Below are 115,343 nucleotides of genomic sequence, written 5' to 3'. Positions count from 1 at the left end.
CGGTGTCGAGTACGGTCAGCGTTAAGTCTTTAACGCTAACCCTCCTTTAACGCTATGCCCACCTTTGTTCGAGCGCGTAAGCGCGTGCTTGTACCTTGGTGGGTTTTGCTGTGCCTGCTGGCATTCATCCAGTCCCCCGGCAAGACTGTCGCTGACACAAAGCACGACCTGACAGAAGACCCCATCGGGTTTTTGTCCGCCTCGCTCAACATGTGGTCAGACACCATGCCGCTGGGACAGCTTCAAAACCAGGCATATGGCTATCTCTTTCCACAGGGCGCATTCTTCGCCCTGTTCAGTTTGCTGCCCGATGTATTAGCGCCCGGCTGGATCATCCAGGCGCTGTGGTGGAGTCTTACTCTCTGCTTGGCTTTTACCGGCGCATATCGCGTGGCTGAAGCTATAAGCGTCGGCACGCATACCTCTCGCGTACTGGCGGCGTTGTTGTACTCGTTGTCGCCGCGGGTGATTACGACGTTGGGCGCGATTTCGTCCGAGACCTGGCCCGTAGCGCTGGCACCGTGGATTCTGCTTCCGCTCCTGCGGGTCGCGGCCCGGCGCGAGGAACTGCCCTGGCGCGCGACTGCCCGCGCCGTATTGCTGTCCGGTCTAGCGGTACTGTGCACTGGCGCGGTCAATGCGGTCAGTACAGCGGCGGCTTGCATCCCCGCAGGTCTAATGCTGCTCTTCTTCGCTTTTACGGGGCCTCGTCGCGGGCGTGCGTGGGCGATGCTCGGCGGTTGGCTGGCTGCGTGTGCAGCGGTCAGCATGTGGTGGATTGTGCCTCTACTACTGCTGGGCAAGTACTCGCCACCGTTTACGGACTACATTGAGTCCTCCGGCGTGACCACTCGTTGGTTGAGTCTCGGCGAAACGCTCCGCGGCTCCACTTCGTGGACCCCGTTTGTCTCTTTCGAGCGAGTCGGCGGAAATGCTCTGGTCGCGGAGCCCATCCTCATTTACGCCACTCTGGCTGTGGCGGCGATTGGTCTGCTTGGCTTGGTCATGCGCTCACTGCCGCTGCGTCGGATGTGGCTGATGATGCTGCTGATCGGGCTTGTCATCGTGGCGGCCTGGACGGAGCCATTCGGGCTGGTGTGGGAATCGGCTCGAGAGGTGCTCGATTCCACGCTCGCAGCAGTACGCAACCTGCACAAATTCGACACAATTGTGCGCCTGCCACTTGTTATCGGCTTCGCTCATGCGACAGCCCAGCTGCCATGGCCGTGGCGAGAGCCGGCGAACGAGCACAAGAACGAGACGGCGAGCGATTCAGCAGCCACTGGCTGGCAGCAGTGGCTGCACCCTGAGAAGCACCCGCGCGCTATCGCATCGATGCTGGTTCTGGTGGTTATCGCCAGTGCCACCGCACCTACGTGGAGCGCACGCCTCGCTCCGGCAGGCGGTTTTTCCGAGGTTCCGGGCTACTGGCACGAAGCGGCCGACTGGCTGAATGAGCAGGGCGAGGACACCCGCACGCTGGTGATGCCGTCATCTCCGTTTGCTGATCAGACATGGGGCAATACTCGCGACGAACCGCTCCAGCCGCTTGCCGACGTGCCCTGGGCCGTCCGCGATACCGTGCCGCTAGTGCCCCCAGAGGCGATTCGCGGCCTCGACGGTCTGCGCAATTCGCTGACTCGGGGCCGTGAGGTACCGGCACTGGATGCCACCCTGCGCAACAATGGCATCGGCTATGTGCTGGTCCGCCACGACTTGAGAGTTACCTCGAGGGGCGATTCGCCGCGCGCCATCACCTCCACGCTGCAGGACTCCCCGACCATGGAAAAGGTGGCGGAGTTCACGGACGAGGACGGCCATACCGCTATCCAGATTTGGGGCGCGGGCCCGAAGGAGCTGCGCAATCACGCCCTTTCGCCGCGGTTGGTGGACACTACACAGGTGCCGCTGGTCGCCGGTGGTCCTGAAGTGCTCCCGCGGCTTGATGAGGTCGATTCCGATGCCCCGGTGCGCATCCTGTCCGGTAAGAACGCCGGCACTGTCACCGACACTCCCGCACGCCGCGGCCGCAACTATGGTGAAGTCGTCGGAGCGGAGTCGGCAATCCTGGCCGAAGACGAGGACTCATATGTCCGCAACCTCGTTCCGGACTACCCCGTCGCGGGACTGCCACTGACGCAGACAGCAACGGGTCGCGCCACAATTGAGGTTTCATCGTCGGCCTCTGAGCCATACAACGTCGGTGGTGCATCGGCTGACCACTCGGTCAACGCAATGCTCGACGGCGACACCTCTACCTGGTGGGAACCCCTGGCAGGCAAGAGTCAGGCTGAGTGGGTCAAGCTGTCGTGGAAGGAACCGACCGATAACGCAGTGCTCAGCCTGACCGGTGCTCGCGTTCCGGCGCAACTGCGCATCCAGACCGATACGGCTTCCAGCTCCGTACAGTTGGTCCCGGGTGAGACGACCCACATTCCGCTGCCCGGCGGCAAGACCACATCTGTGCGCATCACAGCAAAGATTGCTCCTGTGGGGTTTGCTATCTCCGAGCTAGGACTGGTGATTCCAAAGCGGGACACTGGCTTCGACGCATTCGAATCCACCAACTCCGATTCCGATGAAGAGGCGGGACTTTCCGCCGAGGATATAGCAGAGGACCTCACGCCGGTTCGTGTCCCGGTGGTACCGAATTCCTCGTCGCTGGCTCAGCGTTGGGTCTTTGGCCAGGAGATTCACGAGGGCACGCTGGTGCGCCTGTTCACCGTTCCGAAGCCGGTAAAGGTGAAGGTCGATGCTGATACCTGCCGCAGCAGCATCGGAGACCCGTGGGCCAGCCTCCAACGAGGTGACGGTTCTGATCACCGCGAGCTGACCTGTGGTGAAGAGATTGAGCTCTCGCCGGGGCCATGGCGCATCGATGCCAAGTCCGATTGGGTATCGCTCACCTCGACTGGCTACTTCGCGCCGTCAGCCGAGCAGCAGAAAGCCACGCCAATCGACCTGAACAGTCCTATTGACCCTGCCGACCACGATCGCATCGTGTGGCTGCCAATCTCTGTCAATGCCGGCCACGAGCTTCGTGTCGGAGGTGCCGCCATGAAGCCGGTAACGGTCTCTGGTTGGCAGCAGGGTTGGACGATTCCGGCTGGAATTGGTGGTGCAGTCGAGCTGACCTATCCACCGCAGCAGACCTGGCGTACTGGAATCCTCGCAGGCGGCGCACTCGCAGCTGTGTACGCACTGGTCGCTGTGGGGCTGGCTTTCGCTTGGCGACGATTCGCTCTCACCACCCCGATTCCCGCATCTTCGCTGGGCAATGACTTGCCGCGGGCGGCTATTGGCATTGCGGCTGCCGCGACAGTGACCCTGGTATCCAGCTGGCCTGGCGTGGTCGTTGCCCTCGTGGTGGTTGCCGCTACCCTTGGTGCGGTTTTCTGGGCACGGAAGCGTGGGGACGTCGTCAAACCATGGCTGAACGTGCGAAATGCACTAATTGTGGCGCTTGCTGCGATGATGTCGATTGCGGGCTTGGTGCTGGCGGCGAACCCATGGCCAAAGGATGACTACGCCGGTGCCGGCTGGCCGCTTCAGTTACTGCTGACGGCGGCGCTGACGATCGTGGCGTGCTGCTCGATGCTTTCCGGTGGCGGTGCTGATGACGACACCGACAACACCGCTGATTAAAAGCCGTTAGCGGTTGACCCAGACGCGTGCGAAGAAGCGGCGGGCAGGTTCCTCGACGAGCGCGTAGGAGGCGGCGGCCACCGGAATCGACAGTGCGACCGTGACAATGGTGACACTGAGCAGATGTCCGGTGAACAGCTTCACGCCAAGCAGCGGGAATGCAATGGAGAGCATCGCCACGTGCCAGAGGAAGATACCGTACGACCAGCGCCCTAGCGCCTGCATGATGGGGTGTTCAAGGAAGCGAGACTCCGGCGCTATCGTCCAGGGGCCGATGATGGCGGCACCGAAGACCAGACCGCACAGCAGGCGGCGGGTGAATTCCCAGTTGGTGAGCTCGACTAGCCCTTCGGGACCCAGGTAGGAAGCCAGAACCAGCGCACCAACGGCGATCGCCAGCCACAGCGAACGGCGGCGTGCCCAGCGCTGCATGGTCTCCACCTTCGCGCGGGCGGCATCGGTATCGACGCCCTGGAGCGATTCCAGCTCGGCGAGAATCATGCCAGCTGCGAACCAGGAAAAGTAGGCAATCGGCTGAATATGCGGGTTAACGCCTTCTGGGTACGGCAGTGGCAGGTAGGGCCAGCCGAAGCTCAAGATCGCAAGCAGGGAAATTGCCACTATGCGGCGCCCCTGCTGGCGATGCGGGTCCAACCGGCTAAGCCCAATGGCAAACAGCGGCAGCGAGATGTAGAACGCGACCTCCACCGACAACGACCACAGGTGCGTCAACCCACCGTGCAGCGAGCCGGAGAAATACACCTGTGTCAGCGTCAGATTTGTTAGCCAAATCTTGAGATCCGCGCCGCGCCCCACCGGCAGTGCGATGAGCACAATAAGCACTAGCACCCAGTACGCGGGCATAATGCGCGCGACGCGCTTCTTGTAGTACTTCGCCCAGCTCTTCTTCCGTCCGCCGTCGGCATCGGACAATGCTTTACGACGGGGAATTCCGCCGTAACCCGAGCGGTGAGAACGCCACAACAGGAATCCGGACAGCACGAAGAAAACGGCCACGAAGAAGTCGAAGCGGCCGAGGATGCGCTCCCACAGGGCTCCCACATCATGCCCGGTCTGGAATGCGACGTGCGTGCCGATGATGCCCATCGAAGCCACAGCTCGCAGGCCCTCCAGCGAAGGCAGGAAGCCTGGGCGGAATGTGGTGGCAGAGCTCGATGCAGTGCTGGATCCCGAGCTGGATACAGTGTTCGGCGTAGAGTTCGGCACAGAGCTCGACACTGTGTCTTGCCCAGCGTTTGGCGCTGCCGCATATGCCTTGGACGTCATAGTACTTTCTTACACGGATACCGGAATGAGTAAAATCACTTGTATTTTATTATGAAATAAGTCCTGTTCAGGCCGGTTTTTCCAAAACTCTTTTGTTTTCCCGACAAGTTATTTTTAAAAAACACACCACATAACTCCTAACTTCCTGCTAGGTTTTGCAGCAGAAAGTTACGTACAGTTAAAGGACTATCCGCTGATGAAGAGAACTCTCGGACATGCACTGATTATTATCGGTGCTGCATTGATTGTCATTGCCGTCCTTCTGCCAACCTTCCTGGTGCCTCGCCTCCGGGTCATCCCACTTGACACTGTGAGCGATACCATCACGGAGGTGCGCGACGGCACTCTGTTGGACTCCAGCCAGCTGGGCAAGAATGAGCCAACGCCAAACCGCAAGAATGACCCGCGCTGCAAGGCAGAGACGGACGAAGAGAAGCGCGATCTCCCGGTCCACTGCTTCATCAACGACAAGACTCCGATGCAGTCGAAGCGCCACGTTGAGATTGAGGAGCCGGCTGACGACAAGATTGCAACTCTCCAGGTCGGTACCACTCTGCTGCGCGATGACCGCGAAGAGCCGAAGAACCTCATCAATGCGACCCTCGACCGCATCACTGTTGACCGCAGCACTGCGTACCCGGTAGATGACCCGATCTCCAGCGTTGCTATTAACGCACCGCAGGGTGGTTCGGACACCAAGCCGCCGACGTTCACCCGTCCGGGCATCCAGTACCAGTTCCCGTTTGGTGCTGAGAAGAAGTCCTACCCGTACTACGACGTCCAGGCGATGCGTAACTTCGAGATTGACTTTGTCGGTGAGGAAACTCAGGATGGCGTCAAGGTTTACAAGTACTCCATGACCATTCCGCCGCAGAACCTCTACGAGTCCCTGACCGAGCACTTCACTCGCGACGGCCGCAAGCTCACCGAGGCTGACAAGTCCTCGCTGGCTTCCATGCGCCTGAGCTTCCCGGCTCACAAGTGGGGCCTGGAGGGTGACGACGACGTCGAGCTGGATCGTTACTACACCAACGTCCGTACTGTCCGCGTCGAGCCGACCTCTGGCGTGATCGTCAACGGTACTGAAGAGATGTTCATGTTCTACGCCAAGGACGACAAGGAAGCGGAAGAAATTGCTTCCAAGGCTGGCCGTGAAAAGGAGGCCAAGGAGCAGAACCGTACCGCGATGAAGTACACCGCTCAGTGGGACGAAGGCTCCAAGGGCCGCCAGATGGACCGCGCTAAGGAAGCCCGTAAGTCGCTGACTATCGGTGGCACTGTCGCACCGTGGATTCTCGGTATCCTCGGCCTGGTTCTCATCGTGATTGGCTTCCGTGTTCGCAGCAAGTCCGCCTAAGACGCGAAACTACGGTGCCACAGGCTCTCGCTTACCCTAAGTTTCACTGAGGAAAGCGAAAAATAATTTAATATAGGGCACGTGACACAACGTTTCCGCACTACTCTGACCCAGTCGGCTCACTCTCATTCGGAGCGAGTCGCCTGGGTTTTTGTGTTGTCGTGGATTCTCCTGCTGACCGCTGCCGTGTGCTGGCCGCTCTTTGTGCCCCACAAGGCCCCGGCCGATGGTCGCTTTGGGGCACCGATGTTTCTGCTGCGCGACATGGTCATCCCCAATCACCCACCGCTTACCGACGCGGCCCTGGGACTCGGCCCCGCTGCGGCACGAGCTGTTCCGCAGGACACCGCACTGTGGGCACTGGGCTACTTTGTGGATGCCAGCCATTGGGTGCGCTTCGGCATGGTGGGCGCCTGTTTGATTGGTGGTCTTGCAGCTGCTGAGCTCGCCCGCAGGTTCACTCGCCACGGCTCGGGCACCAGTAGCGCATCCGGTGCGGGCCTTGTACCCATGACTCCGAGCTTAGCCAGCCAGCTGATTGCACCGACGATGCTGCTCTGGAACCCGTTTGTGGTCGAGCGTTTGCTCCAGGGACAGTGGTCACTGGTCATCGCCGTATTGCTGCTTCCGGCAGTTGTTCTGGCAACGCAGATGGGTAGTGCCTTGTGGCGCACCAGCGCAATTGCCGCTGCGGGTCTCACGCCGACCGGTGCCCTTTTGGCTGGTATCACCGGCATTGTTACCGCTCGCAATAGCCGCGACCGCGCTTGGATTGTGGCCACAACAGTAGCGGTCAGTTCACCGTGGCTAGTGGCATCTTTGCTGAACCCGAGTGCAGCTGGGTCCTCCGATGCGGCTGGCGCTGCCGCATTTGCGGCCAGAGCAGAGGCACACGTCGGCACGCTCGGCAGCCTGTTGGGATTGGGTGGCATCTGGAATAAGCAGGCTGTGCCACTGACGCGCGAGGTTGGTTTTTCGGCGATTATGGTGCTGGCACTCCTGGTGCTTATGGGTCTGGGATTCCGTCGTGCCTGGCATTCGCAAGAGCGCTGGCGGGGGCTGATTATCACTGGCGCCACGGCCATCATGCTCGTCGCTCTCGCCGCAACAACGCCGGGCATTTTGATGATGGGTTGGGCGCTGGAGCACATCCCGGGCGCGGGCCTGCTTCGTGATACGCAAAAGTGGATCGCGCTCGCCGTCCCCGCCTATGTCATCCTCGCCGCAAGCGGTGCGGAATACCTGGCACGCCGCGCTCGCGGGGCCACCGCCAACATCGGCCAGTGGTTGGCTACTGGCGTCAGCGCGCTCATCATCATCGCCGCTGTCCCCACGCTGCCCGCCGATGTCGCTCCACTCCGCCCCATTCCGTCATGGGAAGGCTGGTCGGCGGTTTCCGGTGTGGTCGCGCTTGACGACGATCGCGTTGCGGTTCTACCTGCCGGTTCTTACCGCATTATTAATGGGCGTCCTGTCCTCGACCCGGCTACGAAGATTTTGCCCGCTCCGGTGGTGAGCTCTGGCGAACTGATTGTCTCTGGGCAGTCGGTGTCTGGCGAGGGAGCCACAACCGTTGAGCGCACGCTGCTCGGTGGTGCGAAGAGACACGAGGAGCTTGAGTCTGCGCTCCAGAGTCTTCGAGACCAAGGCGTTGGCTGGGTCCTAGTGGAGAATTCGCCCGGCAACTTCGGCGACTCCGCTGACATTGTGGCAGCGTTAGACCCCGTCTATGAAACACCTGACCTGCAGCTATACCATGTCCCCGGCGTTATCGAGCCGGCCACACAACCAAGCCAGGGGGCCTATGCAGCTGCGTGGACAGCCTTTGGAATCTGGACTCTTTGCCTACTCGCTGGGCTGCTGGCGGGGCTACTGACTGGAGTAATGGAAGCGCTACTGCCCCGCCGCAGGTAGCAACTTATCCAGTGTTGGGTTTTCCAAGACATTCAGAACTGCCTCACCGGTCTTGTCCCAGCCAAATTCCGCGGCACGGGCGACGCAGGCCTTGGACATTGCGCGATGCAGTTCGCCGTTATCGAGAATCTGTCGTGTCTTGGCAATCAGGTCAGCTTCATCGCTGGCCAGCAGGCCAGTTTCGCCGTCGTTGACCGAATCGCGCAAGCCCGCCGAGGAGCGATAACCGACCGTCGGCACGCCGTGCTGCGCTGATTCGATGACGGCGAGCCCCCAACCCTCCTTGCGAGAAGGCATCAGGTGCAGACACGCCTTGGAGAGGATGCGGTGTTTGTCCGCCTCGGTGACCTGCCCGTGGAAGACGACGTGGTCCGAAACGCCCTTGTCACGGGCATATTCCACGAGGTTGTCGTGCCACCACCCCGAGCCAATAACATCGAGAATCGCACCTGGACGATCTTGTACAAGATCTGCAAGCACATCGATGGCGTGCTCAATCTGCTTATGCGGAACCAATCGCGACAGCGTCACCAAATGCGGTGCTGGACCGTCGCACTCGGATAGGTCCGCCATGATTTCGGTCGACTGCAACTCCTCCGGAATCGGGTCCACACCATTGCGGATTACCGCGATGCGCCCCGGCGACACTCCAAGTTCTACCAGTTCAGCGGCACTTGGCTCGGAAACTGTGATGTAGCGGCAGCGGCGGTGAATCATCGGCGACAGACGCGACTCGATGAACCACCCAAGCTTGCTAATAATCGGCCCTGCCACTGGCCACTGTTCACGGTGGCAGTGATGTGTCAGCAGCACCGTCGGCGCGCCGGAGAAAATCCGCGCGAAAAAGGGGACACCGTTTTGGGTATCGACCACGACATCCGGCTTGCCGCCGAGCGCCTTGGCAATTGGCCCCACGCCAAATCTAGCCCCCAGCATCGCGGTCCAGGAGCGCACGTAGACGGAGAAGTCTCCACCAGCGCGGGAGAAAGTCACGCCGTCACGACGCGAAAGGGCCGGTGCTCCTGCATAGCTGGCCGTGCGGAACACCACAGTGTGACCTTGGTCGGCAAGGTAACCTGCGACGCGCTCCAAATAGCGCTCACTACCTCCACCTTCGGGATGACCAGTGTCGCGCCAACACAACAGTAAGATTTTCATAACAATATGAGCCTAACGCTCGGCGCGGCTTTCGTTGCCGCTTTAGCTCAAATCCATACTCCCAAACCCAACCAGTCCATTAGATTGTTTGACGTGACCAGCTTTCGCTTTCCCGCTTTTATCGTCCCGCCCGCTCTGAAAGAGCTACGCAGCTTTGCTACGCTGTCGCGCTCATTCGGGCTGCTCAACGACTTCAAATACGAGCAAACCGATCCCGATATCTTCTACGGGCACCTGGCCGAGGACACCATCGGTCTCCTAGAAGGCATCGCAGCTGGGGCGGATGGTGCGGCGGGGTCGGCGGACGCCGGGGAGACAACGGGCGCGTCGTCAAGCGTTACGACGAATACCGCACTGCGCGGCAAGCGCATTCTTGATGTCGGCGGCGGCCCTGGGTACTTTGGCCGCGCATTTGCCCAGCGTGGCGTGGAGTATTACACCTGCGAGCCAGACGTGGGTGAGATGGCGGCGGCGGGGATCAAGCTGGAGTCGTCCGTACGCGGATCGGGGCTGGAGCTGCCATTTCGCGATGACGCCTTTGACCTCACCTACTCGTCGAATGTCGCCGAGCACGTGCCCGAGCCGTGGACGATGGGCGAGGAAATGCTGCGCGTGACCAAGCCGGGCGGGCTGGTCGTGTACTCGTACACCATTTGGTACGGCCCGTTCGGCGGCCACGAGATGGGGATGACGCATTACCTGGGTGGCGACCGCGCGCGGCGCATGTATGAGAAGAAGCACGGCAAGCGACCGAAGAACTATTTTGGCGAGTCCCTGTTCAAGGTCGGTTGCGGTGAAGGATTGAAGTGGGCGCGCGCTGCCGCGGAGGCCGGCGACTGCGAGCTGCTGGCCGCTTTCCCTCGCTACCACCCGTGGTGGGCCTGGTGGATGGTGCACGTGCCGGTGCTGCGCGAGTTCGCGGTGTCGAACCTGGTGCTGGTGCTGCGGAAGCGGTAGGGGGTTCATAGAGGAAGCCTTTAGAGCCCCTGAACGCAAACCGTCACCCTAGCCCCCCAATACCACCCCTGCTTTTAGGATAGCCTGCCCTTTGTTACTGTTTCCGACATTCGGTAGAATGCTGGGCTCGGGAGTACTCAACGAGACTCTTCGCACAAACAAAGGACCTACATGAACAAAACCTTCAGGACCCTGACAATCGCGGTGGCCAGCGGAGCCATCGCATTCACCATGGCAGCCTGCGGAAGCAGCGACACGAGCAGTGAAAACAACGCCAGTAGTGTCAGCGCCTCGGACGCCAACACACAGCTCCCTGTGACCATCAAGCACGCGTTCGGCGAGACCACTATCAAAGAGGCACCGCAGCGAATCGCGACTGTCGGCTGAGCGAACCATGAAGTACCGCTTGCTCTGGGACAAGTGCCCGTTGGCATGAGCAAGGCCACCTACGGTGACGATGACGGCGATGGCATCCTCCCGTGGGTTGAAGACAAGCTGAAGGAACTCGGCGCAGATTCCGGCGACAAGAAGCCGGTGCTCTTCGATGAAACCGACGGCATCCCGTTTGAAAAGGTCGCAGACACAAAGCCTGACATTATTCTTGCTACTTACTCCGGAATTTCTCAGGAGGACTACGACACGCTCTCCAAGATTGCGCCTGTCATTGCCTACCCCGACATGGCATGGGGCACATCATTGGAAGACATGATTCTGATTAGCTCCAAGGCGATCGGCAAGGCCGATGAGGGCAAGAAGCTGTCCGAGAACTTGGACACCACTATTGCCGACGCTCTTGAGAAGTACCCGAACCTCAAGGGCAAGAAAGCACTCTTTACCTCCTTCGGTGGCAGCTCCGACCCATCAAAGCTTGGTTTCTACTCCACCGAAGATCCACGCATGGGATTCCTTGTAAACCACGGTCTTGCAGCACCGAAGATCGTCGAGGAACAGTCCAAGACTGCTGACAAGTTCTGGGTTGAAGTCTCCACTGAGAACCCGGAGCAATTCGATGACGTCGATGTCATCATCTCCTACTCCTCGGGCGATAAAGCCGAGGATGAAAAAACGTCAAGGATATGCAGGCGGATCCACTGCTTTCCAAGATTCCGGCGGTGAAGAACGGCAACATTGCCTTCCTTGAAGATGGCCCGCTAGGAGCCGCCTCGAACCCCTCACCGCTCTCCATCCCTTGGGGCATCGACCGTTACTTCGCAGCGCTTAACGAAGGATTGAAGAAGTAATAGTGCCAACCTCAGTCCATGCTGCTTCAACAAAGTCCACTCCCCCTCCTTCGACGACCACCAAGTCAGCTGTATTTGTTCTCTTGCTGATACTTGGACTGGTATCGGTGGTCCTGTCGGTTATGTTCGGCATACGCAGTATTACGTTCACCGAGGCGCTTTCCGCCTTAGGTGGAGCTACCGACACCGCGGGAGAAGCTGCAGCGTGGACACGCATTCCGCGTACCGTGCTGGCACTGTGCGCGGGTGCAGCGCTCGCCACCTCGGGCGTAGCCTTTCAAGCTGTTACTCGAAACCCGCTTGCGGACCCCGGAATATTCGGCGTTCTTGCTGGCGCTTCTCTAACAGTTGTTATCGGTATCACCTTTTTCAACATCAGTCGCACACTGCCGACAATGCTAGTTGCGTCAATGGGCGCCTTCGCAGCTGCAGTGTTTGTCTACTGCGTGGGATCAATCGGCCACGGCGGAGCCACTCCACTCAAGCTAGCTCTTGCTGGAGCTGCCACGGCCGCCGCCCTATCTAGCTTGACCAGCGCCATCTTGTTGCCGCGCGCCGATGTCATGGACGAATTCCGCAACTGGCAAATCGGCTCCGTCAGCGGTGCGCAGTGGGAATCACTGACGGTCGCTTTCCCGTTACTTGGGCTCGGGTTCGTCATCGTCTTTTTAACCAGCAGCGGCCTCAACGCACTCTCCCTTGGCGATGATGTCGCCACCAGCCTCGGCATCAACTTAACCCGCACGCGAGTCCTGGCAACACTCGGCGCGGTGCTGCTCTGCGGGACCACCACTGCCGTCACCGGTCCGATTGCCTTCGTCGGTCTCATCGTCCCCCACGTACTCCGGATGATCCTTGGAACCGACCACCGCGTTCTCATCCCAGCAAGCGCTCTGGCAGGAGCAGTATTGCTCACGCTTGCTGACACCGTCGGGCGCCTCGTCGGTGACCAATCCGAGATTGCTGTCGGCATCATCATGCCCTTCCTCGGAGCTCCACTGTTTATTTGGATCGTGCGACAGACAAGGATGCGGGAACTATGACAAACCTCGCCCCCGAAACGCGCCCGCAGAATAGGGCCAGCGAATTAGCGACCGCTATCCAAGAACAACGCGGTCACGCCCGAATTCGTTTTACGCTCACATTATTGGTTCTAGCAGCGATTACGGCCGTACTGTGGCTGCTGAGTCTCATGCTTGGAGATTCCTTCTATTCCCTTGCCGATGTCATCGGCGTCATTCGCGGTGACACCGTCCCCGGGGCATCTTTCACAGTGGGAGAGCTACGCCTACCACGCGCCACGATTGCAATTGTCGCCGGCTTCGCGTTTGGCGTATCAGGAACAATCTTCCAAACGATGCTGCGAAACCAGTTAGCCTCACCGGACATTATCGGTATTTCCGCTGGTGCGGCCGCTGCTGGTTCGACCATGATTGTGCTGTTTCAGGCCTCTCAGACTGCCGTGTCAACGGTGGCGCTGATGGCGTCGTTAAGCGTGGCCGCTCTGACCTACCTGCTGGCGTTGAAATCGGGATTTGCCGGCACTCGCCTGATCCTGACGGGAATCGGCATTGCGGCGATGCTGCAGGCATGGACCACCTACGTGCTGTCGAAGGCTTCCGCGTGGGATCTGCCGACGGCCACACGTTGGTTGACTGGATCGCTGAATAACATCTCGTGGGAGCGCGGATTACCGCTGGTTATTACCGTTCTTGTCGTAACACCGCTGCTCTTGATTGGCGCGCACAGGCTATCAATCTTGGAGCTTGGCGACGACATCGCCACCTCACTCGGACTGCGCGTGAACCTGCTTCGCGGAGCTCTTATTGTCGGCGCCGTCATGCTCATCGCAGTGGCGACATCCGCAACCGGACCAATCTCATTTGTCGCATTCATGGCAGGCCCGATCGCGATGCGAATCTTTAGGCCCGGCGCGAACCTCATAGTGCCATCTGGATTGGTTGGAGCATTCTTGGTGCTTGTCGCAGATTTAGCCGGCCAATACCTCTTCGGCACGCGTTATCCCGTCGGAGTTATTACCGGCGCGCTCGGAGCACCCTTTTTGATCTATCTGCTCGTCAGAACATCTCGATAGCTGCGCTTTGTTCATCAAACCAAGGAGTCACTCACCGTGTCCGCACAACTGAATGCTCAGTCCCTTACTTCTGGATATGGGGAAAAACCCATTGTGAAAGACCTGACTTTGTCATTCGAAGCAGGCAAGATTACTTCGATTGTCGGACCAAATGGTTGTGGCAAATCAACGTTTCTACGTACGCTAGCTCGTTTGATTCGGCCATCAGCTGGATCCGTCGAGCTGGACGGCAAGGAGCTAGGTTCCTATTCTTCCCGCGAATTGGCAAAGCGGCTCGGGCTGCTTCCGCAGACCCCTATCGCTCCTGACGGCATCACTGTCGCAGACTTAGTCGGCCGTGGTCGAACCCCCTACCAGGGAATTCTGGGTCGCTGGAGTTCAGCCGACTACGACATCGTCGCCGAAGCTATGGAAGCTACCCGAGTCGCAGACCTCGCAGGGCGGTGCGTCGAAGAGCTCTCCGGCGGCCAGCGTCAACGTGTGTGGATTGCAATGGCACTCGCACAACAAACCGATGTGCTGCTTCTCGACGAACCTACAACCTACCTAGATCTAAAACATCAACTAGAAGTCCTGGATCTACTAACTGATCTCAATCAACGCCGAGGCACCACCATCATCATGGTGCTGCACGACCTCAACCTGGCTGCTCGGTATTCGGATGTTCTCGTCGCCATGCGCGACGGACGACTGCATTCCGCAGGAGCGCCTGTCGACGTGCTCACACAAGAGCTGACCCGGGAGGCGTTCGACCTCGAATCGCTGATTATTACCGATCCGGTCTCAGGGCTACCCACGGTTACGCCCATTGGGCGCCACCACTCGAAATTAGCCCAGTACTAGCTCAGTAGATGTAAGTAACTCATCAGATTTAAGGATTCCCATGGGATACCAGCCACACCGCGTCCGCGTTGCCCGCACGCAACAGATTTCCCCGCACTTTCAGCGCATAACACTTCACGACGTGGAGAATGTCGGGCCGAAGGACACGATTCGGGACCTCCGTATCAAAGTCATTATCCCAGCCGCTGGTCAGCTTCCAGAGCTGCCGGAGGAGAATTGGTTCGCCACCTGGAAAACCCTTGACCCCGACACTCGCGGCTATGTCCGCACGTATTCCATCCGCGCTTTTCGGCGCAACTTGCCAGACGACGCTCCCGATGAACTCGACATCGATTTCGTGCTACACCCCGATGCCGCTGGGCCAGCGTCTGCATGGGCTTCAAAGGCACAGATCGGCGATGAGCTGCTCATCATCGCACCGACACGAGATGATGAATCCGGCAGCGGCATCGAATTCGCCCCTGGAGCTAGTAGTCGCATCGTGATGCTTGGAGATGAAACTGCCTTACCTGCAATTGCGAAGACCCTGGAGGAATGGCCAGCGGGAGTGCAGGGAGAAGTGTTTATTGAGGTTCCATGTACAAGCGATGCCCAGAAGCTAGAGGTGCCATCTGGAGTCTCGGTGAAGTGGCTGGCGCGAGCGGAAGATGAGCACGACACTTCGGGCGAGCTGCTGTACTCCAATCTGGTGAAGCTTGTCAGCAATGCGCTAAGCCCGGTCTCACAAGAAGCACTGTCAAACGTTCTCGAGGGGAATACGGCGGCGACCACTACGTCGACGGGCGAGGATGACCCCAGCTTTCTGGTGTGGGAGACCCCAAGCTATTCACAGTCGGGTGAAGATATTTCCAATTCCAGCGGCGAAGACAAGGCCAACACCGAATCTCCGAATCCGAGGCTAACCGGGACTTACTTTTGGATTGCAGGTGAGTCTTCAGCGGTGATTCGGATGCGGAGGCTGCTGGTGAAGGAATGCCACGTCCCGAGGAAGCAGGTGTCGTTCATGGGGTATTGGAAGCGGGGTCAGGCAGCGAAGGGATAGCAAGAAATGCAGTGCTAGCAATCGCTGCAGGCCGGATCGTCACTACGCAGGCTCGACTGGAGTCCACGCGCCGAGCTCGTGACCTGCGGGCGTCGTGAAGTAGAAGCGACGACCGCCTGGGAAGTCGTACGGTTCCTTCGTAATTGTGCCACCCGACGCCTTGACCTGCTCGTATGTGGCATCCAGATCCGACACCCGGATGAGTGGCATGATTGCGCGCGTTGGATCCTCGGCGTTAACGCCACTGGCGGTGCCGGAATCTCCAGTGTCGGCGTAGTCGTCGCCGTACATGGCGTAGGTCCAGCCGAAAACGGATGAGAAGAAGTCGCGGACTGTGTTCAGTTCTTCAACGGAAGAGGCGGGGAACTCGATGTAGTCGATGCGGGAGTCGCTCATGAGCCAAGTCTAGGAGAATTGGAGGAGCCACAATCGCCACCTAAAAATACTTATGTAATTACCCCCGGTTTCTCACATAACCGCAGGTGGGAGACTACAGGGAGTCAACTTTCTCCCCAGTACCCCTCAAATCACCCCCGGCAATCCGGCATTCGTTATAGAGTGACGCACGACACTTTACGACGAATCTGTGAGGTAAAAACACATGACTTCCGCCACCATTCAGCCGGGCGGCGAAGCCTTCATCTACGAGGCAATTCGCACCCCGCGCGGCAAGGGCAAGAAGGACGGCTCCCTCCACGAGGTACGCCCGGTATCACTTCTCGTCGGCCTCATCGACGAAATTCGCAACCGCTTCCCGGAGCTGGATGAAGAACGCATCAGCGACCTCATCGTTGGCTGCGTCAGCCCGGTCGGCGACCAGGGTGCGGACATTGCCCGCACCGCAGCACTCACCGCAGGTCTGCCGTACCGCACCGGCGGTGTCCAGATCAACCGCTTCTGCGCTTCAGGCCTCTCCGCCATCAACTTGGCTGCTCAGAAGGTCCGCTCCGGCATGGACGAGCTCGTCCTCGCCGGTGGCGTCGAATCCATGTCCCGCGTGCCAATGATGTCCGACGGCGGCGCAATGGCAATGGATGCACAGGTCTCGTTCGCAACTGACTTCGTCCCGCAGGGTATCTCCGCTGACCTAATTGCATCGCTTGACGGCTTTGACCGCGAGTCCCTCGACGAAATGGCAGCACTCTCCCACGCCCGTGCCGCAACGGCTTGGTCTGAGGGTCGCTTCGACCGCTCCGTCGTCCCGGTCAAGGACGCTAACGGCCTGACCATCCTCGACCGCGATGAGACCATCCGCGAGGGCGTCTCCGCAGAGTCCCTGGCCGGCCTGCGCGCAGCCTTCACCATGATGGGTGAGCAGGGTGGCTTCGACGCAGTTGCACTGAAGAAGTACCCGCAGCTCGAGCGCATCAACCACGTCCACCACGCAGGTAACTCCTCCGGCATCGTCGATGGCGCTGCACTGACCCTGGTTGGTTCTGAGAAGGCTGGCGCAGACATGGGGCTGACCCCGCGCGCACGCGTTGTCGCCACCGCCGTCAATGGTGTCGAACCGACCATCATGCTCACCGGTATCGAGCCAGCCGTCCGCGAGGCTCTGGCCAAGGCCAACCTGACGGTCGACGATATCGACGTGTGGGAAATCAACGAGGCGTTTGCCGCCGTCGTCAAGCATGCTCAGCAGAACCTGGGCATCGACTACGAGAAGCTCAACATCAACGGCGGCGCGATGGCCATGGGTCACCCGCTGGGGGCAACCGGTGCCATGATCACCGGCGCCGCAATCGATGAGCTGCACCGCACCGGTGGCCGCTACGCCCTCATTTCGCTCTGCGTGGCTGGCGGCATGGGTGTTGCAACCATCATCGAGCGCGTCTAAAGCAAACCGGAACGAAACTCACAGCGACAATTACCGCGGCCACACCGCGATAACCACAAAGGACTGACTGATTTATGAGCACAGATAACATGTTCCGGTGGGATCAGGACGACGCCGGAATCGTCACCCTCACCATGGATGACCCGAATGCACCGGTCAACACCATGAACAAGACTTTCCAGGACGACATCCGCGCCACCGTGGAGCGCCTGGAAAACGAAATTGGCGACGGCTCTGAGACCTCCATCAAGGGCATCGTCATCACCTCTGCGAAGAAGACCTTCTTCGCAGGTGGCGACATCAAGCAGATGTCCAAGGCCACTGAGGACGATGCAGCTGACATGTTCAACATGGTCGAGGACATGAAGGCCTCCCTGCGTCGCCTGGAGAAGCTCCCGGTGCCGATTGTTGCCGCCATCAACGGCGCAGCACTGGGCGGCGGCCTCGAGGTCGCGCTGGCTGCTAACCACCGCGTTGCGGCTGATGCCCGCGGTTCCAAGATTGGCCTGCCAGAGGTCACCCTCGGTCTCCTGCCGGGTGGCGGCGGTGTCTCCCGCGTCGTTCGCATGCTGGGTATTCAGGACGCGCTGATGAAGGTCATTCTGACCGGCGCGCAGATGAACCCAGGCAAGGCCCTCGCAGCTGGTCTCGTTGACGAGGTTGTTGCTCCGGAGCAGCTCATTGACACTGCTCGAGCATGGCTGACCAGCGAAGATGCCAAGGCCGCACAGCCGTGGGACGAGAAGGGCTTCAAGATTCCGGGCGGCGACCCGAAGACTCCTAAGTTCGCAATGAACCTGCCGTCCTTCCCGGCAAACCTGACCAAGCAGCTCAAGGGCTCCCCGATGAAGGCTCCGCGCCTTGCGATGCAGGCTGCCATCGAGGGCTCTCAGGTCGACATCGACACTGCACTGCGTATCGAGTCCCGCTACTTCACCGAGCTGGTCACCGGCACCCAGTCGAAGAACATGATGCAGGCGTTCTTCTTCGACCTCAACCACGCTCAGGGTGGCGGCTCCCGTCCACTGCAGGCTGATGGCACCCCGTACCCGAAGCGCGAGTTCAAGAAGGTTGCCGTCGTTGGTGCCGGCATGATGGGCGCAGGTATCGCCTACGTTTGCGCAAAGGCCGGCATGGAAGTTGTCCTGAAGGACATTTCCCTGGAAAACGCCGAGCGCGGCAAGGCCTACTCCGAGGGCCTGGAGGCCAAGGCCCTCAAGCGCGGTCGCACCACTGAGGAAAAGTCCGCAGCGCTGCTGAACCGCATCAAGCCGACCGAGTCCTACGACGACCTGTCCGATGTCGACCTGGTCATCGAGGCCGTCTTCGAGAACACCGACCTCAAGCACAAGGTTCACGCCGAGATCGAGGCCGCAGTTCCGGAGACCTGCATCCTGGGCTCCAACACCTCCACCCTTCCGATCACCGAGCTGGCTTCCCACGTCAAGCGTGAGAAGGACTTCATCGGCCTGCACTTCTTCTCCCCGGTGGACAAGATGCAGCTGATTGAGATCATCTCCGGCGACAACACCGACCCGGCTATCCTCGCCGCTTCGCTGGACTTCGCTGTTGCAATCCGCAAGATCCCGATTGTTGTCACCGACTCCCGCGGTTTCTACACCTCCCGCGTCATCGGCACCGTCATCAACGAGGCCCTGCGCATGGTCGCTGAGGGCTACGACCCGGCCATCATCGAGGCCGCTGGTCGCCAGGCTGGTTACCCGGCACCGCAGCTCCAGCTTGCCGACGAGCTGAACCTCAAGCTCATGGAGAAGATCGCTGGCGAGACCCGCGCTGCCGCCGAGGCTGCAGGCCAGACCCTGGACGAGGGCGGCGTGCCGGCTCTGGTAGAGGCCATGCTGCACAAGTTCGAGCGCCCGGGCAAGCTCGAGGGCAAGGGCTTTTACGAGTACGTCGACGGCAAGCGCTCCGGTCTCTGGCCGGGCCTGTTCAACGAGCTCCGCGAGGAGCTGAACATCACCCCGATCGCTCCGGAGGACACCGACCTGCAGGAGCTGGTCGACCGCATGCTCTTCATCGAGGCCATCGAGACTCAGAAGTGCGTCGACGAGGGCGTTCTGCTTCACGACGCCGACGGCAACATCGGCTCCATCTTCGGTATCGGCTACCCGGCCTGGACCGGTGGTACTCGCCAGTTCATTAAGAACTACGACGGCGCCACTGTTATCGACCCGGCCGCAGCTCACCCGGAGCGCCGCGGTGTCGCAGGCTTCGTCGAGCGCGCCGAAGAGCTGGCCGCTAAGCACGGTGAGCGCTTCAACGCTCCGGAGTCCCTGAAGAAGTAGGACTACCCCGAGCGCACCCCGGTTGCTGGAATTGTTCCAGTAACCGGGGTTTTTCGCCTTCGAGGCCACGTCAACGGCGTAGCACCGCTGAACGCACCAGCGCGCCAACCCCAATTCGGCCTACCCGTTAAACTGCGCACATGGCTAGAAACGTCGCTGATCTGCCCACCGCACTGCCTGAACTCGCTATCGACCAGCAGGGGTTTGATGCCCCATCGCCGCAGCTGGTCATGCTTAACGACGAGCTCGCGACCCAACTCGGCCTCTCCCCGCAGTGGCTTCGCTCGGAGGCTGGCCTGAAGTTCCTCACTGGCCACGGCGCCGATCACGGAGTCGGCCAGGAAACCGATACCCCACTCGGCGCATACACAACCCCGATGGCCACGGCCTATGCCGGCCACCAGTTCGGCAACTTCGCAGGCCTACTCGGTGATGGTCGCGCGCTCTTGCTTGCCACAGTTGAGGTTGAACCGGGGCTGACTGGGCTGCACTGTCCGCCTAACCAGCCCGACTGCCCCAAAGAGACAACCCACAGCGACAGCACCCAGGCCTACGAGATCCAAGCGAAAGGCACCGGCCCCACGCCCTTTTCCCGTGGCGGTGACGGCAAAGCCACGCTGACCTCCGCGCTGCGGGAGTACCTCATCAGCGAAGCCATGTATGCGCTCGGCATCCCCACCACCCGCGCGCTGGCGGTCATCAAAACTGGCGAAGAGATTTACCGCGGCTCGCAAACCCCATTCGACAACACCGACCCCACCACCGAACTTCAACCGGGCGGCATCGTCGTGCGCGTAGCATCCAGCCACCTGCGAGTTGGCACGTTCGAGCTGGTCGCACGCTCCGGAGCGGACACCGGAGTCATGGATCGGCTCATCGAGTTCGCCGCGCAGCGGCACGGCTACGAGGGTTCGGCGGAGTCGGTTCTCCGGGACGTCGTCAAGCGGCAAGCTAATCTCGTTGCGGCGTGGCTGGCCTGTGGATTTGTCCACGGCGTGATGAACACCGACAATGCCAGCATCGCGGGCGAGACCATCGACTTTGGGCCGTGTGCGTTTCTGGATGCGCACGATCCGCGGGCGGTGTTTAGCAGCATTGATCGAGGCGGTCGATACGCGTTCGGCGCGCAGCCGACGATTGCCGGGTGGAACATGTCGAAGCTTGCGGAGACTTTGCTACCGCATTTCGCAGGCACCCCGGAGGAAGCCCTCGCACGCGCCCGCGACCTCCTGGGCGAATTCGCCGACGAGTTCACCGATGCGCTCAGCCGCAGGTGGCTGCCCAAGTTGGGGATTCTCCCCTCGCTTTACGACGACCCGCTGGCCATCCCCCTGGTGCAGCAGTGGCAGGCGTTGCTGGCGAAGTTTGGGCTCGACCATACGAATGCTCATCGGGCGCTGATTGAGGTTCTGGCCGATGGTGATGGGGATACAGTTGCTGCGTTGGCTGCGCTGACCAGGCTGACCGCTGATCCTGCGTTCCCCGCCGCCGCGGCTGAGTGGGGGCAGTTGTGGAAGCAGACGCGGGAAGAGCTGGGAATCGACCAGACGACGGCCCTGACACTTATGGAGGAAACGAATCCGCTGTATATTCCGCGAAACTACCTGGTCACGGAAGCGTTAGCGGCGGCAGGGGCGGGGGATCTGACCGACTACCGGCACCTGCTGGAGGCGGTAACCAACCCCTTTGAGTCGCAAGACGTCCCTGCGGGGTTCACGGAGCCGGCACCGCGGGAGTTGGGTGCTTTCCACTCGTACTGTGGGACTTAATGCGCTGCCTCTCCGCCTCCTCCAAAGTCCACTTCCTCTTCCAAAGCCCACTTCACGACACAGGTGTCACCTCGTGCCAGCTGTGGAGGTGGCATGAGGTGACACCTGTGTCGTGAAGTCGCGGATGGGGCCGGACAGGAGCCCGGCGGTGGGACAGCCAGAAATTCAGCAGCCCCAACCCCTGCGGGGGTGCCAGGATGTTACAACGTTGCACCACTGCACAGGATTAACTCCCCAATCGAGGGTAAAAGACACCGTCAAATAAGGGATGGTTCGCCTGATTAATACTCATATGTTTTTTGGACTTGTATGGTTAGAGACTGTATTGAACGGTCGTATCCAAACCTTAGAGCCCACCACACCCAAGTTGTCACCACCACCATTGCCTATGCAGGTGGGAGGTGGGTATCTAAGTCATTTGGAGTGAGCCGATCACCAAATTCATATCGCCTATCTGGCAGAATCTAGAAAGGCTCGCGATGCATAGACCCGTTGCCTCCGGCCCCTTCCACACCCGGCAGAAACTCCGGCGGAAGCTCCGACAGCGAGAGAAGTCCCGTGCCACAAAACTGCACGCAACAACGCTCAGCGGAAAAGGAAAGTTCACGCTGCATGTCCGCCAGATCCTGGCGGCTTTGCTGGTAATCGCCTTGCCAGGAAGCGCGCTCGCTGCCTGCAGCACTGACCAGCAACAGGTCGGCGCGGGGTTCATTGTGGTCCAGAACTCCGAACCACAGTCGCCGCTGTACACCACTGACACCAATGAAACCGGTGGTGGCGATATCCTCCGCATGCTCTACTCAGGTCTGGTGCGCTACGACACCGACGGCTCGATGATCCTGGACCATGCGGCAGAAATTAAGCCCAACGAGGACTCGACTCATTTCGACATCACGCTGAAACCGGGCTGGACCTTCCACAACGGCGAACCAGTCACCGCGCAGAGCTACATCGATGCCTGGAATTACGCTGCCTACGGACCGAACCTGCAGAAGCAGCAGTCCTTCTTCGCCAACGTGCAGGGTTTTGATGCAGTCTCGGGAGAAAAGGCCACGGAGAAAACCCTCTCCGGCCTGAAAAAGGTCGATGACCTGAGGTTCACCGTGGATCTGACCAACCCAGATTCCTCCTTCCCGCTCAGCCTCGGCTATGTCGCGTTTATGCCACTGCCGAAGGCAGCGTTCGAAGACAAGAAGGCTTTCGGTGAACACCCAATCGGCAATGGCCCGTACAAGATGGCCGAAGGCCGCGCTTGGCTGCACAACAACCAGCTAACCGTGGTCCGCAATGATGACTTCGCCGGTGAGCACAAGGCCCGTAACAACGGCCTGGTATACCGCTTCTACTCGGACGTGGACACCGCATACGCAGACCTCCAGGCAGGCCGCCTGGACACGCTGCCACGCACAATTCCACCAACGGCGCTGGCCAGCTTCGAAACCGATTTCCCCGACTCCAGCGCAAACGTCCCGACCTCCTCTTCGCAGTACTTCGCAATTCCGCGAAATCTGCCAGGATTTTCGGGTGAAGAGGGCAAGCTTCGTCGTCAAGCGATTTCCATGGCGATTGACCGCGAACTCATCACTGAGAAGATCTTCTTCGACACCCGCACCCCGGCGCGCGAGTTCAGCTCGTTGACGCTCGGCGACCTCGACCCGAACGTACCTGGCCAAGAAGTACTGAAATACAACCCGAAGAAGGCTCGCCAACTGTGGGCCGAGGCCAACAAAATTGCGCCGTTTACCGGCTCGTTCGACATTGCCTACAACGCCGATGGCGGACACCAGCAGTGGGTCGAAGCGGTGACCAACATGATTGGTGAAACCCTCGGCATCGAATCCCACGGCAAGGCCTACCCGACCTTCAAGCAGCTGCGCGATGAGATCTCCAACGAGACCATCACCAGCGGCTACCGCACGGGCTGGGCAGCTGACTACCCATCAGTGGCCAATTACATGCTTCCGCAGTTCGTCACCGGTGGCTCCTCGAATGACAACCACTACTCCAACCCGGAGTTCGACAAGTTGATTCAGGAGGCAGCCTCGACAAAGAGCGCAGAAGATGCCAAGCCGATTTACGTGAAGGCTCAGTCTGTGCTGATGGAGGATCTGCCTGCAATTCCGCTGTGGTACCCGAATGCTTCGGTGGCGTGGAATCCGAAGCTGCGCAATGCCGTGGTGATGTGGGACGGCATTTTGGACTACCCAATGATTGAGAAGGACTAGCACCATGGGTTGGTATATCGGAAAGAGACTCCTGCAGATGGTGCCGGTATTCTTCGGCGCCACGCTGTTGATTTACGCAATGGTCTTCGCCATGCCAGGCGACCCCATTGCCGCACTGGCTGGCGATAAGCAGCTGCCACCGGAGCAGGTCGCTGCACTGCGCGCCCACTACCATCTGGATGAGCCTTTCCTCGTCCAGTACTGGGAGTACCTCAAGGGTCTGTTCACCCTGGATATGGGCGAGACCTTCTCCGGCCGCTCAGTCGGCGAGGAAATTGCGCTGGCCTTCCCCATTACGATTCGCCTGGCGCTGATGGCCGTTGCTATTGAGGCGATCTTCGGCATTGGCCTCGGCGTTATTGCCGGTATGCGCAAGGGCGGCTTCTTCGACTCCACCGTTCTGGTGCTGTCTCTGCTGGTCATCGCAACTCCGACCTTCGTGCTCGGCTTCGTGGCCCGCTACCTCTTCGGTGTGCGCTGGGAGATCGTCTCCCCCACCGTTGGTAGCGATGCCTCCTTCACATCCCTGCTGCTGCCGGCATTCGTGCTGGGGCTCGTCTCGGTTGCTTATGTCCTAAGGCTGACGCGCTCCGAGGTCGCGTCGGCACGCCATGCTGACTTCGTTCGCACTGCCCGCGCCAAGGGCTTACCGACCTCCGAAGTCACCCGACGCCACATCCTGCGCAACTCGCTGATTCCCGTTGTGACCTTCATCGGCGCTGATCTGGCTGCCCTGATGGGTGGCGCAATCGTCACCGAGGGCATCTTCAACGTGCCCGGCATCGGTGGCCTGATCTTCCACGCCGTCCAGATTGGTGAAGCTCCCACCGTGGTCAGCATCGTGACCATCCTGGTGGTTATCTACATGTTCGCCAACTTGCTCATCGACTTGCTCTACGCAGTCCTGGATCCGAGGATTCGCTATGCCTAAGCCAGATTCGACGCAGTCAAATTCGACACAGCCGGAAAAGCAGGCCAACGCCGTGCAGGCCAACGCCGTGCAAGCCGACACCGTGCAGGCCCCCGCCGCACAGGCGACGAACCCCGACCACAAGCAGTTGCCGGATACCCCACCACTGGGGCTCTGGGGTTCGGCCTGGCAGAACCTGCGTTACCGCCCACTGTTCTGGGTTTCCGCATTCATTATTTTGCTCTCCATCGCAGTGGCCGCATTCCCGTCGCTGTTCACCTCTGTGGACCCGACGGCGGCAAACCTGCGTGACTCGCTGGCCCCAGCCCGCGACGGCCACCCGATGGGCTTCACTCAGCAGGGCTACGACGTCTACGCCCGTGTCATCTACGGTGCCCGCGCCTCGGTCATCGTCGGCATCGGCGTCACCCTGGCCGTGACCGTGGTGGGCATCATCCTCGGTGCCATCGCTGGCTATCTTGGCGGTTGGGTCGACGCGGTGCTCTCCCGCATCACGGACATGTTCTTTGCCATCCCCCTGATTCTCGCCGGCATCGTGCTGATGCAGCTGTTTACCGAACGCACCATTTGGTCCGTGGTCTTCGTGCTCGCTGCTTTCGGCTGGCCGCAGATGGCGCGCGTGGTGCGCTCCTCGGTGATCTCAGTGAAAAACGAGGAATACGTCACCGCCTCCAAGGCGCTCGGTCTGTCCAGCACTGGCATTCTCTTCCGCCATGTGCTGCCGAACTGCCTCGCCCCTGTCATCGTCATGGCCACGACCTCGCTGGGTATTTACATCGTCGCCGAGGCCACGCTGTCCTACTTGGGCATTGGCTTGCCGACGACCACCGTTTCCTGGGGCAACGACATCTCTGTCGCACAGCAGGTGCTCCGCCAGGCCCCGTCCAACCTGTTCTGGCCAGCACTCGCCCTGGCGATTACCGTTCTCGGCTTCATCCTCATGGGTGACGCTTTGAAGGATTCTCTCGACCCGAAGGAGCGTCGTCGATGAGCACCGACACCAATACTTCCGCAGCGCCCATTCTCACCTTGAAGGATGTCTGCATTGGCTTTCCGACGACCACAGCGTCCGGCCGCCGCAGTAAATCGTTGACCGATGTGGTGCATGACGTCAACCTGGAGGTTTTCCCCGGTGAGACGGTCGCCATTGTCGGCGAGTCCGGCTCGGGTAAGTCCACCACTGTCCACGCCGCGCTGGGGCTGTTGCCCGGTGATGGTGAAGTCACCGGTGGCACCATCACCTTCGATGGCCGTGACATCACACACTTGACGGACCGCGAGTTTGTTAGCATCCGCGGCAACGGCATCGGCCTGGTTCCGCAGGACCCGATGACCAATCTCAATCCGGTGTGGACCGTCGGTTCCCAGATTAAGGAGGCGCTGCGCGCCAATAACATCGCCACTGGTTCTGAGGCCCACAAAAAGGCGATTGAGCTGCTGGAACAGGCCGGCCTGCCAAACGCTAAAAAGCGTATCGACCAGTACCCACACGAGTTCTCCGGTGGTATGCGCCAGCGCGCACTTATCGCGATGGGCTTGGCCGCGCACCCAAAGCTGCTGATTGCCGATGAGCCCACGTCCGCTCTCGACGTGACCGTGGCGAAGAAAATCCTCGACCACCTCGACAAGCTCACTAGCGAACTCGGCACGTCCGTGGTGCTTATTACTCATGATCTCGGTTTGGCTGCCGAGCGCGCTGACCGACTCGTCGTTATGCAAGCAGGACGTGTCGTGGAGACCGGCCCTGCCCTGCAAGTTCTCACCCGCCCGCAGCATCCATACACCAAGCAGCTAATCGCGGCGGCTCCATCGCTGGCTGCCCGGCGCGGTGATCGCGTGGTGGCGGCGCCGACGACATCGGATGCGGACCAGAAGGAGATTCTGGTCGCGAAGAACTTGGTGCGCGACTTTGCCATCCGCGGCGACCGTCCGTGGCGCAAGGATTCCTTCCGTGCCGTCGATGACATCAGCTTTACGCTGCGTCGCGGTCGCACCATTGGAATCGTGGGCGAATCCGGTTCGGGCAAGTCCACTGTCGCCAACATGGCGCTGGGGCTGCTCGATCCGACCGAAGGCGAAGTGCTTTTCGACGGCAAACGCGTCCAGGGCCGGAATCGTAAAGAGGAGCTGGAGCTGCGGCGTCGCATTCAGCCGATTTTCCAGAACCCGTATGCGACGCTGGACCCGATGCGCACGGTGCATTCCTCCATCGAGGAGCCGCTGCGGATTCACAAGATTGGCACCAAGAAGGAGCGTGAGCAGCGCGTATTCGAGCTTCTCGACCGCGTCGCTCTTCCCGCGGAAATGGGGCGCCGCTTCCCCGGTGAGCTGTCGGGTGGTCAGCGTCAGCGTGTGGCGATTGCGCGTGCACTGGCCCTGAACCCTGAGGTTGTGGTCTGTGACGAGGCGGTGTCAGCACTCGACGTGGTGGTGCAGGCTCAGGTGCTCGAACTACTCGCTGAGCTGCAGGAAGAGATGGATTTGGCCTACCTCTTTATTACGCACGACCTCGCTGTGGTGCGGCAGGTGGCTGATGAGGTCATCGTGATGGAGCACGGCAAGATGGTTGAACACCGTCCGACCGACGATCTCTTCGACCACCCGGAGAAGGAATACACCCAGCGGCTGCTGGACGCCATCCCAGGTGCGTCGTTGGATTTGGATCTGTAGCTGGGCAGTGGCCTGTTTCCCCAGGGCACTTCGCTCCGCCCCCCTCTGGGCCACTTCACGACACAGGCGTCACCTCGTACCAGCTGTGGAGGCGGCATGAGGTGACATAGGTGTCGTGAAGTGGCTGGGCGATTTTGAGTCGGAGCGGATTGAGCGGGAGAAGAGAGAAAGCTATCCGGAAAGACCGTCCAGACAGCCTGCTAGTCCTCCGGAGCAAGCTCGCTTTCAGTAACCCACTTGTGGTTCTTCATGGTCATACCATCATCGTCAATGTCGACCATGTACACCGGCTCCTGGGTGGAGTAGTCAACAGTGCCCTTGGCCCCCTTCATGCCCGCCATATGCTCGGCGTTGATGGTGATCTCGGAGCCGTCGGCAAGCGGTGCTTCGCCTGGGTTCTCCAGCTCCTCATGAACGACCCAGCGGTGGTCCTTCACCGGCTCACTGCCATCGGTCGGGGTGTAGGAAACGGAGTAGGTAGTGGTGTTGAAAACACCAACAACCTTGCCTTCTGCACCCTTCATGCCCGGCATGTGATCGGCGAGAACCTGCACTTCACTGCCGACCGGGAACTTCGCGTTGTCCGCCGCAATCATTCCCTCTGGAGCCGGACCACCATCGGCCGGATGGTCATGGCCGGCCATCGCGTCATCACCATGGTCACCATGACCGCCATGCTCATCGGCATCGTCCATATCATCCATGTCGTCATGCCCCTCAGAGCTGGTGGCCGACACGGAAGAGCTGGTTTCGCTAACAGTGCTGCTTGCCTCAGTACTAGCCGAATCATCGGAGGAGCAACCGGCCAGCACAAGGACGCTGGCGGCACCCGCGGCTACGAGAGCATCTAGTGGTCGAATATTCTTTGCCATGGTTGAGCTCCTTTGTTGTTGATGTCAATCAATCTATGCCCTCACCCTAACAACGCTCCCCCAGCTTCACCAGGGCTTATCGCCCGCGGCGGACGGAAATCGTCCAGCCAGCTTCACCGGTCTGCTCAAAGTTGGTGACCTTGTGGCCATCCTTCGCAGCCCAGCGCGGAATCGCATCCGTGGCCTGGGTGCAGTCGAATGGGATCACCAGCTCCTCGCCGACCTCAATCTTGTTGATCGCGTCCTTGGCCTCGATCAGCGGGAATGGGCACACCGCGCCGACGGTGTCGAGCTCGTAACGCCCATCGCCCAGTGGCGTGAGCTTGCCGTCTTCCTGCTTGACGACGCTCCGGTCGAGCAACGCTACCGGCGCGACAGTAAAGGCACCCGCCAGCGGGGAGGCCTCGGTGCCAGCGGCACCGGCACCTTCGCTACCCGGCAGGGACACAGGCGAAGTAGCAGTCGAAGTGACCGGAGCAGTTGCCGATACCGCTGTGTCGTTGGTGGTGGAAGGGGTGCTCGGGACGTCGTTAAGCGAAGGTGCGGACGGCTTCAGCCAGAGCTTTGCGGCGATAGCGACACCTGCGGCGATGGACGCCAGTGCGAGCCAACCCTGGTAGCTGAACAGCGAAGTCTGGACCATGCCGTTGCCGACGGTGCAACCGCCAGCCCACGCAGCACCGACACCCATGAAGATGCCGCCGACGACCGAGCGAGCGCCCTGGGTGGCGTCCGGGACGCGGAGGCGGAATTCACCGGAGGCCTTGGCCGCGATGAAGGAACCGACGAGGATGCCGAGGACGAGGAGGACGCCCCAGTCGAAACGCTCGGTGTCACCAGTGACAACGTAGTTAGCGAGGTTGGAGGACGGAGTCGTGATGCCGAGGCCATCGTTGCGGCCGGTGGCGGCGGACAGTGGCCAAGCAATCACGCCGAGCACACCGACGATAGCAGCGGTGGCGTACACGTGCCAGGGCTTCTCAGCCAGGATATGCGCGAGACCGGACTTGCGCGGCGCCAGAGTTACCGGGCGCGGGCCGGAGAATTCTTCGCGCAGGTAGCGGACGGCGAGGTATGCAGTGACGGCGCTCAGCGCGATGACCAGGGGCCAAATGCTAATGCCGAGAGAGGAATGAATGCTGGTCAGGCCGACGGTGCGGTCCTTCAGGGAATTCTGCAGGCCACCCAGGAAGCCAGTTTTCATAGCAGCAGCGGATAGGGCGTAAAAGACCAGTGCGATCCAAGAGCCGATCAGGCCCTCACCGGAGCGATACCAGGTGCCCGAGGCGCAGCCACCGGCCAGGACGATGCCCAGGCCGAAGATGACGCCGCCGACGATAACAGCCAGCGGAGCCAGTTCCTTGTATTCGGGAGTAATCACGCCGGCGCTGGTCAGAGCGGCCAGGCCGATGGCGTGGACGGAAATAACAATCAGCAGGGCGACGAAGCCGCGCCAGCTGCGCTGAGTGAAGATATCGCGCAGGAAGCCGGTGACGCAGAATCGTCCTCGCTGCATAACAAAGCCGAGCACGGCACCCAGCGCTAGTCCTGAGATGAGCATGAAAGTAGTTCTCCTAAAATTATGAGCCAGTCCGCCATCAAAGCCATAATGAACAGACCTGTCTATTAGTGGATTAGAAGCTACTCTACACAGCGAAAAAAGTCCAACTTAATGAAGTTTTCATAGGGTAGAACACCTGCCAATAGACAGACCGAACCGTATAGTTGCTGGTGAGAAGCGCAAGTTGTGGCAAGCTAAAACACTATGAGCGCACAGAATTCAGCCCTGGTTGGACACCAGCGACACCAGCGGTTCCTTGCGATGCGCTCGATACTCGACCTTCCTTTTACCCATGCTTTCGCCCTTGATCCTCAGGCGGTCATCGATATTTCCGGCGTGGCCCGCCTCAGCGAGCTCAATGCCAAAAATGTCGCAATAATCGACAGCTTGCGTTCACTCGCCCACACCAACACGCAGGACTTTTACGCCATCGATGACGCAGCAGAAGCTCTGGGGACCGCCTTGCGAATGGCGATTTCCTCCCGGCAGCTACTCTGGTTCAGCTCGCTGCCCGAAAGTGATGTGAAGAAGGTACAAAACATCCTCGGCGGCGACATCGTTCATGTGGTGGGCCCGGAACTGGCCGTCGATAAGCTCGATGGCAGTACCCTCGAGCTTCCCACTGCGCTGAAACAGCGCGGAGAACCACTGGTGCCCATCGCTATCTCGCCAAGCGAGCTGGTGCAGGCCTGGGCACACGGCAGTCTCGAGCAGCAAAAACTGCTCGCTTACCTGCTGGAGGGAACAAATACGCTGGTCATGCAGCAAAAGGATCTGCATGCACTACGCAAAGTCGGGACCAAACTCATCGAGCGCAACCCCGTGTGGCGCCTGCTCTACAACCCGAAAGTGTTGGCCTATCTGGTGGTAATGGTCTACTCTTCGCTCCGCGCGCTACCTGTGGTTTTCGTCCCCGGATTCCATGGCAATGTCTGGGTGCTGTGGAGCATCGACATCATTACCGCTATCCCCTACACCTGGGGAATTGTCGAGATGATCACCGGCCGCTCATTCGGCCGAAGAATGCTGGGGCTCCTGATTACCCTAGTGACTTTCGTCTCGCCTTACGTCTACTTCTGGGCCAATGGGCGCGATTATCCGGTGTGGGTCACTATCTTTGTCATTGCGTTAATTGTTGCAGCCTGCGCCGTCGAATACGTCCGCTGGCTGCGCGACCGCGCCATCTCCGCAATCCTGCGCCAACCACCCACCAACTGCCGCTAGCGACCGCTAAGCGAGCGCCGCACGCCGCCAATAATCAGCCAGGCACCGGCGGCAACGTTGACAGCCACAAGCCCGTGGATAGACGTCTTGCTTAACGACGCTGCCATCGTCTCACTTGCGATAAGCATGCCGGTCGAGACAATCCAGATGAACGTTGCGGCAATGTTGGCAATCCGGCCGCGTTCCACGCGGAATGGATGCGTGTAGTGCAGCGGCACCAGCGTCATTGCGCTGAAGATAAAAATGGCAGCGATGCACACCGCCATGGGCGCGTTCCATACCCACAGCAAGACTGCCACGATGTTCCACGCGGCAGGGAAACCAACGAAGTAGTAGTCGCCGGACTTGGCGGCTTCGTTGGCATAGCAGAACATCGACGACACCAGGACCAAAATAATCAGGGCAATCGCCAACGGCCGTGGCCCCAGTGGCAGATACATAACCATGAAAGCCGCGGGTATGGCGGTCCAGGTGAGATAGTCGACGATGTTGTCCACCACTGCGCCGTTAAACCACGGGACGACTTCCTTGATGTGATGCTTACGCGCCATATTGCCGTCGACACCATCGACGACGAGGGCAATGCCCAGCCAGAGCCACATCCAATGTGGGCTGCCCTCCAGCAGTGCGACCGCAGCCAGCGTTGCCCACACCAAACCGGTCAGCGTGAAGGCATGCACAGCCCAGGCGATGACATGCTGGCGCCAGGTGAAGCGGGTGAAGGTCGCGGCGGTGCTGGCAGTATCGGCGCAGGCAGTATCTGGCCCACTGGCGGTACTAGAACTGGCATTGTCGGAGCGAGTAGTAGCGTTCACGGCAGATGTCCTTTAGAGAACAAAATGCGCACAACTGCAAACCTTTATCGCAGTTGTGCGCAGAGTCGATTTTTTTCAATCGGTGAGTATAACGGCCGATGGGTCGTTTTCCCGTATTTTTACTCGGGCTTGTTCCGAGTTATTTAACGACGATCCTCGAACCAACCGGTAACAGCCGGTGCTGTGTTCTCGTAGACCAGCTTGGCTTCGGTGTACTCCTCCAGGCCGGTCGGGCCCAGCTCGCGGCCAATACCGGACTGACCAAAGCCACCCCACTCGGCCTGTGGCAGGTAGGGGCCAAAGTCGTTGATCCAGACGGTACCGTGACGCAGCTCGCGGGAAACGCGCTCAGACACCTCGCGGTTGGATGACCACACCGCACCGGCCAGGCCGTATTCGGTGTCGTTGCCGATCTCGATGGCCTCGTCAACCGTGGTGAAGGTCTCCACCGTCACTACCGGGCCAAAGGCTTCGTCGTGGACGCAGTCCATATCGCGGGTGACCTGGTCAATCACGGTTGGGAGGTAGAAGTAGCCGTCGGCAAGCGAGGCGGAACCATCGGCGGTGGTGCCCGTGGCGATCTCGCCGCCTACGCGCACACGAGCGCCCTGCTCACGAGCTCGATCGACGTATGCCGCGACCTTATCCAGGTGCTGCTTCGAAATCAGCGCACCGGTCTCGGCCTTCTCGTCGAGCGGACCGCCGAGCTGGATGTGTCCGGCGCGCTCGACCAGATCGTCGACAAACTTCTCGGCGATGGACTCCTCCACAATCAAGCGAGCGCCCGCCGAGCACACCTGACCGGAGTGCAGGAACGCAGCATTGAGGGCATTGTCCAAAGCGGCTTCGTAATCGGCGTCGGCGAAGATGATGTTCGGGTTCTTGCCGCCGAGCTCAAGCGCGACCTTCTTCACAGACTTAGCCGCTTCACCAGCAATAATCTTGCCAGTGACAAGACCGCCAGTGAAGGAGACCATGTCCACCTTCGGATGCGAGGACAGCGGTGCGCCCGCTTCGGCACCAGCTCCGGTAATGAGGTTGGCAACGCCCGCCGGAACACCCAGATCATCGATGACGTGCATGAGTAGAATTGCTGTGTGCGGAGTCAGCTCCGCCGGCTTGAGCACAAAGGTATTGCCCGTGGCCAGCGCCGGTGCGACCTTCCATGCGGTCTGCAGCAGTGGGTAGTTCCACGGCGTAATCAGACCACAGACACCGACGGGCTCACGCACAAGACGCGCGACGACGGACGGGTCATCCGCATCCACGAGACGACCGGCATCATTGCCTGCAAGCTTCCCGAAGTACTCAAAGCAGGCGATGATGTCATCCATATCGGCTGCCGCCTCTGGCAGGCGCTTACCGGTATCCATGGCCTCTGCCCAGGCAAATTCGTCCTTGCGCTGCCTGATGGCAGCACCGATGTCGAGTACCAACTTGCTGCGCTCAGCTGTGCTCCAGGATGCCCAGGAACCTTCCCCGGTACGTCGGAAGGCGGCGTCGGCGGCGGCGATGGCGCGCTCGGTGTCGGTCGCATCTGCTTCCGCAACTTCGGCGATGAAAGAGCCATCGGCCGGGCACTCGATAGTGCGAGTGTTGCCAGCGGCTGCAGCGGACCAGGTGCCGTCGATAAACAGCGTGGCCGCGCCTTCGTGGGATTTGGCGGTCTCGGGTGCGAGGGCCTTATCAGTAGTTGAAGGCTTAAAGGTCATTTAGGAATCCTCCTTGGCGTAGTCATCAGACCATTCGCGGACAGGTTCGGCATTATCGGACAGATCTGAGGTGCCCGGGAGATCAGACTGCATGTGCAAAAACTCCAAGTGCCGTTCGTAGAGGTCGAGGACGTCGGAAATCAGCTGCTCTTGGGTGTAGCCATAGACGTCGTAGCCGAGCGAACCGGTCAGCGTGAAGACCTCGAGGCGGTAGTAGTAAATATCAGCATCACTGTCCAGGTGTACCAGGCCAGCAAAAGACGGCGTCAAGTGTTCAACCGGATAGACCTGGTAGCGGAAGCTCATCTCCTCGCCGAATCCGACCTGCAGGTCAATCTGGTCAATACCGACTTCTTCTGCTGGTTCACGGTGCAGCGTCACTTCACCGCCACGTTCCCTGATAGCATCTGCCACCTGTTCAAGTGCGGGCTGCACCACTCGGTCGAGGTAGCGCATGACTGGCTTCTTGCCCGGGAAGGACATGGAGCGGGCAAGTCGATTGCGCCAGTCACCCTGTTGGCCATCCACGGCGCGGCCCGACATCGCCCCGTGGAGGGCTCGACGTGTCGAATCCTGTTGCAACAGCTCCAGTCGCAGCGACTTAAACAGGCCATACATCACCAGATAGATGACAAAGGCAAACGGCAGACCCATCACAATCGTTGCCGACTGCAGCGTCGGAATACCACCGACATAGAGCATGGAGATGGTCAGCACACCGACCACGACAGCCCAGAAAATACGGGTCCACTTCTTACCGTCCTGCTGTGTGTCGGTGATCTTCGAAGTGAAGTTACTCATCACCAGTGCCGCCGAGTCCGCCGAGGTGATGTAGAGCAACAGGCCAATCAGAGATGCGACTGCAGCCACCATCATCGGCGCCGGGTACTGCTCCAGCAGCAGGTAGAAGGCACGCTCCGGGTAATCCAGTGCAGTCTGGCCAAACTCCGAATCGCCATTGATGACCAGGTCCAGCGCCGAGTTACCGAATACCGACACCCACATCAGGACGAAGAGGAATGGAATGGTCAGCGTGCCGACGACAAACTGGCGCAGGCTACGGCCACGGGAAATACGAGCCAGGAACAAACCGACGAACGGTGCCCAGGCCACCCACCAAGCCCAGAAGAACAGGGTCCAGGAATTCAACCATTCCTGCGCTCCGGAGAACGCGTAGGTATCCATAGTCATGGATGGGAACTTGGAGACGTACTCGCCGACGTTCATCACCAGGGCGTCAAACAGGAACGCCGTGCGACCAGTGACCAGGATGTAGAGCATCAAGCAGATGGCCAGGCCAACGTTGAGCTCCGAGAGACGGCGAATCCCCTTGTCAACACCGGAAACCGCGGAGGCGATAGCCACCGATACAGCCACGACGATTAGAGCGATCTGCCAGGACGTACTCTCATCCACCCCGAACAGCACGCGCAGGCCGTAATTCAGCTGGACGACGCCGATACCCAGCGAAGTTGCGACACCGAAAACGGTACCGAGCATCGCTGCGATTTCGACCGCTTCACCAGCGGGGCCGTGGATGCGCTTGCCAATGATTGGGTAGAGCGCCGAGCGAATGGTCAGTGGCATGTTCAAGCGGTAAGCGAAGTAGCCGAATGCCATGCCCATCAGCGCGTAGAGCGCCCAACCGGTCACACCATAGTGGAAGAGCGTGAACACCACTGCCTGACGCGCGGCTTCGATGGTCTCCGCATCTCCGGTCGGCGGGCCATAGTACTGTGCCACCGGCTCTGCTACCGAGAAGAAGAGCAGGTCAATGCCGATACCTGCGGCAAAGAGCATAGAGGCCCAAGAAAACAGGCCGAACTGAGGTTTGGCGTGATCGGGGCCGAGCTTAATCTGCCCCGTTCGCGAGATGGCGATGTAGAGCATGAAGAGCACTGCCACCGTCGCGGTCACGATATAGAACCAACCGAAGTTCTTCGATACCCAGGCGACAATGCCCGCTAGGGTGTCCGCTGCATTGTCCGGGGCAAAAATAGCCCACAGGGCAATGGCGAGAATACCAACGCCTGAAATAATAAATACAGGCCAGTTGACCTCAGGCTCAGAGGTCACACTCGCTTGCGCTTGTTGTGGAGGGACCGACTGCGATCGCTGCATTTCTTGCGACGATCCAGATTTTTCCTCCGTTACCTTCTCAGTTGGCGGAGTATCAGACATAGGAAAATCCTTCAGATTCGGGAACTAACCCAGCATACCTAGTTTGAATAATCCCTCAAGTCTTAGAATCGATTCAGAAGAATTCTCCACCCCAACATCAACATCTTCACCTGCATATTTATCCAGCTTTCAAGGCGTTTAAAATCATTCCAACTGGAATTGAATACCAATTGTGTGGCATTCTATATAGGTGAAGGGGATTTGAGATACGCCTCCGGCCACTTATTCCAATATCAATATATAGGGCCTGCCTTTAAATATTACTTGGGGCTTATCGGGGCTTATCGCAGTCCTTGAAAACCAGTCCGATATACATCGGCAAACAACCTACGGAGGTACACCAGAACATGGGAGCTTTCCCGGCTGTCTTCAACTTCGGTAAAAAGAATGGCAACACCACAGTCGAACACCGCGACGTCGTCATCGTTGGCGCGGGCTCTGCCGGCTCTGTGCTGGCTAACCGGCTGTCCGCAGACCACACTCAGCAGGTGCTCGTACTCGAGGCCGGCCGCATGGACTCCCTCTGGGACCTCTACATTCACATGCCTTCGGCGTTCTCCTTCCCAATCGGCAACAAGTACTACGACTGGAAGTACGAATCCGAGCCGGAACCGGAGATGAACGGTCGCCGCATCTACCACGCCCGCGGCAAGGTCGTCGGCGGCTCCTCCTCCATCAACGGCCAGATCTACCAGCGCGGTAACCCCATGGACTACGACAAGTGGGGCGACACCAAGGGGCTAGAGAACTGGGGCTGGAACCACGTTCTGCCTTACTTCAAGCGCATGGAAAATGCACTCGGCTCCGACAAGGACGACCCGCGCCGTGGCCACGACGGCCCACTGCGCATGAAGCGCGGTCCGGCCGATTCTCCGCTGTTCAAGGCCTTCTTCAAGTCTGTCCAGCAGGCCGGCTACAACTACACCCCGGACGTCAACGGCTACCGCCAGGAGGGCTTCGGTCCCTTCGACGCGAACATCGACAAGGGCCGTCGCCTCTCCGCTGCCCGCGCATACCTGCACCCGGCTCTGCAGCGTCCAAATCTGGAGCTTCGCACCCGCGCAGAAGCCACCCGCATTCTCTTCGAGGGCACCAAGGCCGTCGGCGTGGAGTACGCCTGGAAGGGGCGCACACGTCAGGTGCGAGCAGACAAGGTCATCCTCTGCGGTGGCGCTTTCAACTCTCCGCAGCTGCTCGAGGTCTCCGGCATTGGCGATGAGAAGGTCTTGAATGCCGCCGGAGTGAACGTCGTCAAGCACCTGCCTGGTGTCGGCGAAAACCTGCAGGACCACCTGGAGGTCTACATTCAGTACAACGCCACCCAGCCGGTGTCTTCACAGCCGTACCTGGAGAAGTGGCGTTGGCCGTTCATTGGCCTGTGGTGGCTGCTCACCCACAAGGGCCCGGTGGCAACGTCGCACTTCGAGGGTGGCGGTTTCGCGCGCTCCAACGACAACGAGCCCTACCCGAACCTGATGTTCCACTTCCTGCCGCTGGCCATGCGTTACGACGGCACGAAGATCGATAGCCCGCACGGTTTCCAGTTCCACGTTGGTCCGATGTACTCGGATGCCCGTGGCCATGTCCACATCACCTCCTCGGACATCAAGGTCAAGCCGTCGATTCTGTTCAACTACCTGTCCACTGATCAGGACCGCCGTGAATGGGTCGAGGCTGTGAAGGTCTCCCGTAAGCTGCTGGACACTCCGGCAATGAAGGAGTACACCGACGGCGAGATTTCCCCGGGTGCAGATGTGCAGACCGACGAGGAGATTCTCGAGTGGGTCCGCAAGGACGCCGAGACCGCACTGCACCCATCCTGCACCTGCAAGATGGGGCCGGCCTCCGACGAGATGGCCGTGGTCGATCCGGAAACCATGCAGGTTCACGGCACCGAGGGCCTCTACGTGGTTGACGCTTCGGTCATGCCGGGCATCACCAATGGCAATATCTACGCACCGACCATGATGATTGCCGAAAAGGCCGCTGATCTCATCGCCGGCAAGACCCCGCTGGCACCGCAGGACATTCCGTTCTACCGCGCTGGCCAGGGTATGCCGCTGGATCCGCCGGAGAGCACCAAGTAGTTCTTGAGTTTTTGAGGCGGTAGCGCGACGTCTATTGCGCAACGTCGCTCGTCGGAACCGGCCGGGTTCTCCCACGCGGGGGAATCCGGCCTTAGTGTTACTCTCGCCCTATGAGCAGTACGACCCCGAAATCTCCCGAAAGCCTCCGACGCTCATCAATCATCCTGGCACCGATGGCCGGTGGCCCATCCACGCCCGAACTCGTCGCTGCCGTTTCCAATGCTGGCGGGCTTGGCACCCTTGCCGCCGGCTATCTCACTGTCGAAAAGCTCACTGAACAGGCACAGCAGACGTGCACACTGCTTGACGACGGCAAAGGTTTCGGCATCAACCTCTTCTGCCCCAACACGGCTGACGCCGGTGTCGGAACCTCAGAGGAGGAACTTGCTCAGTGGACCGCTTTTCGTAATCGTCTGGCGCCGGCTGCTGCCCACTTCGACATCGATTTGCCTGACACTCCGACCTGGTCAGATGACTACTTCTCGGCGAAAGTCGAGGCAATTCTCGCTGATGACTTTCTGCCCAATCCCGATGCCCTGAAGTTCGTCTCCTTTACCTTTGGCTACCCAGATAACGAGGTCATTGCTCAGGTAAAGGAATCTGGCCGCAGCGTGGTGCTCAATGCGACCTCAATTGAGGGCGTACGAGCGGCGGCTGCAGCTGGCGCTGATCGCATTGTCCTGCAAGGACTAGCTGCGGGTGGGCACCGCGCATTTGTGAAGGGGAAGGATTCGTCCGACAGCATTGGGGCCTCTGTGGAAGAGCTCGCCCAAGCAGTCACCGAAGCATGTGCGGTAACCGATGTACCTATCATCGCCGCTGGTGGGGTGGGTAACCGAGAGGACGTCGTCAAGCTTGTGGAAGCCGGCGCGGTGGCTGTGCAAGCTGGCACACGGTTCCTCACCACCGCGGAGGCGGGTACGAAGGAGACGCACCGACGGGCACTGCGTGATTTGGTGGGGCGTGACACCGTTTTGACTCATGCTTTTTCCGGCAAGCCAGCGCGTGCCATCGAGAACACGTTTACCCGGGAGTTTTCTAGGGTCGCGCCGGAGCTTTACCCGCAACTGCACTACTTGACCACACCGCTTCGCGGCGCGGCGAATAAGGCCGTCGATCCCGAGTATCTCAATTTGTGGGCAGGTATTGCGTTTGCGCAGTGCACGAATCAATATGCGGCGGATGTTGTTGCGGAGCTTTCCGGCTTGGCCGAGTAATACGAAGCCGCCGATGCTACAAACTGCAAAATGACCAGCCCCGGACATATATCGCGGCTGGTCATTTGGCTTTATTTGTGACGACGACTTTTATGGCGACGGCGCGGTTGTGGCGTTAAGCGTCTAGCAGCCAATCGTTCGGGCTGAACAGCTCGAAGTGAACGTTATCGCGAGCAACACCGCGATCGGCGAGCTGCTGGCGAATGGCCTGCAGGAAGCCGTTGCCACCACAGAGGTAGAACTGAGCGCCCTCCGGCAGCTCCGCATCCGCCAGATTCATCAAATCCGGCTCGTACCACACCTGCTGGCGAGCATTGGTCAGAGCGGCGACAGCATTGTCACGCTCTGCGCGCAGGGCATCTGCGGTTTCTGCACGGTCCGCGTGGAGGACGACAACATCTCGCTTAGAGTCGCCAGCCACCAGGGCATCCAACATGCCGATCATGGGAGTGGCACCAATACCTGCGGAAATAAGCACCACCGGGTCGTTTGATTTGGTGTCCAACACCAGGTCACCTGCCGGCAGAGAGATCTCGATGGCATCGCCCGGCTGCACCTTTTCCCACAGCTGTGTGGAAACTTCGCCAGCCGGCAGGTCCTCAGAGGCATCGACACGACGAACCGCGAAGGTCAGAACACCTTCCTTGCCGCCGACCAGAGAGTATTGACGTAGCTGGCCGGCGCCGTCCGGCATGGTCTGACGCACGGAAATGTACTGTCCCGGGAGGTAGGAAACGGGGGTTTCGTCGTCAAGCTTGACGGAGAATACTGCGACATCATCACCGCGCTCTTCACGAGAGACGACGTGAGCGGCGCGGAAAACATCACCTGCTTCGACGCCGAGGTCGTCATAGAGCCCCTTCTCGAAGTCGATGAGAACACGCTGCATCTCCAGGTAGACGGCATCCCATGCGTCGCGGACAGCCCCCTGAAAGACCTCTGGGGTGAGGATTTCCTCGATGGCATCGAAGAGGTGCTTGTGCACGATTGGGTACTGCTCCGGCTTGATGCCAACGGAAATGTGCTTGTGGCCGATGCGGGAAAGCAGTTCTTCCGGGGCAGGAGCGTCTGGGTCGACCAGCGTAGCTGCGAAGGTAGCGACGGATGCCGCCAGCGCCTTCTGCTGAGCCCCCTGCTTCTGGTTGCCGCGGTTGAAGGTATCGGCAATGAGTTCGGGGTGAGCAGCGAACATCCGGTTGTAGAAGTTCGGCGTGATTTTCTCGATGTTGGCACCGACGACGGGCAGGGTTTGGGTGACGACTTCGGCCTGCTCTGGAGTCAGGCCGTTCTTGTTGACATTCAGGTTTGGCATGACTTCACACTATCACCATATTGCGCATTTTGTTTGCGCAATATTGTTTGTTGGCGCCAAAACTAGTCTTTGCAGTTGCGAATCAACCGCTTTTAGCTGCAGAAACGGCGCCGCCAAAAGTCTTGACAGACAAGCTTCGACAGCACCACTCTCAGCTCTTTTCAAATCGAGATTAGGCCTTCAGTTCTACGCCTAAACCACCTAAACCGGACGAATATTGAGCCTCGACCCCTCAGACAAGCTACCTCCCTCGGAAGTATCACCATCCGCACCATCAACCGACTTGGCGGGAATGAGATCAGCAATCAACACCGGATCGAGTGCCGCGAAGAACGCCTCCTGTGCAGCCGCTAACTTGCCACGCAACAGGCACGTCGGCAGCAATGGACAGTCAGTGCCGACACAATCGACGACCTCGTTGTTTTCCAGAGTGCGCAGCAGCTTGCCGACGGATTTTTCCGTAGCCGAATCTCGCAGATAGATGCCACCATTGCGCCCCTTGACCGCTTCCAAGAAGCCGAGCTCCACAAGCCGCGAGACAACCTTGGAAACATGCGCGCGAGACGCATTGAGAGACTCCGCTACCTCGGCAGCGGTGTATTTGCGCCCCAGCTCCCCCATCGCCATCAAAGTGATGACACGCAGGCTCAAATCAGAGAAAAGCGTTAGTTGCATTGCGTGTCATCCTTCATCGTTGTACTGCACAAACCACCCCCTTGCCAGCCACTTCGGGCAACAAGGGGGTGGTTCTAGGTTCTAGCTTTTAGCAAGGCTAGCTAGCAAGATCTTAGTCCTGCAGACTCTTCTCGATACGAGCCTTCAGAGCCTCGAACTCGTCCCAGACCTCCTGCGGAACGCGGTCGCCGAGGAACTTCAGCCACTCCTCGTTGTCCGGGAGGTCACCCTGCCACTTAGCAGCCGGTGCCTTCAGGGCTTCCTTGACATCGGCGAAGTCGATGTCCAGGCCAGTCAGGTCCAGGTCCTCTGCCTTAGCGGTGTGACCAACAACGGTCTCCTTGGCGCCAACACGGCCCTCAATGCGGTCGATGATCCACTTGAGAACACGGGAGTTGTCGCCGAAGCCCGGCCACAGGAAGCGACCGTCTTCGCCGCGGCGGAACCAGTTGACCAGGAAGACCTCTGGCATCTTGTCGCCGCCCTTGACACCCATGTCAATCCAGTGCTGCAGGTAGTCACCGACGTTGTAGCCAATGAACGGCAGCATTGCCATCGGGTCGTGACGCAGGGAGCCAACCTTAGCCTCAGCGGAAGCAGCGGTCTGACCGGAAGCCAGGGTTGCACCGATGAAGGTTGCGTGGTTCCAGGACAGAGCCTGGGTCACCAGCGGCACAGTGTCCGGGCGACGGCCACCGAACAGGATGGCGTCAATCGGGACACCCTGCGGGTCGTCATACTCCGGTGCAGCGACCGGGCACTGCGAAATCGGGGTGCAGTAACGGGAGTTCGGGTGCGAGGACAGCTCGTCGGAATCCGGAGTCCAGTCATTGCCCTTCCAGTCAATGAGGTGCTCCGGCTTGCCTTCCATGCCTTCCCACCAGACGTCGCCATCGTCGGTCAGTGCGACGTTGGTGAACAGGGTGTTACCGGCCTCCATGGTCTTCATGGCGTTCGGGTTGGAGGAGTAGTTGGTACCCGGTGCAACACCGAAGAAGCCGTTCTCCGGGTTGACAGCGTACAGGCGGCCGTCCTCACCGAACTTCAGCCATGCGATGTCGTCACCGACGACCTCGGCCTTCCAGCCCTCGATGGTCGGAGTCAGCATAGCCAGGTTGGTCTTACCACATGCAGACGGGAATGCAGCGGCGATGTGGTAGGCCTTGCCCTCTGGGTTGGTGAGCTTCAGGATGAGCATGTGCTCGGCCATCCAGCCCTCTTCCTTAGCCATGACCGAAGCGATACGCAGTGCGTAGCACTTCTTGGCCAGGATGGCGTTTCCGCCGTAGCCGGAACCGTAGGACCAAATCTCCTTGGTCTCCGGGAACTGGGTGATGTACTTCTCATCGTTGCACGGCCATGCAACGTCCTCCTGGCCCTCCTCCAGCGGAGCGCCAACGGAGTGCAGAGCGTGGACGAAGTCTCCGTCCGGACCAATCTTGTCCAGGGCATCCTGACCCATGCGGGTCATGATTCGCATGGAGAGAACCACGTACTCCGAGTCGGTCAGCTGAACACCCAGCTTCGGCTCCGGGTCGGTAATCGGACCCATGCAGAACGGAACGACGAACATGGTGCGACCCTTCATGGAACCGCGGTAGTGCTCGGTCATTTCCTTCTTCAGCTCGACCGGATCCGCCCAGTTGTTGGTCGGGCCAGCGTCCTCTTCCTTTTCAGAAGCGATGAACGTGCGGGACTCCACACGAGCAACGTCCTTCGGGTTAGAGCGGGCAAGGAAAGAGTTCGGGCGCTTTTCCTCATTCAGCTTGATAAGAGTTCCCTTATCAACCAGGTCCTGGGTAAGGCGGTTCCACTCTTCTTCCGAGCCATCAGCAAAGACAACCTTGTCTGGCTGGGTCAGTTCTACGACCTCAGCAATCCAGCGCAGCAGTTCGGCGTTCTCGGTCGGGGCCTGGCCCTCGAGACCAGGAATAGAAGGTGCGGACATCAGTTCTCCTGACTCATTGATTCGCGTCTTAATTTAAGGCTACCGGGGGATACCGAAAGTTGCCGGGCCCCACATCGACAATCGGCTCGTTCCCTCATTTGCAAGCCGTTACATCACGGCTTTACAACAAATAATTTTCCTCGCCCCATTCTTGCGACCTGTTCATTTATGGCTATAACCAGCGAATAAGGCCAGCCTCACCACATAAAATTACAACCATTAACCCTTTGGCTGCAGTTACCCCCATTTGTAAGCAACCGAGACACGGGTACCCCCGCGCGCAGCGGTTCCAAAGTCATTAGCCCCAGCTGCCCCGCGCAGACTGCTCCCATGAGTACGCATCCCACTTCCCCGCTGCTGATACCGTTTCCGCTGCCGCTCCGCCTATCGCGTCAGCAGCCCTCACATCATCGCTGCTCCAAGACTCCCAAGTGCCGTCAAAACGGACCGTCGTAACGTGATCCACCGTGCCGTCACCGTCTAAATCCGAATAGATCGACAACCCGGAGTCGTCGGCAAGCGTAATTGACCCCTCGTCGTCGCCGAGGTCGTAGAGCTGCCCATCGACCTCCACGACCAACCCGGCGCCACCAACGTCCGCAGACTGCCCATCAATCGGCGTCGCCGCCTCCAAACCACACGGCGTAGCGGGCGAACGCACCTCCACCCCGCCCTCGGACGCGGGTTGGTCGGAAAAGTACTGCAGTAATGAAAACTCATCCATCGTGATATCCCCCTATTTCTCTTCGCTGTCACGGCTATCGGGCAGGCGTTCCGGTGTACTCCGCCAGCTGCTCTATCCGCCATCCCGGACCCCGCGCACCAAGGGCTTCGCGCACCGTCATCTCCACGGACTGTGTCCATTTTCGCCGCAGATGGGCGAGGTAATTTGCCCGCCACTGCGCGGTGCGTTGGCGTGCGTTACGACGAATCGTTGCGCCCACCGCCACCACCGCAACGCCGAGGCCTATTGCAAGTGCGGCCAGCTGCGCCGCAAGCGTCGGCACCCCAACCCACATCAGCACCCCGTGGATGATCCGCACTGCGCCGACCGCCACGCCAAGCGAGGCCACCGCCACCAGCGCGTCCATGGCATAACTGGGGCGAGCTGGGTTTTCTGGAGCGGGCACCGGGATTTCCACACGAAAGCCCAATTCGTCGCCACACCGCTGCTGCAGCCGCGTCGCTGCGACCTCGGCACGGCCCTGAAGTTCCGCTTGGTCACCTGCGGGTCCGTCAGCCACTTCCTGGAGCGCATCCCGCACTGCACTCTCAGCTACCAACTGCATCTTCCGCTGCAATCGCGCCGCCGCCCCGGCTCCGCGCGATCGCTCCTGCGCCAGCTGAGCTCGCACATTTCGAGCCCGGCGCGCACTCAGTGTTTCTCCCGAGTTTCTGGGCGGGCCTTCTGCCAGCAGAACCAGGGTTCTGGCCATTCTCTCGTCCAGCGCTCCCATCGGGATTGTGCTGTCGATTTCCTGGCGCCAGGCCTCGGCATACTCACCATTGCCAATCAGGCCAACTGCAACGCGGCCGGTGGCCTGGCTAATTGCTGCAACCGTGCTGACACACTCCCGCGTGGGCTGCACCTCGCTGTCTGCAACATAGAGCACGACGGCGCTGCGTTTATCCACAAACTCCAGCCGACGTGGCGGCATCGCAGTGTCAACGATCTGCGAGAGGTCCGCGCGGTCCGCTGCATCCCCAGCTTTGGTGACAAGGAGCGGTGGCTGCTCAGACCCCTCCGCCGAGACCGGGCGTGGCTCAACTACGTCCGGTGTTGCCATAGCAACTCCTCCAGGCTGTCTCTAGCCGCGGGAAAGGCTGCCGCGATCTCAGTCAACTGCACTGCGAGTAGCCCGTCATCATCGCGTGATTCGTCTTCCGCACCGTAGCGTTCAGCAATCTTCCGCAACGCGGAGCTGAACAAAAAAGTGTGTTCAGCTGTCTCGTTTGTGGTGATGTCGCAATACTCGTCGGCAAGCGAATGGCGAATCGGTTGTTGCTCGATGACCAGCGCGACAGGGGCGGACAGCTTGTCGGCCAGCTCCGCGTGACATTGCGAAAATGCCTCGCGCACAGCGGTTTCGCGCACGCCCCTGCGCAATCGCGCGCAGATTATCGGTGGCCGTTTCTCGCGCTCAAGCGCCTTGGCGACGCACACCTCCGCGCCGCTCGTGTTAGCGGTGTCCGAGTGCGCGGCCTGCCGTGATGACAGCCAGTCCACCACGGCAGCGCGCAACGACGACGATGTAGATCCCGTTGACGGCTGTGTTGTTTCCGTGACATCAGTTGCGGAAATAAGGTCCATCCGGCCTAGTCCCCTCCCATAAATCCCCTGCGTGGTTTAGTTAAAACCTGCGTAACCCCCATACGGCCCGTGGGCCAGATTCCGCGCCCTGAAACGCTGCGCTAGGCAGACCCCAAGCACCGCTTCAACCAACGAATAAGCGCGGCTTCGCGTTCAGCCTACAGCGGACCGCGGATTCGGCAAGTCGGCAAAACAAATTGCCCCGCCGTGCCGCCTATTCAGGACGACGCGGCATCGTCAACCGGCGTGAAACCGCCAGGACAACAACAAAAATCCTAGGGGCAATGATTGGATAGTTGGCCGATGTCGTGGACAATAGGGAACGTGACTACTTCTGATTTTTCTGAAAATATCGAACAGCCTGCGGTTTCGCAGCAATCTGAACCATTGCCAACTCGCGCGGACGAGCAGGCGGAACAACCGCATGAACGCCAGCCGAAGAAGGGCGAATTGCCTGCAGGTCGTCCGGAAAAGACCCAATTCGACGATGGTCTTGACTACCCGCGCATCGGCAATCTGTCCTTCCGCCGCGGCACTTTGACTCCCAACCAGGAAAAGATCTGGGAAGATAACTGGGACACTTACGGCAAGGTCCTCTCCGACGAAGTCATTGACGTGGAGGAATGGTTCGGTCGCAAGGGACCGACCATCGTCGAGATTGGCTGCGGCACCGGCACGTCCACCGTGGCAATGGCTCCGCAGGAACCGGACCACAACATCATCGCCGTTGAGCTTTACCGCCCTGGCCTGGCGAAACTACTCTCCGCCACCGTGCGCAATGAGGTGTCGAACATCCGCATGGTCCGCGGCGACGGCGTCGAGGTTTTGCAGCGCATGATCGAGCCGGAGTCGCTGGCCGGCGTGCGCCTGTTCTTCCCGGACCCGTGGCCGAAGGCACGCCACCACAAGCGCCGCATTGTGCAGTCTGGCACGTTGCGCCTGATTTCTTCGCGTCTGAAGCCCGGCGGCATTTTCCACGCCGCCACCGACCATGCGGACTACGCAGAGTGGATCGAGGAGCTCCGCGAGGTCGAGCCGACGCTCGAGCCCATCGCCTGGCCCTGGCCGGAATCCCCCATGCTTCTCGACCGACCGACGACCAAGTTCGAAGCCCGCGGCCTGAACCTCGACCACGACATCCACGAGTTCATCTGGCGCAAGAAAGAGGCATAGGAACATGAGCACTACCCAGAACACCTCTGCCAGCTACAACACCACCGAGACGCACCCCACCGCACTGCTCGTGTGGGATGCCCCGAACTTGGACATGGGGCTCGGCGCCATTTTGGGCTCCCGCCCGACCGCCGCGCACCGCCCCCGCTTCGACGCCGTGGGCAAATGGCTTATCGACGAAGCCGAGCGCGTATCCCACAAAATCGGTTCCGATGTCCTCCCCGAGGCCACGGTGTTCACCAACGTCAACCCGGGCTCAGCGGAGATTGTCCGCCCCTGGGTCGAGGCTCTGCGCAATGTCGGTTTCGCGGTCTTCGCAAAGCCGAAGATCGAAGAGGACACCGACGTTGACCCGGACATGATTGCGCACATCCAACGGCGTTACGACGAGGGCGTGTTGCGCAGTGTCGTCGTTGCGTCCGCCGATGGCCAGAATTTCCAGGAGCTGCTGGAAAAGCTCGCATCCGAGGGGATTCGGGTAACCGTCATCGGTTTTCACGAGCACGCTTCCTGGGCGCTGGCCTCCGATGCGATTCGCTTCGTTGACCTGGAGGAAATCAAGGGCGTCTTCCGCGAGCCGCTACCGCGTATCGATCTCGACCGCCTGCCTGATGGCGGTGCGTGGCTGCAGCCGTTCCGTCCGCTCACTTCGTTGCTCAAGGAGCGCGACGGCAAGAACGACGACTAGGGAGACCACTGCGGCGACGTCTAGGGAGACGAACAGGAAGACGAACAGGCTTCTTATTTATGTCACGACTTAAAAAAGTCCTCAAAACCGGCAATTCGAGCTGGCTACGATCGATAATCCTCGTGGCCCTCGTGATTGCCGGTGTCGTCCTGACGGTAAGAAACTGGGACAGCGTCGTCCAGGGGCTCCAAATCCTTGCGGATGTCGACGCTAAGTGGCTGTTCATCGCTATTTTTTCCGTGGCTTTTTCGCTCTACGCGATGGCGGAAGTGATGCGTCTGCTGTTGCGAGCTGGAGGCGTAAAAGCAGCCACTCGCCGTAGCACCAATGCGCTAACCCTCGCATCCAACGCGTGGGCGGTCACCGTTCCCGGTGGTGCTGCATTCTCCACGGCGCTACAGATTAAGCGCATGATGCAGTGGGGCGCATCCGCGGTCCTTGTCAGCTGGTTCGTGCTTTTTTCGGGCGCGTTGTCGTTTTTAGGTCTGGCATTTCTGGGGCTTGGCAGCCTCTTCTTCGTCGGACAGGGTGGCACGACCGCGGTGCTCATCGCTATGGCAATTGCGGTTTTACTAGCCACCATTTTGCTGTGGCGGATTTCGCAGAACCCGGCTTTTCTCAACAAGACAGGCGCGTGGTGTCTGCGTGTCTTTAACAAGATTCGAAAGAAGCCCGCGGACACCGATGTCGACCGACTTGAAGAGTCCGTCAAACAGCTGACCAGCGTGAAGTTGCCCGTGCAAACTTTGGCTCTTTCCTTCACCTGGTCCTTTATCAACTGGGTCGCGGAAATTGTCTGTCTCTACGCCGCCATCCGTGCCGTTGGTGTCGATGACATCTCCGCTACGAAGGTGCTGCTGGCCTTCGTAACCGGCAAGCTCGCTGGTTTCATCCAGGCCACACCGGGCGGCATCGGCACTGTCGAGGCCGCTTTGACCGCGGCTCTCATCGCAGGCGGCACCACCGGCGCCGAGGCCTTTGCAGCGGTGCTGGTCTACCGCATCGTTTCCTTCGTCCTGGTGGCAATTGTGGGCTGGATTATCTACGCCCTCGGCTTCGACCACAAGGATCAGCCCGAGCATCAGCCAGTCGCTGACCGCTAATGGCTTCCTCGCCGCTGGTCGCTGGTCCCCCACCAATCTGAGGGGTCGCTAGACTAAGAAGCATGAACACACGCGTATCGACGTTCTTGATTGACATCCTCGCCATCTTTATTTTCGCCGTGTTAGCGCGCCTGGCTCACAACACTCCCGAGGATTCTTTTACCTTCATCAATATCCTCGATACCTGGTGGCCGTTCGCATTCGGTGTCCTCCTGGGCACCGCGCTGATTAAGAACGAGCCGAACCCGCGTGCAGTGAGTTCAGGCGCAATTGTGTGGCTCGGCACTGTCGTCGTCGGCCTAGCTGTGTGGGCCACCCGCAATTCGGCAGTCCCGCACTGGTCCTTCATTCTGGTTGCCTCAGTCATGAGCGCCTTGCTGCTGCTGGGTTGGCGAGCAGCGTCGAATGCGGTTGCTCGTAAGTCTCTGGACTAAGCCTTTGGCCCCGTTCCTAACCCTTCGATTTAGTTCACTGACTAAATCTGGTTTTTAATTTTTGCACTCCGCCTCGATAATTGAAGAATGGACAAATCTTCAGACGAGGCTCTCGGCAATCAACCAACTGCTGAGACCCAACGAACTCATAACCCCGCAGGGTCCAGCGAAGACCGCACCTTCATGGGCCAACCGTGGGGTCTCGCCAATCTCTTCGGCATCGAAATGTGGGAGCGCTTCAGCTTCTACGGCATGCAGGCCATCCTGGCTTTCTACATGTACTACGAGACCACTCAGGGCGGTCTCGGCCTGGACAAGGGTGCTGCTACCTCTATCGTCGGTGCTTACGGCGGTCTTGTCTACATGGCCGCACTCGTTGCCTCTCTGGTTGCTGACCGTATCCTTGGCTCGGAGCGGACACTGTTCTACTCCGCCATCCTGGTCATGTTTGGCCACATCTCCTTGGCATTCATCCCCGGCGTGATTGGCCTGGCTATTGGCCTTGTCTCCATCGCAATCGGCTCCGGCGGCGTGAAGACCAACGCACAGGTCGTGCTGGGTCAGCTCTACGCAAAGGACGACCCGCGTCGTGACGCCGGCTTCTCCATCTTCTACATGGGCGTCAATATCGGTGCCCTGTTCGGCCCACTGCTCACCGGCTGGATCTGGGGAATGAAGGGCTTCCACTGGGGCTTCGGCCTGGCCGCTATCGGTATGGCTGCCGGTCTGATTCAGTACATCCTGATGCGCAAGTCCACCATCGCCGAGGCTGGCCATGAGATTCCGAACCCGCTGCCGAAGAAGCAGTACCCGGTATGGATTGGCATCGCAGTGGTCATCACTGTTGTCTCGGTTACGCTGGTTTCCACCGGAATTGTTCCGGTCACGACTCTTTCCACTGTGGTCACAGTGATTGCACTGATCGCCGCTGTGGTGCTGTGGTGGCAGATGTACTCCTCGCCACTTACGACGAAATCGGAGAAGACTCGCCTGGTCGGCTTCATCCCGATGTTCGTCTCAGGCGTGCTGTTCTTCGGTATCTTCCAGCAGCAGTTCACGGTGCTGGCCATCTACTCGGACATCCGCCTCGACCGCGAGATCTTCGGTTGGGAAATGTCCCCGGCCTGGATTAACTCGATCAACCCGATCTTCATCATCGCCTTCTCGATGGTCTTTGCAGCCGCCTGGTCCAAGCTTGGTGACCGCCAGTGGTCCACCCCAGTGAAGTTCGGTGTCGCCAACATCATCATCGGTATCTCGCTGTTCTTCTTCATCCCATTCTCCGGTGGCGGTGAGAACTCCACTCCGCTGTATGCGATTATCTGGATTCTCTTCCTGTTCACCATGGGTGAGCTCATGCTGAGCCCGGTCGGCAACGCCCTTGCTACCAAGGTCGCTCCGGCAGCATTCCCGTCGCGCATGATGGCCGTCTGGCTGATGGCAGTCGCTATGGGTACTTCACTGGCAGGCACCCTGGCCGGCTTCTACAACTATGAGGATGCCGCTGCTGAGAACACCTTCTTCATCACCCTGGGTATCGCCTCGGTTGTCCTGGGCTTGATTCTGCTCGCCCTGCGCAAGTGGATTGTCAAGGAGTTCGTCGACGTCCGATAGGGCTGGCTCCGTAGGGCTGCCCCTCGCTCTGGCACAGCCCACGCTCACGCCCCTCCCCTCCTCCCCACTTCACGACACCTATGTCACCTCATGCCGCCTCCACAGATGGCACGAGGTGACATAGGTGTCGTGAAGTGTTTTTGGGCGGCCCTGAACATGCTTCGCCACAAACTTGCCACCAGCACAACCGCCATCCACAGATTTTCCCCGCCTCCCCACCGGCTAAAATTGAGGCCATGTTTGCCATCATTACCGTCACCGGCGAGGATCACACCGGCATCATCGCCGCCGTCACCACTGCTCTGGCGGAGCAGGACGTCAACATCGTCGATGTTTCCCAGACCCTCATGGATAAATGGTTCACCATGATCCTGCGGGTGGAGTTCAACGAGAAGGCCACCCCTATCAGCACGCTGCAGGGTTACATGGATTCCGTCGGCAAGCGGGAGGGGCTTGTCATTCGAATCCAGTCTGAGGCGCTATTCAACGCCGTCAACGAGATTTAAAGGGCGCGACCAGGATGGATTTCAACTTCGCGCAATCTAAGTTCCTCGACACTATTGACATGATCGAGAAGTACCGTCTGGATATCCGGACGGTCACCATGGGCATTTCCCTGCTCGAGTGCTCTCGCTCTGAAATGGAAGCCACCGCACAGGCGGTGTATGACCGCGTAACCAGGCAGGCCGCTCGCCTCGTGGAGGTCTGCGAGGGTATCGAGGCGGAGCTGGGCATTCCGATCGTCAATAAGCGCATCTCCGTCACACCAGTTTCCCTCATCACGGCCGGTTGCGAAGGCGACCCCACCGTGGTGGCCAAGGCACTGGACCGCGCCGCCCGCGATTCTGGCGTGAACTTCCTCGGCGGCTACTCGGCGCTCGTCGAAAAGGGCGCGACGACCAGCGAGAAGTGGCTCATCGACTCCATTCCCCACGCTCTTAGCGAGACCGAATTGGTGTGCAGTTCGGTCAACGTAGCGTCGTCACGCGCGGGCATCAACATGGATGCAGTGCGCCGCATGGGCGAAGTGGTGAAGGAAGCTGCGGCGCAGACCGCCGACCGCAGCTCGATTGCCTGCGCAAAACTGGTGGTTTTCGCCAATGCGGTGGGCGACAACCCCTTCATGGCCGGCGCGTTCCACGGTGTCGGGGAGCCAGATTGTGTCGTTTCTGTCGGCGTTTCGGGTCCGGGTGTGGTCGATCGCGCGCTCGGCGATCTGCATGGCGCCAGCTTTAACGAAGTCGCCGAGGAGATTAAGAAGGCAGCGTTCAAGATCACACGCACGGGTCAGCTGGTCGGCACGATGGCGTCGGAGCGCCTGGGCGTGCCTTTTGGCATCGTGGATCTCTCACTCGCGCCGACTGCAGAGATGGGCGACTCCGTCGCTCATATTCTCGAGCACATGGGGTTGGAGCAGGTCGGCACGCACGGCACCACTGCCGCGCTGGCACTGCTTAACGACGCCGTCAAGAAAGGCGGCCTGATGGCGTGTTCACGCGTCGGTGGACTGTCCGGGTCGTTCATTCCGGTCTCTGAGGACAAGGGCATGATTGATGCTGTGCGCGCGGGGTCGATCAGCATGGACAAGCTGGAGGCGATGACCTCTATTTGCTCGGTGGGCTTCGACATGATTGCGATTCCCGGTGACACGCCTGCGACCACCATTTCCGGCATGATTGCCGACGAGGCCGCCATCGGTGTGATGAACCACAAGACCACCGCAGCCCGCCTCATTCCGGTGCCGGGTACCAAGCCGGGCGATGAGGTGAACTTCGGTGGTCTGCTCGGCTACGCGCCGGTCATTGATGTCAATGCCAAGGGCAATGCCGAGTTCATTGCCCGCGGCGGCTACATCCCCGCGCCGGTGCACGGCTTCAGGAACTAGCGGATTCGGACGAGGCTCCTACGATTGCAGGCGGCGCCCATTTGCGTCATAGGCGTAGGAGCCGCTACCGACGAGAATCAAAATGAACTCGATAAATGCCCAAATGCTGACGCCGATAATGAGGAAGAAGCCAACCAGGAAGATGGCGGTAATCCAGCCGAATACCGTCAGTGCTAGCTGAATAGCACCACGCGAGTTGTGCCCCAGGTAGAAATTGTGAACACCGAGGGTGCCCAGGAAGAAGGCAAGCAGAGCCGCTGCAATCTTGGACTTATCCGAGACAGGGGAACCTGCGACCCCGTAGCCCTGGTGCGGGTTCGGGCCGCTGAAGCCAGCGGAATACGCCGGCGCCTGCTGGTTTGGGTAACCACTCTGATACGGGTTCGAGTACCCGTTGTGGAAATTGTGCTGGCTCGGGTCCTGATAGCCCTGCCCCACGTTCGGCTGCTGCGGTGGGTATGGATCCGAGTACGGCATACCGGAGCTGTAAGCACCCGAGCTGTTAGCGAACTTCCCCTTGGACCTCGGCATACCGTCTTCGTCGAAATCTCCATATGGGTTTGTCGGATTCGTCATTGCACCCTACCTTTTCGCCTAGATTTCCCCGGTCATGAACAGCAGTTCCTTGGGCGATAATAACCGGTTCCTTCAGACTGCTTCCTGCAACTTCGTCAATTTCTTTCGAAGTTTTAGCGAAACTGTTGTTTTGAAACATTAAACACCAGTTCTTGAGCAAGATTCTAACAGCAAGTCCCCGTCGGGGGCGTCTCGCACATTTTGAGCTGCCCCTACCGCGCCAGCGATTGCTCAATCAGTTCGCGAGTCCAACCCTCAGTCCAGGCCAGCGGAGTCGTCCCCGGAATTGCCACATCATTCGTGGCGTAGGTCGCGTGCGCACCCGCGCCGGTAATCATCTCCTGCGCTCGTGCAATCGCATCGGCCACTCCCGGAGGCACATCACAGAAGGAGTCCGATGGCACGCAGACATTCTGGACCTTGTCATTAAGAGGCCCAAAGCCGTCTCGTGGACCGCGCATCGTTGCGCCCGGAACCACAGCCTGCACAATGCCGCCGAGGGGCTGCAATGACAGCTCGACACCCACACCAGCCAGCGGAACACCCTGGTTCACGCCCTGATTAGGGTCACGCCGCGGGTCGCCCAACAGAGCCACGCCCGCGATGCGCTCGGCCGGAACCACACCGCGGCCGTTGCCGATGTCAGAGGCCAAATCACCTGCAATAGCGGCACCCTGGGAGAAGCCCATCAGGACGAAGTCCGTCAGTGGACACTGCCCGTGCAAGTCAGCCATTTCCTTAGCGGTGACATCGCGCCCGACTGCCTGCGAATCATCGTAAGTGAGTTGGTCGGGCAGCTGATGCGTCTTGATCTGTGCCGGGTACGGCGTAGTCCAGACCTTGACATCACCCTCCGAGTAGGACCCTGAGATCGAGTTCGTCAGGCCAAGCAGCAGCGAATGCGGGTTCGCGGTCGGGGCCATCGGATCATCGTCAGCACGCGATTCCGCAGTTCCGGGCACGGCGATAACTTCTACCGCCGGGCACCACTCGGGTTGTTCGGCCAGAACCCCGCCATCGTCACCGGGGGTCGGTGGGGTTTGACCGCCTTGGTCGTCGTTAAGCCATTGCACTACGCCGAAGCCAATAGCGGCCACCAGCACAATGACCGCCAGAATTGTCAGCACTTTACGCATGAGTGCTAGCAATACGCCTTTTTAGCGGAGCTTGCAATAGTCTTCGCCACTTCTTCGGCGCTTTCCTGTGAGCGCCCCTGGGCGACCAGCTGCCCGGCAATCGCCAGCGCGATGACTTCACGCTCCTCCTCCGGTGCGTCCGCGCATGCCGCGCGACCTGTGCCGATGAGCTGATCCTCCACCCCATCAACATCGATTCCCGCTTTTTCCAGCGCTCCGAGGTATGAATCGTCCGCCTCGCTGAGCTTCATCTGCCCATCGGGCGCTTCGTCCACGCGCTTAGCTTGGGGATCTGTGATCTCCGGCGCAGACTTTTCGCTCGACTTCGGCGCAGAAGTCTTCGTGCTTGACGACGTCGTGGAGGTCTTCGTAGTCGTCGACGAGGTGACCTCCGAAGATTCCACTGTGGAACTGCCACAGGCGGCCACTCCGAAGGTCAGCAGCGCAACAGCTGTGGTTGTAGCCAGTGTCCGGAAGGACTTGTTCATGGACATTTGTCTATCCCTTATTCAGTGCCCTGCTTTGGTTGGCTTACTTGTCATCACCGTTGTCGGCGGCTGGGGCCGGCGCTTCTGGCTTATTGCGCTCTTCGACAATCTTGCCGTTGAGCTGACGAATCCAGCCACCCTCGAACTGCTGCTCAAGACCGCCGGCCTTGACTGGCTGCAGTGGGCCGACCGGGTAGCCGAACGAGCCATTTTCGTAGCCAGTGCTGCCCCAGTGGTCAGTGATGTCGTTGGAGCGCACCGGCTGTGCACCAGTTTCCGGAGTCCAGTAAATGGCACCGTGTTCGAAGCGCTGGAAAGCGCCGCGGGCGAGCTTGACCTCGTCGCCGTCGACAGGCAGACCCAGATCGGACTCAGCGCCACCGAGCTCCTTGTAGACACGGCCGATTTCACCACGCACGATGCGAGGTTCTTCGCCGCCGATCTTGACGATGGTGCCACCCTGGAAGTCCTGGGCGACACCGCCCGGAATATCGCGGTGGTTGGCGACTGGGTAGCCCAGCGGACCGGTCTCGAAGCCGGCCTTGCCCCAGACGTTCATAATGTCGCCGGTGACTTCGTGGGCTCCGCCTTCCGGAGTCCAGTAAATCGAGCCCTTTTCGAAGTGGACGAATCGTCCCGAGCCATCCGGCGTAGCCAGTTCGTTGGTCACTGGGTAGCCGAGCGGCGAGGACGGACCACCGAGCTCGTTGTAACGCGAACCGATGCGTCCCCAGACCACATGTGCCCCGGAATCCGGGTGCCAGTAGGCGGTACCGCCGGTAAAGTCCTGAGCCACGCCATTCTTGGCGACGCCATACTCATCCGACAGGCAGGTGCCGATTCCCGGCAGCGATGCGACGGCCTTTTCAATCTCGCCACCTACGCGGCAGACAGCGCCACGATCGGACTCCGGCAACTGCAGTGCATCGGCCAGCGTTGGCCAGGCCTGACTGACCTCAAATTGCCAGTACGGCCAAGTGTGAGTACCCGAGCTCCGGAAGTTCACAACCGGCTCGACGCCCTTTTCCCGAGCATTCCGGATGAAGGTCTCACTGGTCATGCGGGAAAGCACTTCCAATGCGTAACCGGTCGGATTGTCCGGCTTCGTCGGATCGATCTGCGACGGCACGTCCCACTCACCGGTGTTGCCGTTACCCGCCGAGATGTACAGCGACATGCCCTTGAGCTTGTCGATGTTCAGCTTCGGATCATTGTCCTTCCAACGCTGCGAACCGAGCGGGCCCCACATCTTCGTCGCGTCATAGCCACCGGTGTTCTTCATCGCCAGAGAGATTGCCTGCGGCATGCCCGGCGAAGTCATATCCAGGTAACCAGAGAGGCTACCGGCAAACTTCCACAGCTCCGGAGAGTGTGCTGCAACGTTGTAAGCACCGGTAGCTCCCATGGAGATACCGATAATGCCGCGTTCATCGTTGCCGCGGAAGCCGTTGGTGATAACCGGCACGAGCTCCTTAGTGATGAAGCTCTCCCACTTGTAGTTCTGACCGTTATCCGGCTGATCCCAGTCAGAGTAGAAGGACGATGTACCGCCGGCAGGCATAACCACCAGGACATTCTTGTCCTCGTAGAAGCGTTCGATATTAGTAGCGCGAATCCAACCGGAGTAGTCATCAAACGATGCCATACCGTCAAGGTGGTAGACGCTCGGGAATGTGCGCTCCTTGTCGCGGTACCAATCGCGCGGCAGCAAAATCTCAACCTGGATTGGCTTCTCCGGCATGGCAGCCGAGCGAATGTGCGCAATGACGTGGTGATCTGTGTACCACTCGACCTTGTCTACGCTGACTCCACTGGGGAGGTTCGCCACTGCGGGAGTATCGACTTTAAATGGCGTACGCTCCGGCCCTGGCATCGGCTTCGGCATACCCAGGCCAGGTAGCTGCGCACCAGCAGCTTGCGCTGCTTCAGCGGCCTTAGCAAGGTCTCCCAGGTCTCCAGATTGCGCCAACTGCCCCTGAACGGCCTGAAGTTCCTCGTAGCTAGGCAGACCTGGCTGAGCTGGCTCGGGAGCCGCCACTGCAGCAGGGGCACCGAGAGCGAGAGTCAACGGTAGTGCCAAAAGTGCGGTCAACGCCCGTGATGACTTCCGGCTGTTGCCGAGTCCACCACGGAGGAATCTAGCGGTTACGCGCATAAGAGGGCTTCCCTTTACAAAGTCGCTGGTTGAAATTATTTGAGACGTTGAGTGTTGCACCGGCACCGATTAGGCACCTGCAGATAGCATCACGCGGCGCTTGAGCTATGCGTTTACCGTTCGGCTTCGCAGAATTACGTAGTGACCAGCAACGTATCCGAAGGTTCCCCTCCTCCGGCGTGCCGCTGCAAGAAGAATCTCACACACGATCTGCGAAACATACGGTATAGCTACCTGAATAGCTTCACCCTTTACTTTAAGGTTCGACTCTCATGTTTACCCTCTTACGGGTAAAAACCGTGGAGACACACGCAAAAGGAACTGAATTCAAGCTTTGACAGCGCAACTCTTTGCGCCCCTCTGTAGGCCGTTACCCACACCTTCCACTCAGCATCCAAACCCGGACTCGACACAGAAAAAAGACCAACCCCACAAAAGGATTGGTCTTTTTCAAAATTGAGACTTCTTAAGAAGCTAGCCCCTTTAAGAAGCCATCCAGCACCAGAGCTAGGTCAGCGCGCCAGAGCGCCCTGAAATAACTACCGACCTAGAGCCCCAGCGCCCCAAGAATGTGCGGGCGAGCAAGCGCGGCATCACGGCCCCACAGCTCCCACGAGTGGATACCGTTCGGGCTGTAGACAAACTGCGCATTGAGGCCGGCAGCGCGAGCGTCCTGCTCAAAGCGCTGCGTCGAAGCGCGGGAGACGGACTCCATTACGGCACGCCAGACAGTGTCAGGGAGCTGTGGCACCGGACGGTTCAAAACCTCCGGATCACTCCACAGGCTCTGAACACCCTGGGCGGAGGAAACATACATCGGCAGCCCCTTGAGCTGGTCGAGCAGCATCGAAGGGTCATGGGCCTGGCGTTCCGCCGAGGCCGGAACCGGAAGACCCCACATGCCAGTCGGATTCACTACACCAGTGCTAGCCACCATTGCAGTGGTACCCGTAGCAACAACTGGGTTGGACATCTGGTAGTAACCGGACAGCGAAGTAACCTGCTTGAACTGATCACGGTGGCGGGCCGCCAGAGAAACCGCCGCAGCCGCACCCATGGACAGACCAGCGATTGCGTTGCGGTTCGGGTTGACACCAAACTCACGCTGCAGATAGACCGGCAGCTCCTGAGTCAGGAAGGTTTCCCACTTCTGAGTCTTGACCCCTTCGGAAGTCACGGCCGGATCGCTCCAGTCGGCATAGAAGGAGCCGTCGCCAGCAGCCGGCGCAACCAGAGTGATGTTGTCATTGGCGAAGGTCTGAGCAATGTGACCCGACCAAATCCAACCGGACGCGCCCTTATTAAAGCCCCACAGACCGTCGAGCATGTACAGGGACGCATCGCCGCCACCAGTAGCCGCCTTAATCTGAACCGGAATATTGCGGTTCATAGCCGGCGAGAAGACCTGGCAGTACTGAACCCACCAGTTGTATGGATCCCACTCACAGCCTGGACGCAGTCGATCACGGTTTGGATCAGCACTCGCATCCTTCGCGGATGCGAGCATGATGCCACCAAACACCATTGCAACAGCCACAAGGGCAGCTACGACCTTCACCGTGAAGTTACGACTCACTGCAGTAAAGCTCATCGTTCTCCTCTTTACTTTCGGACTTACCTCCGCGCCAGACTTTTCGGAGGCAGTCGCTTACGCGAGCTTTCGCTTTTCTGCTTCCAGTTGTGACGCGACAACTGGAGACCCCACAAAAGAATCTCGAGTATGTAACGATACTCAATCGTTTCCCTACATCCAAGTTTAAATCGTAATCATTCCGTAATATTTCTCACATTTCCCCTCAAAACTATCCACCACAAGGAGAAACAATGTTTACCAGCATGGAATTACAAAATTGTAATTCCGCCCCGACTAATCCGTAGGACTGACTGAGAAACCTAAAACACGCCTACAAGAACCCCAAACACAACGTAAGTATTAGCTAGGCACAAAAAAGCCCATGCACCCCTCGGTGCATGGGCTTTCAGCTACCAACCGAACCCGACTAGAACCCGACGAGAACCCGACGGAAATCGCAGTTCGCTTAAAGGGATAAGAACTGGGAACTACCCCAGAGTCGGGACAGCGTAGACAGCGATGGCAATGGACAGCAGCCACAGGACGGCCAGTGCCTGCAGCGGTCGGTCCTTGAGCGCAATCTCATCCGGGCTTCCCGCATCACCACGGTCAACGTCGGCGGCGAAGCGCAGGATGGCCACAGTGAATGGAACCATCGAGATCTCGTACCAAATAGCCGAAGTCGATGAAGTGCCCGGCGCGCGGCCCATCTCAAAGCCCCACAGCGCGTAGCTCAGCACCACGGCGGTCGCAGCGAGGGTCCACACAAAGCGCAGGTAAGTCGCGGTGTAACCCTGCAACGACTTTCGAATCTTCTTACCCGTGCGCTCTGCCAACAGCAGCTCAGCGTAACGCTTACCGGCTGCCATGAACAGCGAACCAAAGGCGGCAACCAGCAAGAACCACTGGGACAGGTTGATGTTGGCAGCAACACCGCCGGCCATTGCACGCAGCATGAAACCCGAGGACACCAGCGCAATATCAATCACCGGCTGGTGCTTCAGGCCAAAGCAGTAACCGAGCTGCAGTGCAATGTATACAGCCACAACAATTGCTAGCCCCGGCCCCTCAGAGGCAAACCAGGACACCGCAATCGAACCAATAATCAGTGCGACCGCCATAATGTACGCCATGCTCACCGGCAGTACGCCAGCGGCAATTGGGCGGAAGCGCTTGGTTGGGTGCGCGCGGTCAGCCTCGACATCGCGAGCATCATTAATCAGGTAAATCGACGATGCTGCCAAACAGAAGGCCACAAACGCCACCAGGATGTCGACGGTCAGTGTGCCGATCGAACGTCCCGAGTCCATAATCTCGTTGCCGGCTGCCAGTGGAGCCGCAATGACCAGGACATTCTTCACCCACTGCTTCGGGCGAAGCGCCTTGATCATGCCGTCCAACAGATTCTTCGGCGGATGCCCCTGCGGGTGCGCAGGCTCATCGATACCGGAAGTGTGCGGCTCGGACCCAATCCTTGATTGAGAAGCTTGCCGCTGGTTGGCCGACACATTGGCCAAGTTGTCGTTCTCCGCCTGTGTCACTGTGCATTCCTTTCCGCAATGGAGGGCTGTCTACCCTGGTTATGCTGCGCCTTTTTCGGCTCGATGACCTTATCACCTATCTTGTCCACCGCAAGAGCAGTGGCTGTACCCAGCGCTGCTCCGAGAGCGACATCGGTTGGGTAATGAACTCCCAGCACCAGGCGGGAGAGCATAATCGCCGGCACGCCCACGGCCGGTGCTGCCGGGTAACCCAACTTTGCAATCCCCACCAGCGCCGCCGTCGTCGACGTCGCGTGCGAGGACGGGAAACTCAGCTTGCTTGGCGTACCAACGCCGATTGCTATACGACGGTCATGGGGACGCGGGCGACGGACAATGCGCTTAAGCACCACCGATGCCGCATGCGAGGTAAAGGCGGCCACACCGACCTTTGCCCAGCTAATGCGTCGCTCCTTATCCACCGCCGCCCCGAGGGCAGCGAGCCCCATCCACCCAAGGGCGTGCTCACCGAAATAGCTCATGGCACGCGCGGTGGGCAGCACACCCGGAACGTCGTTAAGCGTGTGCTGAATAGTAACGAGAACGTCGGACTCGCCGAACGGATCGCCTTTAATTTTCGAAGACATTCGCCCAGGCCTTCCTACTGGTCAGATCGTCATAGGCTGCGCGGTAGCGTGCCTGCATTTGCTCGAACCGCTCCTCAACCTGCTTTTGCAGCTCCCAGGATTCTTCCAGCAGAGCCTTGGCCTTGTCGCGGTCACGTTGGCGATACACCACGCCACGGCCGTCAGCGGTGGTGACCGTTGCGCCATCCAGACGCGACAGGGAGAACCAACGAGCCTCCAGCGGCGCCAGGTTTGCCTGCGGCACCGCATGGTGCTCGGAGTTTTCCGGGCGCACGCTGTGAAGCAGCCCCTTGGCCAGCCAACCGACCTTCTTCAGCTTGCCCAGGCGACCACCGACATCCTTTGTCGGAATCCCCGGAATACCGGAGGGCTTTGGCAGATCGCCTGCACTCGGCAGCACAACCGCGTCGGGGAAGCTCTTGCGCAGGGCATTGATGCGCGGCAGCGAGGACTCGAGAATATCGAACAGGTGCTCCGGGCCTGCCAGGAAGTCCTTCATGGCTTCGTTCTGGATGGCAACAGTGGAGTACTCCAGGCACAGAAGGTGCTTGAAAGTGGCCTTGCGCATGGAACGCACGATACCGGCAGCATCGCCCTCGTGCTGAAGGGCCGCGACAATCAAGCGGTTGCGCAGGTGGAAGTACGCCTGCCAATCAATCGCATCATCCTTGTCCGACCAGGCCATATGCCAAATTGCGACGCCCGGCCACGTAGCCGTCGGAAAGCCTGCCTTGCCTGCGCGCAAACCGTATTCGGCATCGTCCCACTTAATAAACAGTGGCAGCGGCTGACCGATTGCCTCAGCGGCGACGCGCGGAATCAGGCACATCCACCAGCCGTTGAACTCAACATCGATGCGACGGTGAAGATCCTTCGAATCGACAACCTCACCGGTTGCGTTAGTGCCGTGCTCCCCGCGATCGCGCAGTGGGTGCGCATAAAAGTCGTGGTCATAGTGGACGTGCGGAGCGGAAGTCCACATGAAGTCATGGCGGCCGATGACTTCACCCATCGAGTGCAAGTGGCTGCGCTCCTGCAGGTTCAGCATCTGACCGCCGACCAGCATCGGGGACTTCGCGAACCGGCCGACAGCGACCGCACGCAGAATGGAATCCGGTTCGATGGCGATGTCGTCATCCATGTAGAGAATGAACGGGCTATCGGTCGCACGCTTCGAATCCGAATCCGGACCGCCCAGGGCCTCATACATAATGCGGGAGTACCCGCCAGAACCACCGAGATTTCCCTGCGGGAAAATACGCAGGCGGTCACCAAAGTGCTCGGCGACAGCATCAAAGCCCGGCTCGTCTGCCGGGTGCTTGGTGCCCTGGTCAGGCATCAAAACAGCATCGATGATGGCATCGACCTCAGGATCCGAGGACAGCGCCTCAAGAGCAGCAACTGCGTCGGTCGGGCGATTGAACGTCGGGATACCGATAGTGACGCGCCCCTCCGGCGCCGGATGCTCCGTGCCGTCCGGGTACGTCTGGCTCGGCGCCTCGATATCGGAGTACCAACCTGCGGAGTGGATTACCACGTCCGTCTCACAGGTGAGGTCGAACCAAATCCAGCCGCCGTCTTCAAATTGCGTCAGCGGTACTGGGATTTCGCAGACGTGGACATCCTTGCCGTCCACCTTGGCTTCCGCGCCTTCAGCCGCCGCACCCAGATCACCGACAACTTCGCCGGTCACGGCGATGCGCGCACCGTCAATCTTCGAACGATAAATGTCCACGCGCGCAGTACCGGACAGTTCCAGGCGCAGGACAACATTGTCCAGATTCGTCCACCGGCGCCAGTAGCTGGCCGGAAAAGCATTGAAGTAGGTTTCAAAACTAACTTCATCACCCGCCGGAATGGTGGCTGACGTGCGCGAATGCGCTTGCACACGACCGGCATTAGTCTCCGGCTCAACCAAGTAGAGCGAGCGGACATCACGGGGCTCACCCAACTTTGGCAGCAAAATCCGCTGCAGGCGTTCAACGGCAAGGCTTGACGACGTTGTCGGGGTATGTGTCCGCTTTTGTTCAGGCTGTGATGCCATGAGACGTATCAACCACTTTCCGAAAGGTCTACCGGGGGTGTTGCCGCCGATAAGTTACCGACGTTTCTATCTCATAGCATCCTAGTGCCCGTGGCGGATTGCCTCTTGTTGCCACGCTAGCGACAGCCCAGAATGTGAAAGCCCCTACGCGCTGCGGACTATCTGCTGCGCATAGGGGCTTTTTCGTTCAGGTTCTAGTTTTAAGCTCCGAGGAAACCTTCGATGCGGGCCTTGGAGTTCTGGAGGTTGCGATCCCAGGTCGGCCAATCGTGGATACCGGTCTGCTCGTATTCAAACGTCGCATCCAGACCGGAGGTACGAGCACGCAACTCAAACTCGCGGGTGGACAAGCGGGACAGCGACTCCAGCGCAACGCCACCGGCCTTCGGGACGACCCGGTAGAGGTTCTTCGGGTCACGAACCTCATCCGGAACACCATTTGCCGAGGTAATAACCAGATCCAGCCCCTTCATCTTCTCGACGTTCAGGTACGGATCATTGCGGACACGCTCCGCTGACATAGGCGCACCCCACATGTCGAAGGAGCTGTAGCCAGCCGACAGCTGAGCGGCCTCAATTGCAGTGGTCATACCCGGCGCAGTGGTGTGCAGGTAACCGGAGAAGGCAAGAGCCTGACCGAACTGGTCTCGGTGGTTGTATGCCAACGATAGTGCAGCAGATGCACCCATGGACAGACCTGCAATGGAGTTACCAGTGCGAGAAATGCCGAACTCACGCTCAAGGTAAACCGGCAGTTCCTGAGTTAAGAAGGTCTCCCACATGTTTACAAACGGACCGTGCACACTAACCGACGGACGCTTCCAGTCGGTGTAGAAGCTACCGCCGCCGCCACCTGGAATAACCAGGTTGACGTTGGATCCCTCAAAAGTACGTGGGGCGTTACCGTGCTCCACCCAGTCAGAGGCATCAGCCGGGCTACGCAGGCCATCTAGCAGGTAGAGAGCCTTGTTACCACCATTGGCAGAGGCCACAATCTGAACCGGAATATTACGGTCCATGGCCGGCGAATAAACCTGGCACTTCTGGGTGAAGTACTGGTACGAATCCCACTCACAACCCGGGCGCAGCGAGCCTCGGTCACCCGCCGCGCTCGCGGCCGGCGCCATGGTCAATGCAGACGCGGCCACAGCTACCGCGGACGCAACGGCTGCAACCTTTCGACGCCAACCACGGAAAGTAGAGGTGATTTTCACGTGTGCATTCTCCTCACAATGTGCGATTCCCCACGGCCGGTGGGAACTATCAGGCGTGTTTCCGCTTCAGGGAATTACCTTAAGAAACAATAAATCTTCGACAAACTTACCCGCATTCACTGTCGTTTTCCAGCAGAACACGTCGAGACCCCACTTTTCGGCGGGTTCTGGTATCCGCATTTTTACTGCGCAAGCCCCCGCAGCTCGCGCGACTCCCGCGCCCCGCGCCAGGTAATAATCGCGCCAGCCGCCGCGATTAGCACGATGCCCAGCGCCATGGACCAAGTCACTCGGTCACCGGAAAACGCCCAGCCCAGGATTGCACCGATGACCGGGTCCAGTGCAAAGAGCGTGCCGACGACCGCCGCTGAGACAATCCCCGCAGCGATGGTGTCCATCACGTAGGGAATAACAGCGCCAATAAACCCGGAAATAACGATGGTGGCCCACATCGAACCGTCGACAAGCGGTGCAGCGGAAACAGAAAATGGCGCGAGCACGATTGCTGCGACGACCACTGACAGCGCCAGGTCGGGCATGCCGCCGCCCTCGGTGCTGCCCATTCGGGCGGAGAAGAGCGTGTAAGCGCCGAAGAAGATTGCACCGATTGCGGCGTAACCAATGCCGATAATGTCAAGGTCATTGGAGGGCTGGGCAATCAGGGCAACGCCGATGAAAGCGACGATGGCCCATAGGCGGGAGCGCCACATTTTCAGCCCCAGGAAGGACACGACGCAGGGGCCGAGGAAGTCGATGGTGACGGCGACGCCCTGCGGGAGGCGGGCGATAGCTGCGTAAATCATCATGCTCATCATGCCCATGGCGATGCCGTAGACCACGATGTTAATGGCGCGGGCGCGGGTCATCCCGGACAGCTTTGGTCGGAACAGAACCACCATGATGATGGCGGCGGCGGTCATGCGCAGGCCCGATATGCCCGGCGCGCCGACCGTGGAAAGCATGCCAGTGACCAGCACGGCCGCGGCCTGTGTGCCAAGAGAACCGATGAGAACCAGAATTACGGGAGCCACCGGCAGAGTGAGAAACTTGTTCACACGCTGCAGCAATGGCCCCTGCTGGGGAATTCCGGTTTGGCTTTTCTCACGCGACACTCGCGCAATACTAGCGCGGGAGCCGCAAGCGGCAAATTAGTGCCCGCGCTCCTGCTCGATTGCTTCGCCGTCGTTGAAGAACGGCGCAATCTTGTTGTCGAACATCGACAGTGCGGAACCGATTGCCATGTGCATATCCAGGTACTGGTAGGTGCCCAGACGACCACCGAAGAGAACCTTGTTCTCCTGCGCTTCTGCTGCAGCGAGCTTGCGGTAGGCCTCCAGCATCTCGCGGTCTTCCGGGGTGTTGATCGGGTAGTACACCTCGTCGTCATCGTCGGCGAAGCGGGAGTATTCCTTAACAATTACCGTCTTGTCCTTGACGTAATCGCGCTCCGGGTGGAAGTGGCGGAACTCGTGGATTCGGGTGTACGGCACATCCGCGTCGTTGTAATTCATCACTGGAGTGCCCTGGAAATCGCCGGTGTTGACAACCTCCATCTCGAAGTCCAGCGTGCGCCAACCCAGCTTGCCCTCTGCGTAGTCGAAGTAGCGGTCCAGCGGGCCGGTGTAGACGACCGGGGCGTCCGGGGAGACAGCGCGCAGTTCGTCGCGCACCTCAAACCAGTCGGCGTCAACAACGACATCAATCTTGTCGGAGGTCACCATGTTTTCCAGCCAGGCGGTGTAGCCGTCGACAGGCAGACCTTCGTAGGTGTCGTTGAAGTAGCGGTTATTAAAGGTGTAGCGAACTGGCAGGCGGGTGATGTTGCCGGCCGGCAGGTTCTTCGGGTCGGTCTGCCACTGCTTGGCGGTGTAGTGCTTGACAAAGGCCTCGTACAGCGGACGGCCGATCAGGGAGATGGCCTTTTCCTCAAGATTCTTCGCGTCACGCGGATCCAGACCATCGGTCTGGTCCTTAATCAGCTGGCGCGCCTCGTCCGGGCTGTAGTACTTGCCGAAGAACTGGTTGATCAGCCCCAGCCCCATCGGGAACTGGTATGCGGTGCCCTTGTACATAGCGAACACGCGGTGCTGGTAGTCGGTGAAGTCAGTGAACTGGTTGACGTAGTCCCACACCCTCTTATTAGAGGTATGGAACAGGTGCGCACCGTACTTGTGCACCTCGATGCCAGTCTCCGGCTCTGCTTCCGAGTAGGCGTTGCCGCCGATGTGGTTGCGGCGTTCGACAACGAGCACGCGCTTACCCAGCTCAGTGGCGGTCCGCTCAGCAACGGTCAAACCGAAGAAACCCGAACCGACCACGATGAGGTCGTAGGTGTTGTCCTTGATGTCCTGTAGGGACTTCGGAGCAAATTCATTGGCAGTGGTGTTCTTTTCGCTACTCACGCCTTAAAACCTATTGCATTTCCATCCGGTTTGCGGGTGTACACGCGGGCTTTACGACGTCCACGTGAGCCCAGCCCAACGTTCGTTTGGTCACATTATTTGATAATTTTCCCAAAATTAACGAGGAAACACAGATGTCTCACTAGATTTTTTTAGTCACACTGGTAACATCCTCCTCAGAATTTTCTGTTGCTTTGCAACTTTCCTTCCCTTCGACCCCGGGTAGACCTCGGGTCGATAACCCTGTACCCCATTTTTTTGGAGCTTTTACCGTGCCAACTCGCCGTCGCATCAATGCCCCGTCGATGGGCCGTCGCACCTTCCTCTATGGACTGGCAGCTACTACTGCCGCAGCTCCGCTAGCAACATGGGGTATTCGCCAGGCCCCTACTCTGGTTGAAAGCCCAGGCGTAGGCCCCATCGCGGCCAAGATCTCAACATCGCCGCTGGTTGACGCTGTCACGATGATGATTGACGACGCAGCCGTCGGCACGCATGCCATTACCGATGCCCTGCACCCGCTTCGCGGATTCGTGAAGGACATCACCCGCGACGAACCGTTCTCCCAGTTCGCACTCACCTGGCCGGGCGATGACAATCTGCAGCTTTACGTTCGCGCCGAGCGCGAAGACGGCAGCTTTGGCCCGTGGTTCCACGCTGATTCACACGGTCCGATGAATAACTCCGGGCAGTCCGGCACCGAGCTGCTGTTCGTTGAGCCCACCCGTCGCGTGCAGGTGTCGACTGTCGGCCTGAACCTCCTCGAAGGTCTGGATCCCCGCAACATCATTGGTATCGACAACCTTGACCCCGCCACTATCGGCGGTTCCCTGCAGGACCTCGTCAGCGCTACGGCCGCGTTGTCCCTCAACGCCGTCCAGGCAGTTTTCATCGACGGCGTAGAGCAGGCCGGCGAGGTTATTCAGCCAGTTGCATACGAGTCGTCGATTTCCGGTGCGCCAAATGTAATCAGCCGTGCAGCGTGGGGCGCAGATGAGTCCATCCGCAGCGGTTCGAGCTCCTACAGCACTTTCAAGGGCGCGTGCATCCACCACACCGCGGGTTCCAATAACTACTCAGAGTCCCAGGGACCAGCCATTGTCCGTGGCATTTATGCCTACCACGCAAATACGCTGGGCTGGGGCGATATTGGCTACAACGCGCTGGTCGATAAGTACGGCAACATCTACGAGGGCCGCTACGGCGGCCTGGACAAGAACATCGAGGGCGCACACGCAGGTGGCTTCAACAACGGCACCTTCGGTATCTCGGTGATGGGCAATCACGACCAGCTGGAGATTCCGGATGCGGCCGTCACTGCACTCGGCGAGATGGTCGGCTGGCGCATGAAGGTCGGCGGCGTCGATCCGATGTCCACCGCCGCACTGACCAGCGCCGGCTACTCGAAGGCACGCTACAGCTCCGGCCAGACCGTGAACCTCCCGGCCATCTTCGGTCACCGCGACACCGGCTACACCTCCTGCCCAGGCACCTTCGGCTACCAGCAGATGGATGCCATCCGCGCTGCAGCCAAAGCCAAGTTTGATGGTGCCGGTGGAGCGGATATTGCCGGCCGCTCGACGGATCCGAACAACCAGGACGGAGAGGCCGCCGGCATTCCGCCGATTCCGGGCACCGGTGAGTCGAGCGACAATGGCGGTTCCCTCGGAAACGTGGAAACGCCCACGCCAGGCGAGGTTGTTGGTGAGTTTCTAACTGAATCCCTGCCAACCAACCCTGCCGAAGCTACGCAGGCCTGGTTCGCACCTCAGAACTAAGTCCCCCGCTTATCCAATCCAGGCATAACCACATCACATTTGTGGTGTAACACCAGATTTTCGTAATCACCCAGGAGTTATTACCGTGTTTAGTCGCCGCCGCATCAATCGCCGCGCAGGTGCCAAGCAATCCTTGGTACTCGCTGCCGTGGCGACCCTTGCCCTGACACCCGTTGCCGTTGTCGGCGCAGGTGCCGCTTATGACCTCATTGAGGAAAACGGCGCCGGCCCCATCGACCCGGTTGTCCAGAGCAAGTCGCTTGCAGACAGCGTCTCCGTTCTCGTCGAAGATGCAGCAATCGCAACGCAGTCGCTTGCCGACGAGGCTCATCCCAACCGCGGTGTCGTCAAGGAAATTACCTCCGATACTGAGTTTTCCCAGTTTGCGCTGACGTGGGCTGGCGACCCTGATATCGCCAGCTTCGTCCGCGCCGAGCGAGCAGACGGCTCCTGGTCCGACTGGTTCAGCGTTGACCCGGACTACCCCGCTGAAGGCAATGGCAACGGCCTGAACGGAACGGAGCTCATCTACATCGAGCCAACCAAGCGCGTTCAGGTTTCCACCCACGGACTCAACATCTTCGGCCCGGGTTCCGGCGTGGATCTGAAGGACATCAAGGGCGCTGAGAAGTTGGATCTGTCCAAGCTCAACCTCGACGAGATTAATGCTGAGGGCGCCAAGAAGGCCGTGGAGGATGCAAAGGATTCCGCTACGGATGCGGCCAAGGATGTCGCCGAAGCCGCTTCCGACTACCAGCAGACTCCGGATGCAGCTCCTGGGGACGCACTCGATGACCCGACTGCTCCGAGCGCTAACGACGCTGCAAATCTGGACTCGCCGAACCTCCCAGTGAAGTGGACGGACATCGAACCGGTCGCCGATGAACTGCCGATCGACCAGGTCGACGCAGTGCTAATCGACGGCCAGGCTGCTGCATCCGGCATCGACCCAATTGTGGATGCCAAGAATGTCACGGGCATGCCGAAGGTCATTACCCGTGCCGGCTGGGGCGCCAACGAGAATAACCGCTGTAAGGGCGCGGACTACGACAGCAAGCTTGTCGGTGCCACCGTGCACCACACCGCCGGTTCAAACAACTACTCCGAGAGCCAGTCCGCTGGTATCGTCCGCGGCGTCTACCAGTACCACGCACAGACTCTGGGCTGGTGCGACATCGGATACAACGCCCTTGTCGACAAGTACGGCAACATCTACGAGGGCCGCTACGGTGGGCTGGATAAGAATGTCCAGGGCGCACACGCAGGTGGCTTCAACACCGGCACTTTCGGCATCTCCATGATGGGTAACTACTCTTCGGTTGCTCCCAGTGAGGCCGCACTGAACTCGGTGGGCAATATGATCGGTTGGCGCCTGAAGGTCGCCGGCATCAAGCCGACCGGCCAGATCCAGATGACTTCGGGTGGCACCAGCTACTCCAAGTACGGATACGGTAAGCAGGTCACTCTGCCGACAATCTTCGCACACCGCGACGTTGGTAACACCACCTGCCCAGGTGATGCTGGCTACGCGCAGATGAGCAAGATCCGCTCGATTGCCGAGAAGAAGTACAACTCTCTCACCAGCGGAAAGATTGATAATGAGGGCCCTGACGGCTTGATCGACCTCCTCGTTCCGCAGGATGAAAAGGACGATAAGACCGCCGAGGACACAGACTCGCAGTCGAGCACGTCGACCTCGACCACTTCGACCACCTCGGCATCCACGGGTACGTCCACGACCTCGTCCTCCGAGAAGTCCTCGAGCGCATCGAGCACCACTTCTTCGACAACGTCGAGCTCCGACTCGACCACCTCGGGTACTTCGAATACCTCGGAGCCAACCGACGCCACGAACACCGGTGACACTGCTACGGCTGACTCCTCCGCACCGTCGGCAAGCGAGCAGAGCAACTCCTCCTCGCCGAGCGCATCCGACGAGCAGCAAAAGGCACAAGCTCTGGAGACAGTCTCGGGTGCACGTTCGATGCTGGCCTCGGCGCTGGGCATGCTCGGCGCACCGGGGCTCGGACAGACCGCCGATGCGATTCTGGGTGCCGTTGGACGCTCGATTGAAAACGGCCCATCGATTGCTGACCTGCCGGTCCTGATTGACCAGATCATCACTATCAATGAGCAGAACGACCTGGCTGCCGAATGGCGCCAAGTCTCCGAGGAAATGGGCTCCGTTCTCGGTTACGCAATGTCCGGTATCCAGAGCGGTTCTACCGTAGCGAACAATGCTGGCCAGGCCGATGCCCTGCGCTACGTGAAGTTCTCCAACGGCGTAATCACCGACTCCGACACCACCGGCGCTCACGCTATCTGGGGCAAGATTGCTGATGAGTGGGCCCGCCAGGGCTTCGAGGTCGGCAAGCTGGGCGCTCCGACGAAGACCCAGGTGGTCGATGGAAACATCGAGCGCGCTGAGTTCCAGAACGGTTCAATCACCTTCGACCGCACCACCGGCGAAGTCAAGACCGAGCTGAAGTAAACGCTGCAGTAAACCCGAAGCAGACGCTGTCGAGCACTGGTCAGCCAGCTGGCGCGGGGAAAAACCTCGAGGCTAGCTAGAACCAGCGCTCCAGCACACGAGCAACACCGTCATCATCATTGGTGGCGGTGATTTCGTCTGCAATCTCCTTGACGTTGTCAGCCGCATTGCCCATGGCCACACCCGTGCCCGCCCACGACAGCATCTCGATATCGTTCGGCATGTCACCGAAGCAGACCACATCTTTCGCGGTCGCTCCGACCAGTTCAGATACGTATTCAAGCCCGGCGCGCTTAGTCACGCCCGGCGCGGACACCTCCAAAAGCCCGTCCGGCATGGAGTAGGTCACGTGCGCCAGGCTCGCGTCAATTGCGGGGGCGACCAGTTCATATAGCTGGGCACTGTTCACATCTGAGTTTCGCAGTAAGAGTTTCGTCGCGGGTTCTGACAACACGGCCTCTTCAGCAAGCTCACCGTGCTCATCCGATTCCCACGCATGATCATAGGACGGTGCCACCACAAAAAGCTCATCGATGGCGTCATTCGCCGATGTCCCAGCGCGCTCTGCCGCAATGCCGATTCCACCGATGGATCGCGTCGCTTCGCGCGCATGCTTAACGACGTATCGCAGCGTCTCTGGCTTCAGTGTGTTGGCGGCAACTACTTCATCACGGCCGGAGTCGTAAATCACGGCGCCATTGGCGCACACGCACAACGGCTGAACCGGCAGCTGCTCGAGCACTGGCTGCAACCACCGGGCCGGCCTTCCCGTGGCCAGCACCAACGGGGTGCCGCGGCGTAGCATTCGCGTGACGGCCTGCCGCAGGCGGGGAGTTACCCGCTCCCGCGAGTCGATGAACGTCCCGTCAATATCCGAAGCTACGAGTAGTGGATGTAGTCTCTCGGTCACTTCGAACTACTTGCCGTCCTCACTGTTGTCATCTTCACCGTCATCGCAAAACCGGTCGTGCAACAACTGCAGCGTTGTGGCTACTCCCCCATGCTCGACAGTGTCAATTACCCAGTCCGCGTTCTTCAGCAAGGCCCAGTCCGCATCGGCCATAACTACCGGCATGCCGACACGCTGTGTAGCTTCCTCAAAGTTCGAGCGACCGGCGAAAAGAATCGCGGTTTCTTCCTTGCGAGCCTGCTTGCGCAGCGTGCTAACCACCGCATTTGTGACGTCCAGCTTGCTGGCGCCCTCCGGAAGTTCCACGACCTGCAGGTCAACCGATTCCAAAGCCGATAGATTCGGCTTATCTCCCGACTCGTGCAGAACAACGATTGTGGCTCCGACATCACCGAGCTGCTGCAAGGCCTTGATAGTTTCTTCGCTAATTGTGCCCGCGTCGTCGGCAAGCGATGCGGGGTAATCGAAGATAAACGTCTCCGGCTGAGCGGCGATGAGCCTGTTCAAGCGCTGTGGAAGCTTGTCGCGAATCATCATCGACTGGCCGATAAGACGGTAAACGGTCTGCTGCGTCTGTTCAACACCAGAGGCGGAGGCCTTCTCGAGCTGCACGTACGCTTCGCGGAACGTCACACGCATCGAATCCGTGGCAGTACGCACGGACTCCTTGCTCTCCTTGGCACCGGCGACGACATCATCAGCCATCTGTTCCACAGACTGACGGAACTGCGCCAACAGCGCGGTCGTCTGTTCCCTTCGACGAGCAGACTCCGCGCTCATCGTGTGCGAGGCATCGAGGAACTGCTGCCTGGTCTGATCGCCGAACTCACGCGCACTATCGCCGAATTCACGCGCCGACTCGGCTAGCTTTTCCTTGAATGCGGCCAGGTCACCGCGCAAATGACGGATACGCTGACGCTCTTCTTCGACTTTCAGGTCCTCTGCCTGGGCCTCTTCGAAAGTCGGTGCTCCGCCGCCAAGGCGAGCCGGTACCCAGTAGGCGCCCTTCGGCAGCGGACCTTCTTCAGCTGCGTACTCGTCCCAGAGCTGACGGACACCCTGATCCATGATTTCGTGTAGCTTTTCGGTGGCCTCTGCCGGATCGCCCTCCGGGGTCCACGGCGGCAAAACCGTAATATGAATCGGAGTATTACTGCGACCGAGATGCTTGGGGTGCCCCTTCGTCCACACGCGCTGGGATCCCACAATCAGCACTGGGATGATGGGCTTGCCGGTGCGCTGCGCCATACGCACCGCACCCGACTTCAGATTCTTGACTTCAAAGCTGCGCGAGATAGTCGACTCCGGGAAGATGCCTACCAACTCGTCGTTTTCCAGCTTTGCGCAGGCCTCTTCGAAAGACTTGGAGCCGTCGGTGCGGTCGACCGGAATGTGCTTACAAGCACGCATGATTGGGCCTGCAATCGAATGGTCGAAAACTTCCTTCTTCGCCATAAAACGGACAAAACGACGATGCTTGCGGAATGGAAGACCGACATAGGTGAAGTCCATGTATCCGGTGTGGTTAGTAACGAGAACGGCGCCAGAGTCTTTCGGCACGTTTTCCCAGCCCTTAACGGTGAACTTCAAACCTTGGGCAAAGAAGACGGTGCGCGCCAATCCGATAATCGTTAAGTACACAGGATCCTTGAACATGGCCTTTACTCTACAATCTTTCGCACCCCTTAGCGGGGCAATATGTACTGGTATCTGAGACTCGTGAATAAATGTCGTTACAGGCTCATATTCATGTGTAAATGCGAGCGCAGTTCCAGTCATCGCCTCTCAAATACGCCACACGCCCGCCGTGCACCCATTGCCCACCCATCAGCCATCTTTAATACCCCCATTATGGGGGGGTTCATTGCCAGCTGACTTTCAGTCTAAAAGCAGTAAATCTCTATTAACATAGCCATCTACCTGCGGAAAATCGGACAACATTACTGGCGCGATTTTCGTGACTTTTTGCCCCATTATTTATATCTACGCAACCGTAGGTTAGCGCTTACAAGTAAGCCAAGTTTTGGTAACCTGAGCCGTGAGCCGAGAAATTCTCTTCGACGAAAAATCAACGCCCCCACCGGGAAGGATTGGAAAATGTCGTCCTCTTCATCTCTCGCCCCATCTGCAGTTCTAAACAAGGAACAGCATGAAAAGACCTGGGAGAAATTCGGTACCGAGCAATACGACGTCGTCATTATCGGCGGCGGTTCTGTAGGCGCTGGCGCTGCGCTCGATGCCGCAACCCGTGGTTTGAAGACTGCGGTCATTGAAACTCGTGACTTCGCAGGCGGTACCTCTAGCCGCTCCTCAAAGATGTTCCACGGCGGTCTGCGCTACCTGCAGATGTTGGACTTCCGCCTGGTAGCTGAATCCCTGCGCGAGCGCGAACTGTCCATGTCGCATCTGGCACCGCACCTGGTTAAGCCACTGCGCTTCGTCTTCCCTCTGACTCACCGCGTATGGGAGCGTCCGTTCATGGCATCGGGCTTCTTCCTTTACGACGTCATGGGTGGCGCCAAGCAGGTTCCGATGCAGAAGCACTACTCCCGCAAGGGAACCCTGAAGCAGGCTCCGGGCCTGAAGGAAGATGCCGTGGTCGGCGGCGTTCGCTACTACGACACTCTGGTTGACGATGCCCGTCACACCATGACTGTCCTGCGCACCGCTGCTCACTTCGGCGCTGACGTCCGCACCTCCACCCAGGTTGTCGACTTCGTGAAGGAAGGCGAGCGCATCGTCGGCGCGAAGCTCCTTGACACCGACACTGGCGCGACCACCACTATCCGCGGCAACGTTTTCGTCAACGCCACCGGCATTTGGTCCGATGAGATTGAGAAGCTGGCTGGCGTCACCGGCAAGTTCCGCGTCCACACCTCCAAGGGTGTCCACATTGTTATTCCGAAGTCCGCTCTTGAGGGCTCGGTGGCAATGACCTTCGTGACTGAGAAGTCCGTCCTGTTCGTTATCCCGTGGGGTGAGTACTGGATTATCGGTACCACCGACACCGACTGGACCATGAACCTGGCAAACCCGGCAGCTACCCGCGCTGACATCGACTACATCCTCGATCACGTCAACGCCAAGGTTCGTCGTCCGATTACTTACGACGACATCGTCGGTGTCTACTCGGGTCTGCGTCCACTGGTGGAAGGCGACTCTGACTCCACCACCAACCTCTCCCGTAACCACGCTGTTGCCCACGTTGCTCCGGGCATGGTCTCCGTAGCAGGCGGTAAGTACACCACCTACCGCGTCATCGGTGCCGATACCATTGACGCTGCAGTCCAGGATGTCCCACGTAAGGTGCCGGAGTCCGTCACCGCTGATGTCCCGCTGCTCGGTGCTGATGGTTACCACGCACTGAACAACCAGAAGGCAGAGCTGGCCAAGCAGTTCGGTATCACCGAAAAGCAGGTCGAGCACCTGCTCAACCGCTACGGCTCCCTCATCTACGAGGTTCTGGCTCCGACAGCCGAGGACAAGTCCCTGCTCGAGCCGCTGGAGGCTGCTGAGCAGTACATGCGCGCTGAGGTTCTCTACGCCGTGACTCACGAAGGCGCAATGCACCTCGACGACATCCTGGAGCGCCGCCTGCGTGTCTCCATGGAGTACGCACACCGCGGTGTCGACAGCGCCCGGGCCACCGCTGAACTGGTTACCCCAGCTCTGGGTTGGGACAAGGACACGATGGAGAAGGAGATCAAGGTCTTCATCGAGCGTGTCGAAGCAACCCTGGCAGCTGAACGTGAGCTGACTGACAAGGCCGCTAACGAGATTGCTGCTCATGCAGTGGAGACTCGCGCGGACGTCGATGTCAGCCTCGACCGCTAGTTTGCCCCTCCCCTCCCCCGGTGGCCGTACGAGTTAGTTCTTAGATGGCCACCAACGCTGTAGCCACAACGAAATAGCTTTCCCTCTTGGGAAAACGGCTTCGCACTTCAAGGGGCTAATGGGCTCGAAATAAAAGTGCCGGCGAAAAGAATCAGTTCTCGCCGGCATTTCTTATACCCAAAGAATTTACGTTGCAAGATTCATCGTGACCTCGCCCGGTCACGACTCACAGAGAGTTTCTACATCTCATGGAGACAATCACAGGATCCCAGGCATTCCTCTGGGAGTTTTTCGGAACCGCCATTCTAATCCTCCTCGGTAACGGAGTCTGTGCTTCTATCAACCTCCGGACAACCCGCGCTGCAAATGCAGGCTGGTTGGGCATTGCCTTCGGCTGGGGTATGGCTGTTTTCGCTGGTGCATCTATTGCCGACGTATCCGGTGGGCACTTGAACCCTGCGGTAACCGTTGCCCTGGCCATCAAGGGCAGCCTGGGATGGGACCTGGTTCCGTACTATGTTGCAGGTCAGCTGTTGGGCGCATTCGTAGGTGCAATCCTGGCATGGGCCGCTTTTAAGCAGCTGTTCGACGCCAATGGTGTCGACGAAAACGGCAACCCAACCAATGCGAATGCCGAAACTGGCGGCAACTTCTTCACCGCGCCGGTTCACCCAAATAACTTTTGGAATGCCGTCACCGAGTTCATCGCGACCTTCGTTCTGCTCGCATTCATCCTGTTCGGCCCAGCCGGCGGCGAACTTGGCCCGCTGACCTACTTCGGTGTCTCGTTCATCATTGTGTCGATTGGTCTTTCCCTTGGTTCCCCGACCGGATACGCCATCAACCCTGTTCGTGACCTCGGCCCGCGTTTGGCCTACGCTTTCGTGCTCCCGATTAAGGGCAAGGGCGATGCGAACTGGGCCTATGCATGGGTTCCGATTGTCGCACCGATGCTGGCAGCCGTGGCTGCAGGCGCTCTTGCCTTTGCCATCGGATAACGGGAATATGAGAGATATCGCACAATAAAATATCGCAAGCCTGAACACTCACATTTACACACAATTTCGCTAGGAGTATCCCCCATGACGCACAGCAAATACGTCCTCGCCATTGACCAGGGAACTACTTCCACCCGCTGCATCATCTTCAACCATGACGCAGAAATCGTCACTGTTGCACAGATGGAACACAAGCAGATTTTCCCGGAAGAGGGCTGGGTCGAGCACGACGCTCAGGAGATTTGGACCAACACTCGTCGAGTAGTCAGCGAAGCTCTCGCCGATGTCGACATTGCTTCCCAGGATATTGATGCCATCGGTATCACCAACCAGCGTGAAACCACTGTCGTCTGGGACAAGAACACTGGTGAACCGGTCTACAATGCCATCGTCTGGCAGGACACCCGCACGAATGAGATCTGCAAGGAACTCATGGGGGATGAAGGCGCTGACCGCTGGCGTGAGACCACGGGCCTACGTATCAACTCCTACCCAGCTGGCCCGAAGGTGCGCTGGATTCTCGACAACGTCGAGGGAGCTCGCGAAAAGGCTGAGGCTGGCGATCTACTCTTCGGCACCATCGATACTTGGCTGCTGTGGAATCTCACCGGTGGTGCAGAGGGCGACAACGGCGAAGACGCAGTTCACGCAACCGACGTCACCAACGCCTCCCGTACTCTCCTGATGGACCTCAAGACCCTCGAGTGGGATGAGGACATTTGCCGTGAAATTGGCATTCCGATGTCGATGCTGCCTGACATCCGACCGTCGGTAGGCGACTTCGGCCGTATCCGCGCCCGCGGTTCTCTTGCGGAGCGACCGATTACTGGCATCCTCGGCGACCAGCAGGCCGCCATGTTCGGCCAGGGCTGCTTCGGCGAGGGCGACACCAAGAACACCTACGGCACTGGGCTGTTCATGCTAATGAATACTGGTGAGAAGCCGAAGTGGTCTGACCACGGACTCATCTCCACCGTCTGCTACCAGGTCGAGGGAGAGAAGCCGGTCTACGCGCTCGAGGGCTCCGTCTCCATGGGCGGCGCACTTGTTCAGTGGCTGCGTGACGAGCTGCAGATGATTCCGAATGCGGCATCCATTGAGAACAAGGCAAAGAGCGTCAAGGATAACGGCGGCGTGTACATCGTGCCGGCCTTCTCCGGTCTTTTTGCTCCTCGTTGGCAGCCGGACGCTCGTGGCGTCATCGTCGGTTTGACCCGTTTCGTCAACCGAAACCACATTGCCCGTGCTGTGCTGGAGGCTGCTGCGTACCAGACCCGCGAGGTCCTCGACGCCATGGTCGCAGAATCCGACACGGACATCACAACGCTGAGCGTTGATGGTGGCATGACCATGAACGAGTTCCTCATGCAGTTCCAGTCCGACATCCTGAATGTCGCTGTCACACGCCCGAACAACATTGAAACCACGGCCCTTGGTGCGGCATACGCTGCGGGCCTTGGCATTGGCTTCTGGTCGAACCTGGATGAGGTCAAGGCTCACATCACGATTGACAAGAAGTGGCGTCCGAAGATGGAGGCCGAAGAGCGCGATCGCCTGTTCCACCAGTGGAACCGTGCCGTTGAGCGCACCTATGGTTGGGTCGAGGATACGGATGCTGAGGAGGCACCGAAGCCTGAATAAGTCCTCGTAAGAGCCGAAAAATAGCCCGGAAAACCTATTCGGTTTTCCGGGCTATTTTTATTATAAATTCAGGGCTTGTTTGTTATAATAAAATTATTATAACTATCATCCACTCCTCGATTGAAAACAGAAAAGAGCAATCATGCGTCGCGCATCAATTTTCACTGCGAGTGTGACCACCGCCCTGACTTTGGCCCTGGCCACCCCGGCAGCATCAGCAGCCCCAACGGACTTCATCAAGAACCCGCTGGAACCAACTCCCGACCCGCAGTCCACTGCAATGGTCGAGCTGCCCACCACCCCGGCACCAACCACTACGGTTGACGGACGCCACGTTACGGTCACCGACGGCTACATGACCTCACAGGATGGCAAGGGCACCCAGATTTACTGGAAGTCCAACACCATCCCGAATGCCAAAGCCACTGTCGTCGTCGTGCATGGCGCTGCAGAACACCTGGGTCGCTACGAGTGGGTAACCGGCAAGCTGCTGAACGCCGGCTACAACGTTTACCGCATTGACCACCGTGGGCACGGCCACTCGGGCCAGGTCGAAGGAACCCCAGTTGCCCGTGGCCATATTGATGATTTCCACTCGCTTGTCGATGACCTGCACATGCTCGTCGAAAAGGCCAAGGCGGAGAACCCGAGCACGAAGACCTTCCTGCTCGGCCACTCCATGGGCGGCCTTGCCGTGGACTTCCACGGCATCAAGTACCCGGGCAGTGTCGATGGCATTGTCGCCAACGGTGGTGGCGCTCTTTTCAACCCCTACGGTGGCACGGACGAGGGCGAAACCATCACCCCAGAGGCCATGACCGATGTCCAGCGCGAGGCGCAGCCGACGATTTACCAGCGCCTGCCATTCCAGGACATGACCACATTCAACACTCGCATGCTCAAGGAAGTGCCGAACCGCACCGAGATGCGCGTGCCATCACTACCCGGCAGCGACTTGATTCAGCTTGGCAACCCGCTGGGTTCGAAGACCTCTTCTTCGCAGGCAGTGCGTGATGAGTACGAAACTGATCCGTACAACAACTCCAAGCTCTCGCTCGGCATGGCTCAGCAGATGGCTTTTGCCGCCACCTACAACGGCACCAACTCCGTCGACTTTGTTGAGCCGACCCTGGTCATGATGGGCGGCCAGGATGAGATTGTGCCGCCGTTCTTCTCGCGCGACTGGTACAACGGCATCTCGTCCACCGACAAGCAGCTGATCGAGTTCGAAGGCCAGTTCCACGAGACCTTCAACGAGCCGGCACAGCACGAGGCCATTGCGACGGCTATTGCCTGGCTTGATGCGCGTATCTAATTGAACGCTAAATAGGAACCGAACCGCTTCCTAGCAGTTACGAGTTCTCCATAGAGCTAACCCGGTGGAATGAGGGGCGATTGCCTTCTGGCAATTGCCCCTCATTTTCTTTGCCCTGCCCTCTCCGCGCCGTATAAAGCATGCAGTACTTGGCAATACAAACTACTGTGCGTATAGTTGGTATTACAAGGTACTAGGTATGAAAAGTATTCTGCCTGGGCAGATTCCTCCATACCGCCGGAAAGAAAGCACAACGCTATGCCCAAACGTCCACAGACACAACTGAAGAAAGGGGTACTTGAGCTCGCCATTCTCAAGCTGATTTCTCGCGAAGAGCTCTATGGCGCGGCACTCGTCGCAAAGCTCAACGCCTACCCCCACCTCAGCGCGCCCGCGGGAACCGTCTACCCCCTACTCTCGCGGCTGACCACCAACGGCTTGATTAGCAATCGCTGGGAGGAATCCCCCAAAGGGCCGCCGCGCAAGTACTACTCACTGACAGCCAAAGGAAAGCAAACACTCACGCAACTGCATCAGGACTTCATCGACCTATCCGCCGACATGACCGCACTATTTTCCGAGGAGCCCCAATGAACACCTACCTCACTGCCATTGACCACAAACTGCGCGAAATCGGCATATCGCACGCACAACGCAAGGCGATCATCGCCGAGCAGGAGAGTCTTCTGCAAGAGCTTAACGACGTCCACGCGGACCTGACCGAAGAGCTGGGAACGGCGACCGACTACGCAAATTGCGTAGCCGAACAAGTTGGCGAACCAAACACCTTGCGCAGGTACCTCTCCAAACCGCTTCGGGTATTTACCAAAAGCGGTCGCGCTTCCCTGTGGAACATGGACGACCCGCGGATCCTCCAACCTCACCTGTTGGGTTTTGGCTGGTCTATCAACTGGGCCGCAGTAGCGACCAAGCTGGGGATTGTCCGACCGGACGATATTGACGGTGAGGTTATCTCTGAAATTCCAGCTCGCACACTGCAGGCGACCGCTCTTCTCCCCGCGGCCGTGACGGTTGCGCACGGAGTCGCACTGGCTATGTCCTGGAAGCAGTTGCCTGCAGAAGTCCACACCAAATGGAAGCTAAACGGCGAGGCAGTTCAGAAGACAGCACCGAAGGAAACTCTGCTTCTTCCCTTCGTGGTTTCTACGGTCGGAGCTGGATTTTCAGCTGCTTCGCTGCTCAAGGCAGATGACCGTGAAGACGCGCTGCGCGTTGCGTCCCTAGGCGCGCTCGCAAGCACAATTGCGCCATCTCAGCTGATCGGCATTCTCACGGAAGAAAACTCCAAGCTCAATCCAGCATTTGTGCGAGCTGGCGTTGCCCTCACTTCGGCCGTGGCTTCGTCTGCCTGCCTCGTCCTGCCCCTCCGAGCTGGGCTGAAGGCTGCGTGGAAGAAAGCTGGAGCAGCTTAAATCACGGTGCAGGATACATCAGCAGGTGAAAGACACATCAGCAAAATTGCTGTAATCCCGAATGTTGTACACAACCTCTACCACCTCGAGTGAGGCTATCCCCCTGGTTCAGTTGTGTTTTCGGTTGTGTTTCTACTCTCAACCTTCCTGGTGTTTTTACCTTCTCAATCCCCCAATTAATTTTTTAGCGCAGCTAAACAAGTCACGCCTGAAAAAAGCCACTTCACGACACAGGCGTCACCTCATGCCAGCTGTGGAGGTGGCATGAGGTGACATAGGTGTCGTGAAGTCGCGGATGAACTGGGGCGGGGCCGCACCTGCTTAACCGGCTCGCTTAACCGGCTCGCTTAACCGGCTCGAGAACTTCCTTGCCCATCATGAACGGGCGCAGCGCCTCCGGAATCACCACAGAACCATCGGCCTGCTGGTGGTTTTCCAGAATGGCGACCAGCCAACGCGTCGTGGCCAGCGTGCCATTTAGGGTGGCGCAGTACTGAGACTTGCCATCGGCATCGCGGTAGCGGGTCTTCAAACGACGAGCCTGGAAAGTCGTGCAGTTCGAAGTCGAGGTCAACTCGCGGTAGGTGTTCTGCGTCGGCACCCATGCCTCGGTATCGAACTTGCGGGCAGCCGATGCACCCAGGTCACCACCAGCAACATCGATGATGCGGTACGGAACATCGACCGCGGCCAGCATCTCGCGCTCCATGTTCAGCAGCTTCTGGTGCTCTGCCTCCGCCTGCTCCGGCGGACAGTAGGAGAACATCTCCAGCTTGTCGAACTGGTGTACGCGCAGGATACCGCGGGTGTCCTTGCCGTAAGAGCCCGCTTCACGACGGAAACAGGAAGACCAACCAGCGTAGCGACGCGGCCCCTCCGACAGGTCAATAATCTCGTTGGAGTGGTAGCCGGCCAGCGCGACTTCCGAGGTACCGACCAGGTAGAGGTCATCTTCCTGCAGGTAGTAGATCTCATCGGAGTGCGCACCGAGGAAGCCAGTACCCGACATGGTCTCCGGACGAACCAGCACCGGCGGCACCATCAGCTGGAAGCCATTCTGAGTTGCCTTCTGAGCAGCCAGGTTCATCATGGCCAACTGCAGCATGGCACCGTAACCGGTCAGGAAGTAGAAGCGGGAACCGGAGACCTTGACGCCACGCTCCATATCAATAAGACCCAGCGACTCACCGAGGTCCAGGTGATCTTTGGGCTCAAAATCGAACTGTGGAATCTCGCCAATTTCCTCCAGCACGACAAAGTCATCTTCGCCACCGGCGGGCGCACCCGTAACGATGTTGCCAATCAGGTACTGCAGACGCTCGACCTCAGCCTCGGCTTCCTTCTGCTCCGCTTCGGCTGCCTTCACGGCGTCGGAAAGCTCCTTGGCCTTCTCCAGCATGGCCGGGCGCTCTTCCTTCGACGCCTGACCAATCTTCTTACCGAAGCCCTTCTGCTCTGAACGCAGCGCGTCGGTGGAGGCAATAACCTCACGGCGCTTAGCGTCAGCTTCCAGCAGCTGATCGACCAATGCCGGGTCCTCACCACGGGTGCGCTGGGACTCGCGGGCTACTTCAGGGTTTTCGCGGAGAAATTTGAGATCAATCACGTTACCTAGAGTACCTGGTTTACGTCGATAAGCAGGTACGCGCGGGTTAGAGCGCCGCTTCCGCTCCTGAGGCGACCAGCAGCGCGCCGAGGACGAGGAAGATCGCGCCGGCGACAGTGTCAATCCACGGCCCTGCCAGCACCATTCGCTTGACGACGGCATCCGTCGACACCACGATCGCGATAAATAGGAAGAAAGTGATTTGGGAGGCGATTAGCACCAGCGTACAAAGCACGAGCGTCCCCACAGATGCGCCCGCGGGAATGAACTGTGAAAGCACTGCCGTGAGGAAGAGAACAATCTTCGGGTTCGACATGTTGGTGAAAAAGCCCTGGCGGAACGTCGCCTTCGGCGACCGGAGCGCCTCGCTTCCCAGGGCTGGTGCGGCACCGGCGCGCAGTTCGCGGAGGGTATTGATACCTGCCTTGGCCATACTGATGCCCATGTAAATGAGATAACAGCCACCGACGAGCTGGATTACGCCCATCAGCAAAGGATTGGCGGTGATGACAGCTGCGAACCCAAAAACGGTAAGCGTCATCCAGATAGTGGCGCCAGTACTGATACCTGCAACCGCTGCGATCGCGTGCTTTCGGGATTTGGTGGCAAGGCGCAGGATTAAGAAGACGTCAGGCCCTGGTGAGGCCATACCAATAATGTGGACGCCCAGCAGGCTGAGTAGTGCAGTCCAGGTCAAGACTCGTGTCCTCGGGTAGCGAACGAATACCGGACTATTGTAGTGCTTAAAGCTCTTGAGCAAATTTGGACCGCAAACTCGGGCAGAGCGTCGATGACTGAGCTCCCTGCAACGGCATCAACGCTCATGGCAGCGTTGTCGCTTTTAGCGTTACCTTGTCCACAGGCTCATTGGCGGTGCACAATGGGGTCACTATGGCTGATGACAATATGAACCAGGATCGCGAGCACGCTGCCGCCACAGACACTGACTCCGGTGCAGGTACTGGCGCAGATGCCAGCGCTGGTGCATCCTCCGCAGCCGGCAACGATGCCAACGCTTCGAATAACTCCCGTGGAAGCTGGGGAATGCGCGCTTTGTCGACGGCAATGCTGGTTGGCGCCGCGGGAATGGCATTCGCGCTGCAAGCGGGAGTCATCGAGCCACCGAGTGGGCCACTTGGGGGCAAGGGTTCGTCGGCAAGCGCGTCATCGTCGACAACGACAACCATCGTCGACAAGGAGACGACGGCGTTCACCAGCGCAACCGCGGGCAACTGTCTGGACTGGAATCTGGCAGAAGATTTGAATGTTTCTGACTTCCGCGTCGTGCCCTGTGAGCAGCCGCACGCTTATGAGGTCGCCAAGAAACTGAATCTCGCCGATTACGAGGAACATCCGGGGCAATACGCCAAAACTGCCAACTACCCGACAGCGGACAATTTGGTGGCTCTGCAAAATGGCGTGTGTCGCAACACTGTGACTGAATACCTGGGCGGCCAGTACGATCCAGACGGTCGATTTATCACGGCGCCGATCATTCCTTCACCTAGCCAGTGGGAAAAGGGTGACCGAACCTTCCTGTGCGGTATCCAGGTCGTCGATGAAGACGGCAACACGGCGCACATGTCCGGTCCTGCGGCCGGGCAGGACCAGTCCCGCGTGTTCGAGGGCGGCCGCTGCGTGACATTGGACGAAAACGGCGCCATCCGCCAGGTGCCGTGCGTGGAAGATCACCTGATGGAGTCGACGGGAGTTGTCAATCTCCGCGACCATTTCGGTGACAACGTCCCCACTGACCAGGAGCAAAATGATGTGCTCGCGGAACAGTGTGTGACTCTCGCGCAGAATTACCTCGGCGGTGACGACCCGCTGTATAACTCCACGCTACTGCCATTTTGGACGTCATTGTCGCAGGAGTCGCTCAATGCCGGCTCGCGCAGTGTGAACTGCTGGTTGATTAAGGACAATGGCCAGGGCGGGTTCTCCACTCTCAACGGCCACGCTAACGAGTCCTTCACTATCGACGGCCAGCCGCCCGTAGCTCCGCCACCGCGCAATCCGCTGCGGGAGGAGCAGGGTGACGCTGGCGCTGGCGCTGGCACAGGTGACGTCGGTGAGGTCGGTGCCGACGGTCCTGGCGCAGGAGCAGGCGCTGCGGATAACGCAGTCGCTCCCGCCGGACAGTAGAACAATCGGCCAGTAAAACAAGAGGACATTGCGAGGCAGCACCATAAATGGTTGACGTTAGCCCGGAGCGGTTCGATGCACTTGTCGATGAGGCCATCGACCGCATCCCCACGCAGTTTCTCGACCAGCTCGATCAGGTCATCATCCAGGTCCACCCGTATAACCTCGACGAACCCACACTGCTGGGCCTCTACGAGGGCATACCTCTGACCGAGCGTTCTAACAACCACTGGGGTCCGCCTGACCAAATCAGCCTGTATCGCGACATGCTCTGCCGCATCAGCCGCACCGAAGAGGAGCTGGTGGAGCAGATTCGGGTCACTCTCCTGCATGAAATCGGGCATTATTTCGGCCTCGAGGAGGAGGATCTGGACCGACTCGGCTACGGATAAGTTTGTCCCGCCGTGCACGGTCTCGTTCCTCTCGCGATACTGTCCCCTCCCCTCTTCTTCCCTGTAGCCTTAATAACCATGAGCGACAACTCGAGCGAGAAGCCAGAAATCAGGGTCGGCGACAGGGAGCGCAACGCTGCCATGGAGCGTCTCGGCAATCATTTCGCTGATGGCTACTTGGATGTCGATGAGTTCTCCAAACGCGCCGAAAGTGCTGCTTCCGCTAAAACTCGGGCAGAACTGCAAACTCTCTTCGCGGACCTGCCCGCTGAGGTCTCCCCCGAGAGTTCACAGGGCACCCCGGCTAATCCGCAGCATCAAAGTGTCGATCAAGAGCTGCAAAACCTGATGAAAAAGGGCCGCCAGCTCAACATTGTTGATTCTGCTGCAGGCATCATCGTATGTGTCTCTATCGTTCTGATGTTTGCAACCAATATCGACAACGCATGGCTCGGCTTCATCGTCGCTGCGGCCGTTGCCCTCATCGGGCGCGCCGCACTGAACATCAATGATGACGAAGAAAAACTCCTCAACGAAATCAACGAAGCGGAATCCAAGCGTCGCACGGAACGCCTACGCCTGGCAGCTCAGAAGCGCCGCGAGATTCAGGAAGGCCAGCAATAACGGCCAGCAGTAACGGTCGCCGCCCAGCTGCCTGTCTAAGGCAACTCGCTGTCGCCCCAGCGGCGCACATCCCACGTGCCCGGTTCAATGCCAGCAGGCTTGCCGACGTCCACAGCGCTCGGAACCAGCTCAATTCGCTCGGTATTGGCAATGCGGTGTCGCAGTGCGTATTCCGGATCCACCCCGGTCAGATACTGCCCAATCAGACGAATAGCCGCGCCGTGGCTGACAATGACGACATCCTTGCTGCCGCCCTCCCCGGACTCCCTGGATTCACCACCTGTCGCCCCTGCCTGCACCAGCAGCTGCTGTAGCGTCGGCAGGTAGCGATTCAGCACGTCAGCACCGGATTCACCGCCGGGAAGGCGGTACTCCAGCTCCCCATTGAGCCACTGGTAGAAGGCACGCATGTACTCCATGTGCGCATCGCGGTCATTGCGCCCCTCGAGGTCGCCGGCCTGAATCTCGTGGAGACCACCCTCATGGCGGATGCGAACGGAAGTCTCTCCCAGGTGGTGCAGATTCGCGACCGCGCCTGCACCAGTTTGGCGTGCACGCAGGGCATGGGATGTGACGATGTCACCGATTCTGTGGACGTCGGGAAGCAAAAGACGTCCCAGACTGCGCGCCTGCCTCACACCGAGGTCGGTGAGCGGTGCGCCCGGCAATGCGGTATCCAGGCGGCGGTTGATGTTGCCGGTGGTCTGCCCGTGGCGGATGAAAATGATGCGCTGGGAATCAACCGGCATGACAGATTCAGGGCGGTCTGGGCGGTCATCGAGGAAAGGCAGCTGTCCAACTGGATTTTCGGGCGCGGCGGGTGTCATGTTTTACCTTCGTCCTTCCTTAAGCGCGTCGACCCATTCAATTGACTGGGAGATATCCGGCGGCGGGGTCATAATGCTGCGGCGACCGCCCTCAGCGACCGGCCAAGATCCCAGATACCGCAGGTCTTCGGCGTATTCGTGCAGTGCCGCGAGAGCCGCCGCAACCTGTGCATCATCAACGTGGCCGTTGCAGTCAATGTAGAAGCGGTAGAGGCCGAAGAGCTCGCGTGTCGGCCGCGACTCGATGCGGGTGAGGTTGACCTGTCGCACTGCGAACTCATTCATGGCGCGCATCAGTGTGCCGGGCTGGTTCGGCAGCGTGAACGAGACCGAGGTCCGGTCGGCACCGGTGCGCGGCGTCGGCACACCAGGACGCCCCACCAGTAGGAAACGGGTTCGGGCACCGCGCACGTCAGCGACCTCAGTGGCCAGCGCCTCAAGTCCGAGCAGCTCACCCGCGCGGGCCGGGGCAGCGCAAGCGTCGTGGGTACCCTCGGCGACCTGGTGAGCCGCCGCCGCATTGGAGCTGGCCTGATGAACTTCCACGCCCGGAAGGTTGGCATCCACCCACTGTTTGACCTGCGGATACGCCACAGGATGTGTCGTAAAAGTACGCACCTGTTCCGCCGTCGTACCGGGACGGACCAGGATAGAGAAGACCACCCCGACCTCGGTTTCACGGAAAACCTGCAGCTCCGGCCCAGCAGCGAGGGCATCAAAAGTTGGTGTGACGGGACCGTCCACGCTGCTTTCGATAGCCACGCAGGCAAAGTCCGCTTCCCCTCGGCGCACGGCTCCAAGCGCGGCCGCGGGACTATCCACCGGCACCGCATTGACCGCGGATTCCCCTGCCGGATCAATCTCGCCAGCACGCGCCATGTCCCACAGCGCCTGCTCTGTGAATGTGCCCGCAGGACCCAAATAAGTAACCGTCGTCATAAGCTCAGATTAGAGGGCTTCTACACTTATTGCATGACCTTTTCTTCCGAGATGCCCGCCCGCGCCCTCACTGAAGCCGTGCGCAGTGGCGCAATCTCGGTATCGGAGATCGTTTCGGAATTCGCCACGCTTGCCGACGACGCCGCAGCCAATCCCGCCCGTTTCGGTATTGCCACGTCCTTGGCCGAGCACGCTGTCGACCGTGCACGCAGCCTCACTGCCCAATCAGAGGCCGCCCGGCGCGCTAGCCACGGCCTCCCGCGTGACCTCCTGGGACTGCCAGTGGCGATTAAGGACCTATTCACCATCGCCGGTGTCAAATGCACGATGGGCTCCGCCAACTTGGCTTTCACCGCCACCGAAACCTCGGAACCCGTGGCGAAACTTCTGGCTCGCGGCGCCATCCTCACGTCGACTACACACACCTCCGAGGTTGGGATGACGGCCTACACCGAGCCGATTGGCTACCCGGCTCCGGAAAACCCCTATTTCGCCGCGCCCAATCAGCTGTCCAATCAGCCGGATACCGCGCCACGCACTCCCGGTGGTTCCTCGGGCGGCAGCGCAGTAGCTGTGGCAACTGGTGTCGTTCCCGCAGCTCTGGGCTCTGACGGTGGCGGTTCCATCCGCGTGCCTGCCGCCTGCTGTGGCCTCGTTGGGTTGAAACCAGCACACGATATTGCGGGTGGAAATCTCTCCACGCCCGCTTTTCTCACTCGCACAGTCGATGACGCAGCGCTACTGGCCGGAGTGCCCTTTTCCGCAACCTCGCATGTTTTCCGACGGTCCCAGCGCCCCCTTCGCATCGGTGTCACTGTCAGCCCGTTTCATGCTGAGGTGGACGTCGATAAGCGCTGGGCAAACGGTGCGTGGGCGGCGGCTGACCGTCTTGCCGACGCCGGGTATGAGGTGGTGGAAGTGCCCAACCCCTATGACCCGGCAGGTCCGGACGTGTTCGAGATCTTTCGACGGACCATCACGCGAATGGCCACGAAATTACCGCGCGCGGACTACTCCGAGATCGTGCAGTGGATTCGCGCCTGTGGCCAGGAGATTTCCGCAGCGGAGGCGGCGGCGACACATCAGCAGCGGATGGCTCTGCCCGGCGCGATTCGATCGCGTTGGGAAGTCGACGCGGTGATTACGCCAACGCTGGCGTTTGATCCGCCACGTATTGGGCATTTCTCTGCGTTGGCGCCGTGGGAGGACTTTGACGAGCAAACCCGGTGGACTCCGTGGTTATCGCTGTGGAATCTGACTGGGTGGGCAAGCGTGTCCGTGCCAATTGCTGTGCCGGGCACAAGCGGCAGCACACCCAACGCGGAGCTCCCCGCCACCAGCGTCAACATCGGTGCGGTGCACTGCGGTGAGGCAGAGCTACTGGAGATCGCTAGCGTGCTGGAGGCTGCTAACGCCAGCTAACGCACGTACTTCGCTGCCATTGCCGCTGCCTGTCCGGCGTATCCGCCACCAAAAAGCACCGCGTGCATGAGCACGGCGTAGAGCTGATGGAGTTCGCAGCTCTCGGCGAAATCCGGCAGGGGATGTACGGATTCGTAGCCACGCAAGATCTCGTCGAAGTGCGTTGCCCCGAATAGCGCCAGCAGTGCCAGATCTTCCTCGCGGGCTCCGCCGTGCGCTGCGGGGTCAATCAAAATCGCGCCGTCTGCATCCCACATGAGGTTTCCCCACCACAGGTCACCGTGGACACGCGCAGCGTCTGGCTCGTTGTCGAAATCTCCAGCCAAGAGTCGGTCAATGAGCTGGTCAAAGATATCTAGCTGACGGTTATTGTAGGAGTTTTCCAACTTTCCAAGCGTGGGCAGCAGACGTCCTTTCGCCCAGTATTCACCGAAGCTCTCCCGTGGAGTCAGGTCCATCTGTAGTGGCTGATCCAGCGGACCGAAGTAACCGTGCCCCTCCCACCCATCGGGGCCGGCACCCCAGCCAACGGCGCCCAGATTGTGGGTAATGGCCAACGATTTTCCGAAATCGTACGCCGCCTGTGGAGTCGGCGCTTTCGACTCAATTCGACGCAATTTCAGCGCATGCCCGCTCACGCCCAGCACCTCCACTACGCGCGCACCGCCGTCAGATTCGCCCTCGCGCAGCCAACCCAGCCCCGCCGCCTCACAGGCGAAGAAATCCCTAGGGACACCATGCCGGCTCTTGACGTAAACATCCGAGTCGTTGACTGCACGTTCGTTGTTCTGGTTCATTGCGGACATATTTCCAGCATATTCTTCTTCGTTCCCAACCCCTTTCAGCACGTCGCATGCAGGGTAACGCCAGCGCTACCAAGACTTGTATTGCTGTCTCGGTTCTCTTAGTCCACTGTCGTTGCCTATTCTTTATTGGTATGGAAGGCAACTTCGACGACTCGCGCATTGCCCGCGACCGATACGGTAGGCCGCTTAAAGATCGCTATGGCCGCCCCATCTACCGCCGTGTGGACGAGGCGTCGCCGAAGCATGCCGGCCCCCGTGAGGCCGATTCGCGTGGCGCTTCACGACGCCCCATCCCGCCCCGTTCCGACCGCCCATCTAGGGCAGGGGCAGCCCGCCCAGCGCCTATGCCTCCGCGCAGGTCTAGGCCGCAACCGGAACGTCGGCAGGCGCCACTGAACGAAACGCGCATTGAGTCCCGTCCACCAATGAACCGGGCCGGTAGCGGACGCGCTGGCAGCGATCCGCGGTTTCCCCCACCCGGATATAATCCGGATGCGGATTTCCAATCTTCCTCGCGCGGCTCGTCACAGGACTACTACAGTGCCCCACAAGCAGCGAGTTCTGGCCGTGGTGGACGCCGTGGCAGTCGTGACGGCGCCGGCGTCAGGTCTGGGTTCCGCATGCCACGCTTGCGACTGCCACGCTTGCGCTTTAAATCCATCATCCTGCTTCTCGTCATCTTCCTTGTCGTCACGATGGCACTTGTCGACATCCGCCTGACCAGGGTCGATGCGTTCTCCGGTCTGGCAGATCGCCCTGCCAATACGATGTCCTCCAACTGGTTGCTTGTCGGTTCGGACTCTCGTACGGGCTTGTCAGAGGAAGATGCCGCCAAGCTGTCGACGGGCAGTGGTGATTTCGGCCAGCGCACCGACACCATCATGATTGCCCACATTCCGGTGCTCGGTAAGCCGAAGTTGGTCAGTATCCCGCGTGACTCCTTCGTGGATATCCCGGGCAATGACAAGAACAAGATCAATGCGGCATTCGCATTTGGTGGCCCCCAGTTGCTCATCGATACCGTAGAGAAAAACACTGGAATCCACATCGACCACTACGCCGAAATTGGCTTTGGCGGTTTCGCCGGTGTCGTCGATGCTGTCGGTGGTATCGAGATGTGCCCTGAAGAAGCCATCGACGATCCGCTGGCGGGCCTGAATATCCAGGCCGGTTGCCAGAAATTCGACGGCGCGGGCGCCCTGGGTTACGTGCGCACGCGTGCTACCGCCCAGGGAGACTTGGACCGCGTAGAGCGGCAGCGTGAGTTCATGAGCGCGCTGATGGGACGCCTGAAATCACCTGCGGTATGGCTCAACCCCTACCGCTGGATTCGCCTGGCCAATGCTGGCACTAAGGCCGTGTTCGTCGGCGATGGTGACCATGTCTGGCATCTGACCTGGCTGATGTTGCGCATGCTCTTCGGTTCCGATTCCCTTACCGTGCCCACCTCAGGCGCCATGGATACCGGTTATGCGGGCAATGTGCTGCTCTGGGACGAAATCGAAGCGCCAGCACTTTTTGCGGAGCTGAGATAGTCAAGAAGGTAGCTAAAACAGCTTCAGATAGCTTTCGAGACAACTAACGCGTGTGACTTAGCTTTTTGCTGAGCCACACGCGTTAGTTTTTAAACCAGCTACGCCTAGTTCCGAATGGTCACCTGACGGGACACGATGGTCTCACGGGACTTACGCTCCTCGGCGGTCAGCGGCTCTTCGCTGGCCAGCGCCTCAGCGATACGCTTGTCGGCCTCTTCCACAGCAGCAATCCAGTGGTCGTGCGGCTTGGTGTTATCCAGGTCCCAGACCGGCACCAGCAGGCCATCGGTGCGGAAGACACCAGCGAACTTAGTGCCCTCTCCCAGCGAAAGGTTGTCCGCAGCGTGCACCCGTGCCAAGGCATCCAGCAGTGGCTTCTCATCTTCGCGGCGCACCCAGCGGATGTGGGCGCGCTCGCCCGGATCAATCCACCACACAGCACCAGCGACCTTCGCATCCAGGCGGTACGACGGGAGAATCGCGTCGTTAGCCACGGCCAGGTTCTGCTCGATCATCGGGGTGCGTTCAATGCCCTTGGGAATCCACCACTCGAAGTCCTGATGGACCTCCAGGTTGTCGAGATCCACGGCGGTCAGGACGTCGGTAAGCGGTGCGGCCTCGCCGTCAGTGGCGGCGGAGAGCTGCTGGCCCGGCTCTGCGTCACGGGCCCATGCCAGCGCACGGGAGAGATCCGCAGCGCCATCATTGGTGCGCGCCTGCGTCTGCAGCGCGACGAAAGCCTCATTGCCCTGGTCAGCGGCACGCGTCAGAGCAGCAACGCCACCTGGCAGCACGGTGCAGAGCTTGATGTCGCGCTCGGCGTCAGCGACCGTGACCGGAATGACCACAGCCGGAGCGAACTCGCGGACAGCCACGATGTCAGCCTCTTCGTCGAAGTCCTTGAACGGACGCGGATTGCCCAGCAGCGCTGCACGCTCAGCAGCGCGGGCTGCCAGCTTCGCCTGACGGCGGCTCATGCCCTCCGGGGCCTGATTATTCTTCTTACGAGATTTCTTTCCCACAAGGCCACAGAATACCTATTCGCAGTCCGTAATTCGCGACTGCCTGGGCTACTTATAAAAATCGTCGACGAATTCGCTCGCCGTTCCTTCGAAAAGCTGCTTGTCGACGGCCATTGCGCCCGCCTCCCCTTGTTCATCGGTAGCTTCGCTGGGGATGAAGCCCTTGGACCAGAAACCGGGCTGGGTGCGTTCGCGACCGGATCCAACGGGAATGTTGCGATGCACTTCCTCGGGAGCCAACACGTAGCCGAGTAGCCGCGCTGTGAGGGCAGTCGTCACACAAGCTAAAACGGTGATGATTCCGGCCTGGAAGTACGTCCGGGATACGTCGGCAGCGATAAACCAACCCGCTGCAAGTGGCCACAAAACGCAGGCCAGATACCAGATAAAGCGACCTGGCCCCATTACGGCAGTGACTCCTGTTTCAGCCAACGCGACCACGGGCCCCGTGATGTTGCGCACTGGCCACATGTGCATCGTGCGCACATCCGTTGCCGTGCGCGACAGCAGTGGGCGGGCATACGTTGCGCGGTCACGCAGCACCTGGAGGGTCTTGTAGACCGAAAAACCCAGCCCAATGAGGGAAACCATTCCGCAGAGACCGAAAGCCCATGCTCCAAACTCACCGAGGAGGGAAACCACTAGGTCCTGACCGGGGCTCAGGATGCTCATCCAGACGAAAACGGTAAATGCGGCGAATACTCCGGCGCCGCTCATCGCCCATCGAAAGACGCTGTCCGCGCGCTTGCGAACAATCTCATCGGCCTTCCAGCGCGGCGTCGCACCCGTGATAGTCGAATCCGAGACAGTCGGCTGCCAGTTCTGCTGCGGTGGCAGCACCACCTGAGGTGGGGACTGCTGTGGCTGCTGTTTTGGAGACTGCGGCGGCACAGCCCACCCCGCGTTTTCTGCCTGTTCATTAGACATTTTCCGCAGGGCTCCTCTCGTACGCGCGGCCGGCTTCTTCCGCAGTCTTTTCTCCCACGGTGTTTTTAAGTGCGCTCCCCCTAACCTACCTAAACTAGCCCGGCCCCTACCCCAGCCACTAGTCCGACCAGCTGCGAATCTTCCGCAGCATGATGCGGCTCTTACGCTGCGAACGTCCCATCTTCCGGGCCAGGTTGTTCAAAATCGCGATGGCCTCGGTAATGTGCGGCCCCTTGTTCAGCATCACGCACTCGGCACGCAGGGCGAAGGCCGCATCGGTAATCTCCGCGCGGGACGGCAGGCCGGCCTTGGCCATGTTCTCCAGCACCTGAGTACCCAGAATGGTCGGCACACCGGCTGCCTGCGCCAGCGTCAGAATCTGGCCTGGGACCTCACCCATACGGTCGAAGCCCAGCTCCACAGCCAGGTCACCACGAGCAATCATCAGACCGGACTTGGCGCGCTTCATGCTGGCGATGATGATTCCCGGCAGATTCTGGAATGCCGGAATAGTCTCAATCTTCAGCACAACACCCAGGTTCCGAGCCTTCGACGCCAGGTCCTCGCGGCCCGCAGCCTCATGTTCCGCCGCAATCTCATCGAGCACCTTGTAAACGTACTCAGCATCCCCCTGCGTGCGAATAAAGCTCACCGCAGCAATATCCGCATGCTCCACCACAAAGCGCAGGTGCTCAATGTCTTCGTCGGTAAGCGAATTGAGTGGCAGGTCGGTGTTCGGCAGATTGATGCCCTTATGCGCCGCCAGCGGCTGACCATTCGGCTTCGTACGCAGGACACGCAGCCGGGCATCGACGTGACTATCTTCGCTTGACGACGTCTCGGAGACCTCAACCACCTCAGCGCCGAGCGCACCGTCGTCGAAAAGCACCGGATTGCCCGGCTTCAGAGCCGCCACGGCAGACGGCAGCGAACAGGAGACGCGTGGAATTTCATCGTCAGTGCGTGGAATGGTGGTGATTTCCTCGCGGCTGGTGAGAATAAACTCATCACCGGTGTGGAAGCGCAGCTTTTGCACGGTCGGTGGCACGCCACCAGCGCGCGTGACCTCGTAGTTGCTGCGCAGGTGTGTTCCCTCGGCAATCCAGGCGTTCTTTTCGCCCTCGGCGAGGACAGCCTCGACCTCGCCCTCGGAGTCGGTGTCGATGCGCACAACAGTGAAGTGACGCTTCGCCGAGCGGGAGTCATGCAGCGTAATGACATCGTCAAGCTGCAGCTGTTCCAACCACCCCTGATCTGCTTCCAACGGCAGTGCGGGACGCCCCGGCAAATCGCTCGGAGCTGGCTTGGGGTGCTCATCCAGTCGCGGAGTCAGCCAAATCTTGGACTTGGAGATGACCGTGCCAGCGTCGTCACGCACAACACGGGCGCGCCCCACACGCGGCCCCGGTTCGATATCGCCCGTGCGCAGCTTCGGACCAGCCAGATCCATGGACACGAAGATGCGGCGACCGGCCTTCTCAGCTGCAGCATTGACGTTGTCAATCATGCGGCTCCACTGCTCAGGTCCGTCGTGGGCGCAGTTGATGCGAGCGAGATCCATGCCAGCGGCAGCGAAGCTCTCCACCAACTCTGCATCGTCGGCGGCCTCGGCGGGCAGGGTCACCATAATGTGCGAAGTGACATCCGCGCGCTCCTGACCGAACAGCTCGGTGGCGTTGTTATCCAGGGCAATATCCGCGCGCTCATCGTCGGCAATAATGCGGGCGACATCGATGTCTGAGGTGCGCCCCGCCAGCGCCAACAGCGCGTTGAGAGCGAGCTCAAGGCGCCCCCGGGTGAAAGTCTCCACCGTGGTCAGACTGGTCACGCCGAGGTCGTGCAAGCTGTTTTGCAGCTCACGGATGTCAATTGTGCGCAGGTGTGCGTAGTGCAGCAGGTTTTCCGCGTGCCGACGGCGCTCTTCCGGCACCTCTGCGAGCAGTGCAGAAGCCTCCACCGAGACGTCGTCCAACTCTGTGATCAGATCAGTGACCTTGCTGATGAGGTCATCCAGACGCGGTACGGCCGCGCCGCTTTCAGTGTTGTCAGTTGCTGTGTCTTGAGGGCTCTGCGCTGCCATAGAGAAGGCACTCCTGTGTTGAAGACGAAGCGTTGGCCAGAGTCGGCCACGCGGGCCAATAGAAGGTGGGCATTCTCATTCTCAAATGAGACGGCCGAAAGCGCATGTCGAGAAGACATCTACTCTCGCTACCAGCAGTTACTTCCAGAATGGATCCTGCACATCTCGGAGCGTCTGAATGGACTTGTCCAGCTGCTTCTTTTCGTATTCGTCCAGCTCAAGCTCGATAACGCGGCGAATTCCTCGACGGTTCACAATGGCTGGTGTTCCGATGAACACGTCCTCATGACCGTATTCACCTTGCAAGTATGCGGAGACCGGCAGAGCTACCTCTTGGTTCTGGAAAATGGCGCGCGTAATGCGGGCCAGCCCCATACCGATTCCGTAGGAAGTGGAGCCCTTGGCATCGATAATCTCGTAGGCGGCATCACGGGTTCGGATGAAGATGTCCTCCAGCTCGTCGTGAAGCGCGGGGTCGGCGGCGAGGCGCTTGGACAGACTGACGCCTGCAACGTTGGCGCTGGACAACACCGGCAGCTCGGAGTCGCCGTGTTCACCAATGATGTATGCGTGCACGCTCATCGGGGAAACATCGTAGTATTCACCCAGCATGTAACGGAAACGTGCGGTGTCCAGGATGGTGCCGGAGCCGAAGACACGGTTGTGTGGCAGCCCGGAGTACTTCCACGCGGCGTATGTGAGTACGTCGACGGGGTTGGAGGCGATCAGTAGGAGCCCATCAAAACCGCTGGCCATGACGGAATCGACGATGGACTTCATAATTTTCATGTTCTTGTCCACCAGCTGTAGGCGAGTCTCGCCGGGCTTTTGTGCTGCGCCTGCACAGATGACTACCAGCGCGGCATCGTCACAGTCGGCGTACGTGCCCTGAGTGACTTTGGTGCGCGACGACGCCCACACGACGCCATGGTTTAAGTCCATGACGTTGCCCATCGTCTTCTTTTCGTCGATGTCAATGATTGCCAAATGGTCGACAGTGCCTTGGTTGACCAGTGAGTACGCATATGCCACGCCGACGTCGCCAGCGCCGATCAGCACGACCTTATTTCCTGTGGATAGCTTCATAGCCCTCGGATCCTTCTCAACCGATTCGGAAAACGTTGCGACACCCCACAGGCTACGCTTTGTGCGGAAAACTGGCGCGAGATGAATAAACCCCGTGGAAAAAATTTTGCCATGATGGGAGTTATGGGATTCCTGCGTCGCGCATTTACTTCGATTGCGCCCTCGATTGCGTCTACGGGCAACACACCTGTAGCTCAGCCAATCGAAACCACCAGGACAGTGCGAGCTGCACGAGCAGCGCGAACGGGAATTACAGGAGTCGCTGGCACAGCTGGCATGGCCAAAGCGCTGGGCGCAGTCGGCACCGGCAGTCTGATGGCGACCAAAGTCTTTCGCGAACGTCTCCTAGGTACCGGCCCTGGCACTATCCGCAGCGCACTGCGAGCGGGCATTCCCTCCAACCCCGGTCTAATTGGTGCAGAAATTGCGTCATGGGCTGCCTTTAGCCCCTCGCTGATGCCGCGTACTCGGATCGCCACCGTTACTGTGACCTTCCTGGCACAGCTGGCGGGCCATGTCACCGGGGTGGCTATCGGCTATGGCTACAACACGACGATGCGGCGTCTGGCCAGCACTCCGCTCAGCCGCTTTGCGCCGGCACCTCGACACGAGCGCGCACTGGCCGTGACCTGGCATGTTGCCACCACGGCCACCACCGCGGCGCTGTGGCTGCGCTCCATTTCCCAGCAGCGCGAAATTGGCCGCCTGGTGGGCAAGGATGAGCAGGAATCCGCACGCAGCCAGTTCGCCTCCACAATGATTGCCAGTGGTCTCTACCTGACCACTCGGGGGCTCTCCGCGCTGGCCAATCGCGGCTATGACTTACTGCGGGACAACCTCCGCCCCTGGCTGCCGCGCGGTCTCGCCCCGGTTCTCAGCGGTGCCATCGTCGGTGGTGCCGTGGCCGCCAGCATTGATCGACTGCTTATCCGTCGGACTTTGGAGTCCATCGCCAAGAAGTCCCGATACCTGAATACCCTGGTAGTTCCAGGCCGCATGCAGCCCTGGGAGCCGGAACGTTCCGGGAGTCCATGGTCTTTGGAGCCGTGGTACGCACTCGGCGCCGAGGGGCGCGTCTTCGTCGCCGAAGGCCCCCGTGCCCGAGATTTGGCGGTGGTCACTGGCAAGCCGCTCTCCGAACTGCAGGAACCCATCCGCATTTATGCGGGCAAGGTGCCAGGTCGTTCTCTGCGGGAACAGGCGGAGCTCATCATCCGCGAGATGCACCGCACCGGCGCGTTTCGGCGCGATCATCTGGTTGTCTTCACCACCACCGGCACCGGTTGGGTGCCACCGTGGTCGGCGCAGGCTGCAGAGTTCTTGACCCTTGGCAACTGCGCCACTGTCGCTCTGCAGTACTCTGACCTCCCCTCCCCAGTGGCATGGCTAACGGACCACGAAACCCCAATCGCGGCTGGCCACACCCTTATCCATCGGGTGTTGCAGGAAGTCGACAAGATGCCGGAGAACGACCGGCCAAAGGTCTACGTCGCCGGTGAATCCCTCGGCGGGTTTGGCGGTCTCGGCGCATTCGAGAATTCCGCTGACATGCTCGCACGCGTCGACGGTGCTGTCTGGACGGGCGCACCACAGTTCTCCGCGATGTGGAAAGAGCTGACGCACCGTCGGACAAAGGGGTCTCCGGAAATCGCTCCAGTCATCGACGAGGGGCGAAACATCCGCTTCGCTACGCGCCCCGACGAGCTGTACCACTCCTTCTATGGCACCAAGTTCGGGCCGTGGGAATTCCCGCGCGTCGCATTCCTGCAGCATGCCTCTGACCCCATCGTTTGGTGGGATTACCCACTGGCCTGGCGCCGCCCCGACTGGCTTGCAGAGCGCGTCGGCCGCGATGTTCTCCCCTCCATGCGCTGGCATCCGTTCGTCACCTTCTGGCAGGTGCTTATCGACGGCCTCGCCTCCGTCACCGTCCCCGGTGGTCACGGCCACCGGTACGAGGAAGAAATGTTGCCAACGTGGGCTTCCATCCTCGACATTCCGCTTGACGACGACCTGGGTGGCGCAGCCGGAATGCGCTTCAAGCGCGTGAGTAAGTGGATTCGCCGCACTCAGCCGCCGCGTTCATAAACTTGTGACAGATATCCCTGAACAGCATTTTTTATGAATTTCGCATTAATTGTATTGCTTAAATGGTTGCGCATCCACTCATCTTGAGTACCATCGACGGCACAACCTAAAAACGTGTTGAGGAGGAATTTTCCTAATGACTAAGTACGAACTTCCTGAGCTGGATTACGCTTACGACGCTCTGGAGCCGCACATCTCCGGCGAGATTATGGAGCTGCACCACAGCAAGCACCACGCTAATTACGTCAACGGCGCCAACGCTGCTCTGGAGAAGCTCGCTGCTGCTCGCGAGTCCGGCGACTTCGCAGCTGTTACCGGCCTGTCCAAGGACCTGGCCTTTAACCTGGGTGGCCACACCAACCACTCCCTGTTCTGGAAGCTGCTGTCCCCGAACGGTGGCGGCCAGCCGACCGGTGAGCTGGCTGAGGCTATCGAGCGCGACTTCGGCTCTTTCGAGAAGTTCCAGGCTCACTTCAACGCTGCTGCTCTGGGCCTGCAGGGCTCCGGCTGGGCTGTTCTGGGTTACGACACCATTGCAGAGCGCCTGGTTATTGAGCAGATGACGGATCAGCAGGGCAACCTGTCCATCAACCTGAAGCCGGTTCTGCTGCTGGATATGTGGGAGCACGCTTTCTACCTGCAGTACAAGAACGTCAAGGCTGACTACGTCAAGGCTGTCTGGAACGTCTTCAACTGGGATTACGCTGCAGAGCTGTTCGCAGCTGCCAAGTAATTTCAGCTAACAGCGCGCGGCTTTTTACGCGTCCCTGCCGCGCGCTAAAGATGGCTTACCGGCTCGCTGACGGGGCTTACCCTCAGCGGGTCGGTTTTTTGTGTCTTGTTTGAGACCACTTTTGGTATTTCCCGGGCGGCACACGTAGCCGTCGTTTAGCGTTAGTGCCCATGAACACCAGCAACAATGTCAACGTCGCCTATGAATACCTCGCCGTAGCTGATTCAGAGGCGGCGAAAATCGCTGTCGTCAGTTTGGACCGCGGAGACAAACTCAACGGTCTAACACTTGAGATGCTGACCGAGCTGTCCGCCGTCGCCCGGAAACTGGCAGCTGACCGTAATCTGCGTGGCGTAATCCTACGTGGCGAGGGCAAATCGTTTTGCGCTGGACTCGATTTCGCCTCGGCATTTAAGAAGCCCTCACGCATCCTGCGCTCATTCGTCCCCGATATCCACGGCACAAACCTGTTCCAGCGCGCCTGCTGGGACTGGCGAGGCCTGCCGGTGCCGGTCATTGCGGCGGTGCATGGGCACTGCTACGGCGGTGGTCTACAGATTGCACTAGGTGCTGATTTCCGCATTACTACGAGCGATGCCAAGTGGTCAATCCTCGAAGCGAAGTGGGGACTGATTCCGGATATGTCCGGTATGCGAACCATCCTCGATGAGGTCAGCGCCGATACTGCACGTTGGCTGACCATGTCTGGCGAAGAACTCAACGGCAAGGAAGCAACTGAGATCGGTCTGGCGACGTGGGCCGTGGACACGGAGGACGCTGCACTCAAGCTGTCCAAGGAGAAGTTGGCACAGCTGGCGACACGCTCGCCGGATCAGCTGGCGGCGACGAAGCGGCTTTTCCGCGATGTGCACCGCTCTCCTCGCGCAACATTCCGTGCCGAGCGCACACAGCAGCTGCTGCTGTTAGCCCGCAAGAACACGGCCATTATTCGCAATGCTGCGATGAAGAAGGTCTCACCTAAGTTCGCCCGGCGCGGCACGTGGGCGCGTGGTTAGCGCGCTAAGGAACCGGCAGGTCATCCCCATGCGGCAGGTCCGCGGCCGCGCGCTGTGAATCCAGCCAGTCGCGGACGTGGGCTACCGATCGGCAGTCATCGCCGTTGTAGCGCAGCAGCATGGCGCGAGCCTCGGCTTGCGTGAGCTTTTCAAAGGACTGTTCCGAGACAAAGTCAAGGTCAGTGGCCGTCGCAATGCGATACAGATCCAGCGATGCCTCGCCGTCAACATCGGCGTCGCGCCAGTGGAAGCCCGACCACGGGGCCACGACTTTAAGCCCCATGCCGACGGTGGAGAGGATCTGGCGACGGGCGACCTTCAGCATGTCCACCCAGTCCTCCGAGGCAATGAACTTGTCCACTTCTTCGCGGGTCGGCACCCGCACAATCTTTGTCGGGCCAGCTGTCTCGGAACTGGAACCAGCCGCATCGCCTGTAGCCAGCTCCGCCGAATCTGCGGGCACCACAAATTCCTGGCCGCCGAACCGGGTGGCGCTCTGACGCAGCCAATAGTTCTCACCCTCTGCCGCCCAGCAATAGGCGCGGAAGGTCTTGCCTTGTTCATGCGCCGCATTTCGACGACGCATCAGGTAATCCCAGAAAATCGCAAAGTTCCTGGCCTCTGCCGTGCCACCGAGCCCTTCTGGCCCCGGTGGCTCCCAGGTGATAAACCCGCGGTAGTCCTCCCCAGGCACCCACGTTCCCCACAGGTAGGCGCCATCGTTGGGATACGCCTCCATATCGATGTCCATCTCGACATCGCCACGCGGGGCCGATGTCTTGGCGGCTACCCGGAGCGCGTCGACGTCGGCAAGCCGCGCCCTCGCCATCCACACCTGCTCCTTGCTGACGTGCGGAGTGTTGGTACTCGCCTGCGCCAATGCCGTGACCGTGTCGATGCCCACGCTGCGCAACCGCATGGACTTATCCCCAGGTAGAAGGAGGGAAATGTCGTCACTTGCGGTCAGCTCATCGAAGCAACGGTCGTGGTGATGGCAGGTTCGGCACTCCCGGATGCGCCGCGGCGCCAGCGGCCAGGTGCCCGGCGTAAATCGTGACGGTCGCCCCTGAGTGGCAGCGACGGCATCACGCGCGTCGCGCAACGCCATCCGGTACGAGGCCACGCGCGAACCCTCATCAGCAATGACGATATGCCGTGTATCCAGATTCATTCCGGTGGCACTAATCGCCCCCACCAGGCCACAGGACACGCCCAGCCGGTGCAGCATCGCCGCCGCCTGCCCCAGCTTCACAGCATCAGGTCCGTAATGCCGTAGCTTCCACTCATCCGTGACAACCATCGCCTGACGCAGGGTCCGCCCCATCACACCATCACGCCCGAGCCGGTCAACGCCCAGCAGTCGTACCTGCATCGCCGCCGCACGCGCCGCATTGCTTGACGACGGCTTACGCCGCCGGCCCTGTTTGCGCGCAGAGAGCAGGTGCCGTGTGACAACCAGGACCGGCATGTACGTCGGAGAGGTCGTCTGCGGTGAATCATCGACCTTGACCAGCAGATCGGGGTGGCAAATCTCGTCGATTCCCGAGTACACCCCACCGGGAATCGGGCGCTCATGCATGAGCACGCCACCGGCGATGACGCTTTCTCCACGGGCGATGGCCTCAAGGGTATCCAGGTGAGCGTCCGGCCCCGAGGTCACTGTGTACAGGCCGGGGATGGACGCGATGGACGTCGGCAAGCGGTGCTCGTGGTGAGAAGCAGGTTCGACTAGCCGCCCCTCGCGCAGGTCGAGGCTCAGCCGGTAGCGGCAGCCGATGAGGTCGCTCGCGTGGAGAAGCGGGCGCGAAACGGATGAATCAGTCACAATGAGAATTAGCGTATCGCCACTCGGTAGGAAGTTTCACGTTAAGCTTGGATAGCAAGAATCGTGATGCAGCCACTGCATCTGGCAAGCGCACTCCGGCGCGGTGGGGTTTAAGGGTTTTCCGCCCCGCTTTTCCGGAGGGACTATCTGCGAGCAACTAGGCGAAGGAAAAAATGAGCTTCTTGGGTGACATCCGTGAGCGTCGGCGCGAAACCGCCAAGCAGGTGAAGGCTGCCAAGGCGAAGGCCAAGGAAGAGGCTCGCCACGCAGCTCGACTTAATCGCAAGGCACATAAGGCTGAGGTCAAGGCCGCTAAGCGCGACCAGAAGCACCAGCACAAGCTGGAGCTGAAGGAGGCCGCTGGCCGCGTTCGTTCTGAGGAAAAGCTCGGTAAGAAGGAACTCAAGCTGGAAAACCGTGCTCTGAAGCGCGCGGAGAAGATCCGCAAGGCGAGTGCCAAGGACGAGAAGAAGGCGCTGGCCGCCAAGCAGCGCCACCAGACCAAGATGGCCGAGAAGATCCTGCAACAGCAGCGCAGCCAGGGCTTCAACAAGGACAAGGCAAAGTCGTGGATCGGTGGCGCACGCCTGCTGGTACCGGTGCTGGTTCCGCTGGCCTACCGCGCCATCACTGCCATTCAGCGCCGTGAACACTCTTCGGCCGCGCAGAAGTTCGGTGTTTCCGCTAATGATGCCGCTCGTTACCAGGGGCACGGTGCGCCGCTGCTGGCCCGCATTGAGGCCACTCGTGGTTCACTGACAGAGCTGCGTAAGTCGGGCGTCAAGGGTACCGATGGTTTTATCAAGGACGCCAACTCGCGTCTGGATGTCATGACTGACGCCATTAACACTGCCGAGAAGATGACCCCGGAGCAGCGTCGTCGCGCGCACCACTCCATTACCGCGGAGCTGGATTCGCTGGACCGCCAGATTATTTCGGAGCTGGGCGCGTAAACCCGGCCGCTTCAGGTTGAGGCCACTCGCCGAGATTCATCGAATTGAGCGCGACTGTTGTTGAACAGCAACAGTCGCGCTTTTGCTCTTATTACCCCCGTATCGGGCTATTTTTTCCCACCAATGGCGCTACGGACTGAGAACTACTGTAATGAGGGCTATGCCATCTTCAGATAAATCTCAGACTGCAGCCTCGAATCTGAACGGTGCGGTCTCGTACAGCGACGCAACAGCCCAAAAGCCATTCACCCCTTCTCGTCGTGCCGTACTGCGTGCCGGCGCTACCGGTGCTGCTGCCGGAGCCATCGGCCTGGCAACCGCTACCAGTGCGGGGGCCAATCCTGAGTCACAGTCCCCAGCTAATGCTGGCGGTTCCGGTGGTTTTCAGGTATTCCAACACGGCGTGGCCTCTGGCGACCCACTGCCGGACTCGGTTCTTATCTGGACTCGTGTGACCTCACACCCAGGCGATACCGCAGGTGCAAACCAGGGCCGTCCTGTTGCACTGAAGTGGGAAGTCGCTTCTGATGAGGGCTTCGGCAACATCGTTGCCTCTGGTGCCCTGAACACCGACCCGGATGCTGACAACACTGTCAAGATCGATGTCAAGGGTCTCTCCGCTGATTCCTACTACTTCTACCGCTTTACCGTCACCGCTGGTGATCACGCGGGCCAGGTTTCCCCGATTGGCCAGACTCGCACTGCGCCGCCGGTGAACTCCTCGCCAGATCACCTGGGCATCGCGCTGACTTCCTGCGCTAACTGGGAAAGTGGCTTCTTCTCCGCTTACCGCGACATGGCGGAAAATGACCGCATCGACATCATTATGTGTGTCGGTGACTACATCTACGAGTACGAGGCCGGTGGCTACTCCGGCAAGGGCCCGGTTCGTGACCACAAGCCGGCTCACGAGATCATTTCTCTCGCTGACTACCGCCTGCGCTACGCCACCTACCGTACCGATGCGGACCTGCAGGAAGCTCACCGCGCAAAGCCGTGGATTGTGACCTGGGACGACCACGAGGTCGCCAACGATGATTGGCACAGTGGCGCTGAGAATCACGACCCGGAGACCGAAGGCGACTACATTGCCCGCCGCGACGCCGCTATCCAGGCTTACCTGGAGTGGCTGCCGGTTCGCGCGGTCCCGTTCTCCCAGGGCGGAAAGCTCTACCGCAGCTTCCGTTTCGGCGATCTCGCCGACCTGACCATGCTGGACCTGCGCACCTACCGCGACCAGCAGCTGAAGTTCATCCGCGCTGGCGAGACCGATGATGAGAACCGCTCCATGCTCGGCTCTGAGCAGTTCAATTACCTGCTCGGCCAGTGGCGTTCCTCGAGCGCAAAGTGGCGTGTCGTGGGCAACTCCGTCATGTTCACTCCGGTGCTGGTGCCGCCGCTGGATCCGGAGGCCACCCGCGCTGTCACCGAGCTGCTGAGCTTGCCTCAGGACGGCATGCCGTACAACTTGGATCAGTGGGATGGCTACGCTGCTGAGCGTCGTAAGCTGATCGACATTATGGGCAAGGAAGGCTACGACAACGTTGTCTTCCTCACCGGCGATATTCACTCCTCTTGGAACTGCAACGTACCGAAGGTTCCGGGCGAGTACCCGAGTGCCGGCATTGCCGCTATTGAGATTGTCTGTACTTCCGTCAGCGCCCCGAATATCGATGACATTGTGAAGCTGCCTCAGGACAACCCGATTTCCTTGGCTGCTACCGCTGGACTCAAGGCTGCGAACCCGTACGTCAACTACCTCGAGTTCGACCGCCACGGCTACACTGCCGTCTACTTCGGCCGCGAGGACGTTACCTCTGAGTACCGCCTTGTCGAGGTCAAGGAAGAACCGGACCAGCCGCTTTTCGTCGCCGCTACCTACCGCGGCAAGCCGGGTCAGGGCATGACCCAGGCTTAAGCGCCTTCTCGTCCTTTCGCTTTACGACGACTACCGAGAGCGCACCCCGCATTGCGCCCTCAGTGACGTAGTTGCTGTTCACGACGGCCCTGCACAACATGCAGGGCCGTCTTTTTATTACCCCAAGTTCTTGTGCACAATTAATCGAATTATTAACAAACCATGTATTCAATATAAGTTGCACAATCAAGCTAAATTATCGTCAATAGACATTAAATTTCTTTGCACTTATACTGTGGGGGAAAGAAAATAGGGCTTGATATTAATTTGAAATTTCACCGTATTGAAGTTTCACCGTAAGCCTTCTTCATTATTACAAGTTCAGCACCAAGCTTAGGCAGGGATTCTATGGCACGCCGCGAACTAATTCAGTACATCGACGACCTCGATGGGACTCCACTTGATTCCGCAGACCACCAAGTCGTTCGTTTCTCTTTCCGCGGTAAGAACTACATTCTCGACCTCTCTCAGGAAAATGCAGAGAAGTTCGAGCAGGTATTAGAACCGTATATTGCGAAAGCTTCCATTGATCACAGCACGGTTGTAGCTCCGCGTAAGCGCTCTTCCGCTAATCCCAATGCCGCTGAGGCCCGTGATCGCAATCGCAAGATTCGCCAGTGGGCACGAGAGAATGGCATGGATGTTGCAGACCGTGGTGCGCTGCCAAAGCACATTATTGAAAAGTACGAGAGCGCTAACTAGTTCTCACCCAGGTCCATTTGCCTTCCACTGGGTTTCACCCAGCTTTACTATCTTTAAAACAGGGTCCCGCCACAGCGGGGCCCTGTTTTAAAGTTGGGGCAGGTAATTCGAGTCGCTAGGATAGCGGCTGGAATTGGCACACCGGCCTCATCCGGTTGTCTTACTTTTCTTATCCTTGACATGGAGGAGTCGGCCCGTGGTCATTTTGGAACCATTTGTTTGGCTGGTCTCGTTTGTCCTTAAGGCGTGGCACCTTTTACTGGCCTCAGTATTTCACCTGCCGTCTTCTCTGTCCTGGACGCTTTCTCTCTTCCTGCTGGTGTTTACGGTGCGTGGCGCTTTAGCGTGTCTCGCGTTCCAGCAATTTATCTCGGCGCGCAAGACAGCCAACCTACGGCCGCAGCTTTTTATGCTCAAGGAGCGCTACCGCAGGAGCATCGAGCCGAACTCGCCACAATACGTAAGCTTTGCCAGCAAGGAAATGCGCAAAGCAGAGGGAATTAAGACCTCCGTAATGCTGGCGCCCCTCTTCGTCCAGATTCCCGTGATTATGGGCCTTGTTCGCATGCTGAGGCACATGCTGCGGGCGTCTGAGGGGCCTGGGCTGCCTGCGTCTCATAATGTCGGATTCATCTCTAAGGATGAGATCTCCGACTTTCTGAGCGCGACATTCTTGGGACAGCCTCTACCCGCATATCTGCGCATGGACCCGGCGCAACTGCAAATCCTCGGGGGCAATCATGATTCGCTGTTAACTTTCTGCATTATCGGCATCGTGGCAGCGGCCTTTTTCACCGGTTTTAACTTGGTCATTTCCTACCGCCGGTTGCAGCGCACTCTCGACTATTCCAATAGCGTCAGTGTATTCCTCAGCAAATTCATGCGCGTAATGCTTATCTACGCACCGTTGATGATCCTCTTCGCGGGTTTCTTTGGCCCAACACCTGTGGCTCTAATTGTCTACTGGGTCACCAATAACTTCTGGACACTGACCCAAAATATCATTCTCACCCGCTATGTGGAAAAGACCTACCCGCTCACGGACGATTTCCGAACTCTTCAAAGCCACCAAAAGGGTGAATACGAATCGGAGCGGGAAGAAAAGAAGAAGTTAAAGCAGGCCAAGCGTCACTTTTATATCAAATCCGCATTCGCTCCGTGGAAGATAAAGCAGCATAAGAGCGAATATGCCGCTATTGAGAAGGAATCGCGGGACCGTCGTAAAGCAAAGCAGGAAGAAGAATATGCCCAGGCTTTGAAAATTGCGAAGGTTCGCTACATGGTGACCCAGATGCGGCCTGGTGCTCAGGACAATTTGCCATCCCTGACGCAGGATATGAAGATTTCCTCGGGTATAGTTCCGCCGCTTCCCGGCCTGGCTAAAGTGCGGGACGACATGAAACGACAAGCCGAGAAAGCGCAAAAAGCACAGAAACGGCCGAAGCCAATTCTGATTGCAAAGAACCTGGGAATGCTACTCGGCCAGAATACGAAGAATATGGTTAAGAAAGCCACCGGCTCAAAGGAGTCGGACTGGAAACGCTTCCGAGATTAGCCCGTGAGTAAAAAGGCGAGAACTACGACGCGTTAAAAAAGGGAATTAAGTATTTACGTGACCAGGTCACGGGCCAGGTCGCGCGCCATCTGCAGCGGGTTCAGGTCTTTGGACATCTTGGCACCCGCGAGGCCGCCGTCGAGGTAGAGCAACAGCATATTTGCGTGAGCGGACGGCATACTAGATTCATTTTCAGTCAGCAGCGTGTGTAGCTGTTGCCAAACCCAGGAACGGTGATCGGCTGCAGCCTGACGGATGTCCTGCTCCGACTCCGTTTCCGGCCGCGGATATTCACTAGCCGCATTCTGGAAGTGTGAACCACGGAAGTCGATTGCCGGCTGCTCCGCAATACACTGATCAAAGAAAGCGAGAATCTTCTCCGCCGGGGTATCCAAAGAGGCCACTCGCTGCTCCCAAGCCTCCCGCCATTTGGCGTCAAGGTCTTGCAGATATGCGATGACTAGCTTGTCCTTGGATCCAAACAACGAGTACAGGCTCGCTTTGGCCACATCAGCTTCCCGCAGGATGCGGTCAATGCCGACGACTCGGATGCCCTCCGTTGTAAACAGAGTTGTCGCTGATGCCAGGAGGCGCTCCCGCGGACTGGGGCGGTTACGACGGCGAGAGGAAGCGCGGCCGCCTTTTGCGCCCTTGCCCGTTGTCGCTTCTGCCACGGCAGTACCTCTCGTCCTTCCAAAGTCACACCTCGTTCTAACAGCTGCTTACTCGCAAATACCGGCGTTAGCGCCATTGCTTTCAGAGCACTGAACAGGGCGTTCATAGTCTGTGATATTCCATTGTAGGCGTATCTGCGACTGTGATTTTGTAAAAGAACAAACTAGTCAGTCTTTCAGCCTCTAGTCCTACTTTAGCGTGCGATGATTGCTGCCCCCAACAGATGTCACGACAATCGCAGAACGCCAACGTCACGACAACCGCACAACAAAAAAGGGCATCTCAATGTTGATGAGATGCCCCGCGCTCTAGCTCACTATCCAGTAGATAGCAGCGTTACGACGCTTCGTGCATAGTCGCGCTGTTTTGCTTGGCTTACTTGCGCTTTTGAACCAGGCCGACAATCCACAACAGGATCACGGCGCCGAGCAGACAGGTGAGGAAGCTGAAGAACTTTCCGCCACCGGCGACATCAACGCCGAACAGGGTGAGCAGCCAACCGCCCAAGAAACCACCGACGATACCAACGACGATATTCAGGACGACGCCCATCTGTTCATCGGTGTTCATGATCTTAGAGCCGATCCAGCCGGCAAGACCACCGATGATAATCCAGCTGATGAAGCCCATCGTGGGACTAAAGGAGGCAGCAAGAAGAATCTCGTTCATGATAGATATTCCTTTCCCGAAATCGTTCTGACTCAACTATAAGTCTTTCCGAAAAATCTTGCATACACTGCAAGCACTATCAGGCCATTTCGGCCACTGGGAAACTAGCGAGATAACAGTCGGATAACCACAGGAAAACTCTTATAAAATCTGTACTTTCTGCATGAAAACGGGGTTTATGCAGACGAGAGCCCTCATTTGGATAAGCCAAAGCCGGCCCCCGACGCCTGTCGGAAACCGGCTAGGTTCTACTTATAAATATTCGGTAACGGTTTCTGCACTCGGCGCTAAAAGCGCCTCGACGACCGCCGCCGGCGTCTTTTCTCAGCCCCCTCGAAGGGCGCTTTAGGCGTCAGTCTCCGGGCGGACGACCATCATCGGGCAAGCAGCCGCCTGCAGGAGTGCACGCGAAGTGGAGCCGAGCAGCATGCCCTTGAAACCTCCGCGGCCGTGGCTGCCGACGACCAGCAGCTGCGAGCCTTCCGAGGCATCAGCCAGAGCACGAACCGGGCGGTCGCGGGTAACAACCTTCTTGATGGCCACTTCCGGGTACTTCTTAGCGTACTTCTCCAGACGGTGGCCGAGCAGAGCCTTCTGCTCCTCTTCCACAACCTGCCACTGGCTCTGAGCTGCAGAAAGGCCAGCCAGGGAAGCCTGTACCTGCATGTCCATCCAGGTGTGAACCGCAATCAGTTCGGCACCACGAGCATCGGCCTCACGGAATGCGTACTCCGTTGCCTTTTCGGAAATATCGGAGCCATCGACACCGACAACGACAGGACCGTACTTGGTCTCATCGGTTACCAGGTTGTCCTCGCGGACAACAACAACCGGGCACGATGCGTGGGAAACAACAGCGGCGGAAACCGAACCCATGACCATGCCAGAGAGCCCACCCAGACCGCGAGAGCCCATAACCACCATGGTTGCCTGCTCAGACAGGTCGAGCAGCATGTCAATCGGACTGCCCTCTTCAATCTGGTGGCTGACATCTACCGACGGTGCGAAGTCGAGGGCAATCTTCTTGGCCTCGTTAATCTTCTCCAGGGTCTCGGCCTCAAGATCGTCGTAAAGCTCCTGCGGCGGAACCATGCCCTCTGCGTAGAGGAACTGCGGCATGGAGTAGCTGCTGACCAGACGGAGCGGCTCACCGCGCTTCACTGCGGTGTTAGCGGCCCACTTGACGGCGGTCTTGGATGCCTCCGAGCCATCGACCGCGCACACAATGATGTTCTGCCTTGGCATTGATTGCCTCCTTATTATGCGATCCATAAAAATTGGCTCTCCGCGGCCCGACCGCAACGCAGCTACACCTATCGCACCTGCTTGGACGCCATTTTAATGGACAAGCTTTGCTATTTAGTCAACTCTTCCGAGCCAACCCTTTTATTACTTTCACCTCCACCCTACCCCCATTATGTTGCGACCGACAGGGCAGAATGTTGTCCACCTACGCCATTAGGGGCGATACCAACACCGCCCTGCGCCAGCAGCTCCGCTTACCCGCCGGGTGAATCCGGGGCACCTGTTAAAGTCAGCCGTATGCGTCGCATGCCACTGCCCATTCGCGATGGGCTCAACCCATCCCGCATCGCCGCTCCCGGGCGTCGTGGCGATGCCCCCACCCGTGCGTGGGATCTTCTCGCAGGCGCTATCGCAGGTCAAACCCACCGCCACCCAGACGATGATGAAGCGGCTGTGGCCAAGCGTTTTGCAGATGGGCTCGTCGTTCGCGCCAACTCAGTGCCCTACAGTCCGGATGACATGGTGAAGCCCGGCGCGGAAATGTGGTTTTACCGCACCCCGGCACCGGAGCGCACAATCGCGGGGCCGATGCCGATTGTCTTTCAAGATGACAACCTTGTGGTCGTCGACAAGCCGTCGTTTTTGGCAACGATGCCGCGCGGCCGACATATTACGGAAACTGCTGTGGTTCGTCTGCGGCGGGAGCTGGGTAATCCGGAGTTGGTTCCCGCGCATCGCCTCGACAGACTGACGTCGGGGTTGCTCATCTTTACCGCCCGGCGCGAGGTTCGCGGCGCCTACCAGGGACTTTTCGCATCGGGGGAAGTCACTAAGCGCTATCACGCACTGACGTCGCCTACACCCATCGCTGGCGCGGCCAGCGAAGCCCTGCCCGAGACCCCACTGGAATTGCGCACACGACAGCACAAAATTGCTGGCCAGATGCAGGCTTATACTCTCGAGGGCGAGCCAAACGCCCACACCATCATCGAGCGCATTTCGCTTGTCGACGTGCCTTCGGACGCCGACGGCCTCGCTGCCGACAGTGGTCGCGTTGCGCTGTGGCAATTGAAGCCCATCACCGGACGCACTCATCAGCTGCGGCTGCACTTGAGTGAACTGGGCTTTCCCATCCTGGGTGACCAGTACTACCCGGAGATTCTGCCGCTGGAGGCCGAGAATGCCTCGGAGCCCCTGCACCTGGTCTGTGTAGAAATGAGTTTCGCTGACCCCGTGACTGGTGAACAACGAACGTTCCATTCCCGCCGCAGCGTTTTCAATCCGCTTTCGCTGCCGGATATTAATTCGCCGTTGATCAAATCTAATTAGAAGAGAGCCCCTCCCCCATGTCTGCCAAGCATGCAAAACGCCCCACCAAATCATCCGCTGAGTCTTCTTTGAAGCATTCCGCCCCACCAGCGGCGGCCTACGCTGAGGGGCTCACCAAGAAGTACGGTGTCGGCAATGCCGCTGTTACTGCACTGGACCATGTCGATATCTCTTTTGCCGCTGGTGAGTTCACCGCGATTATGGGGCCGTCCGGGTCGGGTAAGTCGACATTGATGCACTGCATGGCCGGCTTGGACTCCGCGACGTCGGGAAGCGCGTACATCGGCACGACGGAACTGTCGAAGCTGTCGGACAAGGAGATTACGGCGCTGCGGCGTGACCGCCTGGGCTTTGTGTTCCAGTCCTTCAACTTGGTGCCGACGTTGACAGCGGCGGAGAACATCACCCTGCCTATCAATATCGCTGGTCGTAAGGTGGATAAGCAGTGGTTCGAGGAAATCACCACACGCCTCGGGCTTAAGGAACGGCTTACGCACCGCCCCTCGGAACTGTCCGGTGGCCAGCAGCAGCGTGTCGCCTGTGCGCGTGCCATTGTCAGCCGGCCGGAGATCATCTTTGGCGATGAGCCGACGGGCAACTTGGACTCGAACTCATCCCGTGAGGTGTTGACGATTCTCCGCGATGCGGTTGATGACATCGGCCAGACCGTTGTCATTGTGACGCATGATGCCACCGCCGCGTCCTACGCAGACCGTGTTGTGTTCCTCGCGGATGGCCGCGTGGTTGACGAGCTTCGCAACCCCACGCCCGCCGATATTTTGGCGCACATGGCAGATATTGAGAATCTTTAGGAAGGCAGGTCATCTCTCCCCATGGCATCATCGTCTTCCACGCTAAGCCGCGTCGCCTGGCGTAATATCACCTCGCACAAGTTGCGCCTCGTGCTCACAATTATTTCGGTCGTGCTGGGCACAGCCTTCATCACCGGCGCATTTGTGTTCACATCATCGCTGGACAAGGCCTTTAAGGGCGCAATGAGTACCGCTTATGACGGTGTCGACGTGGTGGTGACGGCCCCAGCTGACAATCCCGGTGCTCTCACCGAAGAAACCGCGCAGGAAATCGAAAGCTTCCCCGGGGTCCGAGCCCTCAACATTGGCGATCCCAACAACAGCATTACGGCCACAGGAGCCGACGGCAAGCCGATTCAAACCAATGGTTCGCCATCGATGGGTCTTCCCTACTATCCAGCGGCCGAAGCGGTGGGCAACAAGGTCACGGTTACCGAGGGGCACGCGCCAGAAACACCAGGTGAGGTGGTCGTCAACTCCACTACCGCCGAACTCGGCAACCTCCACGTCGGCACTGAAATCAAGGTGGCCACCCGTCTCGAGCGGGCGACGGTGAAGGTTGTCGGCATCGCTGATACCTCCATCGACGAAACCGGCTACCTCGCGGTCTTTTTCACCCAGAATCAGTGGCGCGAGCTCTACGGCGCGGACAGCCATATGGACATGTTCACCCTCGCCGCAGATTCCACCACTGACGCTGCCACGCTTACCCGTGATGTCGCAGAAGCATTTCCCGAGCTCAAGGTAGAGGCAGGCTCTAAGCTCGCCGACGAGGCCTCCGAACGTGTCTCCTCTGCCTTAAGCTTTGTCAACTACTTCCTCATCGCTTTCGGGCTCATCGGGCTGCTTGTGGGCATCTTCATCATCTCCAATACTTTCACCATGCTGGTCACTCAGCGCATGAAGGAGTTCGCTCTCCTACGCGCCCTCGGTGCTTCACGACGACAGCTCACTGGGTCAGTCCTCTTGGAGGCATTCATTGTTGGCCTCATCGGTTCCGCACTAGGTGTCATCACGGGATTTGGGCTGAGCCAGGGGCTATTCATGCTTCTCGATGCCATGAGTATCTCCATGCCCGGCGACGGCCTAACATTCGAACCGGTGGCAGTCATCGTGCCCCTCGTAGTCGGTGTGGCCATCACCATGATCGCCGCCTGGGCACCGGCCGCCCGCGCTGGTGCCGTTCCTCCCGTAGAAGCCATGCGCTCTGGGGATCAAACAACGAGCAATAGCCTCAGTGCTCGGACGTGGGCCGGTGCTGTGCTGGCGTCCGCCGCTATCGCCATCATTGCCTGGGCATTGCAGTGGAACGACGCAGAAACCAAGATTCGTGCCATCTTCGTTGGTGTCGGTGCAGTGATGGCCGTAGCCTCCGTCTGGCTTGTCGGACCCGCGCTGTCCATGCCTCTGATCGGAGGACTGGGGCGCGTCGTAGGTGCGCCTTTTGGAACCGTCGGCAAGCTTGCGGCAACGAACTCCCACCGCAATCCGCGCAGAACGGGAACCACATCGTTTGCACTGACGCTCGGGCTTGCGCTGGTGACTGTGATCGGCATGTTCGGCGTATCCATGAAGGAGGCGGTCAATGAGTGGTCAGAGACCAATCTGACGGCTGACTTCGTACTCTCGCCACCTCTGACCGCGCATTCGGCCCTGCCGCTTGGGGTCGAGGACGCAGTGAAGGATATCGATGGTGTCGACGACACCGCAACTTTGTCGATTGGTGCGCTGCTGGTGATCCCGCCTGAGGAAGCCGCCACGATGATAGCTTCCGACGGCGAACAAACTGAAGTCGGACCGGAATCTAGTAATGCGTCGGTTTTCAACTCCAACGTCGGCAAATGGTACGGCACTCGCGCCATCCAGGGCTCCCTGGATCTGGCCAAGCCGGATGCGGGAATTGTCATCAGCGAATCAACAGCGAAAAAGAATAGTTGGAACGTTGGCACTGAACTCGCAGTTGTTTCCAAAGGCGGCATAACACGGCTCCCCGTCACCGGCATTTTTGCTGACACAAGTGATCCCGGCCAGTCGATTATGGTCTCCGACGAAGCCGCCCATAAATATGTCAAAAGCAGCCACCTGTTGCCTTTCCAGACCTACGTCGATATTTCTGATTCCATCGCGGCAGACAGCGGCTCCATGGATGAAATGAAGCAAAAGCTTAGCGACGCAGTTGCGGACTACCTCGTAGTACAGGTGATGACTGCTAAGGAGTTTGCGGGTCTGGCTAATGCCTCTATCGATGTCATGCTGGGAATCGTCTACGCTCTGCTGGCCCTGGCGGTCATCATTTCGATTCTGGGAATTATCAATACTGTCGCACTCTCAGTTGTCGAGCGCCGCCAGGAGATTGGCATGCTTCGGGCCGTCGGCCTGCAACGCTCGGGGATTCGCCGGATGATTCGCCTGGAATCTGTGGAAATCTCCATTTTCGGCGCGGTTGTAGGTATTGTCCTCGGCTTGTTCCTCGGCTGGTCACTTCTGACCGTGCTGAAGGATGAGGGCCTGAATACTATCGCGGTACCGTGGCTGCAGATCGTTCTCATGCTGCTTGGGTCTGCGCTTGTGGGCATTATTGCTGCTCTCGGCCCTGGTCAGAAAGCCGCGAAGACACCGCCCCTGGCCGCTATCGCAGACGAATAGTCGCCGTTATATGAAAGCGCCCCGTGCAGATATTGTTTCTGCACGGGGTTTCTATTTCGCCTTATCGCCTACGCCGAATCAGCAATCCAGCTCACGCATTTCCACTGGAAATTCACACGGCCGCGTTGGCCTTGCGAACCTCGCGTTCACGATTCTTCAGCGCCTTATTGAGAAGCATAAAGAACCACACAAAGCCGACCGTCAGGATAATGTGGCCGAGTCCTGCAATTCCCGAGTACATCGCACCCCAGGCCTCCGGGCCTGAAACAACGTGCACGATACCGTTAGCCACCATCATGCCAATCGTCCAAACAATGCCGACATTCTGAACGATGAACCAGCGATCAAAGCCCTTGACAGCTGAAATATTGAATTGACCATCCAATGCCAGCGCAACCAAGAAAAAGATTGTGCCAAGAACAAGGAAATGCGTGTGCAGCGTATTGAGCTGCGTTTTATCCCCGAAATCCATCGCACGGGTAAATTCACGATAGAAAACGCCAGAAAACAGACCAAGACCGAGATACACCGAAGCAGCTGTGAATAACTTACGCATACTTCGTAGCCTACTCAGATAACGCTGGCTTCTAAACGGACCAAACCCAGGGGGTTAAACGAAAGTTTGATTCCGCGAATCTAGACGGCCTCAAACTAACCGCGCGAATCGAGCCAACACACGTTCGGGCACAGTTTTGAATAGGGCCATCACCAGGCCATATAGGCCGGGCGCTACCTCCGCCCGACCGACCTCTGCTGCACGTAACGTGCGCACCACTAAATAATTGAGATTCTGCTCCGGCATAAGACGCAACTTCACCGACTTCGCCTGCTTAACGACGTCCCGGAGAGCGGTGGTCTTAACCTTTCCCGGGTAGCAAATAGTGACAGTTACACCATTAGGTTTTAATTCCTCCCTAAGGCTGTTACCCCAATGCCGAATAAACGCTTTCGATGCCGTGTATACCGCTAATCCTGGAGTTGGTGCTACAGCTGAGATCGATGAAATGAGAATGATGTGGCCGTTCTTTCCGAATAGATCGTTTAGCGAGTAAACCGCTGCGACCGTACCGCGAATATTCGTCTGTATCATTTGATCAGCCTGCGAAAAGTCCTGGGTTTTAACATCGCCATAATTCGCATACGCGGCATTGAGGATTAAGTAAACTATCGTCGCGTGATGGCGCTCGACATAATTCCGGATTTTATCGCCAAAATCATCATCGGACTGGTCTAGACGAAGATGGCGAAGACGAGGACCTTGGCTCCTAGAGCGCTCAGAGTCCTCGCTGGAAGAATCATCGTTGTAGCTACGAGAAACACACCAAATTTCATCTAGGTCCGGACGTAGCTGCCCGAGTTTATCGGCGAAGACGGCGCCTATGCCCCGAGATGCTCCAGTCACGATTCCCACTCGCATGAATTCCAAGATACAGCTGACTGGGAGGAGCAATTAAAACGGCGACGACGTAGCGCGCCGCATAGGAATAAGCATACGAACAGCAAAATGCAGCACTAAAACGCTAGTTAATTCTGTTTACTCGTGGGGAAAACAAAAGTGGGC

The 115,343-nt window shown here is 59.2% G+C and carries 91 protein-coding genes and 1 pseudogene (1 of these 92 running past the window's edge); 50 read left to right on the top strand and 42 right to left on the bottom strand.

The window, feature by feature from the left end; translation table 11 throughout:
• Positions 1 to 25, top strand: the 3' portion of a protein-coding gene (locus tag CHU70_RS02435) for a DUF2613 domain-containing protein (RefSeq protein ID WP_005510537.1). The gene continues 170 nt to the left of window position 1, outside the view; only the last 25 of its 195 coding nucleotides appear in the window; its start codon lies beyond the left edge, outside the window; the stop codon is at positions 23 to 25.
• 29 nt (positions 26 to 54) lie between these two features.
• Positions 55 to 3,645, top strand: a complete 3,591-nt coding sequence (locus CHU70_RS02430; protein ID WP_147719433.1) for an alpha-(1->3)-arabinofuranosyltransferase family protein — start codon at positions 55 to 57, stop codon at positions 3,643 to 3,645.
• A gap of 6 nt (positions 3,646 to 3,651) precedes the next feature.
• Here CHU70_RS02430 and CHU70_RS02425 read toward each other — a convergent pair whose 3' ends face one another.
• Positions 3,652 to 4,932, bottom strand: coding sequence for an acyltransferase (locus CHU70_RS02425; RefSeq protein WP_049171762.1), 1,281 nt, complete (start codon positions 4,930 to 4,932; stop codon positions 3,652 to 3,654).
• Between the two features lie 196 nt (positions 4,933 to 5,128).
• Here CHU70_RS02425 and CHU70_RS02420 point away from each other — a divergent pair, with 196 nt between their 5' ends.
• Together CHU70_RS02420 and CHU70_RS02415 are read left to right on the top strand one after the other, a co-directional pair.
• Complete coding sequence (locus tag CHU70_RS02420; protein WP_048734381.1) at positions 5,129 to 6,289, top strand: DUF3068 domain-containing protein; 1,161 nt, start codon at positions 5,129 to 5,131, stop codon at positions 6,287 to 6,289.
• 81 nt (positions 6,290 to 6,370) lie between these two features.
• Positions 6,371 to 8,203 (top strand): hypothetical protein, encoded by a 1,833-nt coding sequence (locus CHU70_RS02415; protein ID WP_070437232.1) that lies wholly within the window; start codon positions 6,371 to 6,373, stop codon positions 8,201 to 8,203.
• On the opposite strand, the gene CHU70_RS02410 is transcribed toward CHU70_RS02415, so the two are convergent.
• On the bottom strand, positions 8,183 to 9,361 hold the full coding sequence (locus CHU70_RS02410) for a glycosyltransferase family 4 protein (protein ID WP_147719432.1): 1,179 nt from the start codon (positions 9,359 to 9,361) through the stop codon (positions 8,183 to 8,185). The genes CHU70_RS02415 and CHU70_RS02410 overlap by 21 nt on opposite strands.
• 93 nt (positions 9,362 to 9,454) lie before the next feature.
• Between CHU70_RS02410 and CHU70_RS02405 the strand changes: the two genes are divergently transcribed.
• From CHU70_RS02405 to CHU70_RS02380, 6 genes and pseudogenes are all read left to right on the top strand, one after another.
• Entirely contained in the window at positions 9,455 to 10,318 is an 864-nt protein-coding gene (locus CHU70_RS02405) for a bifunctional 2-polyprenyl-6-hydroxyphenol methylase/3-demethylubiquinol 3-O-methyltransferase UbiG (RefSeq protein ID WP_242451349.1), read from the top strand.
• A gap of 171 nt (positions 10,319 to 10,489) precedes the next feature.
• Positions 10,490 to 11,559 (top strand): annotated as a pseudogene (locus CHU70_RS02400) (iron-siderophore ABC transporter substrate-binding protein).
• 122 nt (positions 11,560 to 11,681) lie between these two features.
• On the top strand, positions 11,682 to 12,602 hold the full coding sequence (locus tag CHU70_RS02395; RefSeq protein WP_070437322.1) for an iron ABC transporter permease: 921 nt from the start codon (positions 11,682 to 11,684) through the stop codon (positions 12,600 to 12,602).
• Positions 12,599 to 13,654, top strand: coding sequence for an iron chelate uptake ABC transporter family permease subunit (locus CHU70_RS02390; protein ID WP_049171768.1), 1,056 nt, complete (start codon positions 12,599 to 12,601; stop codon positions 13,652 to 13,654). Before CHU70_RS02395 ends, CHU70_RS02390 begins: the two co-directional genes overlap by 4 nt.
• Before the next feature lie 36 nt (positions 13,655 to 13,690).
• The gene (locus CHU70_RS02385; RefSeq protein WP_049171770.1) at positions 13,691 to 14,497 is read left to right on the top strand and encodes an ABC transporter ATP-binding protein; all 807 of its coding nucleotides are present in this window, start codon (positions 13,691 to 13,693) and stop codon (positions 14,495 to 14,497) included.
• Positions 14,498 to 14,537: 40 nt separating this feature from the next.
• Positions 14,538 to 15,539 (top strand): siderophore-interacting protein, encoded by a 1,002-nt coding sequence (locus CHU70_RS02380; protein WP_147719431.1) that lies wholly within the window; start codon positions 14,538 to 14,540, stop codon positions 15,537 to 15,539.
• Between the two features lie 42 nt (positions 15,540 to 15,581).
• Here the strand turns inward: CHU70_RS02380 and CHU70_RS02375 are convergent, their stop codons facing one another.
• Positions 15,582 to 15,935: a VOC family protein gene (locus tag CHU70_RS02375; RefSeq protein WP_070595687.1), complete on the bottom strand. Its 354-nt coding sequence runs from the start codon at positions 15,933 to 15,935 to the stop codon at positions 15,582 to 15,584.
• A gap of 205 nt (positions 15,936 to 16,140) precedes the next feature.
• On the opposite strand from CHU70_RS02375, the gene CHU70_RS02370 reads away from it, so the two are divergent.
• The 7 genes from CHU70_RS02370 (at position 16,141) to CHU70_RS02340 (ending at position 27,277) form a co-directional block, all read left to right on the top strand.
• Positions 16,141 to 17,376, top strand: a complete 1,236-nt coding sequence (locus CHU70_RS02370) for an acetyl-CoA C-acetyltransferase (protein WP_070841187.1) — start codon at positions 16,141 to 16,143, stop codon at positions 17,374 to 17,376.
• 74 nt (positions 17,377 to 17,450) lie between these two features.
• A complete protein-coding gene (locus CHU70_RS02365; RefSeq protein ID WP_147719430.1) occupies positions 17,451 to 19,682 on the top strand; it encodes a 3-hydroxyacyl-CoA dehydrogenase NAD-binding domain-containing protein in 2,232 nt (743 codons plus the stop codon).
• Positions 19,683 to 19,822: 140 nt separating this feature from the next.
• Positions 19,823 to 21,451 carry a protein adenylyltransferase SelO family protein gene (locus tag CHU70_RS02360; protein WP_147719429.1) on the top strand — a complete coding sequence of 543 codons (1,629 nt, stop codon included), beginning with the start codon at positions 19,823 to 19,825 and terminating at the stop codon, positions 21,449 to 21,451.
• 479 nt (positions 21,452 to 21,930) lie between these two features.
• On the top strand, positions 21,931 to 23,676 hold the full coding sequence (locus CHU70_RS02355) for an ABC transporter substrate-binding protein (RefSeq protein ID WP_147719428.1): 1,746 nt from the start codon (positions 21,931 to 21,933) through the stop codon (positions 23,674 to 23,676).
• Positions 23,677 to 23,680: 4 nt separating this feature from the next.
• Positions 23,681 to 24,607, top strand: coding sequence for an ABC transporter permease (locus CHU70_RS02350; RefSeq protein ID WP_147719427.1), 927 nt, complete (start codon positions 23,681 to 23,683; stop codon positions 24,605 to 24,607).
• Positions 24,600 to 25,598, top strand: coding sequence for an ABC transporter permease (locus tag CHU70_RS02345; RefSeq protein ID WP_147719426.1), 999 nt, complete (start codon positions 24,600 to 24,602; stop codon positions 25,596 to 25,598). The genes CHU70_RS02350 and CHU70_RS02345 overlap by 8 nt, the downstream gene beginning before the upstream one ends.
• Positions 25,595 to 27,277 carry an ABC transporter ATP-binding protein gene (locus CHU70_RS02340; RefSeq protein ID WP_070858816.1) on the top strand — a complete coding sequence of 561 codons (1,683 nt, stop codon included), beginning with the start codon at positions 25,595 to 25,597 and terminating at the stop codon, positions 27,275 to 27,277. Before CHU70_RS02345 ends, CHU70_RS02340 begins: the two co-directional genes overlap by 4 nt.
• A gap of 200 nt (positions 27,278 to 27,477) precedes the next feature.
• On the opposite strand, the gene CHU70_RS02335 is transcribed toward CHU70_RS02340, so the two are convergent.
• On the bottom strand, positions 27,478 to 28,149 hold the full coding sequence (locus CHU70_RS02335; protein ID WP_172954625.1) for a YdhK family protein: 672 nt from the start codon (positions 28,147 to 28,149) through the stop codon (positions 27,478 to 27,480).
• A gap of 76 nt (positions 28,150 to 28,225) precedes the next feature.
• Positions 28,226 to 29,710: a YeeE/YedE thiosulfate transporter family protein gene (locus CHU70_RS02330; RefSeq protein ID WP_147719425.1), complete on the bottom strand. Its 1,485-nt coding sequence runs from the start codon at positions 29,708 to 29,710 to the stop codon at positions 28,226 to 28,228.
• Positions 29,711 to 29,914: 204 nt separating this feature from the next.
• Here CHU70_RS02330 and CHU70_RS02325 point away from each other — a divergent pair, with 204 nt between their 5' ends.
• Positions 29,915 to 30,934, top strand: coding sequence for a hypothetical protein (locus tag CHU70_RS02325; protein ID WP_088611770.1), 1,020 nt, complete (start codon positions 29,915 to 29,917; stop codon positions 30,932 to 30,934).
• On the opposite strand, the gene CHU70_RS02320 is transcribed toward CHU70_RS02325, so the two are convergent.
• The 3 genes from CHU70_RS02320 to betT all read right to left on the bottom strand — a co-directional run bounded on the left by CHU70_RS02320 (position 30,931) and on the right by betT (position 35,642).
• Complete coding sequence (locus CHU70_RS02320) at positions 30,931 to 31,749, bottom strand: phosphatidylcholine/phosphatidylserine synthase (RefSeq protein ID WP_147719424.1); 819 nt, start codon at positions 31,747 to 31,749, stop codon at positions 30,931 to 30,933. The two genes, CHU70_RS02325 and CHU70_RS02320, sit on opposite strands and share 4 nt — an antisense overlap.
• A gap of 143 nt (positions 31,750 to 31,892) precedes the next feature.
• Positions 31,893 to 33,461: an aldehyde dehydrogenase family protein gene (locus CHU70_RS02315; protein WP_147719423.1), complete on the bottom strand. Its 1,569-nt coding sequence runs from the start codon at positions 33,459 to 33,461 to the stop codon at positions 31,893 to 31,895.
• Entirely contained in the window at positions 33,462 to 35,642 is a 2,181-nt protein-coding gene (gene betT, locus CHU70_RS02310) for a choline BCCT transporter BetT (RefSeq protein ID WP_070437253.1), read from the bottom strand. It abuts the gene before it with no gap.
• Positions 35,643 to 35,989: 347 nt separating this feature from the next.
• Between betT and betA the strand changes: the two genes are divergently transcribed.
• Both betA and CHU70_RS02300 read left to right on the top strand, forming a co-directional pair.
• Complete coding sequence (gene betA / locus CHU70_RS02305) at positions 35,990 to 37,729, top strand: choline dehydrogenase (protein WP_049193170.1); 1,740 nt, start codon at positions 35,990 to 35,992, stop codon at positions 37,727 to 37,729.
• Between the two features lie 110 nt (positions 37,730 to 37,839).
• Positions 37,840 to 38,946, top strand: coding sequence for a nitronate monooxygenase family protein (locus CHU70_RS02300; RefSeq protein WP_147719422.1), 1,107 nt, complete (start codon positions 37,840 to 37,842; stop codon positions 38,944 to 38,946).
• A gap of 115 nt (positions 38,947 to 39,061) precedes the next feature.
• On the opposite strand, the gene CHU70_RS02295 is transcribed toward CHU70_RS02300, so the two are convergent.
• From CHU70_RS02295 to CHU70_RS02270, 6 genes are all read right to left on the bottom strand, one after another.
• Positions 39,062 to 40,258, bottom strand: a complete 1,197-nt coding sequence (locus CHU70_RS02295) for a globin domain-containing protein (protein ID WP_049171798.1) — start codon at positions 40,256 to 40,258, stop codon at positions 39,062 to 39,064.
• A gap of 201 nt (positions 40,259 to 40,459) precedes the next feature.
• Positions 40,460 to 40,933 (bottom strand): Rrf2 family transcriptional regulator, encoded by a 474-nt coding sequence (locus CHU70_RS02290; protein ID WP_070595680.1) that lies wholly within the window; start codon positions 40,931 to 40,933, stop codon positions 40,460 to 40,462.
• Between the two features lie 112 nt (positions 40,934 to 41,045).
• Positions 41,046 to 42,881, bottom strand: coding sequence for a phosphoenolpyruvate carboxykinase (GTP) (locus CHU70_RS02285; protein WP_049171801.1), 1,836 nt, complete (start codon positions 42,879 to 42,881; stop codon positions 41,046 to 41,048).
• 298 nt (positions 42,882 to 43,179) lie between these two features.
• Positions 43,180 to 43,605: a DUF6802 family protein gene (locus CHU70_RS02280; protein ID WP_049171803.1), complete on the bottom strand. Its 426-nt coding sequence runs from the start codon at positions 43,603 to 43,605 to the stop codon at positions 43,180 to 43,182.
• 34 nt (positions 43,606 to 43,639) lie between these two features.
• Positions 43,640 to 44,668: a hypothetical protein gene (locus CHU70_RS02275; RefSeq protein WP_049193160.1), complete on the bottom strand. Its 1,029-nt coding sequence runs from the start codon at positions 44,666 to 44,668 to the stop codon at positions 43,640 to 43,642.
• Positions 44,650 to 45,192 carry a hypothetical protein gene (locus tag CHU70_RS02270; protein WP_147719421.1) on the bottom strand — a complete coding sequence of 181 codons (543 nt, stop codon included), beginning with the start codon at positions 45,190 to 45,192 and terminating at the stop codon, positions 44,650 to 44,652. The genes CHU70_RS02275 and CHU70_RS02270 overlap by 19 nt, the downstream gene beginning before the upstream one ends.
• A 324-nt stretch (positions 45,193 to 45,516) precedes the next feature.
• Here CHU70_RS02270 and trmB point away from each other — a divergent pair, with 324 nt between their 5' ends.
• From trmB to CHU70_RS02235, 7 genes are all read left to right on the top strand, one after another.
• The gene (gene trmB, locus CHU70_RS02265) at positions 45,517 to 46,365 is read left to right on the top strand and encodes a tRNA (guanosine(46)-N7)-methyltransferase TrmB (RefSeq protein ID WP_224784268.1); all 849 of its coding nucleotides are present in this window, start codon (positions 45,517 to 45,519) and stop codon (positions 46,363 to 46,365) included.
• A 4-nt stretch (positions 46,366 to 46,369) separates the two neighbouring features.
• Positions 46,370 to 47,053 (top strand): NYN domain-containing protein, encoded by a 684-nt coding sequence (locus CHU70_RS02260; RefSeq protein WP_005510460.1) that lies wholly within the window; start codon positions 46,370 to 46,372, stop codon positions 47,051 to 47,053.
• Positions 47,054 to 47,112: 59 nt separating this feature from the next.
• Entirely contained in the window at positions 47,113 to 48,156 is a 1,044-nt protein-coding gene (locus CHU70_RS02255) for a YbhN family protein (protein ID WP_049193158.1), read from the top strand.
• A 62-nt stretch (positions 48,157 to 48,218) separates the two neighbouring features.
• Positions 48,219 to 48,590, top strand: coding sequence for a DUF3054 domain-containing protein (locus CHU70_RS02250; protein ID WP_049171813.1), 372 nt, complete (start codon positions 48,219 to 48,221; stop codon positions 48,588 to 48,590).
• Between the two features lie 87 nt (positions 48,591 to 48,677).
• On the top strand, positions 48,678 to 50,204 hold the full coding sequence (locus tag CHU70_RS02245; protein WP_016421637.1) for a peptide MFS transporter: 1,527 nt from the start codon (positions 48,678 to 48,680) through the stop codon (positions 50,202 to 50,204).
• Positions 50,205 to 50,440: 236 nt separating this feature from the next.
• Entirely contained in the window at positions 50,441 to 50,710 is a 270-nt protein-coding gene (locus tag CHU70_RS02240; RefSeq protein ID WP_016421638.1) for an ACT domain-containing protein, read from the top strand.
• Positions 50,711 to 50,724: 14 nt separating this feature from the next.
• Positions 50,725 to 52,089, top strand: coding sequence for a PFL family protein (locus CHU70_RS02235; protein WP_070767093.1), 1,365 nt, complete (start codon positions 50,725 to 50,727; stop codon positions 52,087 to 52,089).
• 18 nt (positions 52,090 to 52,107) lie between these two features.
• Here the strand turns inward: CHU70_RS02235 and CHU70_RS02230 are convergent, their stop codons facing one another.
• From CHU70_RS02230 to glf, 11 genes are all read right to left on the bottom strand, one after another.
• Positions 52,108 to 52,665, bottom strand: a complete 558-nt coding sequence (locus tag CHU70_RS02230; RefSeq protein WP_070437275.1) for a TM2 domain-containing protein — start codon at positions 52,663 to 52,665, stop codon at positions 52,108 to 52,110.
• Positions 52,666 to 52,877: 212 nt separating this feature from the next.
• Positions 52,878 to 53,801 carry a cutinase family protein gene (locus tag CHU70_RS02225; RefSeq protein WP_070642625.1) on the bottom strand — a complete coding sequence of 308 codons (924 nt, stop codon included), beginning with the start codon at positions 53,799 to 53,801 and terminating at the stop codon, positions 52,878 to 52,880.
• Between the two features lie 5 nt (positions 53,802 to 53,806).
• Entirely contained in the window at positions 53,807 to 54,295 is a 489-nt protein-coding gene (locus CHU70_RS02220) for a DUF732 domain-containing protein (protein WP_016421642.1), read from the bottom strand.
• Between the two features lie 37 nt (positions 54,296 to 54,332).
• Positions 54,333 to 56,444, bottom strand: coding sequence for an alpha/beta hydrolase-fold protein (locus tag CHU70_RS02215; protein WP_147719420.1), 2,112 nt, complete (start codon positions 56,442 to 56,444; stop codon positions 54,333 to 54,335).
• A 547-nt stretch (positions 56,445 to 56,991) separates the two neighbouring features.
• Positions 56,992 to 58,035: an alpha/beta hydrolase family protein gene (locus CHU70_RS02210; protein WP_070862452.1), complete on the bottom strand. Its 1,044-nt coding sequence runs from the start codon at positions 58,033 to 58,035 to the stop codon at positions 56,992 to 56,994.
• 470 nt (positions 58,036 to 58,505) lie between these two features.
• Positions 58,506 to 59,525 carry a decaprenyl-phosphate phosphoribosyltransferase gene (locus tag CHU70_RS02205; protein ID WP_049193199.1) on the bottom strand — a complete coding sequence of 340 codons (1,020 nt, stop codon included), beginning with the start codon at positions 59,523 to 59,525 and terminating at the stop codon, positions 58,506 to 58,508.
• A 29-nt stretch (positions 59,526 to 59,554) separates the two neighbouring features.
• Complete coding sequence (locus tag CHU70_RS02200; RefSeq protein WP_147719419.1) at positions 59,555 to 60,145, bottom strand: phosphatase PAP2 family protein; 591 nt, start codon at positions 60,143 to 60,145, stop codon at positions 59,555 to 59,557.
• On the bottom strand, positions 60,129 to 62,189 hold the full coding sequence (locus CHU70_RS02195; RefSeq protein ID WP_147719418.1) for a glycosyltransferase: 2,061 nt from the start codon (positions 62,187 to 62,189) through the stop codon (positions 60,129 to 60,131). The genes CHU70_RS02200 and CHU70_RS02195 overlap by 17 nt, the downstream gene beginning before the upstream one ends.
• Before the next feature lie 200 nt (positions 62,190 to 62,389).
• The gene (locus tag CHU70_RS02190; RefSeq protein ID WP_049171829.1) at positions 62,390 to 63,403 is read right to left on the bottom strand and encodes an alpha/beta hydrolase family protein; all 1,014 of its coding nucleotides are present in this window, start codon (positions 63,401 to 63,403) and stop codon (positions 62,390 to 62,392) included.
• Between the two features lie 182 nt (positions 63,404 to 63,585).
• Positions 63,586 to 64,515: a DMT family transporter gene (locus CHU70_RS02185; protein ID WP_242451348.1), complete on the bottom strand. Its 930-nt coding sequence runs from the start codon at positions 64,513 to 64,515 to the stop codon at positions 63,586 to 63,588.
• A 36-nt stretch (positions 64,516 to 64,551) separates the two neighbouring features.
• Positions 64,552 to 65,748 (bottom strand): UDP-galactopyranose mutase, encoded by a 1,197-nt coding sequence (gene glf / locus CHU70_RS02180; protein ID WP_049171857.1) that lies wholly within the window; start codon positions 65,746 to 65,748, stop codon positions 64,552 to 64,554.
• Between the two features lie 329 nt (positions 65,749 to 66,077).
• Here glf and CHU70_RS02175 point away from each other — a divergent pair, with 329 nt between their 5' ends.
• Entirely contained in the window at positions 66,078 to 67,583 is a 1,506-nt protein-coding gene (locus CHU70_RS02175) for an N-acetylmuramoyl-L-alanine amidase (RefSeq protein ID WP_147719417.1), read from the top strand.
• Positions 67,584 to 67,668: 85 nt separating this feature from the next.
• On the top strand, positions 67,669 to 70,074 hold the full coding sequence (locus CHU70_RS02170) for an N-acetylmuramoyl-L-alanine amidase (protein WP_147719416.1): 2,406 nt from the start codon (positions 67,669 to 67,671) through the stop codon (positions 70,072 to 70,074).
• A gap of 76 nt (positions 70,075 to 70,150) precedes the next feature.
• Here the strand turns inward: CHU70_RS02170 and CHU70_RS02165 are convergent, their stop codons facing one another.
• Both CHU70_RS02165 and CHU70_RS02160 read right to left on the bottom strand, forming a co-directional pair.
• The gene (locus tag CHU70_RS02165; protein ID WP_070437289.1) at positions 70,151 to 70,984 is read right to left on the bottom strand and encodes a Cof-type HAD-IIB family hydrolase; all 834 of its coding nucleotides are present in this window, start codon (positions 70,982 to 70,984) and stop codon (positions 70,151 to 70,153) included.
• Positions 70,985 to 70,990: 6 nt separating this feature from the next.
• Complete coding sequence (locus CHU70_RS02160; protein ID WP_070546507.1) at positions 70,991 to 72,640, bottom strand: 1-acyl-sn-glycerol-3-phosphate acyltransferase; 1,650 nt, start codon at positions 72,638 to 72,640, stop codon at positions 70,991 to 70,993.
• A gap of 441 nt (positions 72,641 to 73,081) precedes the next feature.
• Here CHU70_RS02160 and CHU70_RS02155 point away from each other — a divergent pair, with 441 nt between their 5' ends.
• The 6 genes from CHU70_RS02155 (at position 73,082) to CHU70_RS02130 (ending at position 80,205) form a co-directional block, all read left to right on the top strand.
• Entirely contained in the window at positions 73,082 to 74,818 is a 1,737-nt protein-coding gene (locus CHU70_RS02155) for a glycerol-3-phosphate dehydrogenase/oxidase (protein ID WP_147719415.1), read from the top strand.
• A 248-nt stretch (positions 74,819 to 75,066) separates the two neighbouring features.
• Complete coding sequence (locus CHU70_RS02150; protein ID WP_187401458.1) at positions 75,067 to 75,816, top strand: MIP/aquaporin family protein; 750 nt, start codon at positions 75,067 to 75,069, stop codon at positions 75,814 to 75,816.
• Positions 75,817 to 75,900: 84 nt separating this feature from the next.
• Positions 75,901 to 77,457, top strand: coding sequence for a glycerol kinase GlpK (gene glpK / locus CHU70_RS02145; protein WP_048732791.1), 1,557 nt, complete (start codon positions 75,901 to 75,903; stop codon positions 77,455 to 77,457).
• Between the two features lie 142 nt (positions 77,458 to 77,599).
• Positions 77,600 to 78,772 carry an alpha/beta hydrolase gene (locus tag CHU70_RS02140; protein ID WP_048732793.1) on the top strand — a complete coding sequence of 391 codons (1,173 nt, stop codon included), beginning with the start codon at positions 77,600 to 77,602 and terminating at the stop codon, positions 78,770 to 78,772.
• 258 nt (positions 78,773 to 79,030) lie between these two features.
• On the top strand, positions 79,031 to 79,366 hold the full coding sequence (locus tag CHU70_RS02135) for a PadR family transcriptional regulator (RefSeq protein WP_049190945.1): 336 nt from the start codon (positions 79,031 to 79,033) through the stop codon (positions 79,364 to 79,366).
• The gene (locus tag CHU70_RS02130; protein WP_070549939.1) at positions 79,363 to 80,205 is read left to right on the top strand and encodes a DUF5808 domain-containing protein; all 843 of its coding nucleotides are present in this window, start codon (positions 79,363 to 79,365) and stop codon (positions 80,203 to 80,205) included. The genes CHU70_RS02135 and CHU70_RS02130 overlap by 4 nt, the downstream gene beginning before the upstream one ends.
• Positions 80,206 to 80,539: 334 nt before the next feature.
• Here CHU70_RS02130 and serS read toward each other — a convergent pair whose 3' ends face one another.
• Positions 80,540 to 81,811, bottom strand: coding sequence for a serine--tRNA ligase (serS, locus tag CHU70_RS02125; RefSeq protein WP_048731242.1), 1,272 nt, complete (start codon positions 81,809 to 81,811; stop codon positions 80,540 to 80,542).
• A gap of 46 nt (positions 81,812 to 81,857) precedes the next feature.
• Positions 81,858 to 82,508, bottom strand: a complete 651-nt coding sequence (locus CHU70_RS02120; RefSeq protein WP_070429918.1) for a LysE family translocator — start codon at positions 82,506 to 82,508, stop codon at positions 81,858 to 81,860.
• A gap of 194 nt (positions 82,509 to 82,702) precedes the next feature.
• Between CHU70_RS02120 and CHU70_RS02115 the strand changes: the two genes are divergently transcribed.
• The 3 genes from CHU70_RS02115 (at position 82,703) to CHU70_RS02105 (ending at position 84,972) form a co-directional block, all read left to right on the top strand.
• Positions 82,703 to 83,956, top strand: a complete 1,254-nt coding sequence (locus CHU70_RS02115) for a septum formation family protein (RefSeq protein ID WP_222865545.1) — start codon at positions 82,703 to 82,705, stop codon at positions 83,954 to 83,956.
• A gap of 47 nt (positions 83,957 to 84,003) precedes the next feature.
• Complete coding sequence (locus CHU70_RS02110) at positions 84,004 to 84,348, top strand: metallopeptidase family protein (protein ID WP_038626990.1); 345 nt, start codon at positions 84,004 to 84,006, stop codon at positions 84,346 to 84,348.
• A gap of 78 nt (positions 84,349 to 84,426) precedes the next feature.
• Positions 84,427 to 84,972 carry a DUF1707 domain-containing protein gene (locus CHU70_RS02105; protein ID WP_147719413.1) on the top strand — a complete coding sequence of 182 codons (546 nt, stop codon included), beginning with the start codon at positions 84,427 to 84,429 and terminating at the stop codon, positions 84,970 to 84,972.
• A 35-nt stretch (positions 84,973 to 85,007) separates the two neighbouring features.
• Here the strand turns inward: CHU70_RS02105 and CHU70_RS02100 are convergent, their stop codons facing one another.
• Both CHU70_RS02100 and pheA read right to left on the bottom strand, forming a co-directional pair.
• On the bottom strand, positions 85,008 to 85,799 hold the full coding sequence (locus CHU70_RS02100; RefSeq protein WP_147719412.1) for a histidine phosphatase family protein: 792 nt from the start codon (positions 85,797 to 85,799) through the stop codon (positions 85,008 to 85,010).
• A 3-nt stretch (positions 85,800 to 85,802) separates the two neighbouring features.
• The gene (gene pheA / locus CHU70_RS02095) at positions 85,803 to 86,738 is read right to left on the bottom strand and encodes a prephenate dehydratase (RefSeq protein ID WP_005510446.1); all 936 of its coding nucleotides are present in this window, start codon (positions 86,736 to 86,738) and stop codon (positions 85,803 to 85,805) included.
• A 33-nt stretch (positions 86,739 to 86,771) separates the two neighbouring features.
• Between pheA and CHU70_RS02090 the strand changes: the two genes are divergently transcribed.
• Positions 86,772 to 88,160, top strand: a complete 1,389-nt coding sequence (locus tag CHU70_RS02090; RefSeq protein ID WP_070437304.1) for an amidase — start codon at positions 86,772 to 86,774, stop codon at positions 88,158 to 88,160.
• On the opposite strand, the gene CHU70_RS02085 is transcribed toward CHU70_RS02090, so the two are convergent.
• Positions 88,157 to 88,966 carry a fructosamine kinase family protein gene (locus CHU70_RS02085; RefSeq protein ID WP_147739743.1) on the bottom strand — a complete coding sequence of 270 codons (810 nt, stop codon included), beginning with the start codon at positions 88,964 to 88,966 and terminating at the stop codon, positions 88,157 to 88,159. The genes CHU70_RS02090 and CHU70_RS02085 overlap by 4 nt on opposite strands.
• A gap of 131 nt (positions 88,967 to 89,097) precedes the next feature.
• On the opposite strand from CHU70_RS02085, the gene CHU70_RS02080 reads away from it, so the two are divergent.
• The gene (locus tag CHU70_RS02080) at positions 89,098 to 90,501 is read left to right on the top strand and encodes an LCP family protein (protein WP_241482465.1); all 1,404 of its coding nucleotides are present in this window, start codon (positions 89,098 to 89,100) and stop codon (positions 90,499 to 90,501) included.
• Between the two features lie 104 nt (positions 90,502 to 90,605).
• Here CHU70_RS02080 and CHU70_RS02075 read toward each other — a convergent pair whose 3' ends face one another.
• The 4 genes from CHU70_RS02075 to CHU70_RS02060 form a co-directional block, all read right to left on the bottom strand.
• Positions 90,606 to 91,523 (bottom strand): DUF5926 family protein, encoded by a 918-nt coding sequence (locus tag CHU70_RS02075; RefSeq protein WP_049190930.1) that lies wholly within the window; start codon positions 91,521 to 91,523, stop codon positions 90,606 to 90,608.
• A gap of 48 nt (positions 91,524 to 91,571) precedes the next feature.
• Complete coding sequence (locus CHU70_RS02070) at positions 91,572 to 92,450, bottom strand: hypothetical protein (RefSeq protein ID WP_147719410.1); 879 nt, start codon at positions 92,448 to 92,450, stop codon at positions 91,572 to 91,574.
• A 118-nt stretch (positions 92,451 to 92,568) separates the two neighbouring features.
• Positions 92,569 to 94,530: a pyruvate kinase gene (locus tag CHU70_RS02065; protein ID WP_049171694.1), complete on the bottom strand. Its 1,962-nt coding sequence runs from the start codon at positions 94,528 to 94,530 to the stop codon at positions 92,569 to 92,571.
• A 138-nt stretch (positions 94,531 to 94,668) separates the two neighbouring features.
• Positions 94,669 to 95,616, bottom strand: coding sequence for an L-lactate dehydrogenase (locus CHU70_RS02060; protein ID WP_016421677.1), 948 nt, complete (start codon positions 95,614 to 95,616; stop codon positions 94,669 to 94,671).
• Between the two features lie 81 nt (positions 95,617 to 95,697).
• Between CHU70_RS02060 and CHU70_RS02055 the strand changes: the two genes are divergently transcribed.
• From CHU70_RS02055 to CHU70_RS02045, 3 genes are all read left to right on the top strand, one after another.
• The gene (locus tag CHU70_RS02055) at positions 95,698 to 97,704 is read left to right on the top strand and encodes an alpha/beta-hydrolase family protein (RefSeq protein WP_240593264.1); all 2,007 of its coding nucleotides are present in this window, start codon (positions 95,698 to 95,700) and stop codon (positions 97,702 to 97,704) included.
• Positions 97,705 to 97,840: 136 nt separating this feature from the next.
• Positions 97,841 to 98,437 carry a superoxide dismutase gene (locus tag CHU70_RS02050; protein WP_005510435.1) on the top strand — a complete coding sequence of 199 codons (597 nt, stop codon included), beginning with the start codon at positions 97,841 to 97,843 and terminating at the stop codon, positions 98,435 to 98,437.
• Positions 98,438 to 98,607: 170 nt separating this feature from the next.
• A complete protein-coding gene (locus tag CHU70_RS02045) occupies positions 98,608 to 99,453 on the top strand; it encodes a crotonase/enoyl-CoA hydratase family protein (protein WP_101688120.1) in 846 nt (281 codons plus the stop codon).
• Positions 99,454 to 99,457: 4 nt separating this feature from the next.
• Here the strand turns inward: CHU70_RS02045 and CHU70_RS02040 are convergent, their stop codons facing one another.
• The gene (locus CHU70_RS02040) at positions 99,458 to 101,278 is read right to left on the bottom strand and encodes a ribonuclease H-like domain-containing protein (RefSeq protein WP_147719409.1); all 1,821 of its coding nucleotides are present in this window, start codon (positions 101,276 to 101,278) and stop codon (positions 99,458 to 99,460) included.
• A gap of 173 nt (positions 101,279 to 101,451) precedes the next feature.
• Here CHU70_RS02040 and CHU70_RS02035 point away from each other — a divergent pair, with 173 nt between their 5' ends.
• The 4 genes from CHU70_RS02035 to yidC all read left to right on the top strand — a co-directional run bounded on the left by CHU70_RS02035 (position 101,452) and on the right by yidC (position 106,406).
• Positions 101,452 to 102,231, top strand: coding sequence for a DUF6474 family protein (locus tag CHU70_RS02035; protein WP_016421682.1), 780 nt, complete (start codon positions 101,452 to 101,454; stop codon positions 102,229 to 102,231).
• 160 nt (positions 102,232 to 102,391) lie between these two features.
• A complete protein-coding gene (locus tag CHU70_RS02030) occupies positions 102,392 to 104,149 on the top strand; it encodes an alkaline phosphatase (protein ID WP_242451347.1) in 1,758 nt (585 codons plus the stop codon).
• 348 nt (positions 104,150 to 104,497) lie between these two features.
• A complete protein-coding gene (locus CHU70_RS02025) occupies positions 104,498 to 104,851 on the top strand; it encodes an Lsr2 family protein (protein WP_069359719.1) in 354 nt (117 codons plus the stop codon).
• Positions 104,852 to 105,047: 196 nt separating this feature from the next.
• On the top strand, positions 105,048 to 106,406 hold the full coding sequence (gene yidC / locus CHU70_RS02020; RefSeq protein ID WP_147719407.1) for a membrane protein insertase YidC: 1,359 nt from the start codon (positions 105,048 to 105,050) through the stop codon (positions 106,404 to 106,406).
• A gap of 53 nt (positions 106,407 to 106,459) precedes the next feature.
• Here yidC and CHU70_RS02015 read toward each other — a convergent pair whose 3' ends face one another.
• The 3 genes from CHU70_RS02015 to CHU70_RS02005 all read right to left on the bottom strand — a co-directional run bounded on the left by CHU70_RS02015 (position 106,460) and on the right by CHU70_RS02005 (position 108,995).
• On the bottom strand, positions 106,460 to 107,080 hold the full coding sequence (locus tag CHU70_RS02015) for a TetR/AcrR family transcriptional regulator (protein WP_048731284.1): 621 nt from the start codon (positions 107,078 to 107,080) through the stop codon (positions 106,460 to 106,462).
• A 376-nt stretch (positions 107,081 to 107,456) separates the two neighbouring features.
• Positions 107,457 to 107,750: a GlsB/YeaQ/YmgE family stress response membrane protein gene (locus CHU70_RS02010; RefSeq protein WP_049171710.1), complete on the bottom strand. Its 294-nt coding sequence runs from the start codon at positions 107,748 to 107,750 to the stop codon at positions 107,457 to 107,459.
• A 345-nt stretch (positions 107,751 to 108,095) separates the two neighbouring features.
• The gene (locus CHU70_RS02005) at positions 108,096 to 108,995 is read right to left on the bottom strand and encodes a universal stress protein (RefSeq protein ID WP_005510554.1); all 900 of its coding nucleotides are present in this window, start codon (positions 108,993 to 108,995) and stop codon (positions 108,096 to 108,098) included.
• A gap of 297 nt (positions 108,996 to 109,292) precedes the next feature.
• On the opposite strand from CHU70_RS02005, the gene CHU70_RS02000 reads away from it, so the two are divergent.
• Genes CHU70_RS02000 through CHU70_RS01990 form a run of 3 tightly spaced genes read left to right on the top strand, consistent with a single transcriptional unit; the run spans position 109,293 to position 113,782 of the window.
• Positions 109,293 to 110,324, top strand: coding sequence for a pseudouridine synthase (locus CHU70_RS02000; RefSeq protein WP_147719406.1), 1,032 nt, complete (start codon positions 109,293 to 109,295; stop codon positions 110,322 to 110,324).
• Between the two features lie 17 nt (positions 110,325 to 110,341).
• On the top strand, positions 110,342 to 111,136 hold the full coding sequence (locus CHU70_RS01995) for an ABC transporter ATP-binding protein (protein WP_187269767.1): 795 nt from the start codon (positions 110,342 to 110,344) through the stop codon (positions 111,134 to 111,136).
• A gap of 21 nt (positions 111,137 to 111,157) precedes the next feature.
• Positions 111,158 to 113,782, top strand: a complete 2,625-nt coding sequence (locus tag CHU70_RS01990) for an ABC transporter permease (RefSeq protein WP_147719405.1) — start codon at positions 111,158 to 111,160, stop codon at positions 113,780 to 113,782.
• Positions 113,783 to 113,894: 112 nt separating this feature from the next.
• On the opposite strand, the gene CHU70_RS01985 is transcribed toward CHU70_RS01990, so the two are convergent.
• The gene (locus CHU70_RS01985) at positions 113,895 to 114,338 is read right to left on the bottom strand and encodes a DUF2871 domain-containing protein (RefSeq protein WP_016421692.1); all 444 of its coding nucleotides are present in this window, start codon (positions 114,336 to 114,338) and stop codon (positions 113,895 to 113,897) included.
• Positions 114,339 to 114,428: 90 nt separating this feature from the next.
• Entirely contained in the window at positions 114,429 to 115,184 is a 756-nt protein-coding gene (locus CHU70_RS01980) for an SDR family oxidoreductase (protein WP_160309998.1), read from the bottom strand.
• Between the last annotated feature and the right edge of the window lie 159 nt (positions 115,185 to 115,343).

It is taken from the genome of Corynebacterium sp. LK10, assembly GCF_008042455.1.
In the GTDB taxonomy this organism is placed as follows: domain Bacteria; phylum Actinomycetota; class Actinomycetes; order Mycobacteriales; family Mycobacteriaceae; genus Corynebacterium; species Corynebacterium jeikeium_D.
Note: the sequence above shows the minus strand (reverse complement) of the source record. Positions and strands in the feature narration are given on the sequence as shown.

What these genes read in the sequence shown, in the direction of transcription:
- CHU70_RS02080 (WP_241482465.1), top strand. Translation starts at nt 89,098, where the DNA reads ATGGAAGGCAACTTCGACGACTCGCGCATTGCCCGCGACCGATACGGT.
- CHU70_RS02045 (WP_101688120.1), top strand. Translation starts at nt 98,608, where the DNA reads ATGAACACCAGCAACAATGTCAACGTCGCCTATGAATACCTCGCCGTA.
- CHU70_RS02280 (WP_049171803.1), bottom strand. Translation starts at nt 43,605, where the DNA reads ATGGATGAGTTTTCATTACTGCAGTACTTTTCCGACCAACCCGCGTCC.
- CHU70_RS02195 (WP_147719418.1), bottom strand. Translation starts at nt 62,189, where the DNA reads ATGGCATCACAGCCTGAACAAAAGCGGACACATACCCCGACAACGTCG.
- CHU70_RS02130 (WP_070549939.1), top strand. Translation starts at nt 79,363, where the DNA reads ATGAACACCTACCTCACTGCCATTGACCACAAACTGCGCGAAATCGGC.
- CHU70_RS02425 (WP_049171762.1), bottom strand. Translation starts at nt 4,932, where the DNA reads ATGACGTCCAAGGCATATGCGGCAGCGCCAAACGCTGGGCAAGACACA.
- CHU70_RS02005 (WP_005510554.1), bottom strand. Translation starts at nt 108,995, where the DNA reads ATGCCAAGGCAGAACATCATTGTGTGCGCGGTCGATGGCTCGGAGGCA.
- CHU70_RS02215 (WP_147719420.1), bottom strand. Translation starts at nt 56,444, where the DNA reads ATGCGCGTAACCGCTAGATTCCTCCGTGGTGGACTCGGCAACAGCCGG.
- CHU70_RS02010 (WP_049171710.1), bottom strand. Translation starts at nt 107,750, where the DNA reads ATGAACGAGATTCTTCTTGCTGCCTCCTTTAGTCCCACGATGGGCTTC.
- CHU70_RS02135 (WP_049190945.1), top strand. Translation starts at nt 79,031, where the DNA reads ATGCCCAAACGTCCACAGACACAACTGAAGAAAGGGGTACTTGAGCTC.
- CHU70_RS02365 (WP_147719430.1), top strand. Translation starts at nt 17,451, where the DNA reads ATGAGCACAGATAACATGTTCCGGTGGGATCAGGACGACGCCGGAATC.
- CHU70_RS02200 (WP_147719419.1), bottom strand. Translation starts at nt 60,145, where the DNA reads ATGTCTTCGAAAATTAAAGGCGATCCGTTCGGCGAGTCCGACGTTCTC.
- CHU70_RS02350 (WP_147719427.1), top strand. Translation starts at nt 23,681, where the DNA reads ATGGGTTGGTATATCGGAAAGAGACTCCTGCAGATGGTGCCGGTATTC.
- CHU70_RS02000 (WP_147719406.1), top strand. Translation starts at nt 109,293, where the DNA reads ATGCGTCGCATGCCACTGCCCATTCGCGATGGGCTCAACCCATCCCGC.
- CHU70_RS02325 (WP_088611770.1), top strand. Translation starts at nt 29,915, where the DNA reads ATGAGCGCACAGAATTCAGCCCTGGTTGGACACCAGCGACACCAGCGG.
- CHU70_RS02085 (WP_147739743.1), bottom strand. Translation starts at nt 88,966, where the DNA reads ATGTCCGCAATGAACCAGAACAACGAACGTGCAGTCAACGACTCGGAT.
- CHU70_RS02345 (WP_147719426.1), top strand. Translation starts at nt 24,600, where the DNA reads ATGCCTAAGCCAGATTCGACGCAGTCAAATTCGACACAGCCGGAAAAG.
- CHU70_RS01990 (WP_147719405.1), top strand. Translation starts at nt 111,158, where the DNA reads ATGGCATCATCGTCTTCCACGCTAAGCCGCGTCGCCTGGCGTAATATC.
- glpK (WP_048732791.1), top strand. Translation starts at nt 75,901, where the DNA reads ATGACGCACAGCAAATACGTCCTCGCCATTGACCAGGGAACTACTTCC.
- CHU70_RS02055 (WP_240593264.1), top strand. Translation starts at nt 95,698, where the DNA reads ATGAATAAACCCCGTGGAAAAAATTTTGCCATGATGGGAGTTATGGGA.
- betT (WP_070437253.1), bottom strand. Translation starts at nt 35,642, where the DNA reads ATGTCTGATACTCCGCCAACTGAGAAGGTAACGGAGGAAAAATCTGGA.
- CHU70_RS02225 (WP_070642625.1), bottom strand. Translation starts at nt 53,801, where the DNA reads ATGCGTAAAGTGCTGACAATTCTGGCGGTCATTGTGCTGGTGGCCGCT.
- CHU70_RS02275 (WP_049193160.1), bottom strand. Translation starts at nt 44,668, where the DNA reads ATGGCAACACCGGACGTAGTTGAGCCACGCCCGGTCTCGGCGGAGGGG.
- CHU70_RS01995 (WP_187269767.1), top strand. Translation starts at nt 110,342, where the DNA reads ATGTCTGCCAAGCATGCAAAACGCCCCACCAAATCATCCGCTGAGTCT.
- CHU70_RS02070 (WP_147719410.1), bottom strand. Translation starts at nt 92,450, where the DNA reads ATGTCTAATGAACAGGCAGAAAACGCGGGGTGGGCTGTGCCGCCGCAG.
- CHU70_RS02235 (WP_070767093.1), top strand. Translation starts at nt 50,725, where the DNA reads ATGGATTTCAACTTCGCGCAATCTAAGTTCCTCGACACTATTGACATG.
- CHU70_RS02110 (WP_038626990.1), top strand. Translation starts at nt 84,004, where the DNA reads ATGGTTGACGTTAGCCCGGAGCGGTTCGATGCACTTGTCGATGAGGCC.
- CHU70_RS02285 (WP_049171801.1), bottom strand. Translation starts at nt 42,881, where the DNA reads ATGTCCGCACCTTCTATTCCTGGTCTCGAGGGCCAGGCCCCGACCGAG.
- CHU70_RS02100 (WP_147719412.1), bottom strand. Translation starts at nt 85,799, where the DNA reads ATGACACCCGCCGCGCCCGAAAATCCAGTTGGACAGCTGCCTTTCCTC.
- CHU70_RS02155 (WP_147719415.1), top strand. Translation starts at nt 73,082, where the DNA reads ATGTCGTCCTCTTCATCTCTCGCCCCATCTGCAGTTCTAAACAAGGAA.
- CHU70_RS02140 (WP_048732793.1), top strand. Translation starts at nt 77,600, where the DNA reads ATGCGTCGCGCATCAATTTTCACTGCGAGTGTGACCACCGCCCTGACT.
- CHU70_RS02340 (WP_070858816.1), top strand. Translation starts at nt 25,595, where the DNA reads ATGAGCACCGACACCAATACTTCCGCAGCGCCCATTCTCACCTTGAAG.
- CHU70_RS02390 (WP_049171768.1), top strand. Translation starts at nt 12,599, where the DNA reads ATGACAAACCTCGCCCCCGAAACGCGCCCGCAGAATAGGGCCAGCGAA.
- CHU70_RS02260 (WP_005510460.1), top strand. Translation starts at nt 46,370, where the DNA reads ATGAGCACTACCCAGAACACCTCTGCCAGCTACAACACCACCGAGACG.
- CHU70_RS02395 (WP_070437322.1), top strand. Translation starts at nt 11,682, where the DNA reads ATGTTCGGCATACGCAGTATTACGTTCACCGAGGCGCTTTCCGCCTTA.
- betA (WP_049193170.1), top strand. Translation starts at nt 35,990, where the DNA reads ATGGGAGCTTTCCCGGCTGTCTTCAACTTCGGTAAAAAGAATGGCAAC.
- CHU70_RS02355 (WP_147719428.1), top strand. Translation starts at nt 21,931, where the DNA reads ATGCATAGACCCGTTGCCTCCGGCCCCTTCCACACCCGGCAGAAACTC.
- CHU70_RS02230 (WP_070437275.1), bottom strand. Translation starts at nt 52,665, where the DNA reads ATGACGAATCCGACAAACCCATATGGAGATTTCGACGAAGACGGTATG.
- CHU70_RS02300 (WP_147719422.1), top strand. Translation starts at nt 37,840, where the DNA reads ATGAGCAGTACGACCCCGAAATCTCCCGAAAGCCTCCGACGCTCATCA.
- CHU70_RS02115 (WP_222865545.1), top strand. Translation starts at nt 82,703, where the DNA reads ATGGCTGATGACAATATGAACCAGGATCGCGAGCACGCTGCCGCCACA.
- CHU70_RS02330 (WP_147719425.1), bottom strand. Translation starts at nt 29,710, where the DNA reads ATGCTCATCTCAGGACTAGCGCTGGGTGCCGTGCTCGGCTTTGTTATG.
- CHU70_RS02420 (WP_048734381.1), top strand. Translation starts at nt 5,129, where the DNA reads ATGAAGAGAACTCTCGGACATGCACTGATTATTATCGGTGCTGCATTG.
- CHU70_RS02370 (WP_070841187.1), top strand. Translation starts at nt 16,141, where the DNA reads ATGACTTCCGCCACCATTCAGCCGGGCGGCGAAGCCTTCATCTACGAG.
- CHU70_RS02050 (WP_005510435.1), top strand. Translation starts at nt 97,841, where the DNA reads ATGACTAAGTACGAACTTCCTGAGCTGGATTACGCTTACGACGCTCTG.
- CHU70_RS02270 (WP_147719421.1), bottom strand. Translation starts at nt 45,192, where the DNA reads ATGGACCTTATTTCCGCAACTGATGTCACGGAAACAACACAGCCGTCA.
- CHU70_RS02290 (WP_070595680.1), bottom strand. Translation starts at nt 40,933, where the DNA reads ATGCAACTAACGCTTTTCTCTGATTTGAGCCTGCGTGTCATCACTTTG.
- CHU70_RS02360 (WP_147719429.1), top strand. Translation starts at nt 19,823, where the DNA reads ATGGCTAGAAACGTCGCTGATCTGCCCACCGCACTGCCTGAACTCGCT.
- CHU70_RS02090 (WP_070437304.1), top strand. Translation starts at nt 86,772, where the DNA reads ATGACCTTTTCTTCCGAGATGCCCGCCCGCGCCCTCACTGAAGCCGTG.
- CHU70_RS02035 (WP_016421682.1), top strand. Translation starts at nt 101,452, where the DNA reads ATGAGCTTCTTGGGTGACATCCGTGAGCGTCGGCGCGAAACCGCCAAG.
- CHU70_RS02250 (WP_049171813.1), top strand. Translation starts at nt 48,219, where the DNA reads ATGAACACACGCGTATCGACGTTCTTGATTGACATCCTCGCCATCTTT.
- CHU70_RS02065 (WP_049171694.1), bottom strand. Translation starts at nt 94,530, where the DNA reads ATGGCAGCGCAGAGCCCTCAAGACACAGCAACTGACAACACTGAAAGC.
- CHU70_RS02240 (WP_016421638.1), top strand. Translation starts at nt 50,441, where the DNA reads ATGTTTGCCATCATTACCGTCACCGGCGAGGATCACACCGGCATCATC.
- CHU70_RS02255 (WP_049193158.1), top strand. Translation starts at nt 47,113, where the DNA reads ATGTCACGACTTAAAAAAGTCCTCAAAACCGGCAATTCGAGCTGGCTA.
- CHU70_RS02105 (WP_147719413.1), top strand. Translation starts at nt 84,427, where the DNA reads ATGAGCGACAACTCGAGCGAGAAGCCAGAAATCAGGGTCGGCGACAGG.
- CHU70_RS02375 (WP_070595687.1), bottom strand. Translation starts at nt 15,935, where the DNA reads ATGAGCGACTCCCGCATCGACTACATCGAGTTCCCCGCCTCTTCCGTT.
- CHU70_RS02430 (WP_147719433.1), top strand. Translation starts at nt 55, where the DNA reads ATGCCCACCTTTGTTCGAGCGCGTAAGCGCGTGCTTGTACCTTGGTGG.
- CHU70_RS02210 (WP_070862452.1), bottom strand. Translation starts at nt 58,035, where the DNA reads ATGAGCTTTACTGCAGTGAGTCGTAACTTCACGGTGAAGGTCGTAGCT.
- pheA (WP_005510446.1), bottom strand. Translation starts at nt 86,738, where the DNA reads ATGACGACGGTTACTTATTTGGGTCCTGCGGGCACATTCACAGAGCAG.
- CHU70_RS02030 (WP_242451347.1), top strand. Translation starts at nt 102,392, where the DNA reads ATGCCATCTTCAGATAAATCTCAGACTGCAGCCTCGAATCTGAACGGT.
- CHU70_RS02160 (WP_070546507.1), bottom strand. Translation starts at nt 72,640, where the DNA reads ATGTTCAAGGATCCTGTGTACTTAACGATTATCGGATTGGCGCGCACC.
- CHU70_RS02410 (WP_147719432.1), bottom strand. Translation starts at nt 9,361, where the DNA reads ATGAAAATCTTACTGTTGTGTTGGCGCGACACTGGTCATCCCGAAGGT.
- CHU70_RS02295 (WP_049171798.1), bottom strand. Translation starts at nt 40,258, where the DNA reads ATGCCAAACCTGAATGTCAACAAGAACGGCCTGACTCCAGAGCAGGCC.
- CHU70_RS02060 (WP_016421677.1), bottom strand. Translation starts at nt 95,616, where the DNA reads ATGAAGCTATCCACAGGAAATAAGGTCGTGCTGATCGGCGCTGGCGAC.
- CHU70_RS02150 (WP_187401458.1), top strand. Translation starts at nt 75,067, where the DNA reads ATGGAGACAATCACAGGATCCCAGGCATTCCTCTGGGAGTTTTTCGGA.
- CHU70_RS02245 (WP_016421637.1), top strand. Translation starts at nt 48,678, where the DNA reads ATGGACAAATCTTCAGACGAGGCTCTCGGCAATCAACCAACTGCTGAG.
- CHU70_RS02335 (WP_172954625.1), bottom strand. Translation starts at nt 28,149, where the DNA reads ATGGCAAAGAATATTCGACCACTAGATGCTCTCGTAGCCGCGGGTGCC.
- CHU70_RS01985 (WP_016421692.1), bottom strand. Translation starts at nt 114,338, where the DNA reads ATGCGTAAGTTATTCACAGCTGCTTCGGTGTATCTCGGTCTTGGTCTG.
- CHU70_RS02220 (WP_016421642.1), bottom strand. Translation starts at nt 54,295, where the DNA reads ATGTCCATGAACAAGTCCTTCCGGACACTGGCTACAACCACAGCTGTT.
- CHU70_RS02380 (WP_147719431.1), top strand. Translation starts at nt 14,538, where the DNA reads ATGGGATACCAGCCACACCGCGTCCGCGTTGCCCGCACGCAACAGATT.
- CHU70_RS02025 (WP_069359719.1), top strand. Translation starts at nt 104,498, where the DNA reads ATGGCACGCCGCGAACTAATTCAGTACATCGACGACCTCGATGGGACT.
- CHU70_RS02315 (WP_147719423.1), bottom strand. Translation starts at nt 33,461, where the DNA reads ATGACCTTTAAGCCTTCAACTACTGATAAGGCCCTCGCACCCGAGACC.